106 protein-coding genes and 5 tRNA genes are annotated in these 113,256 nt (G+C 54.9%); 29 read left to right on the top strand and 82 right to left on the bottom strand.

All coding sequences use genetic code 11. The features are described from left to right. Positions 1-61 precede the first annotated feature (61 nt). Entirely contained in the window at positions 62-1,021 is a 960-nt protein-coding gene (gene pssA / locus RBH33_RS15435) for a CDP-diacylglycerol--serine O-phosphatidyltransferase (RefSeq protein ID WP_306733117.1), read from the bottom strand. A gap of 131 nt (positions 1,022-1,152) precedes the next feature. Continuing rightward, positions 1,153-2,169 carry a ketol-acid reductoisomerase gene (gene ilvC / locus RBH33_RS15440; RefSeq protein WP_306733118.1) on the bottom strand — a complete coding sequence of 339 codons (1,017 nt, stop codon included), beginning with the start codon at positions 2,167-2,169 and terminating at the stop codon, positions 1,153-1,155. A 132-nt stretch (positions 2,170-2,301) separates the two neighbouring features. On the opposite strand from ilvC, the gene ilvY reads away from it, so the two are divergent. Beyond that, the gene (ilvY, locus tag RBH33_RS15445) at positions 2,302-3,177 is read left to right on the top strand and encodes an HTH-type transcriptional activator IlvY (RefSeq protein WP_306733119.1); all 876 of its coding nucleotides are present in this window, start codon (positions 2,302-2,304) and stop codon (positions 3,175-3,177) included. 499 nt (positions 3,178-3,676) lie between these two features. Here ilvY and ilvN read toward each other — a convergent pair whose 3' ends face one another. Both ilvN and RBH33_RS15455 read right to left on the bottom strand, forming a co-directional pair. Beyond that, the gene (ilvN, locus tag RBH33_RS15450; protein WP_306733120.1) at positions 3,677-4,168 is read right to left on the bottom strand and encodes an acetolactate synthase small subunit; all 492 of its coding nucleotides are present in this window, start codon (positions 4,166-4,168) and stop codon (positions 3,677-3,679) included. A 1-nt stretch (position 4,169) separates the two neighbouring features. Continuing rightward, the gene (locus RBH33_RS15455) at positions 4,170-5,906 is read right to left on the bottom strand and encodes an acetolactate synthase 3 large subunit (RefSeq protein WP_306733121.1); all 1,737 of its coding nucleotides are present in this window, start codon (positions 5,904-5,906) and stop codon (positions 4,170-4,172) included. Positions 5,907-6,362: 456 nt separating this feature from the next. On the opposite strand from RBH33_RS15455, the gene RBH33_RS15460 reads away from it, so the two are divergent. Beyond that, entirely contained in the window at positions 6,363-6,770 is a 408-nt protein-coding gene (locus tag RBH33_RS15460; RefSeq protein WP_306733122.1) for a DUF4124 domain-containing protein, read from the top strand. Positions 6,771-6,828: 58 nt separating this feature from the next. Here the strand turns inward: RBH33_RS15460 and clpB are convergent, their stop codons facing one another. From clpB to rluD, 3 genes are all read right to left on the bottom strand, one after another. Then, the gene (gene clpB, locus RBH33_RS15465) at positions 6,829-9,468 is read right to left on the bottom strand and encodes an ATP-dependent chaperone ClpB (protein WP_306733123.1); all 2,640 of its coding nucleotides are present in this window, start codon (positions 9,466-9,468) and stop codon (positions 6,829-6,831) included. Between the two features lie 166 nt (positions 9,469-9,634). Then, positions 9,635-10,387 (bottom strand): peptidoglycan editing factor PgeF, encoded by a 753-nt coding sequence (gene pgeF / locus RBH33_RS15470; protein WP_306733124.1) that lies wholly within the window; start codon positions 10,385-10,387, stop codon positions 9,635-9,637. Beyond that, the gene (gene rluD / locus RBH33_RS15475) at positions 10,384-11,334 is read right to left on the bottom strand and encodes a 23S rRNA pseudouridine(1911/1915/1917) synthase RluD (protein WP_306733125.1); all 951 of its coding nucleotides are present in this window, start codon (positions 11,332-11,334) and stop codon (positions 10,384-10,386) included. The genes pgeF and rluD overlap by 4 nt, the downstream gene beginning before the upstream one ends. A 158-nt stretch (positions 11,335-11,492) precedes the next feature. Here rluD and RBH33_RS15480 point away from each other — a divergent pair, with 158 nt between their 5' ends. Continuing rightward, complete coding sequence (locus RBH33_RS15480; protein WP_306733126.1) at positions 11,493-12,371, top strand: outer membrane protein assembly factor BamD; 879 nt, start codon at positions 11,493-11,495, stop codon at positions 12,369-12,371. Positions 12,372-12,403: 32 nt separating this feature from the next. Here RBH33_RS15480 and RBH33_RS15485 read toward each other — a convergent pair whose 3' ends face one another. Then, the gene (locus tag RBH33_RS15485; protein WP_306733127.1) at positions 12,404-14,032 is read right to left on the bottom strand and encodes an NAD+ synthase; all 1,629 of its coding nucleotides are present in this window, start codon (positions 14,030-14,032) and stop codon (positions 12,404-12,406) included. 282 nt (positions 14,033-14,314) lie between these two features. Between RBH33_RS15485 and RBH33_RS15490 the strand changes: the two genes are divergently transcribed. Together RBH33_RS15490 and RBH33_RS15495 are read left to right on the top strand one after the other, a co-directional pair. Further along, a complete protein-coding gene (locus RBH33_RS15490; protein WP_306733128.1) occupies positions 14,315-15,922 on the top strand; it encodes a sensor histidine kinase in 1,608 nt (535 codons plus the stop codon). Positions 15,923-15,940: 18 nt separating this feature from the next. After that, positions 15,941-17,314, top strand: coding sequence for a sigma-54-dependent transcriptional regulator (locus tag RBH33_RS15495; protein ID WP_306733129.1), 1,374 nt, complete (start codon positions 15,941-15,943; stop codon positions 17,312-17,314). 14 nt (positions 17,315-17,328) lie between these two features. Here the strand turns inward: RBH33_RS15495 and RBH33_RS15500 are convergent, their stop codons facing one another. Genes RBH33_RS15500 through RBH33_RS15520 form a run of 6 tightly spaced genes read right to left on the bottom strand, consistent with a single transcriptional unit; the run spans position 17,329 to position 24,781 of the window. After that, entirely contained in the window at positions 17,329-17,754 is a 426-nt protein-coding gene (locus tag RBH33_RS15500; protein ID WP_306733130.1) for a type IV pilin protein, read from the bottom strand. 15 nt (positions 17,755-17,769) lie between these two features. Further along, positions 17,770-22,119 carry a pilus assembly protein gene (locus RBH33_RS15505; RefSeq protein WP_306733131.1) on the bottom strand — a complete coding sequence of 1,450 codons (4,350 nt, stop codon included), beginning with the start codon at positions 22,117-22,119 and terminating at the stop codon, positions 17,770-17,772. 25 nt (positions 22,120-22,144) lie between these two features. After that, the gene (locus tag RBH33_RS15510) at positions 22,145-22,696 is read right to left on the bottom strand and encodes a pilus assembly PilX family protein (RefSeq protein ID WP_306733132.1); all 552 of its coding nucleotides are present in this window, start codon (positions 22,694-22,696) and stop codon (positions 22,145-22,147) included. Between the two features lie 21 nt (positions 22,697-22,717). Next, positions 22,718-23,785, bottom strand: a complete 1,068-nt coding sequence (locus RBH33_RS15515; protein ID WP_306733133.1) for a PilW family protein — start codon at positions 23,783-23,785, stop codon at positions 22,718-22,720. Beyond that, positions 23,785-24,273, bottom strand: a complete 489-nt coding sequence (gene pilV / locus RBH33_RS17775; RefSeq protein ID WP_373568282.1) for a type IV pilus modification protein PilV — start codon at positions 24,271-24,273, stop codon at positions 23,785-23,787. The genes RBH33_RS15515 and pilV overlap by 1 nt, the downstream gene beginning before the upstream one ends. Then, on the bottom strand, positions 24,251-24,781 hold the full coding sequence (locus RBH33_RS15520) for a GspH/FimT family pseudopilin (protein WP_306733134.1): 531 nt from the start codon (positions 24,779-24,781) through the stop codon (positions 24,251-24,253). Before RBH33_RS15520 ends, pilV begins: the two co-directional genes overlap by 23 nt. 210 nt (positions 24,782-24,991) lie before the next feature. Between RBH33_RS15520 and RBH33_RS15525 the strand changes: the two genes are divergently transcribed. Next, complete coding sequence (locus RBH33_RS15525) at positions 24,992-25,507, top strand: GspH/FimT family pseudopilin (RefSeq protein ID WP_306733135.1); 516 nt, start codon at positions 24,992-24,994, stop codon at positions 25,505-25,507. Between the two features lie 33 nt (positions 25,508-25,540). Here RBH33_RS15525 and ispH read toward each other — a convergent pair whose 3' ends face one another. The 8 genes from ispH to RBH33_RS15565 all read right to left on the bottom strand — a co-directional run bounded on the left by ispH (position 25,541) and on the right by RBH33_RS15565 (position 38,520). Then, positions 25,541-26,491 (bottom strand): 4-hydroxy-3-methylbut-2-enyl diphosphate reductase, encoded by a 951-nt coding sequence (gene ispH, locus RBH33_RS15530; RefSeq protein ID WP_306733136.1) that lies wholly within the window; start codon positions 26,489-26,491, stop codon positions 25,541-25,543. A 64-nt stretch (positions 26,492-26,555) separates the two neighbouring features. After that, positions 26,556-27,011 carry an FKBP-type peptidyl-prolyl cis-trans isomerase gene (locus tag RBH33_RS15535; RefSeq protein ID WP_306733137.1) on the bottom strand — a complete coding sequence of 152 codons (456 nt, stop codon included), beginning with the start codon at positions 27,009-27,011 and terminating at the stop codon, positions 26,556-26,558. After that, positions 27,004-27,504, bottom strand: a complete 501-nt coding sequence (lspA, locus tag RBH33_RS15540; RefSeq protein ID WP_306733138.1) for a signal peptidase II — start codon at positions 27,502-27,504, stop codon at positions 27,004-27,006. The genes RBH33_RS15535 and lspA overlap by 8 nt, the downstream gene beginning before the upstream one ends. Before the next feature lie 71 nt (positions 27,505-27,575). Beyond that, on the bottom strand, positions 27,576-30,374 hold the full coding sequence (ileS, locus tag RBH33_RS15545; protein WP_306733139.1) for an isoleucine--tRNA ligase: 2,799 nt from the start codon (positions 30,372-30,374) through the stop codon (positions 27,576-27,578). 6 nt (positions 30,375-30,380) lie between these two features. Further along, positions 30,381-31,343, bottom strand: coding sequence for a bifunctional riboflavin kinase/FAD synthetase (gene ribF, locus RBH33_RS15550; protein WP_306733140.1), 963 nt, complete (start codon positions 31,341-31,343; stop codon positions 30,381-30,383). A gap of 130 nt (positions 31,344-31,473) precedes the next feature. Then, the gene (locus tag RBH33_RS15555; RefSeq protein WP_306733141.1) at positions 31,474-33,171 is read right to left on the bottom strand and encodes a DUF342 domain-containing protein; all 1,698 of its coding nucleotides are present in this window, start codon (positions 33,169-33,171) and stop codon (positions 31,474-31,476) included. 38 nt (positions 33,172-33,209) lie between these two features. Next, positions 33,210-34,799 (bottom strand): murein biosynthesis integral membrane protein MurJ, encoded by a 1,590-nt coding sequence (gene murJ / locus RBH33_RS15560; protein WP_306733142.1) that lies wholly within the window; start codon positions 34,797-34,799, stop codon positions 33,210-33,212. Between the two features lie 214 nt (positions 34,800-35,013). Beyond that, positions 35,014-38,520: a glycoside hydrolase family 9 protein gene (locus RBH33_RS15565; RefSeq protein ID WP_306733143.1), complete on the bottom strand. Its 3,507-nt coding sequence runs from the start codon at positions 38,518-38,520 to the stop codon at positions 35,014-35,016. A gap of 436 nt (positions 38,521-38,956) precedes the next feature. Between RBH33_RS15565 and RBH33_RS15570 the strand changes: the two genes are divergently transcribed. The 10 genes from RBH33_RS15570 (at position 38,957) to RBH33_RS15615 (ending at position 47,846) form a co-directional block, all read left to right on the top strand. After that, positions 38,957-40,138: a helix-turn-helix domain-containing protein gene (locus tag RBH33_RS15570; RefSeq protein ID WP_306733144.1), complete on the top strand. Its 1,182-nt coding sequence runs from the start codon at positions 38,957-38,959 to the stop codon at positions 40,136-40,138. A 163-nt stretch (positions 40,139-40,301) separates the two neighbouring features. Then, the gene (locus RBH33_RS15575; RefSeq protein WP_306733145.1) at positions 40,302-40,790 is read left to right on the top strand and encodes a Na+/H+ antiporter subunit E; all 489 of its coding nucleotides are present in this window, start codon (positions 40,302-40,304) and stop codon (positions 40,788-40,790) included. Further along, on the top strand, positions 40,787-41,050 hold the full coding sequence (locus tag RBH33_RS15580) for an MrpF/PhaF family protein (protein WP_306733146.1): 264 nt from the start codon (positions 40,787-40,789) through the stop codon (positions 41,048-41,050). Before RBH33_RS15575 ends, RBH33_RS15580 begins: the two co-directional genes overlap by 4 nt. After that, on the top strand, positions 41,047-41,364 hold the full coding sequence (mnhG, locus tag RBH33_RS15585) for a monovalent cation/H(+) antiporter subunit G (protein ID WP_306733147.1): 318 nt from the start codon (positions 41,047-41,049) through the stop codon (positions 41,362-41,364). The genes RBH33_RS15580 and mnhG overlap by 4 nt, the downstream gene beginning before the upstream one ends. Further along, the gene (locus RBH33_RS15590) at positions 41,351-42,262 is read left to right on the top strand and encodes a hydrogenase subunit MbhD domain-containing protein (RefSeq protein WP_306733148.1); all 912 of its coding nucleotides are present in this window, start codon (positions 41,351-41,353) and stop codon (positions 42,260-42,262) included. Before mnhG ends, RBH33_RS15590 begins: the two co-directional genes overlap by 14 nt. Further along, the gene (locus RBH33_RS15595; protein ID WP_306733149.1) at positions 42,259-42,558 is read left to right on the top strand and encodes an NADH-quinone oxidoreductase subunit K; all 300 of its coding nucleotides are present in this window, start codon (positions 42,259-42,261) and stop codon (positions 42,556-42,558) included. Before RBH33_RS15590 ends, RBH33_RS15595 begins: the two co-directional genes overlap by 4 nt. Beyond that, entirely contained in the window at positions 42,555-43,988 is a 1,434-nt protein-coding gene (locus RBH33_RS15600) for a complex I subunit 5 family protein (protein ID WP_306733150.1), read from the top strand. Before RBH33_RS15595 ends, RBH33_RS15600 begins: the two co-directional genes overlap by 4 nt. Continuing rightward, positions 43,985-45,502 carry a complex I subunit 5 family protein gene (locus tag RBH33_RS15605; RefSeq protein WP_306733151.1) on the top strand — a complete coding sequence of 506 codons (1,518 nt, stop codon included), beginning with the start codon at positions 43,985-43,987 and terminating at the stop codon, positions 45,500-45,502. Before RBH33_RS15600 ends, RBH33_RS15605 begins: the two co-directional genes overlap by 4 nt. Further along, the gene (locus RBH33_RS15610; protein ID WP_306733152.1) at positions 45,499-47,145 is read left to right on the top strand and encodes a complex I subunit 5 family protein; all 1,647 of its coding nucleotides are present in this window, start codon (positions 45,499-45,501) and stop codon (positions 47,143-47,145) included. Before RBH33_RS15605 ends, RBH33_RS15610 begins: the two co-directional genes overlap by 4 nt. Positions 47,146-47,258: 113 nt before the next feature. Beyond that, on the top strand, positions 47,259-47,846 hold the full coding sequence (locus RBH33_RS15615) for a porin family protein (protein WP_306733153.1): 588 nt from the start codon (positions 47,259-47,261) through the stop codon (positions 47,844-47,846). Positions 47,847-47,865: 19 nt separating this feature from the next. On the opposite strand, the gene RBH33_RS15620 is transcribed toward RBH33_RS15615, so the two are convergent. The 4 genes from RBH33_RS15620 to RBH33_RS15635 all read right to left on the bottom strand — a co-directional run bounded on the left by RBH33_RS15620 (position 47,866) and on the right by RBH33_RS15635 (position 51,838). Further along, positions 47,866-48,351: a thioredoxin domain-containing protein gene (locus RBH33_RS15620; protein ID WP_306733154.1), complete on the bottom strand. Its 486-nt coding sequence runs from the start codon at positions 48,349-48,351 to the stop codon at positions 47,866-47,868. Continuing rightward, the gene (locus RBH33_RS15625) at positions 48,348-49,547 is read right to left on the bottom strand and encodes a hypothetical protein (RefSeq protein ID WP_306733155.1); all 1,200 of its coding nucleotides are present in this window, start codon (positions 49,545-49,547) and stop codon (positions 48,348-48,350) included. The genes RBH33_RS15620 and RBH33_RS15625 overlap by 4 nt, the downstream gene beginning before the upstream one ends. A gap of 97 nt (positions 49,548-49,644) precedes the next feature. Beyond that, positions 49,645-50,736, bottom strand: a complete 1,092-nt coding sequence (locus RBH33_RS15630; protein ID WP_306733156.1) for a DegT/DnrJ/EryC1/StrS family aminotransferase — start codon at positions 50,734-50,736, stop codon at positions 49,645-49,647. Positions 50,737-50,743: 7 nt separating this feature from the next. Further along, positions 50,744-51,838, bottom strand: a complete 1,095-nt coding sequence (locus RBH33_RS15635) for a Gfo/Idh/MocA family protein (RefSeq protein WP_306733157.1) — start codon at positions 51,836-51,838, stop codon at positions 50,744-50,746. A gap of 229 nt (positions 51,839-52,067) precedes the next feature. Between RBH33_RS15635 and RBH33_RS15640 the strand changes: the two genes are divergently transcribed. The 11 genes from RBH33_RS15640 to fabB all read left to right on the top strand — a co-directional run bounded on the left by RBH33_RS15640 (position 52,068) and on the right by fabB (position 63,484). Next, positions 52,068-52,391, top strand: coding sequence for a YebG family protein (locus tag RBH33_RS15640; RefSeq protein ID WP_306733158.1), 324 nt, complete (start codon positions 52,068-52,070; stop codon positions 52,389-52,391). 226 nt (positions 52,392-52,617) lie between these two features. Further along, positions 52,618-53,337, top strand: a complete 720-nt coding sequence (locus tag RBH33_RS15645; RefSeq protein WP_306733159.1) for an OmpA family protein — start codon at positions 52,618-52,620, stop codon at positions 53,335-53,337. 199 nt (positions 53,338-53,536) lie between these two features. Further along, positions 53,537-54,529, top strand: coding sequence for a Gfo/Idh/MocA family protein (locus RBH33_RS15650; protein ID WP_306733160.1), 993 nt, complete (start codon positions 53,537-53,539; stop codon positions 54,527-54,529). 107 nt (positions 54,530-54,636) lie between these two features. Next, a complete protein-coding gene (locus RBH33_RS15655) occupies positions 54,637-55,929 on the top strand; it encodes an NAD(P)/FAD-dependent oxidoreductase (protein WP_306733161.1) in 1,293 nt (430 codons plus the stop codon). Positions 55,930-56,080: 151 nt separating this feature from the next. Beyond that, a complete protein-coding gene (locus RBH33_RS15660) occupies positions 56,081-56,782 on the top strand; it encodes an ABC transporter ATP-binding protein (RefSeq protein ID WP_306733162.1) in 702 nt (233 codons plus the stop codon). Continuing rightward, the gene (locus tag RBH33_RS15665) at positions 56,779-58,032 is read left to right on the top strand and encodes an ABC transporter permease (RefSeq protein ID WP_306733163.1); all 1,254 of its coding nucleotides are present in this window, start codon (positions 56,779-56,781) and stop codon (positions 58,030-58,032) included. The genes RBH33_RS15660 and RBH33_RS15665 overlap by 4 nt, the downstream gene beginning before the upstream one ends. After that, positions 58,022-59,287: an ABC transporter permease gene (locus tag RBH33_RS15670; RefSeq protein WP_306733164.1), complete on the top strand. Its 1,266-nt coding sequence runs from the start codon at positions 58,022-58,024 to the stop codon at positions 59,285-59,287. Before RBH33_RS15665 ends, RBH33_RS15670 begins: the two co-directional genes overlap by 11 nt. A 27-nt stretch (positions 59,288-59,314) precedes the next feature. Continuing rightward, positions 59,315-60,388, top strand: a complete 1,074-nt coding sequence (locus RBH33_RS15675; RefSeq protein WP_306733165.1) for an efflux RND transporter periplasmic adaptor subunit — start codon at positions 59,315-59,317, stop codon at positions 60,386-60,388. Between the two features lie 119 nt (positions 60,389-60,507). Continuing rightward, positions 60,508-61,470 (top strand): polyprenyl synthetase family protein, encoded by a 963-nt coding sequence (locus RBH33_RS15680; protein WP_306733166.1) that lies wholly within the window; start codon positions 60,508-60,510, stop codon positions 61,468-61,470. A 109-nt stretch (positions 61,471-61,579) separates the two neighbouring features. Then, positions 61,580-62,104 carry a 3-hydroxyacyl-[acyl-carrier-protein] dehydratase FabA gene (gene fabA / locus RBH33_RS15685; protein WP_306733167.1) on the top strand — a complete coding sequence of 175 codons (525 nt, stop codon included), beginning with the start codon at positions 61,580-61,582 and terminating at the stop codon, positions 62,102-62,104. Between the two features lie 165 nt (positions 62,105-62,269). Further along, entirely contained in the window at positions 62,270-63,484 is a 1,215-nt protein-coding gene (gene fabB / locus RBH33_RS15690; RefSeq protein ID WP_306733168.1) for a beta-ketoacyl-ACP synthase I, read from the top strand. Positions 63,485-63,558: 74 nt separating this feature from the next. Here fabB and RBH33_RS15695 read toward each other — a convergent pair whose 3' ends face one another. The 3 genes from RBH33_RS15695 to RBH33_RS15705 form a co-directional block, all read right to left on the bottom strand. Then, on the bottom strand, positions 63,559-64,419 hold the full coding sequence (locus RBH33_RS15695) for a sugar nucleotide-binding protein (protein WP_306733169.1): 861 nt from the start codon (positions 64,417-64,419) through the stop codon (positions 63,559-63,561). 54 nt (positions 64,420-64,473) lie between these two features. Continuing rightward, complete coding sequence (gene ssb, locus RBH33_RS15700) at positions 64,474-64,983, bottom strand: single-stranded DNA-binding protein (RefSeq protein ID WP_306733170.1); 510 nt, start codon at positions 64,981-64,983, stop codon at positions 64,474-64,476. Between the two features lie 157 nt (positions 64,984-65,140). Next, positions 65,141-66,592 carry an MFS transporter gene (locus RBH33_RS15705; protein WP_306733171.1) on the bottom strand — a complete coding sequence of 484 codons (1,452 nt, stop codon included), beginning with the start codon at positions 66,590-66,592 and terminating at the stop codon, positions 65,141-65,143. 95 nt (positions 66,593-66,687) lie between these two features. On the opposite strand from RBH33_RS15705, the gene uvrA reads away from it, so the two are divergent. Continuing rightward, positions 66,688-69,567 carry an excinuclease ABC subunit UvrA gene (uvrA, locus tag RBH33_RS15710; protein WP_306733172.1) on the top strand — a complete coding sequence of 960 codons (2,880 nt, stop codon included), beginning with the start codon at positions 66,688-66,690 and terminating at the stop codon, positions 69,565-69,567. A gap of 77 nt (positions 69,568-69,644) precedes the next feature. Here the strand turns inward: uvrA and rplQ are convergent, their stop codons facing one another. The 53 genes from rplQ to RBH33_RS15975 form a co-directional block, all read right to left on the bottom strand. Beyond that, entirely contained in the window at positions 69,645-70,055 is a 411-nt protein-coding gene (rplQ, locus tag RBH33_RS15715; protein ID WP_306733173.1) for a 50S ribosomal protein L17, read from the bottom strand. Between the two features lie 79 nt (positions 70,056-70,134). Beyond that, positions 70,135-71,124 carry a DNA-directed RNA polymerase subunit alpha gene (locus tag RBH33_RS15720; protein ID WP_306733174.1) on the bottom strand — a complete coding sequence of 330 codons (990 nt, stop codon included), beginning with the start codon at positions 71,122-71,124 and terminating at the stop codon, positions 70,135-70,137. 26 nt (positions 71,125-71,150) lie between these two features. Continuing rightward, positions 71,151-71,771, bottom strand: coding sequence for a 30S ribosomal protein S4 (gene rpsD, locus RBH33_RS15725; RefSeq protein WP_306733175.1), 621 nt, complete (start codon positions 71,769-71,771; stop codon positions 71,151-71,153). A gap of 13 nt (positions 71,772-71,784) precedes the next feature. Beyond that, positions 71,785-72,177 (bottom strand): 30S ribosomal protein S11, encoded by a 393-nt coding sequence (gene rpsK, locus RBH33_RS15730; protein WP_306733176.1) that lies wholly within the window; start codon positions 72,175-72,177, stop codon positions 71,785-71,787. A 54-nt stretch (positions 72,178-72,231) separates the two neighbouring features. After that, entirely contained in the window at positions 72,232-72,588 is a 357-nt protein-coding gene (rpsM, locus tag RBH33_RS15735; RefSeq protein ID WP_306733177.1) for a 30S ribosomal protein S13, read from the bottom strand. 237 nt (positions 72,589-72,825) lie between these two features. Beyond that, on the bottom strand, positions 72,826-72,942 hold the full coding sequence (rpmJ, locus tag RBH33_RS15740) for a 50S ribosomal protein L36 (protein ID WP_111643354.1): 117 nt from the start codon (positions 72,940-72,942) through the stop codon (positions 72,826-72,828). A gap of 21 nt (positions 72,943-72,963) precedes the next feature. Then, complete coding sequence (gene secY, locus RBH33_RS15745; protein WP_306733178.1) at positions 72,964-74,301, bottom strand: preprotein translocase subunit SecY; 1,338 nt, start codon at positions 74,299-74,301, stop codon at positions 72,964-72,966. Between the two features lie 9 nt (positions 74,302-74,310). Then, positions 74,311-74,745, bottom strand: coding sequence for a 50S ribosomal protein L15 (gene rplO, locus RBH33_RS15750; RefSeq protein WP_306733179.1), 435 nt, complete (start codon positions 74,743-74,745; stop codon positions 74,311-74,313). A gap of 1 nt (position 74,746) precedes the next feature. Then, positions 74,747-74,932, bottom strand: a complete 186-nt coding sequence (rpmD, locus tag RBH33_RS15755) for a 50S ribosomal protein L30 (RefSeq protein WP_306733180.1) — start codon at positions 74,930-74,932, stop codon at positions 74,747-74,749. Positions 74,933-74,970: 38 nt separating this feature from the next. Beyond that, complete coding sequence (rpsE, locus tag RBH33_RS15760; protein ID WP_306733181.1) at positions 74,971-75,480, bottom strand: 30S ribosomal protein S5; 510 nt, start codon at positions 75,478-75,480, stop codon at positions 74,971-74,973. A 10-nt stretch (positions 75,481-75,490) separates the two neighbouring features. Then, positions 75,491-75,841 (bottom strand): 50S ribosomal protein L18, encoded by a 351-nt coding sequence (rplR, locus tag RBH33_RS15765; protein WP_306733182.1) that lies wholly within the window; start codon positions 75,839-75,841, stop codon positions 75,491-75,493. A 9-nt stretch (positions 75,842-75,850) separates the two neighbouring features. After that, entirely contained in the window at positions 75,851-76,384 is a 534-nt protein-coding gene (gene rplF, locus RBH33_RS15770) for a 50S ribosomal protein L6 (protein ID WP_306733183.1), read from the bottom strand. Between the two features lie 12 nt (positions 76,385-76,396). After that, entirely contained in the window at positions 76,397-76,789 is a 393-nt protein-coding gene (rpsH, locus tag RBH33_RS15775) for a 30S ribosomal protein S8 (protein ID WP_306733184.1), read from the bottom strand. Between the two features lie 31 nt (positions 76,790-76,820). Next, entirely contained in the window at positions 76,821-77,126 is a 306-nt protein-coding gene (gene rpsN / locus RBH33_RS15780; protein WP_306733185.1) for a 30S ribosomal protein S14, read from the bottom strand. A 9-nt stretch (positions 77,127-77,135) separates the two neighbouring features. Beyond that, the gene (gene rplE, locus RBH33_RS15785; RefSeq protein WP_306733186.1) at positions 77,136-77,675 is read right to left on the bottom strand and encodes a 50S ribosomal protein L5; all 540 of its coding nucleotides are present in this window, start codon (positions 77,673-77,675) and stop codon (positions 77,136-77,138) included. Positions 77,676-77,681: 6 nt separating this feature from the next. Beyond that, positions 77,682-77,996, bottom strand: a complete 315-nt coding sequence (gene rplX, locus RBH33_RS15790) for a 50S ribosomal protein L24 (protein WP_306733187.1) — start codon at positions 77,994-77,996, stop codon at positions 77,682-77,684. 33 nt (positions 77,997-78,029) lie between these two features. Beyond that, positions 78,030-78,398 (bottom strand): 50S ribosomal protein L14, encoded by a 369-nt coding sequence (rplN, locus tag RBH33_RS15795; protein WP_306733188.1) that lies wholly within the window; start codon positions 78,396-78,398, stop codon positions 78,030-78,032. A 35-nt stretch (positions 78,399-78,433) separates the two neighbouring features. Beyond that, positions 78,434-78,700: a 30S ribosomal protein S17 gene (rpsQ, locus tag RBH33_RS15800; protein ID WP_306733189.1), complete on the bottom strand. Its 267-nt coding sequence runs from the start codon at positions 78,698-78,700 to the stop codon at positions 78,434-78,436. A 2-nt stretch (positions 78,701-78,702) separates the two neighbouring features. After that, positions 78,703-78,894: a 50S ribosomal protein L29 gene (gene rpmC / locus RBH33_RS15805; protein WP_306733190.1), complete on the bottom strand. Its 192-nt coding sequence runs from the start codon at positions 78,892-78,894 to the stop codon at positions 78,703-78,705. Further along, positions 78,894-79,307: a 50S ribosomal protein L16 gene (rplP, locus tag RBH33_RS15810; protein ID WP_306733191.1), complete on the bottom strand. Its 414-nt coding sequence runs from the start codon at positions 79,305-79,307 to the stop codon at positions 78,894-78,896. The genes rpmC and rplP overlap by 1 nt, the downstream gene beginning before the upstream one ends. A 12-nt stretch (positions 79,308-79,319) precedes the next feature. Beyond that, a complete protein-coding gene (gene rpsC / locus RBH33_RS15815; RefSeq protein ID WP_306733192.1) occupies positions 79,320-80,000 on the bottom strand; it encodes a 30S ribosomal protein S3 in 681 nt (226 codons plus the stop codon). A 13-nt stretch (positions 80,001-80,013) separates the two neighbouring features. Continuing rightward, a complete protein-coding gene (gene rplV / locus RBH33_RS15820) occupies positions 80,014-80,346 on the bottom strand; it encodes a 50S ribosomal protein L22 (protein ID WP_306733193.1) in 333 nt (110 codons plus the stop codon). 27 nt (positions 80,347-80,373) lie between these two features. Then, a complete protein-coding gene (gene rpsS, locus RBH33_RS15825) occupies positions 80,374-80,652 on the bottom strand; it encodes a 30S ribosomal protein S19 (RefSeq protein ID WP_306733194.1) in 279 nt (92 codons plus the stop codon). 33 nt (positions 80,653-80,685) lie between these two features. Beyond that, positions 80,686-81,513 carry a 50S ribosomal protein L2 gene (gene rplB / locus RBH33_RS15830; protein ID WP_306733195.1) on the bottom strand — a complete coding sequence of 276 codons (828 nt, stop codon included), beginning with the start codon at positions 81,511-81,513 and terminating at the stop codon, positions 80,686-80,688. Between the two features lie 13 nt (positions 81,514-81,526). Further along, positions 81,527-81,823: a 50S ribosomal protein L23 gene (gene rplW, locus RBH33_RS15835; RefSeq protein WP_306733196.1), complete on the bottom strand. Its 297-nt coding sequence runs from the start codon at positions 81,821-81,823 to the stop codon at positions 81,527-81,529. Next, positions 81,820-82,434 (bottom strand): 50S ribosomal protein L4, encoded by a 615-nt coding sequence (gene rplD / locus RBH33_RS15840; protein WP_306733197.1) that lies wholly within the window; start codon positions 82,432-82,434, stop codon positions 81,820-81,822. The genes rplW and rplD overlap by 4 nt, the downstream gene beginning before the upstream one ends. Positions 82,435-82,453: 19 nt before the next feature. Then, positions 82,454-83,098, bottom strand: a complete 645-nt coding sequence (rplC, locus tag RBH33_RS15845; protein ID WP_306733198.1) for a 50S ribosomal protein L3 — start codon at positions 83,096-83,098, stop codon at positions 82,454-82,456. 100 nt (positions 83,099-83,198) lie between these two features. Continuing rightward, positions 83,199-83,510 carry a 30S ribosomal protein S10 gene (gene rpsJ, locus RBH33_RS15850; RefSeq protein ID WP_007644456.1) on the bottom strand — a complete coding sequence of 104 codons (312 nt, stop codon included), beginning with the start codon at positions 83,508-83,510 and terminating at the stop codon, positions 83,199-83,201. 237 nt (positions 83,511-83,747) lie between these two features. Continuing rightward, positions 83,748-84,974, bottom strand: a complete 1,227-nt coding sequence (gene tuf, locus RBH33_RS15855) for an elongation factor Tu (protein ID WP_306733199.1) — start codon at positions 84,972-84,974, stop codon at positions 83,748-83,750. 32 nt (positions 84,975-85,006) lie between these two features. Continuing rightward, on the bottom strand, positions 85,007-87,127 hold the full coding sequence (gene fusA / locus RBH33_RS15860) for an elongation factor G (protein ID WP_306733200.1): 2,121 nt from the start codon (positions 87,125-87,127) through the stop codon (positions 85,007-85,009). 81 nt (positions 87,128-87,208) lie between these two features. Beyond that, entirely contained in the window at positions 87,209-87,679 is a 471-nt protein-coding gene (gene rpsG / locus RBH33_RS15865) for a 30S ribosomal protein S7 (protein ID WP_306733201.1), read from the bottom strand. Between the two features lie 125 nt (positions 87,680-87,804). Further along, on the bottom strand, positions 87,805-88,176 hold the full coding sequence (gene rpsL / locus RBH33_RS15870) for a 30S ribosomal protein S12 (protein ID WP_306733202.1): 372 nt from the start codon (positions 88,174-88,176) through the stop codon (positions 87,805-87,807). Positions 88,177-88,334: 158 nt separating this feature from the next. Then, a complete protein-coding gene (rpoC, locus tag RBH33_RS15875) occupies positions 88,335-92,561 on the bottom strand; it encodes a DNA-directed RNA polymerase subunit beta' (RefSeq protein WP_306733203.1) in 4,227 nt (1,408 codons plus the stop codon). A 93-nt stretch (positions 92,562-92,654) separates the two neighbouring features. Continuing rightward, positions 92,655-96,740, bottom strand: a complete 4,086-nt coding sequence (gene rpoB, locus RBH33_RS15880) for a DNA-directed RNA polymerase subunit beta (RefSeq protein WP_306733204.1) — start codon at positions 96,738-96,740, stop codon at positions 92,655-92,657. Positions 96,741-96,977: 237 nt separating this feature from the next. Beyond that, complete coding sequence (rplL, locus tag RBH33_RS15885; protein WP_306733205.1) at positions 96,978-97,352, bottom strand: 50S ribosomal protein L7/L12; 375 nt, start codon at positions 97,350-97,352, stop codon at positions 96,978-96,980. A gap of 63 nt (positions 97,353-97,415) precedes the next feature. Further along, positions 97,416-97,910: a 50S ribosomal protein L10 gene (rplJ, locus tag RBH33_RS15890; protein ID WP_306733206.1), complete on the bottom strand. Its 495-nt coding sequence runs from the start codon at positions 97,908-97,910 to the stop codon at positions 97,416-97,418. Positions 97,911-98,180: 270 nt separating this feature from the next. Next, positions 98,181-98,876, bottom strand: coding sequence for a 50S ribosomal protein L1 (gene rplA, locus RBH33_RS15895; protein ID WP_306733207.1), 696 nt, complete (start codon positions 98,874-98,876; stop codon positions 98,181-98,183). Between the two features lies 1 nt (position 98,877). Further along, on the bottom strand, positions 98,878-99,309 hold the full coding sequence (gene rplK, locus RBH33_RS15900) for a 50S ribosomal protein L11 (RefSeq protein ID WP_306733208.1): 432 nt from the start codon (positions 99,307-99,309) through the stop codon (positions 98,878-98,880). Between the two features lie 164 nt (positions 99,310-99,473). Then, positions 99,474-100,007: a transcription termination/antitermination protein NusG gene (nusG, locus tag RBH33_RS15905; protein ID WP_306733209.1), complete on the bottom strand. Its 534-nt coding sequence runs from the start codon at positions 100,005-100,007 to the stop codon at positions 99,474-99,476. Positions 100,008-100,014: 7 nt separating this feature from the next. Next, complete coding sequence (gene secE / locus RBH33_RS15910; RefSeq protein WP_306733210.1) at positions 100,015-100,383, bottom strand: preprotein translocase subunit SecE; 369 nt, start codon at positions 100,381-100,383, stop codon at positions 100,015-100,017. A gap of 32 nt (positions 100,384-100,415) precedes the next feature. Beyond that, positions 100,416-100,491, bottom strand: a tRNA-Trp gene (locus RBH33_RS15915). 48 nt (positions 100,492-100,539) lie between these two features. Continuing rightward, positions 100,540-101,766 carry an elongation factor Tu gene (gene tuf, locus RBH33_RS15920; RefSeq protein WP_306733199.1) on the bottom strand — a complete coding sequence of 409 codons (1,227 nt, stop codon included), beginning with the start codon at positions 101,764-101,766 and terminating at the stop codon, positions 100,540-100,542. Positions 101,767-101,923: 157 nt separating this feature from the next. Beyond that, a tRNA-Thr gene (locus tag RBH33_RS15925) sits at positions 101,924-101,999 on the bottom strand. Between the two features lie 19 nt (positions 102,000-102,018). Next, positions 102,019-102,092: transfer RNA gene (locus tag RBH33_RS15930), tRNA-Gly, on the bottom strand. A 41-nt stretch (positions 102,093-102,133) separates the two neighbouring features. Beyond that, a tRNA-Tyr gene (locus tag RBH33_RS15935) sits at positions 102,134-102,217 on the bottom strand. A gap of 92 nt (positions 102,218-102,309) precedes the next feature. Then, a tRNA-Thr gene (locus tag RBH33_RS15940) sits at positions 102,310-102,385 on the bottom strand. Positions 102,386-102,420: 35 nt separating this feature from the next. After that, positions 102,421-103,146: an SPOR domain-containing protein gene (locus RBH33_RS15945; protein WP_306733211.1), complete on the bottom strand. Its 726-nt coding sequence runs from the start codon at positions 103,144-103,146 to the stop codon at positions 102,421-102,423. A gap of 42 nt (positions 103,147-103,188) precedes the next feature. Then, the gene (locus RBH33_RS15950; protein WP_306733212.1) at positions 103,189-103,914 is read right to left on the bottom strand and encodes a type III pantothenate kinase; all 726 of its coding nucleotides are present in this window, start codon (positions 103,912-103,914) and stop codon (positions 103,189-103,191) included. Then, positions 103,911-104,918, bottom strand: a complete 1,008-nt coding sequence (birA, locus tag RBH33_RS15955) for a bifunctional biotin--[acetyl-CoA-carboxylase] ligase/biotin operon repressor BirA (RefSeq protein WP_306733213.1) — start codon at positions 104,916-104,918, stop codon at positions 103,911-103,913. The genes RBH33_RS15950 and birA overlap by 4 nt, the downstream gene beginning before the upstream one ends. Next, positions 104,915-106,066 carry an alanine racemase gene (alr, locus tag RBH33_RS15960; protein ID WP_306733214.1) on the bottom strand — a complete coding sequence of 384 codons (1,152 nt, stop codon included), beginning with the start codon at positions 106,064-106,066 and terminating at the stop codon, positions 104,915-104,917. The genes birA and alr overlap by 4 nt, the downstream gene beginning before the upstream one ends. 127 nt (positions 106,067-106,193) lie before the next feature. Beyond that, positions 106,194-109,601: a 3-keto-alpha-glucoside-1,2-lyase-like domain-containing protein gene (locus RBH33_RS15965; protein WP_306733215.1), complete on the bottom strand. Its 3,408-nt coding sequence runs from the start codon at positions 109,599-109,601 to the stop codon at positions 106,194-106,196. A gap of 90 nt (positions 109,602-109,691) precedes the next feature. Next, complete coding sequence (locus tag RBH33_RS15970; RefSeq protein ID WP_306733216.1) at positions 109,692-110,483, bottom strand: 3-keto-disaccharide hydrolase; 792 nt, start codon at positions 110,481-110,483, stop codon at positions 109,692-109,694. Between the two features lie 243 nt (positions 110,484-110,726). Then, positions 110,727-111,452, bottom strand: coding sequence for a DUF2306 domain-containing protein (locus RBH33_RS15975; protein WP_306733217.1), 726 nt, complete (start codon positions 111,450-111,452; stop codon positions 110,727-110,729). A gap of 128 nt (positions 111,453-111,580) precedes the next feature. On the opposite strand from RBH33_RS15975, the gene RBH33_RS15980 reads away from it, so the two are divergent. Continuing rightward, a complete protein-coding gene (locus tag RBH33_RS15980; protein WP_306733218.1) occupies positions 111,581-112,816 on the top strand; it encodes a helix-turn-helix domain-containing protein in 1,236 nt (411 codons plus the stop codon). Positions 112,817-113,256: the final 440 nt, after the last annotated feature.

The following is a 113,256-nucleotide window of genomic DNA, read 5'->3' on the forward strand; positions in this document are numbered from 1 at the left end:
CTGAACAATTTTGACAGTTTTTTTTGCTGGCGCATATTTCATTGATCGACGCAAGGGAAGATCACTCATCTTTCGGCTTTTTGGGCGCCCGTCGAGGACGTCTTTTTTTGGGACCGGTCACCTCCCCTTCAGGCTGCGGAGGTGTTTCGATCTGCCCTTCTCCCTCCGGGCCCCCTTCCTCCCGACCGTCACCCACCTGCTCACTATCGCCTTTGCGCTGCAAGACCTCCCTGCGACGCCAAAGCCACAGCAGTGGCCCAGACACACCGTAGGTGACCGACATGAGCAACAGCATCAGGGGTGGATTGATGGAAATCACCACAAATACTAGGATCACCAGCAACATGACGACAAAAGGTACCCGCCCCCTGAAGTCAATATCTTTAAAGCTGCTGTAGCGAACGTTAGAAACCATCAGCAACCCGGCCAATACCGTTACCAGCGCTGCACCGGTGGCCAAAATCAAATCGGGCTCATAATTGTGTCCGAGCCACACCATGGAGGCGAGCATCGCCGCCGCGGGTGGACTGGCCAGGCCGACAAAAAACTTTTTGTCGACCACGCCTATTTGGGTATTAAATCGAGCCAAGCGTAGAGCGGCGCAAGCGGCGTAGATAAACGCGGCTGCCCAGCCGAGCTTGCCCAATGTGGACAGCGCCCAACTGAACATGACCAGTGCGGGCGCCAAGCCGAACGAGACCATATCGGAAAGGCTGTCGTACTGCTCGCCGAAAGCACTGGACGTTTTGGTCAAGCGAGCCACCCTTCCGTCCAGGCCATCCAGGATCATAGCCACAAAAATAGCTATAGCAGCGCCATTCAGATTGCCGTTCATGGCAGAAATAATGGCGTAAAAGCCTGCAAACAACGCACCGGTGGTAAATAGATTGGGTAGGAAGTAAACCCCGCGGTGCCGGACTTTCTTGCCCCCCTCGGAGACAACCTCGAAGTGCTCGTCAAAGGGCAGGAGGCTCTCGTCCTCACGGGGAGTTTCTACCCCTTCGCCTTTGTCTGTACTCATAATCACCTCTGATACTTGAATTCACCGCCCATTATGGCACGTAAGGACAGTCGCCCCCAGGGCCAGCCCCATAAAAAAACGCGGCCGAAGCCGCGTTTTGTTTACCTGAGTTCTGACTCAGCAATCCCGACTCAGTTTTTGCTCTTGTCGATGATCTTATTAGAGCCAATCCAAGGCATCATGGCCCGCAAACGCGCGCCCACTTGCTCAATGGGGTGCTCGGCGTTCAGACGACGACGGGCGGTCATTTCTGGGTAGTTCAGCGCCCCTTCACTGATAAACCGCTTGGCGTACTCGCCAGTTTGAATGTTTTTCAGCGCCTGACGCATAGCAGCTCGGGATTCATCATTAATCACCTGGGGGCCGGTGACGTACTCACCGTACTCGGCGTTGTTGGAGATGGAGTAGTTCATGTCCGCGATGCCGCCTTCGTACATCAGGTCAACAATCAGCTTCAGCTCGTGCAAACATTCGAAGTAAGCCATTTCAGGCGCGTAGCCTGCTTCGGTCAAGGTTTCGAAAGCCGCTTTTACCAGCTCCACGGCGCCGCCACACAGGACCGCTTGCTCACCAAACAGATCAGTTTCGGTTTCGTCTTTAAAGGTAGTTTCAATGATGCCGGTACGTCCACCGCCGATGGCGCTGGCGTAGGACAGAGCTACATCTTTAGCTTTGCCTGAGGCGTCCTGGAATATCGCAACCAGATCGGGGATGCCACCGCCTTTGACGAACTCGGTACGCACGGTGTGGCCCGGCGCCTTGGGAGCGATCATGATCACGTCCAGGTCAGCGCGCGGCACAACCTGGTTGTAGTGGATGGCAAAGCCATGGGCAAACGCCAGAGTGCCGCCTTTTTTCAGGTTGGGCTCAATCTCTTCACGATACAGCTCGGATTGGAACTCGTCCGGAGTCAGCACCATTACCACATCGGCGCTGGCCACGGCTTCGGCCACTGGAGCCACTTTCAGGCCAGCGGCTTCGGCTTTAGCTACGGAACCGGAGCTGGTGCGCAAGCCGACCACTACGTCAACGCCAGACTCTTTAAGGTTGTTGGCGTGGGCGTGGCCCTGAGAGCCGTAACCCAAAATAGCGACTTTTTTACCTTGGATAATGGAAAGATCACAATCTTTATCGTAATAAACGTGCATGTTGCCTCCTGAAGAGCAGTGACCGGCGGAACGCCGCAAATAGAAAGGGCGGGAGTTTAAGCAATTACACACGTAACGTAAAATGATATATTCGCAATTTTATATTGCAGTATCTGCAACAACGGATTACCCATGGATCCCAACAAACTGCGCCTATTCGTCTCACTCGCCACCAGCCGCCATTTCGGACGCGCTGCTGCGCACTGCCACGTCAGCCCGTCGACCGTCAGCCGTAACCTCAAGCAGTTGGAGGACGAGCTGGGCTGCGCTCTGATGCTCAGGGACAACCGCTCCGTGTCTTTAACGCTAGAGGGCGAACGGTTTCTGCGCTTTGCCCGGGAGACGCTGCAGCACTGGGAAACCTTTCAAGATTCACTTCAAGGAAGCATGGGTGAATTGCGCGGCCAACTCAGCATCTACTGCTCGGTCACGGCCAGCTACAGCTTCCTATACGATATCTTGACTCGTTTCCGAGTCGAGCAGCCCGGCATCGGCATCAAACTCCATACCGGTGATCCAGCCCAAGCCATTGAGCGGATTCTGGGCGGGCAAGAAGATATTGCTATTGCCGCTCGCCCCGCCAAGTTGCCCAAGGGACTGGGCTTTAAACCCATCGCACAATCCCCTTTGGTTTTTATCGGTCCCGCCGACCCGACCTTACTTTGGGGCTCTCGCGGCGAGACGCCATGGCAGCACTTGCCGATGATTATTTCCGAAGAGGGGTTGGCGCGCGAACGATTTAATCAATGGTGTCGAGAACAAGGGTTAACTCCCGACATTCACGCGGAAGTGAAAGGCAATGAGGCAATCGTGAGCATGGTGAGTCTGGGTTTTGGTATTGGCTTAGTACCCAGAATTGTTTTAGACAACAGCCCGCTGGCCAGTCGGGTAAAGCTCCTCCCGGATCAGCCTGATCTTGGACCTTTCGAAACCGGTATTTGTGTTTTGGAAAAACGGCTGAAAAGTCCGATTGTAGCGGCGCTGTGGGAGCAGGTGGTTGGCAGCTAATGGCTGAGTTTCCAGCGGCTGTGTCGTTGGGTTGCGAACTCAATCAAATTCGCTTAGTTCCCGAATATTCCAGAGTGGCACAGCGGAGAGTGGGGCAGGCATTCCCGGACTGTATGCGGCATGGGTGAGGGCAAGCGTTTGCAAGGCACTGCCTTGCGCGCAGACCGAACGACCGAAACCTATGGTTGAGGGCCGGTCCGCTTGCGGCCGCATCCAAGCCTACACGGATGTATTTACGGCGTGTCCGGGTGTGCCTGCCCCGCTCGTAGCACTTAATCAAAGCGCCGGAAGTCACAACTAAAATTTCGCAGCTTCGACTTTTCCGTTTCGGTAGCATTAGCCAGAAAATGGATTCCCGCCTTCGCGGGAATGACGAGGAGGATGTGGGAATGACGAGCAGGAGATGAGAATGACGGAGAATATGCGGGAATGAAAGGGCAGCGGCAGAAAGTCGAAGCGTGAACCCCAGGAAAATTGCCTACGGTTCACGCTCCGGACTTTAGAGGCTCAACACCTTCTCGCCACGGGAGATACCGGATACACCGCTACGCACCGTTTCGAGAATGGACGCTTCACCCACCGCCTGCAAAAAGGCATCCAGCTTATCGCTAGTACCGGAAACCTGAATGATGTACAGGCTGCTGGTTACATCGACAATCTGACCCCGGAAAATATCAACACAGCGTTTCACTTCCGCCCTCTGAGCGCCGGACGCTTTGACCTTAATCAGCATCAGTTCGCGTTCAATATGCGCGCCTTCGGTCAGGTCCACCAGCTTCACCACGTCAATCAATTTATTGAGGTGCTTGGTGATCTGCTCGATCTTGTGATCGTCACCGATAGTGGTCAGAGTCAAACGCGATAGCGTCTCGTCTTCTGTGGGCGCTACGGTCAAACTTTCAATGTTGTAACCGCGCTGGGAAAACAACCCTACCACTCGCGACAAGGCACCCGGAGCATTTTCAATCAAAACTGAAATAATACGTCTCATATTAGGTGCGCTCCGTCTTGCTTAACCACATATCACGCATGGAACCGTTTGGCGCTACATGCATGGGGTACACGTGTACTGAAGGGTCAACCATAATGTCCATAAATACCACACGATCTTTCATCGCGAAGCATTCTTCCATCTTGGTTTTGAGATCTTTCTTGTCAGTAACTCGCATACCTACGTGGCCGTATGATTCCATCAGCTTAACAAAATCCGGCAAAGATTCTTCGTACAGGCTTTCCGAGTAGCGGCTTTCGTACTGCATATCCTGCCACTGCTTCACCATGCCTAACGCCTGATTGTTCAAGCAGATAATTTTGATGGGCAAATGATATTGAGTGCAGGTGGAAAGCTCCTGAATACACATTTGAATACTGCCTTCACCCGTAACACAAGCGACCACCCCTTCCCGGTCGGCAATCTGCACGCCCATGGCCGCCGGCAAGCCGAAGCCCATGGTCCCCAGACCGCCGGAGTTGATCCAACGGCGAGGTTTATCGAACAGATAATACTGGGCCGCAAACATCTGGTGCTGCCCAACATCCGAAGTGACGTAAGCATCGCCTTTGGTCACTTCGTGCAGAGTACGAATCACGTCCTGAGGCATGATGGCGTCGCCATCGGTTTTATAACGCGGTTTTGTATACAGACCGTGGCGGGCGCGCCACTCGTCAATCTGCTTCCACCAAGCGGCCAGGCCTTCCGCGTCGGGTTTCTTCTCGTCTTCTTTGAGCAACGCGAGCATTTCCGTAAGAACACTCTCCACTGAACCTACAATGGGTACGTCCGCCGCAACGGTTTTGGAGATGGAGGCCGGATCAATATCAATGTGAATGATCTTGGCCGAAGGACAAAACTTACTCACGGTGTTAGTCACACGGTCATCAAAGCGCGCGCCAACGGCGAGCAGAACATCGCAATGATGCATGGCGGTGTTCGCTTCAAAAGTACCGTGCATGCCCAGCATGCCCAAAAACTGCCGATCAGTACCGGGGTAGCAACCCAAGCCCATCAAAGTATTGGTAACCGGAAAGTTGAGCTGGCGCGCCAGCGTGGTGAGCAACTCTGAAGCATCCCCCAGGATCACACCCCCACCGGCATAAATCATGGGACGCTTGGCTCCCAGCAGCAACTGCACGGCTTTTTTAATTTGCCCAGTATGACCCCGAGTCGCCGGCGTGTAGGAGCGCATTTTGACTTTCTGTGGATACTCGTACGGAAACGTCTCCGCTGGACTGGTGATGTCTTTGGGTACATCGATAACCACAGGCCCAGGGCGGCCCGTGGACGCAATGTAATAAGCTTTCTTGACGATTTCGGGAATCTCGCTGGCGTGCTTAACCATGAAGCTGTGCTTCACAATCGGCCGGGACACACCCACCATGTCAGTTTCCTGAAAGGCGTCTTCCCCGATGCGCTCGGAAGCCACCTGACCGGAGATCACCACCATGGGAATAGAATCCATGTAGGCCGTCGCAATGCCTGTAATGGCATTGGTAGCACCGGGTCCGGAGGTTACCAGAACCGTGCCCACCTTGCCGGTAGCCCGGGCGTAACCGTCGGCGGCATGAGTGGCGGCCTGTTCGTGGCGCACCAAAATGTGTTTAACGTCTTTCTGCCGAAAAAGGGCGTCGTAAATATGCAGCGCTGCCCCACCGGGATAACCAAAGACGCACTCAACGCCCTCGTCCCGCAAGGATCGGATCAACATATCTCCGCCTGAAAGCATGTCCACTTGATAACCTCTCAATAACTGAATGTTTGTGCGTGCCGGGGCGCACAAGGGATTGTGCGAGCGGGCACACGACAATAGGCACTAGCCTCCGCATCGGGGCTGAGTCGCTCGAATCCGTGGTCAACTGGGTTTCCCGACCTCCGCGCTGGTAGCGACTGCGGCAGGCTCTGGGCAGGCGGCGTAGGTTAACGCGCCTCCGCGATAGCGGATGGTTCGATAAGCGGGTGGCTCACCGGAGTAGAGCATGGGTACCGAGGTTGTCGGCCGGCTCTACAGGCCATCTAGCGAGCCCGTAATTCTGGCAAACTGACGCACAAAGTCAAGGGGCAAGCGACTTTCAGGGCGATTTACCGCCGTTTCGTGGCGCCCTGGGTCACACTTTGCGGATTTCGAGTTCGCCTGACGTCTAAATCAGGCTATAGTGAACGTATCGATGATCGGTACGGGTTCACCATTATGAAATACGGCAGTTTCCTGATTGCGCTCCTAGTTCTGGCCGCTCTGCCCACCAGTGCGGACACCATATACCGCTGGGTGGACGATAACGGAGTCACTCAGTACACCGCTCACCCCCCTCGAGAGCGCGAATCCACCCGGGTGAACACCCGTTCCGGCCGCAGCGCACCCGTGGACAACACCACTCAGAGCAGCGCTTCTGAGCCTTCTCCAGCTGAAGAGCCAACAGCCCAGGCGGAGCCACCCGGGAACGAAGAGCCCTGTCAGGTGGCCAGACAAAATCTGAACACTCTGGAAAGGGGCGGACGTATTCGGGTTGAGGGCAGCGACGGCCCCCGTTTTATGGGGGAAGAAGAAATCCAGCAGCGCATTGAGGAAAACCGGGCATTTATCGACGAACACTGCTGAATCACACACCCTGACTGACGGCAGTACTCCGCCGTCAGCCAGTATTCCTTCGCAAACGCTACTGGTTCTCGAACCCCAGCCGATCCCCTTCCACCCGCGCATGGATGTTGTCACCGGGAGCGAAGCGGCCCTGCAGTATTTCCTGAGCCAATGGGTTCTCTATTTGTTGCTGAATAGCCCGTTTCAAAGGCCGAGCCCCATAAACCGGATCGAACCCCGCCTCAGCCAGCCGCTCCATCACCTCGTCGTCCAAACTCAGAGTCAGCTCCCGCTCGGCCAAGCGCTTACGCAACAGACCCAACTGAATATCGGCGATACCTCTAATTTGCTCCCGGCCGAGTGGATGGAACACCACCACCTCATCGACACGGTTGATAAACTCCGGCCGGAAGTGCTGCCCCACAACTTCCATCACCGCCGCCTTCATGGCGTTGTAGCGATTCTCGTTGTTAGTGGATTCACCGCGCCCGGCATCGGTGTCGAAACTGACCGTATCGAAGGACCGGTCCTCGGCCACATCCTGAATCCGGTCAGAACCGAGGTTGGAGGTCATAACAATCACCGTGTTGCGGAAATCCACGGTGCGGCCTTGCCCATCGGTAAGGCGACCGTCGTCAAGCACCTGCAACAGAATATTGAATACGTCCGGGTGGGCTTTTTCGACCTCATCCAAGAGCAGCACGGAGTAAGGCCGGCGACGCACCGCCTCGGTCAAGTAACCGCCCTCTTCATAGCCCACGTAGCCCGGAGGCGCACCGATCAAGCGCGCCACTGAGTGCTTCTCCATAAACTCGGACATATCGATGCGCACCATGGCGTCCTGACTGTCGAACAGAAACTCCGCCAAGGATTTGCACAGCTCGGTTTTACCCACGCCAGTCGGGCCCAAAAACAAGAAGGAACCATTGGGCCGATTGGGCTCTGACAAACCGGCCCGGGAACGACGCACGGCGTTGGCTACAGCTACCACCGCCTCGTCTTGACCCACAACGCGCTTGTGCAGAGCATCTTCCATGCGCAGCAGTTTATCCCGCTCACCTTCGAGCATTTTGGACACGGGGATGCCGGTCCATTTGGACACCACCTCGGCAATCTCTTCGTCCGTTACCCGATTGCGCAGCAGCTTCATCTCCATCATTTCCACCTGACTGGCCATGTCCAGTTGCTTCTCCAGCTCGGGAATCACCCCGTACTGCAGTTCGGACATGCGTCCCAAGTCCCCAGCTCGGCGGGCGGCTTCCATATCCAAGCGGGCCTGCTCCAGGTTGCTTTTGATTTCGTGAGAGCCTTGCAGTGCGGCTTTTTCCGCGCGCCAGACTTCATCCAAATCCGCGTACTCGCGCTCCAGATTGCTGATGTCCTCATCGATTTTCGCCAAGCGTTTTTTGCTTGCTTCGTCCTCGTCTTTTTTTACCGCTTCGCGCTCGATCTTCAACTGAATCAAGCGGCGCTCCAGCCGGTCCATTTCTTCCGGCTTGGAATCGATTTCCATGCGAATCCGGCTGGCCGCTTCATCGATCAAATCGATGGCCTTGTCCGGCAGTTGGCGATCAGTAATGTAACGCTGCGATAATTTGGCGGCGGCGATAATGGCCGAATCGGTAATGTCTACACCGTGGTGCACTTCGTACTTTTCTTTCAGGCCGCGCAGGATGGCGATGGTATCCGCTTCGCTGGGTTCATCCACCAACACTTTTTGGAAACGCCGCTCCAACGCCGCGTCTTTTTCAATGTACTTGCGGTATTCATCCAGCGTGGTGGCGCCCACACAGTGCAACTCGCCTCGCGCCAGCGCGGGCTTGAGCATATTGCCGGCATCCATGGAGCCCTCCGCCTTACCGGCGCCTACCATGGTGTGTAGTTCATCGACAAACAGAATGACTTGCCCTTCTTCCCGAGACAGCTCTTTCAGTACCGATTTGAGGCGTTCTTCGAAATCACCGCGGAACTTGGCACCAGCCAGCAAGCTGCCCAGGTCCAGCGATAGCAGACGTTTGCTTTTTAGGCCTTCCGGAACCTCTCCATTGACGATGCGTTGAGCCAAACCTTCGACAATCGCGGTTTTACCCACGCCGGGTTCGCCGATCAGTACCGGGTTGTTTTTGGTGCGCCGTTGCAGCACCTGGATGGTTCGGCGAATTTCATCGTCACGGCCGATCACCGGGTCCAGCTTGCCAGCTTCGGCCCGAGCGGTGAGATCCAGTGTGTATTTTTCCAGCGCCTGGCGATTGCCCTCGGCATCGGCATCATCCACGGTTTCGCCTCCGCGCAGCTTTGAAACCGCCTCTTCTAACCGTTTGGGATCGCCGAATTTTTTCAGCAACTTGCCCAACTCACTGTCGCCATCGAGCATGGCGGCCAGCAGCAGAGTTTCGCTGGATACAAATTTATCTCCGCCCTTTTGGGCGCGGCGGTCGGCCAGGTTCAGCAGTCGCCCCAGCTCTTGGGACATGCTGACTTCACCCGTGGGGTTCTGGACTCGAGCCAGCCCCTCCAACGCTTTGGCGAGCGCATTGCGCACTCCTGTCACGTCGAATCCGGCTTGGGCCAAGAGAGGGCGCACAGCGCCGCCTTGCTGATCCAGCAATGCCTGCAATAAGTGGAAGGATTCCAATTGACTGTGATCCCGTCCCACGGCCAGAGACTGCGCATCGGACAGGGCGGTTTGTAATTGGTTGGTCAAACGATCAATACGCATGGGATTTCCTCGTACTCTTTATGCCTTGATTGGCCTTAGGTGGAGGCCAGCCTTGGTCAGACTTTGGCAATAACCACAATATACTGAGGGAAATGGGGGCAAGCTCGGGCAAATGCAAGTCAGGGTGCAGACGGGAGGGCTCCGGGCGGAAAACGTCGGCGCAGCGTTAAGGCGCCAACCAGATCAAACTAGCCATACGTCCGGTAACCCTGTCCCGGCGATAGGAGTAGAAACGCTCCGAATCCGCATAGGTGCAATAGTCACCACCATAGATTTGGGTGACGCCCAGCGCGCTCAATTCAGCCCTGGCCAGGGCGTAGAGATCCGCAAAAAAATGCAACGGACGCACACCTGGGCTGAAGCTAGCCGCGATGCGGTCGGAGTGGGCTTGGTTCCGAGCGGAGCGGAAGAAGGCTTCCAGCACCTCTACACCCACCTCAAAGTACTCTCGTGAGATGGCTGGTCCCAGATACACCAGTAAATCCTGCGGCCGATCATCGAAGCGGCTCACCGCACGTTTCACCACACCCTTGGCCAACCCTCGCCAGCCGGCGTGGACCGCCGCCACCTGAGTACCAGTGCGGTTGCACAAAAGCAACGGCAAGCAGTCGGCAGTGAGCACGGCACACGCAAGGCCGGGCGTGCGGCTGTAGCAACCGTCGGCGGTGCGTACGCGTCCATCAGCTCGAGCTGCAGGTACTTTGGTGCCATGAACCTGGGTCAACCACTGGGGATCTTCGGGCAGCGCCAGCTGTGCTCGTAAGCGCTCGCGATTGGCCACCACGGCACGCTCGTCATCCTCTACATGGAAAGCGAGATTGTTCGATGCGTAAGGTCCGTGACTTTGGCCCCCCGACCGCGTGGTGATGGCGGCGCGGACATTCGCAGGCGCGGGCCAATCCGGTAGAATCAAGGTCACTGTGTCTCTGCCTTCAGTTGAGCCAACAAGGCAACCATGTCCTCAGGCAAGGGCACCTGCCATTCGCAAGGTTCCCCGGTAACCGGGTGCTCCAGCCCCAGGCTGGCCGCGTGCAACGCTTGGCGGGGAAAGCTTTTTAGCGCCAAAACCAATTCCGGACTGGCGCCCTTGGGAATTTTGAAGCGCCCAGCGTAGGTGGGGTCTCCCACCAATGGGAGGTTGATGTGCGCCATGTGCACCCGAATCTGGTGGGTGCGGCCGGTCTCAAGCTTGACTCTGATATGGGTGTGGCGGGTGAAACGGGTCAGGATTCGGTAATGAGTCACCGCTGGCTTGCCCGTGGCCACTACCGCCATTTGCTTGCGCTGCTTCGGGTGGCGGCCAATGGGCGCATCTACCCGACCGCCGCCGGTCATAGTGCCAATAACTACGGCTTCATACTCCCTTTTAACGTCCCGCGCCTGCAATTGCGCGACTAGATCGCTGTGGGCGGTTAGCGTTTTGGCTACCACCATCAGGCCGGTGGTGTCTTTATCCAGACGATGCACAATCCCCGCTCGGGGTACATTGACTAGCTCTGGGCAGTGGTGCAGCAAGGCGTTTAGCAAAGTACCCGTTTGGTTGCCTGCCGCGGGGTGAACCACCAACCCCGCCGGCTTATTGATCACCAATAAGTGTTCGTCCTCGTACACTATATCTAAGTCTATGGACTCGGGCTCCCACTCCCCTTGGGGCTCCAGTTGGGCCCGCAGCCATAGATTTTCACCCCCCAGCAGGCGCTCCTTAGGCTTGGCGGTACGTCCGGCTAAGGTTAGCTGGCCGTCTTTTATCCAGGACTGCAACCGCATCCGCGAAAACTCAGGGAACAAGGCGGACGCCGCCTGGTCGAAACGCATGCCGTTCATCTCGGCAGGTACCAGGACACTCTTTTCCAACAAATCTGTCATAACATCGATAACCTAAGCACCTGGTGAAGAGCATTTCCTCCCGATACCGGCCAGATTCAGGACTTTGGTATCCGAGACGCTCTGTGTTTAAATAGCTCGCCGTGCGCCCCATCGCTGGCGGCGGCACCTTGTTCACTTATTTAAGAGTCTAAAAATTTATGCAAGCCCTGCGATTTTTGCTTATTGGCGGTCTGATACTGCTAACCGCCTGCTCTACCACGGACCGGGACGAGTATATCAGCGAGGCCGATCTATATCAGGCGGCTCAGGAGCAATTGGAGCGGGGCCAATGGGAGCCGGCGATCCGAAACCTGCGCAATCTGGAAGAGCACTTCCCCTTCGGCACCCATGCCGAGCAGGCGCAGCTTGAACTCATTTATGCCTACCACCGCTCCAACCAGCCCGATTTGGTAGCCGCTACGGCGGATCGCTTTATTCGTCTGCACCCCCAACATCGCAACGTCGACTACGCCTATTACATGAAGGGCCTGAGCTCGTTTACGGAAGGCCGAGGGATGTTCGAGCGAGTATTGCCCACGGACTTGACCCAACGCGACCCCGGTGCAGCCCGGGAATCCCTGGCCCACTTCTCCCAGCTGCTCGCCCGCTTCCCGGACAGTGAATACGCCCCGGACGCCAAAAAGCGCATGCTCTATCTTCGTAATTTGCTGGCACGCTATGAGATTCACGTCGCCAACTATTATTTCAAACGCGGTGCCTACTTGGCGGCCACCAACCGCGGGCGTTTTGTTGTGGAGAACTTCAACCAGACGCCAGCCGTACCCGACGCGCTAGCGGTAATGGTACAGGGGTACCAACTGCTGGAAATGCCCGAACTGAGAGATCAAACCCTGGAATTACTCCGCCTCAACTACCCAGAGCACCCGGCTCTGCGTCGCAACGGCGAGTTTAACTTTCAGTACCATTCGGATTCCGGGGACCGCAGCTGGCTGAGTCTGGCCACCTTTGGACTTTTTGACAAGCGCGATCCACCGGGTTTCGACAGCCGTGAGCTGTACGACCCCGAATACCGGTAATCATTGCTCCGGCTCCAGTCTCGCTGGAGCCGTCACTCCCCTGGGCGCCACCCTGAAGTAATGGGGTAACGCCGATCACGCCCAAAGCCCCGCTCAGTCATACGCACCCCAATGGGGGACTGGCGACGCTTGTACTCATTCAAGTCCACCAAGCGCACTATTCTCTCCACCACTTCACGCTCAAACCCTTGCGCAATAATGCTTTCCGCACTCTTGTCCTGCTCTACGTAGAGCGCCAGAATCTGATCCAGGGTCTCGTAGGGAGGCAAGTTGTCTTCGTCTTTTTGGTCCGGCGCCAACTCGGCCGATGGCGGGCGAGAAATCACACCGGGCGGAATGACTTCTCCCATACTGTTGCGGTAGCGAGCCAACTCAAACACCAGCATTTTCGGCACGTCTTTTAAGGCATCGAAGCCCCCGGCCATGTCTCCATAAAGCGTGGAGTACCCCACGGCCAGCTCACTTTTATTTCCCGTGGTCAGCACCAGATAGCCTTTTTTGTTGGACACGGCCATCAGAATCACCCCACGACAGCGGGCCTGGAGATTTTCCTCGGTGGTATCCGCCTTCGTACCCTCGAAGGCGTCTTCCAATGCACCCGTAAAGGCTTCGTACATGGGCTCAATGCTGATGGTGCGGTAATTAACGCCCATCCGCTTGGCCTGATCAGCGGCATCGGCAATACTTTGTTCGGAGGTATATCGAAAGGGCATCATGATGGCTGATACCCGCTCCGCTCCCAAGGCGTCCACAGCGATCGCCAGGGTAAGCGCGGAGTCAATTCCGCCAGACAAGCCCAGCACCACCCCTTTAAAGCCGTTTTTGTTGACGTAGTCCCGGGTCCCCAAAACAAGAGCGCGATAAGCCGAATCCAAATCGGTCATCTGCGGGGCCAGTTCCTGGTGGGCAATATGGACGGCCCCGTCCTGCCAATTGAGGGAAACGGCCACGGTGGTTTCTTCAAAAGACGGCAGGCGACGGCAAAGATCGCCTTGCGCACTCACCACCACGGACCCGCCATCGAACACCAGCTCGTCCTGTCCACCCACCTGGTTTACGTAGACTACCGGCATATGGCCTTGCAGGGCTCGCTCGGTTGTCAATTGTTCGCGTTCGCGCTGTTTGCCCAGATGAAAGGGAGAGGCGTTGAGGTTGAGCATAAGGCGGGCCCCCGCCTCGCGCGCCTGAGTCATTGGGCCGGAGTGCCAAATATCTTCACAGACGGTCAGCGCCGTCGGGATACCTTTGAAATCAAACACGCAGGCACTGTCACCGGGAACAAAGTAGCGCACCTCGTCAAAAACCTGGAAGTTGGGCAGGCATTGCTTGGCATACTCACATACCAGCTCCCCGTCACTGATCACGCCGGCCATGTTGAACACTCGGCCCGCCACCACGCGCGGATAACCCAGAATTAGGGTGATATCCAGCTTGGCGGCCTTAATGTCTTCCAAGGCCCGATCAATTCGCAACCCCATACTGGGGCGCAACAACAAATCTTCCGGGGGGTAACCACTTAGCACCAGCTCGGGAAACATAACCGCATCCGCGCCAAGCTGCTCCTGGGCATAGCGGGCCTGCTCGAGGACCTTGCGGGTGTTGCCTGGGATATCGCCCACCAGCGGGTTAATTTGGGCCAGGGCGAGAGTCACATTTGCCATAAATAAGTACGCCTTTACGTCCGATCTTTGTGGCTGGGTCGCTTTACTGCGTATACTATTGCTATCGAAGCGGAAGGAAAGGCTACCCTTTCCATGTCATTCAATAATAAGGTCCATCGTCGGGAAATCGAGCCTAGCTGGCATAACAACAGGCCGAACGACAATCTTGCTCGACAGCGCGTCCCGAAGGGCGGGCATTGTCGGTCAAAAATGACTCTTTAGGCAAAAAATAATCGGCGACCTAGCCCCGCCCGCAGCCCTTTTTCGCGATCCTCAGTTCCTATGAAAACAAGCACTGTCCAAAATATTCCCAATTACAGTACTTACGAATTACTACGGGTCTACACCTATTATCGCACGCTTCTGGGCAGCCTACTGCTGTTGATGTTCCAGGGACAAGTCGCACCCAGCATTCTGGGTTACGAAAATCCCGATCTATTCTTTTATACCTCGGCCATTTACACCGCCCTAAATGTGGTCACTTTAGGCCTCTTGTGGCGCGCCAAATTTCTCCCATCTGTCCAACAGCTGTTTGTATTGTTATTGATTGACCTGCTGGCCGTTGGGCTGTTGATGCACGCCAGTGGCGGCGCGCAGAGTGGCCTAGGATACTTGCTGCTGGTGGTGGTAGCGGCCGGCGGCATGCTGTTGCCGGGCCAACTGGCGGTATTGCTGGCAGCGTTGGCGAGTATCGCTGTGCTGGGGGAAAGCATTAGCCGGATTTGGCTGTTATCCGCCGACTACCAAATCCTGTTTTCCTCAGGGGCGCTCGGCGCTTTACTGTTTTTCACCGCCATTGCCTTTCAATACCTGACCAAAAAAGTACGCACCACCCATGAGGAAGCCCAGAGTCAGGCCGAACAGGCGGCGCACCTGCAAAAACTGGCACAACTCATTGTAGAGCGTATGCGCACAGGGATTCTGGTCCTGAACCCGAACCAGCATATTGATTTATTTAACAAGTCGGCAGCAAACTTACTGGCGATTCCCACGACGAAACAGGCTGACCTAACGCTGGCAGATTTACCGGAGCTGCAAGAGCATCTCCAGCAATGGCGCCAACACGCGTCTCCCCTTCCTCCTGTGCGAGTAGGCGCCGATACCGCCAGTGAAGTGAAAATCAACTTTGCCCCCCTGGGCGAAGACGACCAGTCCGACATTCTAATTTTTGTTGAAGATAACCGCCTAATCACCCAGCAGGCGCAACAATTAAAGTTGGCCTCCCTGGGTCGCCTGACGGCCAGCATTGCCCATGAAATTCGCAATCCTCTGGGCGCCATCAGCCATGCCAGTCAGTTGCTGGCAGAATCGGAAAATCTTGAATCTGATGATTTGCACTTGTTGTCGATCATTGATAATCACAGCAAGCGGGTGAATCAAATCATCGAGAATGTCCTTCAGCTATCCCGTCGAAGAACTGCTACCCCGCAGCAAGTGGATCTCGACCTGTGGCTGCCGAAGTTCATTAGCGATTACAGCACCGAATCGGGCCAACAAGACGACATTGAGTTGCGCCTGCTGTCCAGCAACATCATCGCCAAATTCGATCCGGGTCAGCTTCACCAGGTGCTGAGCAACCTATGCGATAATGGCCGACGCTACAGCAAGCTGGCCATCGGCAAGAGTCGAGTAAAACTGGAGGCGGGCATCGAAAAGCAAGCACAGCAGCCGTACATTCGCGTCATTGACTGGGGCAAAGGAATCGATAAGCAAGAACGCAAACATGTGTTCGAGCCTTTTTACACCACCTCTAATACCGGATCTGGGCTAGGCTTATATATATGCAAGGAACTGTGTGAGGCGAATCAGGCGTTTATTCACTATACACGCACCAAAGAAGGCCTAAGCTGCTTCCATATCCAACTGGCGCACCCTGACCGAGCATTATAAGAAGAGGAGCATAAGACGATGAGCCGCAAGCGCGCCCTGGTTATTGACGACGAGCCGGACATTCGCGAACTCCTGGAAATCACCCTAGGTCGCATGCAGATTCTCACCGATAGTGTCGACAGCGTTAAGCGCGCGAAAGAGCATCTGGATAAGGCCAACTATCAGTTGTGCCTGACGGATATGCGTTTGCCGGATGGTAACGGGCTGGAAATCGTGGAATACATTCAGCAATACCAGCCAGGGCTGCCGGTTGCGGTGATAACCGCTCATGGCAGTATCGACAGTGCCATCGAATCCATGAAGGCGGGTGCGTTTGACTTTGTTAGCAAGCCGGTAGACCTTGGCGCCCTGCGAAAACTGGTGACCACTGCCATCCAATCCAGCGAGTTGCCCCAGGGGGATGCTCAAAATCAGGGGCTGATTATCGGTCAGTCCACCGCCATCCAAAGACTCGGCGCCAGCATTCTTAAGCTGTCCCGATCCCAGGCACCCGTGTACATCAGCGGTGAGTCCGGCACTGGGAAGGAGTTAGTGGCACGATCCATTCATCACTTGGGGCCTAGATCCAACCAGGCGTTTGTACCGGTAAACTGCGGAGCCATTCCCCGGGAACTGATGGAGAGCGAGTTTTTTGGCCACAAAAAAGGCAGCTTTACCGGCGCCCACCAGGACAAAGCCGGCCTCTTTCAAGCGGCCGAGGGCGGAACCCTTTTTCTGGATGAAGTGGCCGACCTTCCCCTGGATATGCAAGTGAAACTGTTACGTGCGATTCAGGAAAAGGCTCTTCGGCCCGTGGGTGGTCAGGAAGAAATCAAAACCGACGTGCGCATTCTGTGCGCCACCCACAAACAATTGGAAGAAGAGGTTAATGCCGGTCGTTTTCGTCAAGACTTGTTTTACCGTCTGAATGTCATACAGCTGAATGTGCCGCCTCTGCGCGAGCGCCGTGAAGACATTCCCTTACTGGCCCGACATCTGTTAGAAAAGCTTGCCAGTGCCGTCAATTTTCCAGTCCCGCAATTAACGCCGGCGGCGCTCAAGCTTTTATGCGAATACCCCTTCCCGGGTAACGTGCGGGAGCTGGAGAACGTACTAGAACGCACCTTTACCTTGTGTGAAAGCGACGTAATAGACGCGGAAGATCTACACCTGCCAGGCGCCCGCCCCCCACGCAGTGGGCCACAACAACAACCGCAAGGTGAACTGGATCACCCGGCTCGCTGCGCCGAGTACCCGTCTCTGGATGAATATCTGCAAGATATTGAAAAAGAAGTGCTGTGCAGCGCTTTGGAAGCGGCCAAGTGGAACAAAACCCAGGCCGCAAAAAACCTGGGTATTAGTTTTCGATCACTGCGGTATCGACTGCGAAAACTGGGGTTGGATGGGGAATAAACCATCCAATCAACCTACCAGCAGCTGCCCGCATCGGTCCCAGTAGCACCGCGGACCCCCGCTTGATTCAAGGTAAGCGTCGTGCACTTGGCATCGCTCGCTTGCATGGTTCCCGCAACAGGAGTAGCCGTTAATGTATAAGTGGTGTTGGTGACCGCGCCGGTAATGGTGTAAAGCCCTTCCCTGGACGTAATCGCGTTTGTTCCGGTAATCGCGGCATGCACCGCACAGTCGTCATCATCATAGGCACTGTACGCGGTAAAGCACCTCTGCAAACGCTGAGCCACACTACTAAGTTCAGCCTTGGCATCTGCCCGGTTGGTGCTGCGCACGTACTCGGTGTAAGCCGGGAAAGCAAAAGCCGCAATCACCCCGATAACAGCCACAACTACCATCGCCTCAATAAGTGTGAAGCCGCGTACTGATTTTTTTCGTACCATCTTGAACTTCCTCGATTATCGCAATTGCCGCCAGGACATGCGGCCCAAGGCACCGCCAGGCAACTCACCTTTTTCTATGTCTATATCCCCGCGAATATTGCTGGTAGGAATATAGGCGTTTTCCCCACCCCGAATAACATCGGATAAGGACAAAACAGCATAGTCAAGCGCCAAACCGTCTGCTCCTAAAATTGAGTGCGTCGGATACCGGTCCCCAACCGCAATCAGCTCCATCAACCAGCCACTGCCACCCAAAGCGCATGGATGATCAGAAGTAATCAAGGTCGGGAACAACAATCGGTCGAAAATCAAAAGCGGCTTGCTGATGACCCGCTCGCCGGTTAGCGTACTTTCTCCATCCCAAAAATCCAAATACCAACCCCGTTTTGAACCTTCCCCAGCCCACCAGCTGTCATCATCGTTTTTACCAATCTGCCTAACTCGTCGATCACCTTCATCTACCTGACTTCCCTCGTTGTCAACAAAACCTTCGTAATCTATGGTCTTTTCCATTAGGTCGCTACGGTCGGTAGTGGTAATGCGCGTACCAGTGTCCGCAAGTGCGTAGAAGCTTTGCACTGTGTCACCGGGCTGGTTATCCTCATTCGTCAAATAACTGCCTGTACCGAAATAGACCATGACTGCATTGTCTTTTTTGGCATTGCGGCCGAGGGTGGGCGCGGCAGTGATGGGTTGCACTCTATCCACCTCGCCACTTGTATCTCGAGCGGTGAAGAAAGGATCTGTACCAAACGACGATCCCCAATGAGCAACCTGATTGTGGGTGAAACTGAATTTCCACATACGCCCCAATAGGTCCCCCGCGTAAGCATGCGTAATTACGCCCCGACCATCAGGGAGCAATGCGGGCGCAGCCATGCCGTTACCAGATTCGTCATCGGTGCTCATCACTTTGGTGTTGCTTCCCTTGGGTTCATTCAGATTAACCATGACCAAACTGGCTTTTCCATCGTTAGAATTGTAGCCGTTACCAAAAAATATTTTCCAGCCTTTGTCCGTTGGTGCAACCAAAGGCTGCCCGGTAATATGGCCTATTTCTGGGTAGTCATCTTCAGTCAATTCGAATAAAACATTATTTTCGTTAAAGTTGTCCGGGTCAGTGACATCCAGAACGAATATACCTTTTCCTCCAGCCCCTAGCGTTCCCACGAGAATGTTACGCCATTTGGTCACGCTATTGTGAGTAAAGTAAGCATCGCCCACGAAGATAGGACCGTCGACATTATAGCGGTGAGGATTCGAAGAATTGCCGTAATTCGATTTGGTAAGATTCTCCAGCTGGTCATAAATCATGGAGGGGACATAAGCAAACAGTTCATCGCCTGATTCAGCATTAAAAGCGTGCATCATTCCACCATTCGCCCCGATATACAGAACTTCTGTGCGGCCATGTTTAACGTCCCGAAGGTACTCACCATAGGGGTCGGCGTCCGCGGTTCGACCACCGAGTGTGGCGGGCAAATTATGAAAGTGATAGTTTTGAGATCCCGCATAAATCGGATTAGAGTTCACAATGTCGCCCAGGAGAGTCTCTTCGCGTTCTCTCAGGCCGGGCACGTCCTCCCCCCGCAACCACCTCAGAGTATCAATTGATCCAAGAGCCTCCTGCTGCGCCGCTGATATGGAGTCCCATAGAAAACGAACCCCTGTCGTTCCATCGTATGTCACAATGTTCCGATCATCGGGATCGCGGAACTTATCCAGCCCTGTACTCCATGCCAGCTCTTCTCCGATACCACCTTCCGCCGTCAGAGGGATAGCTTTGATTTCCCCTGTCCAGTGTTTACTGTTGAACAGCGCCTGGTAAATTACCGTATCCGTGCCAAGCCGTGTGGAGTTGGTTGCTACTGCTGACGCAGACCCCGCGGCCTCGGCCACATTAAAAAATGCGTCTCGTAAAGATTGTTCTAGCTCCCGAGGATCGGTTGCATAGTAATAGGTTTCAGGCGGGTTCGCAGCTATCTCTGAGATTTCTGTATCATCATCGTGATACCCACCCCATTTCGCAGCGTAGTACAGTGGCTGTTCAAGTGGGCTACCGGTGGAGGTCCCTATTAAATGGGTGCTTTCGGTAGCGCCATCGCCTACATGACAACCATTCAAATCATCATTTTCGTCATCGCTAGCACAACCCAAAATATTAGCGCCCGCTACAGTTACAGGCGAACTCGAAAAGCCGTTGATACCTGAGTGCACATGAAACCCATCCGATGTCGTACCGCTAATCACATAGCCAAATCCCAGCTCATGGGGGGTAGAGTCAGCTATGACATTCGTCTTAACCTTGGCATTAAGCGACGTAATCTCGTAGTCGATGATGCCCCACATATCCTGGTCAAAGTCACCGCCTTGTTCGCTATCTTCCCAGTTTACGTAGAGCTTTCCAGAGTGCGTAAGTGCACCGTCAACCACGCTTTCACTTTGTTCAACAATTTTGAAATCGACGATCGCACAATTGGTGGGAACATCCGTTCTCTGGCTGCGACATGCAGGCTGAATAACAACCGTTTGGCTTTCCGATCCTGGCACAGGTACAGATACGCGCGGAACGGCTGGCGCCAGAGCAACGCCATAGGTCCGCACTGTTTGACGACTTGCCTCTGTCACGCCGGTTAAAGGAATCCCCTTCGATCTGGCGTAGTGCGCCAAACCTGCAATCTGATAACTTCCTCCCAGGCGAGGAGCATCTGGGCAAGTACCCTGAACATTGGAAAGCCCCGACACATTCTTCGCTGTGCAGAGTTCGTTATCGGAGCCAACTTCGTCACTGCCTAACACTTTCCCTACGAAGAACTCGTTTCCCTCAATTCCCTCCGCGACACCAATTGCATCTGTTTGATTCGCTAGTGAATCGGAACCCTGGAGAATATCTGAGGCACCACTTAGTTGATCCCCGTCATAAGAGCTGGTTGACGCATTGAATTGCACAACACTAAGCGGAGCGCAATAATTTGCGCTGGATACCGGAGCGGCCCACACAGCAGTATTTAGGCCGGCAATACGACTGGAATCGTCGACATCAAAATCCGAAGTCTTCGGTAGGCCTGCCAAGTAGCGCAATGACTCCAAATAAATCTCTGACTGGGGATTGCCCCAGTTGCTACACGTTCCATCGCTGAAGGTATGCTCACCCCACTCACAAGCGTCGCTTCCTGTCGCGCCAAAGTAAGTTCCGTTCTCATAGCGGTACCCATAAATACGCAATCGGTTGAGGGTGTTTATTATCCCTTCAAAATCATCCAACGCATCTCCCACAGGGACTATGAAGGTACCGTTATCAGCATCGATCTCATCAGTAACACTACCAATATTTTTACGCAACACACCGCCAGACTTGTTTTTTCCAAAGGATCCGGTCATCAAACCGAACAGTATGGAATTATCCTCACCAAACTCTTGTAGCAAACCTGTGGGTTTGAGAGAGGTCCCATAGGATTCGCAGTTTTCATTATTCGCTTCATTCGTCCAATTCGAATCACAAACCACAACACGCACGCTATACTCTTTTTCCCCTAGACCTTTTTCTTTCTTCGGGCTGTCGGCGTACGCCTGAATACCAGTCAAAGTCGGGTCATTGCCATTCTTTCCTCTATCGCTTTGGGAGATATCGTCGCGCCATCGACATTGCCAACGCTCGTTACTGGCCCACAGAGAATAGTTTCCTTTTACCGTACGCAGCAACGGAGGTGAAGTGACGTTTTGAGACAGTGAGTTGTCACCGGGATCGGTGACATTACATAGAGTAACGCCTCGATCCCTAGCATCCTCTGCGGCACTGTTGCTTCCGAACGGCGTTAGTCGGTTTACATCGTCCCCCCCATAATATTTCGCGAACGAATGGGCGTCTGCAGGTAGAAAGCTTCGTTCAAGCACTGTTTCTCCCGGAGTATCAACTGCGCGATAGCCGCCATAGAGAATTTTACGAACCGCATCCATACGGGTCATGGTAGCCCAATTGAGAAAGTTTCCGCTCCACTCATCAGCCGTTTCACCCAAATTACAATAGCCTGACTCATCTACGTCATTGCTAGGTTGATACCGATCGCCATCCGTGCTGTACACATAGCATTTGGTGCTATCAAAGTAGCCATAGTAATCATAATCGTGGATATAAGTGGTATCAGGGCTGCCATCCTTCGTAATATCCGAGTAATCATCATAAAGCTTAAAATACAATTGATGATCATTCGACATATTAAGCATCACTAGCGGGCGCACGGGGTGCGACAGGAAGAGAGGGTTTTGTGCTAGATCCAATGAAGCGACACTGTGAGTGCTCGCCAGACTGATCCCGGCAGCAAATAACATCAGGCAAAATTTTGTGGTAATCGCCTTTATATTCATGATGCATGCTCCTGCCAAATTAGGCCTAGCGTTTAAAGGTGGTTTGAAGAATAACGGTAGATTCTTGGGTGGCACCGTACCCTATACTGGTGATCCGGTAGAGTACGGCGTCCTCTGTATTTAGGCTGTTTTCAAAGTCAATTGCGCCGCCATCTACCCCGGCCATAACAGAATAAGTCACCTCTTCGATCACATACCTAGGAGGTTGGCTGACTCTTTCTATATCTAACGTTGACTGAACCGATTGCGTAGCCCAATTGTAATTATCCCAGTAGCCCGTGCGGACCGAACTTGGGATCGCTTCAATCAGGCCAGCCGTACTCCCATTAAACTGCGGAAGTGTCGCTTGGTTAAAGTACATCTCCGCTTCTCGCAGCGCCGCTTCAGCCGCCTGGAATGCAAGATTTCGGTCTCGTACGTTGCCTGCCATTAACTCCTGCAAGCTGCTACCACGGATGGCTGCCAGGGCCACCAGACTGATCAGCAGCACCATAATCAAACCCACGATCAACACAACGCCTCGCTGTGAATCTCGCTGTTTGAAGTGACCCTTAAAATTTAGCGCTAAACGACCCATAACAATCTCCTGCAGTGCCATTCAGGGAAGGCGGCTGCGAATCCCAATGGTGTTAACGAAGACCTGGCGCATCCGCCTGTCGCTATCGTCGGGTGTAACCGTAGTCCCATTAAATGTGTAAGGCTGCGGCTCTTCCAGTACATTGTTATTCAGACTTACCACAAGTAGTTGTACCCTTACACTGAGCACATCATCCCAATTGCTTCCTACTGCTGCCGCATCTAGGTATTCGTTGGGTACGCCATTGCCGTCGGTGTCCAAACCGTAAGTCAACTGCATGTTCTCCACACCCTCCAGCACCTCTTGAGCCGCTGAATTTCCTATTTTTTGCCATAAGCCTGGGCGGCCCGCATCATTCGTCGCGATATAATAAAAGTTTGTAGTTACCCTTATAATCTCAGAGTCTGGTCCAAACTGCTCCTCCGGCGGGCCGGAGTTTCCACCCCACGATGCTGTATCGTTACCGGGCGAGAATCCCCCATCACCGGCTTCTCCTTTTTTCGAGTGCACAACATTACCATTGCTGCCCTGTATATTAGTGATTTGAAAAGCCCTGGCTTTTTCACAATCGGTGATGATGACAACGTCTCCCTTACACAACCCACTGATCATATTGTCACTGCCATTGTTACATGCGTTGGCAACCACACTGTCAGTGGCAATCTTTAGACTGGTCGAGTTTTTGTCACTGACCACATGAGCACTATTGCCGCTGGCACTGCGTACAACTAGTATATCGGTGCCTGTCAAAGCGGCGGGGTACCCCGTTGGTTGACCCGTGCCAGCTGTAGCTCCTTCGATGCCCACACCAAAGCCGTAAAGTACCTCTGCCTCTGCATCGTCAATTTTAAGAGTGTTGGTGAACTCCATATTGCGGCTCATACATCCCATGAATCCGGCCATACGAATGTCCCTTGACATAAATTCCATGGCCAATCGGCCGTTTTCTTGAACCCGGGAGATGGCCTGATGAGTGGTATAAACAGTCCGACTGGAGAGAAACATTTGCATAACACCCGTCATTAGCACCAACCCCAGGGTAATGGAAATCATGAGCTCGACTAGGGACAGCCCTTGTTGCTTGCGCATCAAATTGGACTCCTCATTTGGCTGGTGTAGGTGAACGTTGAAGTATCTTCGCTCTCAAGCCCGGAAGTATTTTGTTCCTCCCATCGGACAGTAACCGTACAAACCCTCGTGTCATTATCACATTCAATGCCTCCAGAACCCCCGGGAAGCGTAGCTTCAATTAATGCTCGCCACTCCCCTAAGTCTCTTTGAGCCAAAGGAGCATTAGCGGTCGGTGCATCATCATCCAGTTCCAAGTTGTACGCAGCGAGTTCACGCCAGTTAATTCGCACCCGGTCCAATATGTCATAAGCAAAGATGTTAGCTTGCGAGCGCAGATACGCACTGTGATTGAACTGCAAGGAGCGGGTCTGTAAAGCCGTTAGTGTCAACAAGGCGGTAGAGAGGATTATCATTGTCACCAGCACTTCAATAAGGCCCACCCCCCGAATACGGTAGGCCCAAGGGCATGTTGGCTTTCCGCCTTTATTCGTCATCGCAGTCTGCATTGGTTGCACGAGCTACCCCTCCCCGGTTGACAGTAATGGTACGGGCGGAGTCGCCGGTACAACCCTCAATTTTCGAACTGATCACTACATTGCCGGCTCGGGCGAGCGCCCCCACGCCTGTAAAACGGAAGAAGTTGGTATCGGCACCATTTTGGGTAACCGTTATGGATGCGTTTACGTTTGGAGCCTCCCAGTTGCGGAGCACGGTAGTCACCGCCAGGGCAGCGGTATCAGAGGTCGCGCCATCGGTAAAAACGATCCAACCGTCAGTCCAATTTCCGATGCAGGCAGTACCGTTCGAGCTGGCGCAAAGAGAGACCCGGCCACCCCTTTTCACTGCTTCAGCACGGGCGTAATTGATCGCGGCGATCAGATCGTCCCCCAAAGTAGTGGAACGGCTGTCTCGCACCATGGTATTAAAGTTCGGAATCGCAAACGCCACCACGATGGCAAGCACTACCATGGTCACCACAAGCTCGATCAAGGTAAATCCGCGCATTCGTCGCATATTTCAACAACCTATTCGTTATATGGCCAGCTAATAAAAGCGGGCTATTTTTATAAGCAGATCATCTCACTGCACTGTGGACGCTGAATTCTACGGCTAGTATATTGATGAAACCTAACACACACGGTTTGTTTCCGTGCTGTTTAGGCGATATGCGGTCGACAGGGATGTATGAACGGCGCGCCACATTGACAATCCAAGGAGGGATTTATGGCTTCTCGTGGTTTTACTTTAATTGAACTTCTCGTAGTCCTGATCGTGCTGATGCTGTTGGTGGCCATCGGCATTCCCAACTTATCCCAACACATTCGAGAGAGTCGCACCCAATCTCAGGCCCAGGAACTGTTCCAGGCAGTCCAGGTGGCCCGCACCCATGCCATCACCACCAACAGTCGCGTCACTCTCCGAGCAACGGGGAGCTGGAATGAGGGCTGGCAGGTGTTTATGGATCCAAATCACAACGGCGAACTGGATCCTGGGGAGAAATTACTGGCCAGTAGTGGCCCCATAAAAGGCACTCACATCGTAGGCAATCATTGGGTCGCCAGGCACATTTCATTTATCGGTACGGGCGAGAGCCGCTTTGCGAATGGCAGTTCCGGTGGAGCCTTTCAGGCGGGACGAATAACCGTGTGCGGAGAGGAAGGAGAACGCGGGTATCAGTTGGTACTGGCGCGCAGCGGCCGCATGCGCATGAACACCATCGAGTCGGAGCAGTGCTTGTAGGTGTAGCTACACCGCCTGCGCCAAACTGAGTGTCTAGCGCAGTTCTCTGGGTAAACTGAAACTGATGTTTTCAGGAATGCCGTCGAGCTCTAAAGGCGGTTGGGCGCCCAAACTCTGCAAGTGCTGAATGACCCGCTCCACGAGCACCTCCGGTGCCGAAGCACCGGCGGTAATGCCAATGGCGCTCTTGCCTTCCAACCACTCGGAACGAATGCACTCGGGACCGTTAATCAGATAGGCCTCGGCACCGCAACGCTCGGCCAACTCACGCAAACGGTTGGAATTGGAGCTGTTTTGGGACCCCACCACGAGCACCAGTCCGCACTCCAGTGCGAGTTGACGCACGGCGTCCTGGCGATTGGTGGTGGCGTAGCAGATGTCGTCTTTGCGTGGCCCCTGAATGAGCGGGAATTTTTGCCGTAGGGCGTCGATAACCTTGGCGGTATCGTCCATGGACAAAGTGGTTTGGGTAACGTAGGCCAAACGCTCCGGGGTGTTTACTTCCAGAGCCGCCACGTCAGCTTCGTTTTCTACCAGGTAAATCGCGCCGCCTTTGCGGTTGTCGTACTGGCCCATGGTGCCCTCGACTTCCGGGTGACCGGCATGACCGATCAACACGCACTCGCGACCCTCGCTGCTGTAACGCATGACTTCAATATGTACTTTTGTCACCAGCGGGCAGGTGGCATCGAATACTTGCAGACCTCGCACTTCCGCTTGGTTACGCACCGCGCGGGATACGCCGTGGGCGCTAAAAATTACAATGACATCGTCTGGCACTTCGTCCAGCTCATCCACAAAGATAGCGCCCCGCTCGCGCAGGGTATCCACCACAAACTTGTTGTGCACCACTTCGTGACGTACATAAATAGGCGCGCCAAACACATCCAGGGCGCGATTCACGATATCAATGGCCCGGTCCACACCCGCACAGAAACCGCGGGGATTGGCCAATTTAATTTGTAGCGGGGCGGTGGCTTGCATTGGAGCTCCAAAATTGGTCATTCGTAATACAGCAGCGGCTTCGAAGGTGGCTCTTCAATACCTGTCAGTGTAACTGGGCGGGCTCGACCCGTAAAATCGCCACTTCAAAGACGATTTCACGGCCCGCGAGCGGATGATTAAAATCCACCACGACTCGTTCGTCATCGAACTCCACAACAACACCCGGTAGTTCCGTTTTCTGGGCGTCGGCAAAAGACAACACCAGCCCCTCCTCCAATTCCAGACCTTCCTCGAACTGCTCGCGCGGCATTTCCTGAACGTTGCTGGGATTGTGCTGGCCGAAGCCCTCTTCGGGCTCTATGTGAAAAGCGCCCGTGTCACCCGCCTTTAGGCCAAACAGCGCTTTTTCAAAACCCGGTAGCAATTGTTCATCACCCACCGTGAAAGTGGCCGGATCGGCTTCGAAATTGGAATCGATCTCCTCACCGCTGGGAAAGCGTAAAGCAAAATGTAGGGTCACGCTGGTTCCCGGGCCCACCACCAGTTCAGGGTCAGTCATGGGATGGATTCTCCTTACTGAACAGCATGTCGAAAATTAGCAAAAAGGCTCCCACCGTAATGGCGGAGTCGGCAATATTGAAAGCGGGAAAGTAATAGTCCCGGTAGTGCACGACAATAAAGTCCACCACATACCCCAGCATCAAGCGGTCGTACACATTGCCCAGCGCGCCACCTAAGATAAGTGCCAGTGCCAACGCTTCCAGCGGCTTGGCGACACAAACTTTCGCCAGCCAAATCACCAGCACTACACTCACACCCAACGCCAGTACCGTAAAGAACCAGCGCTGCCACCCACCGGCATCCGCGAGAAAGCTGAACGCCGCGCCGGGATTGTGCAAGAGCGTAAAATTAAAAAACGGTGTAAACACCACCGGCTCGCCATAAGTCAGTGCGGCGGACACCCACTGTTTGCTGATCTGATCCAACAGCAGGACGACCAACGCAAAGGCGTACCAGCGCCAAACCTGGCGAGGAAACGTGAGGGATTTCATAAATAACTTACTGTTGTGCAATCTCAGTTCTCGAATGGGCCGCCGGCCGCAGCTTGCGTCCGGCGGGTGTTTTAGGCGTAACGTCTTTGCTCACCGGGGCCGTCCACATTCTCCACGCAGCGGCCACAGATTTCGGGGTGAGAAGAATGGATGCCTACATCTGGGCGATGATGCCAACAACGCGCGCATTTGGCGTATTCGGATTTGCGGGCTTCCACTTTCAAGCCTTCCACCGCCGTCAGCTCTGCCTCTGTTGCATCGATCAGGGGCCTAACTTCAGCGCTGGAGGTAATCAGAACGAAGCGCAACTCATTGCCCAAGCGGTCCAAAAGCAGGTGCAGCTCTTCATCGCAATACAGAACCACCTCGGCGCCGAGTGAGCCGCCCAGCTCTCCATTGCCGCGCTTGGCTTCCAGCACCTTGTTCACTGCATCCTTAACCTCCGCAATACGCTGCCAATCCTCTTGGCTGAAACTGGTTTCCGAAGGCGCTGGTAGTGGGTACCATTCGGCGTAAAACACGGAGCCGGATTGATCGCCGGGGATCAGTGGCCAGATTTCGTCGGCCGTGAAGCTCAATATGGGCGCAATCCAGCGCACGAAGGCCTGCATCACTTGGTGCAAAGCCGTTTGCGCGGAACGCCGGGGCAAGCTGTCGGCACGAGTGGTGTACTGACGGTCTTTAATGATATCCAGATAAAACCCACCCAGATCCACCACACAAAAATTGTGCAACTTTTGATAAATCTGGTGGAACTGGTAGTCATCATAGGCGCGAATGATATCTGTCTGAAGCTCCGCTGCCCGGTTAAGAACCCAGCGATCAAGCGCCAGCATCTCATTCGGCTCTACGGCGTCTTGTGCCGGGTCAAAACCGTTCAGGTTGGCGAGCATAAAACGCGCCGTGTTACGAATGCGGCGGTAAGAATCGGCGGTGCGTTTGAGAATTTCGTCAGAGACGCTCATCTCGCCGGAAAAGTCCGTTGCCGCCACCCACAGGCGCAACACATCCGCACCCAATTCTTTCATCACTTTTTGCGGTGGCACCACGTTGCCTACGGACTTGGACATCTTGCGGCCCTGCGCGTCCACGGTAAAACCGTGGGTCAGCACCGCTTTGTAAGGCGGTGTACCGTGCATGGCCATAGCGGTTTTCAGGGAGGACTGAAACCAACCCCGGTGTTGATCCGAGCCTTCCAGATACAAGTCTGCGGGGTAACGCAGCCCTTCGCGCTGCGCAAGCACCGCAAAATGGGTAACCCCGGAATCAAACCAAACATCCAGGGTATCGGTGACTTTCTCATACTCAGCCGAGTCATCGCCGAGAAGTTCGCCCGGGTGCAAATCAAACCAGGCATCCATCCCGTCTGTTTCCACTCTTTGAGCCACCGCTTCGATCAGCTTAGGGGTATCCGGATGCAATTCGCCGGTTTGTTTATGCACAAACAACGCAATGGGTACGCCCCAGGTACGCTGACGGGAAATGCACCAGTCCGGAGAGGAAGCCAGCATGGAATCAATACGCGCACGGCCCCAATCGGGCACCCATTGCACTTGCTCGACGGCGTCTTTCACCTGCTCGCGCAATTGATTTTTGGTCATACTCACAAACCACTGGGGCGTGGCGCGGAAGATCAACGGCGTCTTGGTGCGCCAGCAATGAGGATAACTGTGAGTAATTTTGCTGTGCGCCAACAGGGCTTGCTTTTCTTCCAACAAAGCAATGACTTTGTCATCCACCTTGTACACATGATCGCCGGCGAAAATTTCTACATTGTCCCGGTACAGACCATTGTCGTCGATGTAGTTAAGCGTCCCTATACCGTACTTCTGCCCCACGGAAAAGTCATCGATGCCGTGATCGGGCGCGGTATGAACGCAGCCGGTACCCGCTTCGGTGGTCACGTGGTCACCACAAATTACGGGTACTTGGCGATTGTAAAACGGATGTCTAAGCTGCAACTGCTCGAGCGCTTTGCCGGTACAGTGGCCGACGACTTGATGGCCCTCTAGGCCAGCGCGTCGCAGTACTGACGGCAGCAGTGCTTCGGCCACCAGCCAACGCTCCTCTCCAGCCTGCACCATCACGTAATCCAGTTCAGGATGTACGCTCACCGCCTGGTTGGCGGGAATGGTCCAGGGTGTGGTGGTCCAAATAACCAGGGACAGTGGGCCCGTCCCGGTCAAATCCGGTATGGCGTGGGCCACTGCGTCCGGGTCGGTAAAGGCGAACTTCACGTCGATGGAGTGAGAGGTTTTATCCTGATACTCCACTTCCGCTTCCGCCAGCGCGGAGCCACCCACTACGCTCCAGTAAACTGGCTTAAAGCCTTTGTGCAAATGACCGCGCTCGGCGATTTTACCCAAGGCGCGAATGATGTCGGCCTCAAAGGCGTAATCCATGGTGAGGTAAGGATTGTTCCAGTCACCCAGCACCCCCAAGCGCACAAAATCTTCTCTTTGACCGTTCACTTGTTTGGCGGCGTACTCGCGGCATTTTTGCCGAAAGGTTTTTACGTCCAGCTTGACCCCGGCCTTGCCGTGCTTTTTCTCCACATTGTGTTCAATCGGCAGACCATGACAATCCCAGCCGGGCACATAGGGAGCATCAAAACCGCTCAGAGTTTTGCTCTTGACGATGATGTCTTTAAGAATTTTGTTAACCGAGTGGCCGATATGAATATCGCCGTTGGCGTAAGGGGGGCCATCGTGCAGGATAAATTGCTCCCTGCCCTGGCGAGCAGCGCGAATTTGCTGGTAAAGCTGGTCTTTGTTCCAGCGTTCCAACATCGCCGGCTCGCGTTGGGCCAGGTTCGCCTTCATGGCGAATTCGGTATGGGGCAGATTCAATGTGGCTTTATAGTCGGTCATGGCTTGTCAGGATTCGCCCGAATTGTGGTTTTGAAAATAGTCTCGTGCCTGCTGTATGTCGTCCTGCAGCTGTGCACGCAAATGTTCCAGAGAAGGAAATTTTTGTTCGTCTCGCAGCCGGTGATGAAACACCACATTAATTTTGGCACCGTACAAGAGCGCCGAAAAATCCAGCAAGTGTACTTCCAACAGCGGTTTGACGGTTCCGCTCACCGTCGGCCGCACACCCACATTGGCTACGCCGGGACACAAGCGCCCATCCGGCAGGTGAGCGGTAATGGCAAATACACCCTGCAAGGGTGAGCGATAGCGCTGCAACTGCACATTGGCGGTAGGCACCCCCAGCTGGCGTCCCAACTGCCGACCGTAAACAACCCGCCCACTGATGGCGTAGGGGCGTCCCAGGAGCCGAGCCGTTAGCTCAAAGTCCCCATCCTGAAGCGCCTGTCGAATTCGGGTGCTGCTCACCCGTTTGCCGTCGATTTCCAAGGTGCAGGTATCGCTGACGGTAAAACCGCGCTCACGCCCCATCTGTTGGAGCAGTGCAAAATCACCGCTGCGATCGCAGCCGAAGCGGAAGTCATCTCCCACCACCAAATGCTTGATGTCGAGAGCCTCTACCAAAATCTGCTCAACGAATTCACGCGCGGATAAGCTGCGCAACTCCAGGTTAAAACGCAGGCACAGCACCCGTTGTACGCCCGCCGCGAACAGCGCCTCGACCTTTTCGCGCAAGCGTGTCAAACGCGCTGGAGCGGCGTCGCCGGCAAAAAATTCGTGCGGCTGAGGCTCAAAAATGATCACCACGGCAGGCAGACAATGAACATCAGCGGCCCGGGTCAACTGACCCAGGATCGCTTGATGCCCAAGATGCACACCATCGAAAGAACCGATAGTGGCGACACAGCCGCGATGTCGGGGGCGCAAATTGTGCAGCCCGCGGATAAATTCTCTGGGGGCCTGGTTCACGGTGTTACCGGCATGCCTCAGTTGAATGGGTCCTTGTAAGGGGCGTGAGTATACAGGAGCGCTCCCGCAGGAGTAAGGGGTCAGCGCAGCGGGTACCGGCGCTAAACTCTTGGGCCCTAGCGGCTTTGACTCAGGACTTGCTGACCAGTTCAGCGCCGCGACGCACCAGACAGCGTGGCCCCATATCGTTTGCGTAGGTGTGGCTAACGCCATCGATAGTGATGTTAACGTTGGCGTGCAACTGCCGCTTTACGTCCACCAAGGCATCCTGGGAAGCTTCCTGGCGAGCGGTCAGGCGCTGAATGAGACTCAGCAGGCGTTGCCTGCGCTGTCGTTGTGCGTCCAGCGTGTTGCGGATTTTCTCCAGTTTTTCCGGCGCCGGCCCCTGAACGCCCGCCTGCTCAATCGCGTCCAGCACCGGCTGCAGTTTCTGACAATTGTGCTCACACAAGAGTACGGCCTGCTTCAAAGCTTCCATCAACCGCCGCTTGGGATTGGCTTTGCCGATGCGAATTTCCGTATAGACGCTGGCATCGCTGCCGAGGATATTGGCTATCAGGCGCTGCGCGGCAAACGCCCGCCCCCCGATCAAGCAGCCCTTGCCCCCAGCTTGTCCAACCAATATCGAGCCCTGGCTGTGTAAATGGCTCTGCATGACATATTCCCGAACCTGGATATTGCCACCGGCGACCAAGTCGGCCAGGTTAACGAACTTGGCGCTCAGGTCGCCACCAGCACGCAATTGTGTGCGCAGTTGCAAGTGGTTTTGATTATCCCTGCCGAGGTCTTCGCCAATGACCCCGCCAGCGACGACCAGATTTTTGCGGGCGTGGACTTCGGCCTTCTCCACCATGCCGCGAATGACAATATCGCCGCTGGCGCGTACCACAAAGCCGCTGGTCACATCGCCGGTGACCTCCAAAGATCCATCAAAGTCGATATTGCCGGTACTTAGGTCAACGTCCTTCACTATTAATGTGGGGTCCACCCGCATTCCGTGAGCAACCTCCACCGGGTGGCCCTTGATCGCGGCTATGAGAAGATCGCCATCTTCCGGGGAGACTTGAGCGCCCTCGATGTCCTTGCCATACCCAAAGTCCTTTCCAGGTTTCGGCTTCAGCGGTTCTCCAATAACGTTAAGGCCGGGCTTTCCGGCCGTGGCGGCGTGACGGCGCATTAGAGGCGTCCCCGGCTCCACAACCACAAACTCATGCAGCTGATGCATGTCCACGCGTCCGCGTTCGTCTTCGCTCAGATTCAGTTCTCGGCAAGTTTCCACCAGTGGTTCAAATCGGGTATCCCGCCCAGGCTCTGCAGGCAGAGCTTTAGCGACACACACATTTTCCCCCTGGCCCATGGCCACCACCTCATCTAAAGCCGCCGACAAAATACAGGGATCCGGAACTTTAAGCTCGATAAGCGCTTGTCGCAGGCTCTGCCGGGTAGGCGAATCTCCACCGTAAGCGCGCGTAACTGTCACAAACACAGCGTCTTTTTCCTTGCTGATGCGCCAGTCGTAGCGGGCGTCACGCCGCTCAGCGACGGTGTATTCACCGGTTTCGGCCTTATTGGCTTTAAGTACTATGGGCTGAAGGGTTTCATCGGGCGCAAAGTAGCGGTCGTAACTTTCTTCCGCTAATTGGTGGCGCAGCCCTTCTAAGGTGACTACCGAGGCATCGGGGGCAGGAACCAGATGGGCGAGGACGCAGTGACTGGCAGAATCGTAACTGAGTTGGATAAGTGAGGCGCGTGGGGGCCTGGCGTCGGAGTCTTCGAACCCCGACGCTGGGGGGGACCTGCCCGTAATGTTGTTTTCTGTGTCGCCCATATTCACAGATTAGCACACCCGCGGCGATCTGCCGCATATCAGTGCATACCTCGAAAATGGCTGATTTTCACGCCGACTACGCGCAATATAACGGCATATACCAACAAACCACCCAAGCACAGAATTGCCAGGCGACTGCCCCGCTGCCACCAAAGGGGCTCTGCCCAATCCGGCCAAACGCTCAAGGCCAAAAACAACACCGCCACCATAGCCGCATTGGCCACGCCGTATTGCAAAAACAAGCGTCGCCAGCCTGATTGCGGCCTGTAAACGCCCGCCCGCCGAAGCCCTCGGTACAGTAGCCATACGTTAAGGTAGGCAGACAAAGCCGTGGCCAACGCCAAGCCCACGTGGCCGATGTTGAACCAGTAATACAGAGGCGCCACCAGGATGAGGTTCATGCCCATATTGGCCGCCATGGCGATAATGCCTATGCGGACCGGTGTTTTCATATCCTGACGGGCAAAATAACCGGGGGCAAGAATCTTGATTAGCATAAAGCCCAACAGCCCGAGCGCATAGGCTTGCAGACTATAGCTGGCCATTTGCATATCCCGAACGGTGGTTTCACCGTACTGAAACAAGGTAAAGAGGATCGGCTTGGCCAACACCACCAACGCCAAGGCGGCAGGCACAGCGAGGAGTAAAATGGCCCGCAGTGCCCAGTCGATTGTGCGACTGAATTGTTCAGTGCTCTCGGCGGCATGAAGCCTCGACAAACTGGGCATAATGACTGTCGCCAGAGCAATGGCAAAAACACCGTTGGGCAGCTCCACCAGACGGTCCGAATAATATAACCAGGAGACACTTCCCGTGGGCAGAAAGGAGGCCAAGATTGTATCCAGCATCAGGTTAATCTGACTCACTGAAACGCCAAACATGGCGGGCGCCATAAGCCAGAGTACCTTCTTAACCCCGGGGTGACGCCAATCCACTTTCGGAGACGGCAACAGGTGTACCTGTCGTAAAAACGGCAACTGGAAAAGCAGCTGACAGACCCCTGCCACAATTACCCCCCACGCCAATACATAGGCAGGCGTAAGCGCCAACGGTGCGGCCATAAACGCGGCGCTGATTAAACTGATGTTCAACAGAACGGGCGTAAAGGCGGGGATGGCAAAGCGGTCGTAGCTGTTCAAAATGGCGCCCGCGAAACCCGTTAAAGACACCAGCAGCAGATACGGAAACGTAATACGAATCAGATCGACCGTCAGAGCAAACTGCTCCGGCGAATTAAACCAGAAACCGGGGGCGAACATGGCGGCCACCACCGGTGCTCCCACCACCGCCAGCAAAGTAATCAGGATCAAAACGGAACCCAGGCACCCGGCTACGCGGTCCACCAAATCCTGCACAGCAGCGTGTACACCGTTGTGGCGATATTCGGATAACACCGGCACAAATGCCTGGGCAAACGCCCCTTCTGCAAACAGACGGCGCATAAAGTTGGGGATTTTAAAGGCAACAAAAAACGCGTCGGCGCCGGAACCGGCACCCAAGACTCGGGCAAAGATGATGTCTCGAACCAAACCCAATACGCGCGAGAGCATGGTCATGGAACCGACGACCGAGCTCGAGCGAAGCAGTCCATGGGCGCGTCGGGGTTGTGGTACGGCTGACTCAGACACAGATCAATCTCTTCCAGGAGTGAACAACCGGCGCTTGACTCCGGCCACTGCGATTCAATGCCCGCATTATCCACAGTCCCGACACTAAGATACAGCGCGGCGCGTCAAAGGCACCCTACTGGCACAAAAAAGCCAGCGCTAAGGCTGGCCAAGAGAGGTTAAGCGAAGATCGGGAGCCCAGGCGGGCTCCCTTTACAGAGTGGCCTTACGGCACTCAGTTACCGCAGACCGGCCCCCTGATCTCGGGAATGCCGGCAGGGACAACGGGGGTGCCCGGTGGTGGTGGGCCGGAGCTACCATCCAAGTGGATGGTCAGCGTGTCGCCGGGATAGAGGGTGCCGTTCCAGTGTTTGTTGGTCAGGCGATATTGATTGCCCGCACCGGACAGAGTCGCCACATCCGCGTCCCAAGTGCCCGGACCGCCCCAGGCGCCTAAGGTGGTGTGATCCGGGTAGGCCAGCAGCACTTCCCAGGAGTTCATCACGGCGCCACTGGTGTTTTCGATAGTCAGTAGAGCATTCCACTTGTTGTGGTACTCGTGTGTTTGGTAAGTCACCTCGTAACCACACGCGCCGCCGACTTGCTCACCTACTTGATACACCGTAACGGTTTGAGTGAGAGTCCCGTCGGTTACCGTGATAGTGCCGGTACGCTCTGACCCTCCATTGTAGCTCACGGTCACGGTGAAGCTACCCGCGCCACTGCCCTGAGCGTTATTCACCGTAATCCAACCGGCGTTGCTTTCCGCTACCCAACTGACATTGCCAGTGACATTGACGGATTGGGTACCACCATTAACGTCGAAGGAAAGACTGGAAGGTGATACGCCCAACTGGTCCGGATCCTGAACACCTCCACAGGGGCCGATCAGTATCCAAGGACCCCACGAGAAGCTTTCGTCGGGGGCTGGCTCGTTGGCATCGGGGTTGATCCACCACTCGTTGTAGTACTCAGCGCCGTTGTGGGATACCACTGTACCGGGCGTCGGGTACTCTTCAGTGGGAGACCAGGCTGGAGCCTGACATACACCCACAGTTGAGCCGGTAACACTCACCCGAGCCGGGTCTGAAACAACGCCTGCAGCACTTACTATGACGTAAGTGAAGCTGTCGTTACCGTCAAAGTCATCGCTCGGAGTGTAGGTGGCTACGCCGTTGGTGATGACCACTTGCCCGTAAGTGGGGCCTTGGTCCAAGGCATAGGTGTCTCCCGCCGCACCATTGTTCAAGGCGCGTAAATCCAGCGAATCGGTAACGTCCAGATTGATGCTGCCATCCAGCGCCACCAACGGATCACCGTCACAGGACGCAGGCTGCTGATCACTCGCCAACTCCGCCATATAAGCCACGGCCCAGGCAAAGGGCGCATTCCAGTTGATGGTCACTTCGTTCTGGGCGTAGGCCTTAATGTGATCTACGTAGCAGGTCAACGGTGGGCAGTCTGGGTCGAGGACTTGTGCGGCCACATCGTCTTCCCAGTCGCCCACTGTCATGTTGGGTCCACCGACCATAACGCCACGAGGTGGCTCGGGAAAATGGTGCACTTCGGCGTTAGCCCATACCCGATGGTGCGGCTCCTGCACGGGTCGCTCACCCACTCCGGTAACATAAGAAATATCCATGGGGTTACGGCCCAACAGGTAACTCATGCTGGTTTGCATGGCATCCGCATACAGTGGGTTACATTGACTAAAGTCATGGGCTAAGCCCAGCACAATCATGTTATTGACAATGTTGGCGTTGGAGCCCCAATACATCTCTTCTGCGTTGAAATTCAAACCGTAGCTGTTCTGAGTTTCTTCCGCGTAACGGCGGGCGGTGTTCTGTATGGCTACGCGCGCCTGGGCTACCCAGTCAGGATCGGCCGACATAGCCTCACCAGCGGTGGCCAACGAAACAACTCCCAGCCCATCGGTCTGGAACCAACTAAACGCAGACAAACCATCATCCAGTTGCAGGTGAGCCGCATAGTTGTCCATGTCAGCCGCGTACTGGGCATCTCCAGTCGCCAAGTACAGCTCGGTTGCTGCCCAGTAACGTTCATCCTCGACGTGATCCCAAGAGGATTCGTCGGGGTTCAACACGTTGTCCTCATAGGCCCCGCCGCCGTCGAATTGTTGTTGAGTTGGCGGTGAACGTAGGAAGGGTCCGGTCACGGCCGCATCAAAGGCACGTACCGCACGATCAAGGCAGGCTTGCGCAAAGTCTGCATAACCTGGGTATTCCCGAAAGATCCGGTAACACTGGGCACCGACGGCGGCAAAATTCAAAGTCGCTGCCGTAGAAGGTGGCCAAACGTACCGAGTAGACGGATCTTCATGGGGGTAACTGGGAAGTCCTGGCCAGCTATCACCGTGCATCTTGTGGTATACCATGCCTTCGTAAATTGCACCTTCCGGAACCTGCATTTTCATAATCCAATCAAGCTGCCACTTGGCTTCGTTAAGCAAATCCGGCAAACCGTCGCCTTGCTCGTCGGCTGGCAGATGCATACGGCCATCCCCAAACGGCGTCACATCACTCAGGTGCTTGAATCGCTCATACTGGTTCAAGAGCGTCCACACCGAGATGCCACCATTGACCACATACTTGCCGTAATCGCCAGCATCGTACCAGCCACCGGACACATCCAGCGTCAAACATTCTTCAAGAAACGCCGGATCCAAATGATCCTGTGGCAAGCTCGCGATGCTCGGGTTACAACCTAAGGTCTGTATGGCATCATCGCCCAGATGGCCAGCGGGACGAGCCAAGTCTTCGCCCACCACATCGGCACTGATTTCGATGCCCGCCCGGTTCATATAGAAATACGCCAGAGCGTCATACCGGAGTTCATCATATAAATCGTTGGCGATGGCAAAGGAACGGCCGATGATTTCAGTGCCGCCTTCATCGACCACTAAGCGATAACCTTCTCCCAGGACATCGAGTTCAACTCTGGAAAAATCGATGCTCTGGATTTGGTTACCAGAGCCCGCGTCGAATCCGGCGGGAATGGTCTGCCCACCATCTACACGCGAACCGTTGTACTGCAATTGCCAATCTCTCGGCGTATTGTCCGCCCCTTCGGGCAAAACGTAAGTCGCGCGCATGGCCAGGCCGGGAATGTAGCCCAATTGGTTGGCCTGAATCGGTGAAACGGGCTCTTCTTCCCGAACGTAAGGAGATGGCGGGCCCTTGAGTTCTACGTCACCAATACAAATGGTGGTGTTCGCCGGAACCAGGGAACCGCCTCCCATATGGAAACCGACGTACGCGCCCCGGTATTCCCGAGTGGAAGAATGGGTCCACTCAATGGTTTCGGGGCTGCCAGCACTCAATGCATGCGTGCGCGAAAGTACCGGCGCTCCCCAGTTAGCGGCATGTGGCGGTTCATGGGCTATAAACGAATTCACAGCGGCGTCGCCGTCGCTTTCTAAAGTTGCGGAGAACGTATAGGTTTCACCCGCCTGAATGTGTAGTCGCTCGACGCGGAAAGTGATGTTCCAAGCCTCAATTCCGGTCTCATTTACTGTCACACACATCCGTCCGTCGGAGGTATTGACATCAAAGTCCGCTGCGGTTCCCCAGCCCGAACTATTAACCCACGGATAAGTCTTTCCGTCTTCAAATGTGCTGTCTATCCAATCGATGTCTTGCCCCATCACGTGAGAATTGCCGACGCCCAACAGCGCGACGGCAAGAAACGCCCAGGGCTTGGCCGTTCTTTTTAGTCTGAACATTTTGGCTCCTTTTAAATTGTTGTTAGCTGGCCGTCAACTTCACACCAGTAAAAACCCAATAAATTGGGAGCCGGCATATTCCATAAATTCTTCTCAAGCGTCGTCAAACCTTCTGCAATTCATAAATCCGAACGTTCAAACTTCTGCACTCTGCGCTGTGTTTATCCGAACATTAAAAACTGATGTCGGCCGGTTAAAGGCGTAACAAATTGTCGTCAGGAAACATGCGCCACAATTAACATCGTCGTCCTCGCCAACTTGATAGCGCAAACATCATTGAGCGGATTCCATTCATGTGAAGCAGTGTGCAGAATCGACGGAAAAAACGGCTGCTTAATACTGACAGTCGGTGTATTATTTCGCGCTCCGTCTGACAGGCACGAATGGATGAGCGACGGAAGGCGCCATACTTATACGATAATAAATCGGTGTTGTGATGGATCAGGTGATATTCAATACCCATGATGTCGTGCTGTTAATGACAGCCTATCAATGCATACTTTTCGCGATATTATTGTTCACTCTAAGAAATGAATTTTGGCTGCGAAACACATTGCTAGCCTTATTTCTCTTGCAGCATGCGGCGATACCACTGGACATCCTGATTAATTTTGGCGCCGAATTTCGCAACATCGCACTCTCCATTTCTCCCAACCTCTTTTACGTATTTGACTACGGCTACTGGTTGGAAGGACCGCTGTTGCTTTGGTACACCCGATCGCTGATCTATAAGAGTTATCAACTGACATGGAAAGACACCCTGTACTTGCTACCGGCTGCGGCTTATCTGATTTATCAGTTTTTCTTTTACTACAGCCTGGATATGGATCTAAAGCGCGCCCTGCAAGAGGGCTATAGTTTGCACATAGCCCCCCAGTACATGAACTATGTTTCGCTGTTTAGAGAAGTGTTTCGTACCGCCCTGGGGGTATTGTGCTTGGTAGAACTTACTCGGTATCGCAAGCACTTAAAGCGCAATTATTCCGACATTGAAAAACTGGATCTTTCCTGGCTGACCCTACTGGTAACAGGATTTCTACTCATCCGCGCCTGGTCGGTGCTGGTCGTTTTCTTTGTGATGCTGGCGATTATGTACGGCGTGCAGGTGAATTTTGAAATTATGGGACTACTGGGCAACTACACCACCTTTGTCCTTATTAGCGTGCTGATATTTTTTAGTTTGCGCCACTCGAGCATTTGCGAGGGGATGGATCAACGTTACAACGATAGCGAGTGCGCCGAAGAACCGCCAAAAATTCAACCCCAACAAGCCGCTCGGCTAACGCGCGCCATGGAAGAAGAAAAGCTGTATCTTACACCGCTCACCTTGGACAGGTTGGCCGAGCACCTTTCACTTAACCCCCGCACCGTATCCACCATTATCAATAGGCATTTCCACTGCAATTTTTTTGAGTTTGTGAACAGCTATCGTGTAGAAGAAGCCAAGCGGCTTTTAGCCTGCGAAGGAAATGACAAGAGTGTACTCAACATCATGTACGACGTCGGATTTAACAGCAAAGCCACGTTTAACACGCTGTTTAAACGCAAGGTGGGTATGACACCCACCGACTATCGAAAGAAAGTCGCGCAAGCTCAGCTGGGCCCTCAACCCTCTTAACTGCCTGTGCGGTTTCAACGGTCACGTTTAACACTCGCCACCCGCTAGCGGTCCAGACCTGCACACGCGAGCTTGGGGTGGCGCCCCGTCCAACTTGAGGGGCCGCCCTATTTACCCTACTATCTATAGACTGTTTACGGCTAACGAGGCCAATGGAGTACCCGTGCATACAGTCCTGGCAAGCAAAACGCTTACGGATGGGTTTTACTGGCTGCTTACCTATACCATTATCTGGTGGCTGCTCACCGGAGGTACCGGTTGGGCTTTTGGCGCGTTATGGATACTTGGCGCCTGTGCAGTTTCCTTACTCCTTCGAGTGCGCCCAAAACGCTTCAAACTTTTACGTCTACCGGGTTTTCTGACCTTCTTTAGCTACCAGCTGTGGGCTGGCGGCTGGGATGTGGCACGCCGCGCTCTACACCCTCGACGCCCCCTTAATCCAGGTTGGGTGAAATATTCCTTCCACTGCACGGACCCGCAGGAGCGTATTTTGTTATCCGCCATGGTAGGGCTGCTTCCCGGCACTCTGGCCTCTCAAGTCGATGGCGACCAGCTGTGCGTGCATACGCTGGATTTAAGCCAACCCTGGCATCACACAGTGGCGGACTTGGAGGTGCACCTAACTCGTCTACTGGGAACCGAAGACTCATGATCGTACTGGCCGTCATCCTGCTGTGCACCGTGCTCGCGGGACTGTGGCGGGTGGTGTTGGGACCCACCCGAGTGGATCGGCTGCTCGCGATCCAGCTGTTTGGCACCACTGGCGCCGCGGTGCTTTTAATTGTGGCTCAGACTCTGGCGATACCCGCGTTGCGGGATGTCGCATTGGTCCTGGCTCTGCTGGCCGCAGTGGTGTCCGCTGCTCTAGTGCAATTTCTACGCAGGTCCACCCAAAAAGAGGACCCACGATGAACGAAGTACTCTACTGGCTAAGCTGGCCACCGTTGCTGGTTGGCACCTTCTTTTTTGTGGCTGGCACCGTGGGGATGCTGCGCTTCCCCGACGTCTACAGTCGGCTACACGCCCTGACCAAGGCGGACACCCTGGGCCTAGGGCTGATTGTTTTAGGGCTTTGTCTACGCGCCCAAACGTGGCAAGAAGTGCCCGTGATGATATTCATTTGGTTACTGATTGTGGCTTCCGGTGCCACCGCGTGCCAACTGTTGGCCCGTTATCAAAGAGAACAAGAGGCTGGCATAAAGGAGGAGCGTCGTGCCCAACCCTGAATGGCTGATGGACGGCACTCTGGGATTATTGCTGATCGTGCTGGCCGTCGCGGTGCTTCACGCTCGCACGCCCTACGCCAGTATCGTACTGTTTATCACCTTCGGCTTATTGCTCGCCATCACCTGGGCACGCCTGGGAGCGCCCGATCTGGCGCTAGCGGAGGCGGCGATTGGCGCCGGGCTCACAGGCGCTTTGCTGCTCGGTGCTCTAGCCCACGCTCGCCCCGAAAGGCCTTCCACTAAACTCACGGCGCAAAAAATTCCCGCCACGGTTTTTGCTGCTTTGGTGCTCGCACTGCTACTAAAAGCCGTGTGGCCACTGGACGAAGGCCCCCTGCCATTGCCCGCTTTGGTCCAGGAGAATCTGCAGGATAGCGGCGTATCCCATCCCGTTACCGCCGTGCTTCTGAATTTCCGCGCCTGGGATACCTTACTGGAACTTCTTGTGGTGCTATTCGCACTGCTGGGGCTGCGCCAGCTGCGCCCCGCCTCCCTGGCCACTCCCGAGCCTTGGCCGCTGCTGCTGGCGTGGAGCCAAATTTTGGCGCCACTGGCCGTACTCATTGGCGGCTACCTATTGTGGCGCGGCACAGCGGCTCCTGGCGGGGCGTTCCAGGCGGGCGCCCTGCTCGCGGCTGGGGCTGTAGTTTTGCGTTTGAACGGACTATTGCCCTCACTGAGTTGGCACCAGTGGCCAATTAGGGTGCTGGTTCTGATGGGCGTGGCCCTGTTTTTAGGTGTGGCAGCCGCGACCGCTTGGCTGGGAGAGGGTTGGTTGGTTTATCCACGGGTGTGGAACACAACACTGATTGTCACTATCGAGGTGGCGGCTACGCTTTCCATCGCCGCCACTCTGGCACTTCTCGTGGCCGGCGGCCGGGAGGAGCTGCGCGAATGAGTCTAAGCCTGTTTTACCTTTGTGTTGGAACCACGCTCTGGCTGCTGGGGCTGCACGGCATGCTGCGTCAAAGTCATGTATTGCGCCGAATTATCGCCGTCAACATTATGGGTGGTGGTGTCTTTACCGTCATGGTAGCTCTGGCGATTCGCAGCGACCCGGTGGATCCGGTTCTGCAGGCACTGGTCGTCACTGGCTTGGTAGTAGCGGTGAGCGCCACCGCTTTTGCTCTGCGCCTGGCAAGCTCGGAAGCTGTGGCACAGCGTGAAAAGCAGCAAGAGGAGGCCCCTCGGTGAATCTCGCGCTGCTAAGCATGTTGCTGCCTCTGGCCACTGCATTGCTGTTGCTGGCGTTGCGCTCAAGAAGTGCGTTGCTGGTGATACTGAGCAGCGCTCTTGCCCTAGGTGCAGGTTCTGGCGCTCTGTTTCAGGTGGTGGACGGGGGCAGCGAAACATTGCTTTTGGGTGGCTGGGACAGCCCATTGGCGATACGTTTTCATCTTACGCCGGTCACTGGGATGTTACTGGCGTTTACCGCACTGATTCATTTCCTCGTGGCCATCTATGCCGCGCGCAGTCGTCATAGCCAAACTCGTCACAGCGACTACTGGCCACTGTCTTGCCTACTGCACGGTAGCCTGGCTGCGCTCTGGCTGTCCCGTGATTTATTCAATTGGTACGTCACGCTAGAACTGTTAGGGCTGATTTCGGTGGCACTGGTCGCCCTGGCAGGGCCGAAAGCTTACCGCGCCGCATTGCGCTACCTGCTCTTATCCTTAATGGCCTCGCTTTGCTATCTACTTGGAGTCGCCTTGCTGTATGGGCAGTATGGCGTGCTTGATGTAGGCCTGCTGGCGGAAGTTACGCAAGCGGATCACACCACCAGCGCCGCCCTGATGCTGATGACGCTGGGACTGATGCTTAAGGCCGCCCTCTGGCCCCTGCATCTTTGGTTGCCTCCCGCCCACGCGGGTGCACCCACAGCGGTGAGTGCTCTGCTCTCGGCGCTGGTAGTAAAAGGCCCCTTATTCATTTTGTGGTTGCTTTGGAGTCAAGCCGCACCTGCGGAAATTGGCCAACAGGCGGGATTCCTGATGGCAGTGGCCGGGGTTCTGGCCCTGCTCTCCGGTGGTTGGTCCGCGATGCGCACACCCTACATTAAGACCTTAGTGGCTTATTCCACTGTCGCTCAGTTAGGGTACGCCCTCATGGCGCTTGGCTTGTTGCTGTTCTGGCAAATTCCGGAGCTGCATGTGGCTCTGTGGTTGTTCGTGCTCGCCCATGGCTTGGCCAAGTTATCCATGTTTCTGGCCGCCGGTGAAATGCAAGCCACTTTGGGAAGTCGACGCCTGACGTCATTGAAAGGCGCCACGCAAACCGTCCCGGTGGCCATGTTTGCCTTTGCGGTGGCCGGGGGCAGCTTGATCGGGCTTCCCCCGAGCGGTGGCTTTCTCGCCAAGTGGGTGCTGCTTCAGCCTCTGTTTCTGGAACCGAGCCATTGGCCCTGGGCCGTAGGCGTTTTATTGGGAACTTTGGCCAGCGCCGTTTACGTGTTTAGGGTGGTAAGCCTGGCGTTTGACCGAGCTGAGCCCATGGGCCCCAATTACCGCCCGGATCGATTCGCCCAGTGGTTAACGATGTTGCCGGCACTTTTGGTGTGGGGAATGGCACTGGTCAGCGAGCCGCTGATTGAATGGTTGACCGGCGTGACGAGGGTGAGTGCATGAACCCGACTATTGCCGCCATGCTGCCGCCAGCGATTGTACTGACCTCGCTCATTCCCGGGCTGCTGATTTTTGCCCTGAGAGAAGATCAATATCGCCTGCGCACGCAGTTGAACATGGCGGGTGTGTTTTTGAAACTCGCCCTGGTCGGGCTGATGCTTTACGGCGTCAACCAGGGCCTGAGCTTCCGCTTCGCGCTGCCCTTTTTGCCCGGCGGCGAGTTGATCCTGCACGCTGATGCCATGTCCCTACAATTTGTGGCGCTGTCGTCGGTGCTGTGGTTAGCCACCACAATTTACGCCATCGGTTACTTGGAAGGCGCTCCCTTGCGTTCCCGCTTCTTTGGCTATTTCAGCTTGTGTGTGAGCGCAACGGTAGGCCTGGCGTTGGCCGGCAACCTGGTCACCTTTCTGCTCTTCTATGAACTCCTGACACTGGCCACTTTTCCGCTGGTGGTGCACCGGGGCACGGCGGGCGCTATGCGCGCCGGGCGGATTTATTTGGCCTACACACTAGGTGGGGGCACCCTGCTACTGATGGGCGTGGCCTTGCTACACGCATTGACGGGCAGTCCGGAGTTTGTGCCCGGCGGTTATCTGGCGCCCCTGGTGGATAGTCATCGCGCCGGCCTGATACTGGCGTTTGTGCTGTTGGTTGCCGGGCTGGGCGTGAAAGCAGCGTTAATCCCGATGCACGGTTGGCTACCGACGGCCATGGTGGCACCAGCGCCAGTCAGCGCCCTGCTGCACGCTGTGGCGGTGGTTAAGGCAGGCGCCTTTGGCATTATGCGTGTGGTGTATGACGTTTACGGTGTGGAGCCCATGCAGCTGCTGCAGCTAACTCAGCCATTACTCTGGTTGGCGGCCGCGACCATTATGTACGGCTCCATCAAAGCCTTGCAGCAGCAAGAACTTAAAAAGCGGCTGGCTTATTCAACCGTCAGCCAGGTGTCCTATATCACGCTCGGCGTCGCTTTGTTGGGGCCGGTGGCGGCTGTTGGAGGCATGGTGCATCTGGTCCACCAAGGGCTGATGAAAATCACCCTGTTCTTCTGCGCCGGGAATTTTGCCGAAACACTGCATGTGCACCGGATACGACAAATGAATGGCCTGGGCAAACGTATGCCTTTTACCATGGCTGCGTTCACCGTAGGCGCTTTGGGCATGATCGGCGTACCACCCATCGCCGGCTTTATCAGCAAGTGGTATCTGGGCTCAGGCGCACTGGAGGTCGACCAAGGGTGGGTCATTGTGATTCTGGTGATCGCGGGGCTACTTAACGCCGCCTATTTTTTACCCCTGGTGTATCGGGGCTGGTTTATGCGCGCACCCGAAACCTGGCCGGGAGACGCCAAACTTGGCGGCGGCATACCCGGGCGGCGAGAAACCCATTGGATGCTGCTGTGGCCCACTGTGTTCACGGCCGTCCTGTCTCTGCTGGCCGGCATCCTCGCCGGTACGGACCTTAGCCCCCTCGCCTGGGCGCAATTAATTGTGCAGCGGGAGTTTGGGTTGTGACGGGTCTTTGGTGGTTAGGCATCCCGCTGGCTCCCTTGCTGGCCATGCCCCTGATGTGGCGCTGGCGAGACCGTGTCGCGCCCTGGTTATGGCTGGCCTGCGTGCCCGCCTTCCTAGCGGCTTTGTATCCGCCCGCCAGTCACAGCATGGCCTGGCTGTGGCCAGGGGCCACTTGGGGTGGAGACGATCTGGTGACCCGCGCCTTTTTGGGGTTTAGTGCCTTACTGTGGGCCTGTGCCAGCCTTTACGCCTCACAAAGTGAACGCACACACCCACGGCGGCGGCGCTTCTGGACTTTTTGGTTAATCACTCTTAGCGGCAACCTGCTGCTGATTATCGCTCAGGATGGTGTCAGCTTTTACGTGGGGTTCACGTTAATGAGCTTGTGCGCCTATGGCCTGGTTGTACACACCGGCGGAGCCGAGCCCCGTCAGGCGGGACGCCTGTATGTACAGCTGGCGGTGCTGGGTGAAATGTTTCTTTACGCCGCCCTGCTAGTGCGCATTCATGAAGCCGGTGGCGCCCTGGATTTTGAGGCATGGCAAACAGCGCCGCTAGGTATCCCCACAGCCATCCTTCTACTGTTGGGGTTTGGGATAAAAGCGGGCTTTTGGCCACTGCATATCTGGCTGCCCCAAGCGCACCCCGCCGCTCCGGCAGCGGCCAGTGCGATTCTGTCTGGAGCTATGATCAAGGCCGGCATCTTAGGTCTGTGGCGTTTTATGCCGCAGGATGATCCGCTGCTGGCGGATTGGTCCCAATGGTTGTTTGCCATCGGCCTCTTCAGTGCTTTTTACGGCGTAGTGCTGGGCATATTGCAGACTCGGGCCAAGGCGGCCTTGGCGTATTCCTCGATCAGCCAAATCGGTTATCTGTTAATCATTCTGTCCCTGTCCTGGAATAATCCAGGGACTCATGAACTCTGGGTCGCCTTGTTGGCACTCTATGCGGTACACCACGGCCTGGCCAAAGGCGCACTGTTTATGGGTGCGGGGCTGGCGAGTCGCCATCGTTTATCTGTCGGCCAGTGGTTTTTGATGCTAATCCCTGCGCTGGCCATTGCCGGTTTGCCTTTAACCAGTGGCGGAGCGGTAAAAACACTACTGAAAGGCAGTCTGACTGAAACGGCTCTGGGAAATTGGCTGCCCTTGATCACTTGGGGTTCTTTTGCTTCCGCATTGGTACTCGCGCGCGCGCTATGGCTGATGAAGCAAAAACAGGGGGATCAAACAACAGTTTCCCGGCGACTGACTTACCCTTGGGCTTTTTTGTGTTGCGCCCCACTGCTTTTACCTTGGGTTTGGGATGAGATGCGCACAGCGATGCTGGCAAGCCTTACGTTGTATGACGCCTGGTCGATCATCTTGCCCTTGGTCGTGGCGGGCGCCTTAATTGCCATAGCCTTGGGACAGGGTTGGACAATACCGCGCGCACTGGTACCGCTGCCCAACCCAGCGATTTACGCATCCTTATGGGTGAAGCGTCTACTGCAGTGGCGCGCCCGAGGCCTCATGGTGATTACCCTCGATAAGACGCAGTGGCGCCAGAGAGAACGCAAGTGGAATCGGTTTTGGCAGCAAGGCACGGTGGCCGTCAGTGCTTGGCTACTGTGCTTTCTGCTGTTATTGGGTTGGGTCTGGTAACCGCCCGCCAGTGTTTACCAACCTTAGTGGCTGGCAGCACTCGGTATTTGCTACTATGCCCTGCAATGGGTCACCTTACAGCGTGGCGCCGCAACGAACTTTTGGAGGTAATCATGAAAAAGCAACTCGTTTTGGGCGTTCTGATCTCTTCACTGACGGTATCGGCGCACGCGTATCAGGACTTATCCGCCGAAGTGCTGCTGGGCATCTCAAATCAACGCACCGACTTTGGCGATGGTGACCGAGCCTCCGGCGATAGCACTTCGTTCGGCTTACGGGGAGCTTACTCTTTTAACCCCAATGTGGCCGTTGAACTGTCCTATCAAAACTACGGCAGCTACGACGATCGCTGGGTCGACGAGTTTGGCCGCATAGACGAAACGTTTAAATCTTCGGCACTGATGGCTGGAGTGAAGATGAGCTTGCCACTGCAAGCGGGATATTCGTTGGTGGGCCGTGTCGGCGCCTCGCATTGGAATTTTGAGCTTGAGGAAATCGACTCAGAATTCCCCGGAGAAGTGTTCGTATTTGACGATAGCGGCACCGGGCTTTACTACGGCGTGGGCGTACAGCTTGATATTACTCAAGATTTGTTCATCGGGGTGGAGTACACGGCAACCCAAATGGATGTCACTTTAGGTGGTTTTTCCGTGGATCACCGGGCGCGTAATATTGCGGCGTCTCTGGGCTTTCGGTTTTAATCGTCTGCCCACACAGACGTTACTCAATTCCCGAAGCGTCGCCATCAAGCTCAAGCAACGTCTTTACGGTCGCCATCGACAGGCGGCCGGAGCGGGTAAGTTTGTTGCCTCGACCATCAAAGAAAAGCGCGCGGGGCAGTTCGCCGCGCCAATCAGGATCAAGGGCATAACCCAGAACCGCGGGCACCTCATCCCCGTAGGCATATCTCGGCCCGTCACTTCTCAGCTCATCCAAAACCTCACCGTGCTCCTTATGCAACGGCTCGACCGCCACTGAGATGACTTGCACCTGTTCGCGCGTTCGATTCAGTTCGCCCAACTCCTGTAAATAGTGTTTGCAATGTGGGCAGTCCAGAGACCAAAACGCCACAACCGTGGGAACAGTGTAGCTGTTCGGGTTACCAAGATGGCTGGCGGTGGCACGATCCAGGGTTTGAATCTCGGCGCTAGCGGCAGACGCCAAGACCATCAGGCTCAGCGCTACCCAGCCAAATAATTTTTTCATAGGGAGTAAACCTCAACGCCCGCCAGCTCTGTATGCCATACAACCAAAAGCTTGTCGCCCTGCTGGGCCAGGCGCGGTTGATCCACTCGGCCAGAGGTACTGCTTAAGCTCTGTACTGATTCAAAAGTCTTACCACCATCGGAAGACGTTTGGGTATACAGGTGAGTACGCTCACCGTCGAATTCGTTCCACACCAAGGTGACGAGGTCTCCGCGTACGGCCACATCGGCATGAGCCGCTCGCGAACCACCTACCGACCGCTGGCCTTCGGGCTCCCCGCTTTGCAAGTGGCCATAAAAAACCTGAGGTTCGCCTTCGCGAACATTGAACCATACGGAGTGGCGCGTACCGTCATCCGCAACAGCCAATCCGGGGCCGTGATGCGGGCAGGCGTCGATCGCCCAGCGGTCAAAGGTAGCGCGCTGAACCGGGCCGGGGACCTGCGCTGGATCCAAGCGAAGCAGTGCGTGGTCGCGCTCATTGGGCTCAAACACATGCCGCCAAAGCACCAGGGCTGAGCCATCCACATCTTCTTCGAACGCAATACGACAGCACTCGCAGGCGTGATCAGCCAGTTTGAATTCGGGCGCAAAGCTGCGGCCATGATCTGTGGACACGGCGGCGTATATACCCGCGCCCCTGTACTCTTCACCGGCCGCGTGAGCGATTTCCATATCGCGTTTGTCTATCCACACCAGCAAGACGTCCCCCGACTTGGTGACCAACAGAGAGTCGAATCGGTGCGTGATTTCGCTCCGGTCCCGGTGGACGGTGAAGGGTTCATTAAACGTACGCCCGTCCCCAGAGCGGGCCAGGCGAATCTCACCAGTAAAGCGTTTGGCCAGAGGGTGGGTCCAACTCACCAGCAGTCCGCCGTCTTTGGCCAGAGCCACTTTAGGTCGGTTTTCACCATTGGCGGAGATGGCTTCCGGCTCAGCGTTGATACGCGTCGGCGCGTTCCAATTGGCGCCCAGATCTGGGCTCGAGTAGAGAGCCAGGTGTTCGCCCTCTCGGACCACAATGTGCAAGTTGCCGTCGGCGGCCAGTGCGGCACCGGTACCCAGTTGCGCGGGTTCCGCCTGAGTGACCAAGCCTGCGAGCGAGGAAGGGGGGGAGTGGGAGGTGCAAGCGAAAAGGCTGGTTAGCCCAAGCAGGATCAACCATAACTTTATTCCGCCACGGAAAAACTGACTCACGGCAACCACCTTTTTCACGCGCCCGCGGATAATGACTTTGACAAGCTACTGTAAGTGAAATGCCCAGACCTGGCAATCAGGTCTGGGGGGATCGTTCTTAAAGCACTTCGGCCACGGCGGCGACGACTTCGCGGGCCTGAGCCTCCGTCATGCCGGGAAACATCGGTAGCGACAAGCACTCCTCCGCCACCTGCTCACAGACTGGAAATGACAGTTCTTGAAAGGTATCCCGGCAAACGCTCTGGCGATGCAAGGGCACCGGGTAATAAATGGCTGAACCTATGTCGCGCTGTTGCAGGGCGTCACGTAACCGATCCCGCTCGCTGAGCAAGATGGTGTATTGCCCATACACGTGGTGGCAGCCATCCAAAATCTTGGGAGTCCGAATACCGAGCTTGGACAACTCCTGATCGTAAATGGCCGCGACAGCGCGACGCGACTCATTGAACTCTTCCAAGTGACGGAGCTTGATGCGCAGCGCGGCCGCCTGAACTTCATCCAAGCGGCTGTTGTAACCCACTACGTCGTGATAGTAACGAGTGCGGCTGCCGTGGTTGCGCAGTACGCGCACAGCGTCCGCCAGCTCGTCGGAATCGGTGGTAATTAAACCACCGTCTCCGTATCCGCCCAGGTTTTTCGTAGGGAAAAAGCTAAAGCAGCCCGCGTCCCCCAAAGCGCCAACGGAAGTTCCGTGGTACCGAGCCCCAAACGCTTGGGCGCAATCGCCGATGACTCGCAGATTGTGTTTTTGCCCCAGTTCCAAAAACGGTTTCATGTCCGCCGCCTGACCGAACAGGTGCACGGGCAGTACCGCACGAGTACGCTCTGTGACTACAGAAGCGGTAGCATCCGGATCCAAATTCATGGTCGCCGGATCGATATCCGCAAATACGGCTGTAGCGCCACACTGATAGATGGCTTCCAGCGTGGCAATAAAGGTAAACGGCGAGGTAATCACCTCATCACCCTCACCAACGCCCGCCGCCAACAGTGCCAGGAGCAACGCGTCAGTGCCAGAGGCGACACCAATGGCATGTTTCACTCCGTGGTAAACCGCAGCCTCGTCCTCAAAATTTTGTACGTTGGGTCCCATAATAAACTGCCCACTGTCGAGAACTTCGTTCACGGCTTGGACAACTTCCGTGCGCACACGCGCATGCTGCGGATGCGGATCAAAAAGAGGCACCATTAAGTGTTCACCTTGTTGTTTTGGATTGATCAATAAGAGATGTGCGGGAAAAGAATGGCTCCCGGGTTTCCGGGTGGTGGTCGTGAGCCACATAGCCGCTGCCCTTAAGCTTGCCGTCACCCAAGGGCAAGGGCTCATTGGAGCTCTTTCCTTTTTCGATGGCTTCGGCAATACGAATGGCGGTATCTAAAGCCAACATGCCGTCAGTACCGGTTACGACGGGTTCCCCTCCCGTCTTAACGGCTTCGAGAAAAGCGGCCACTTCGGCTCGCAACGTATCTTCGTTCTCCAGCTGAAGTTCGTCCACATCCAAACCACCGCCTTCGGTTTGCCGTTGCGTCACAATGGTTTTTTTCTGCATGTCCAGGCACGTGTAGGCCTGATGCTGAAACAGATGAAGGGTTCTTTGCGGCTCCATACTGACGCGACTGGCCGTGAGGTTTGCCACTGTGCCATTTTCAAATTGCACAACCGCATTCACCAAATCCAGTGCATCAGAGTAGACCGAAATGCCTTTGGCCTGAACACTTTGTACCGGAGAGCGCACCAGCGATTGCACCAAATCGATGTCGTGAATCATTAAGTCCAAAACGACACTGACGTTTGCGGCACGCTGCCGAAACTGGGTCAGCCTATGAGTTTCAATATAAGTGGGATTGCGTAGATCATCGGGGAGGTGACTAAAGGCGGGATTGAAACGCTCCACATGCCCCACCTGCAGGGTTACGCCGTTTTTCTTGGCAAGCTGAATCAGCTCCTCCGCCTGCTCCGTGGTTTCCGTAATGGATTTCTCCACCAGAACGTGCACCCCTGCCTCCAAAAAATCTTTGGCCACAGCGTAATGTTGTCCCACGGGTGTCACCACACTGACCACGTCCACCAAGCCAATGAGATCCTCATGGTCGGTATAGGCATGAGCACCGTATTCCGTGGCTATTTTTTCAGCGCCCTCTAAATTGTGGTCCACTACGCCAACCAGATCGCAGCCCGGCAAAGTGGCGTACTTTTCGGCGTGAAAGGTACCGAAATACCCCAGGCCAACGACACCGGCTCGAATGGGTGCTGCGGTTTCTGAACCTGAAGCAGCCGTCGTGCTCCCCATAACTAATCCCCTATTCCCTAAAATCTGGGTAAATTTAGCCGCTCAGGATAACGGATCAGGGGCGCCGATTCCAGTCTGTAGGCGGCCTCCAGCGCACACGAGCCCTCACTCAACGCGTTTTAAAAAGCCCTTTATGGAAGCGCCCTATTATCGCTTGACAGGCAGCCACCCAGGAATTACTGTATATACAAACAGCAACCATCAACTTTGGGTCAAAGAGGGCAAAATTATGGCCGTTATCGCCGTGTGGCAATGTGATAGGGACGGAAGTATGTTTGAAGACAAAAAGCAGGCGGAGGAACACGACAAGTATCTGGAACTGGCTGCCAACATTACTCAGCTTATAGAGTCCGAAGTTGAAGGCCTTAGCGAAGGCCACAGCGAAGCCATTGGCCTGCTGCTGGCCAAGAGACGCGAGATTTTGAGCAAAGCCTGCAAGGGCAAACCGGAGCTGCTGCTGGAACCGTTTGAGGACCCTCAGCCCAAGAACACCGGTCACCAGGAGCAGGCCGAGGAGGACAGCAAAGTGGCCAACTTCGCGGCCCGTTCGTAGCACTCTCTTTTTTTGCACTCAGCCGTGCGTTTTTTCCACTGCACCTCTCCTCAATGGGTGCGGTGGCTTTTTGGCCAACCACTAAGCGCTGCCATTTTTCGCCACAATTAAACTTCCCCCTGCCCCTTTTCCGCCATGGGCACGCCCACTTCCTTTTGTTTAATAACTCTGTAGCCAGCGATACGTAGCTTACTCAGACGTTCTCTCAACAAAAGGAAACACTCCGATGAAAAAAACTCTCGTTATTAGCAGTCTAGTGGCGGCCAGCGCCAGCATTACCCTACCCGCCGCCCATGCAGAAGAAAAACACTCCGGCTTGAAGCAATTCGGCGCCAGCAGTTTGGCTTTGGCCGGTGGCGCCGCCCTTGGCGGACCAGTAGGCCTGATCGTTGGAAGCATCAGCGCCGTTGCCGTCAGTCAGCAGATGAACAAGTCCAGCCGGACGCGCACCCGCGAACGGAATCAGCTCCAAACCGAGCAGGCAAGACGCCTCATTGAGGAGCCGTTAACCCAACCCCACCAAAACGTAACCGTGTACCAGCCACACAATCCAATCGTAGAGGAGTTGGCCCAGAATGACTCTCGCCTACACATACACTTTCACTCTGGAAAAGACGACCTGACCCCACGCAACTTGGAGCAGATCAACCAATTAGCCAAAGCGTTACGCGATCAGCCTGAGTTACACGTCAAACTGCTCGGTTACGCGGACGCGCGCGGAACCGAGGGGTACAACCAAGTGTTGTCGGAATATCGCACTCGCAATGTGGAAGACTACCTAGTGCGCGCCGGCGTTGCGGCCGATCGAATCCAGCGCGAAGCGTACGGTGCCAGCCGATCCAGAATGCGCAAGGGCGACGAAGAGGGCTACGCACAAGACCGTTATGTGGCCGTTGAAATCTTCACCCCCAGCGAAGTCACTGAAAACCTCGCAAAAGCGTATTAACCAACCCCCGGCGTCGGTAGGAGGCGGCGCCGGGTTCCCCCCCCCAGGCTAGGTTTCACAGACACCACTGCCGCGTGCTGAATCGCACCTGAGTGCTGCGGTTAATGGACGCGTCGTGTAAACTCGGGATTCCCCCGGGGCGTGCGCGCCCGGTTTGTTGAGGCCTGTATTCAGGCAAAGCTTTCAAGATGGAATCCCTATGCAGAAAATCCGTTGGGGTGTACTCAGCACCGCCAAGATCGCCCGCACCAAAGTTATTCCCGCTATCCAGTCCTCCGAACGCGGCGAGGTAGTCGCAATTGCCTCCCGCAGATTCGACAGCGCCCAAGCGGCCGCCCGCGATCTGGGAATCGCCAGAGCTCATGACAGCTATGAAGCTCTACTTGCCGACCCCGCCGTAGATGCCATTTACAATCCCCTGCCCAACCACCTGCACGTGCCCTGGTCCATCAAGGCGCTGGAAGCGGGCAAACATGTACTGTGCGAAAAACCCATAGGATTGAACAGCGCCGATTTGGAACAGTTGTTGGCGGCCGCGGCTAAACGGCCAGAGCTCAAACTCATGGAAGCGTTTATGTATCGCTTCCACCCCCAGTGGGATTCTATTAAGCCCTGGTTGGCCAAAGATCTGGGACAGGTTCGCCTTATCAACGCGTTTTTTGGCTACAACAACCGCAACGCGGACGATATCCGTAACCTGCCGGATATCGGCGGCGGTGGCTTAATGGATATTGGTTGCTACGGCATCTCACTGGCGCGCTTGGTGTACGGCTGCGAGCCGCAGCGTGTAATTGCCAGCCTGAGGCCGCTGCCTGGTTATCAGGTGGACTGTCTTGCCACCGCCATGCTGGAGTTCCCTGAGGGCATCGCCACCTTTACCGCCAGCACCAAAACCGAACCCACCCAGTGGGCGGAAATTCATGGCGAAGCCGGACTCATGCGGCTGGAGAAACCCTTCAACCCAGAGCCGGGACAGGACGCCAAAGTACACCTGCAGCTGAGCGGCGCCCATCAAAGTCACAATTTCTGCGAGGGCAATCAGTATCAATTGATGGCCGATGCCTTTGCCAAAAGCATTCAGGACAACACACCCGTTCCCACCCCTCTTTCGGATGCGCAGGGGAATATGCGCGTACTGGATGCTTTGTTTGCCAGCTCCAGGGAAAACCGTTGGATCGAGATAAACGCTTAATCGATTTACCCGAAGCAATAAAATTTTGTCGGGCAGTTTGCATAATTATCAGTTGATCGCAATGAAACTTCCGGCGCACAAAATCGTCGGCTTGAAGGATTTGAATCGTGAAGAAAATTGTCGTGGTAGGCGGGGGCGCAGGGGGATTAGAGCTCGTTACCAAGCTGGGCCGAAAGCTAGGGCGCAAGAAAAAAGCGGAAGTCATTCTTATCGATCGAGATACCACGCATTTGTGGAAACCTCTATTGCACGAAATCGCTGTGGGCACTATGGATGAAGGGGTGGACGCGGTCAGTTACCGAGCCCACGCCATTGCCAACGGTTTTCATTTTCGCGTCGGCAGCCTTACCGAAATCGATCGGGACAAACAGCAAGTGGTGCTCGCCCCGGTTTTGGATGGCGACGGTGTGGAATACATCCCAGCCACGCGCATCGATTACGACTATCTGGTTCTTGCCATTGGATCCGTGTCCAACGACTTTGGCACGCCCGGTGTAGCACAGCACTGTATATTTTTGGATAGTCCTGCCCAGGCACACCGCTTTCGCAATAAATTGCTCCATCGATTTTTGCGCATCCAGCGTATCCCCGACGAACCGGACTGTGTACGCATTGCGATTGTTGGAGGTGGCGCGACGGGGGTGGAGTTGTCCGCCGAGTTGCATCATGCGGTGGCAGAATTCCATAACTACGGTTTTGATGCCGTAACCAACGAACACTTAAAGGTCACATTACTGGAGGCGGGACCGCGCATCCTACCCGCCTTACCCGAGCGGATCTCAGCCGCAGCCACCCAAGAGCTCACCCAAATCGGCGTGGAAGTGAAGCTGAGTACCGCCGTTACTTCCGCAGACGCGCTCGGATTGCATACCAGCACCGGCGAAACGATTCCCGCCGACTTGATGGTATGGGCCGCCGGAATCAAAGTGCCGGATTTCATGGCGAATATCGCCGGCCTGGAAACCAATCGCATCAATCAGCTAACGGTGAATGAGTTTCTGCAGACCACCAAAGATCCAGCGATATTTGCCATCGGAGACTGCGCCTCCTTTACACAGCCAAACGGGACAAAAGTACCACCCCGAGCGCAATCAGCTCACCAAATGGCAAGTACCTGCTATCGCAATCTGAACGCGTTACTAGACAATAAGCCTATGCACAGCTATGTCTATCGAGATCACGGTTCGCTTGTGTCGCTGGCCAACTATTCCACGGTAGGTAGCCTAATGGGAAATCTCACCGGAGGAAGCCTGTTCATCGAGGGCCGAATTGCGCGTGTGGTCTATATTTCCCTCTACCGCATGCACCAGATCGCGGTACACGGTTTGGCTAAAACCGGCCTGATGATGCTTGCCGGACGAATCAATCGTTGGCTTAGGCCCAGGCTTAAACTGCACTGATCAGCCGTTTACGAAGATTCGCCGACATTGGCACGGTGGGGTAAATGGTGAGGTGCATTAAGTTAACCTATCTTTACAGCGGCTAGTCATAGTAAGGGCCGCTAAAGCAAGGCACAATCGCTCTGGTCTGAATGACAACAAGCGATAAGCCATGATTCGACTGCACAATATTCACAAATACTACGGTTCCGGCGAACAATCCCTGCACGTACTCAAAGGCATTGACCTGCACATTGCCGAAGGTGAGCTAGTGTCCATTATGGGTTCTTCCGGCTCGGGCAAGTCCACCCTGTTGAATATTCTGGGGCTGCTGGATAGCCACGATGTAGGCGACTACACGCTGGCGGGAACGCCCATCGTACGCTTGCGGGAGAAACACGCTGCACGCCTGCGCAACCAATTTATTGGGTTTGTGTTCCAATCATTCAACCTGCTGCCTTTCAAAAACGCCATGGAGAATGTCGCGCTTCCGCTGTATTACCAAGGCGTGGGACGCCGTGCCCGCAACGAGGCCGCCAAAGCGTACCTGGATATGGTGGGCTTGGCCGATCGCGCCACTCACATGCCCAACGAGCTGTCTGGCGGACAGAAGCAACGTGTCGCCATTGCCCGGGCGCTGGTGACTCAGCCCAAAGTCATTTTGGCGGACGAGCCCACGGGCGCTTTGGACAGCACCACCACTGAAGAGGTGATGGAGATCATCAAAGAGGTGCACGGCAAAGGCAATACCATCGTAATCGTCACGCACGAGCACGACATCGCCGCCCAGACCCAGCGCTGCATCACTCTGAAAGATGGCCTGATTGTCCCTGACACAGTACTTTCCTCCGAAACTGCACAGGTGGTTGGGTGATCGACGGATTTCAGGAAATTCTCTACACCCTGAAGCAGAACAAGTTACGCACAGGGCTGACCGCCTTTGGCGTGTTCTGGGGGATCTTCATGCTGGTGCTATTGCTGGGCGCGGGACAGGGCCTGCAAAACGGCATGACCGGCAGCTTCAGCAACGACATGAGCGACAGCATCTGGATCAGTGCTGGGCGCACCGCTCTGCCCTACCAAGGCTTACCTACCAATAGACGCATCCAGCTTACCGAGTCGGATATGCGAGCTATCAGGGAGCAAATCCCTGGCGTGCGCTTTATTTCCAGCGAGAACGCCGTCGGCTCCTTCCGCCAGTCAGATACCTTAGTTACTTATCAACGGCGCTCGGGAAGTTTCGGGGTGTTCGGGGTGGCGGACGAGTACTTTGACATTAAGGCTAACGTCGGCTTTCCCGGTGGGCGCAAGCTCAACCCTCTTGATGCCCACCAGAGCCGCAAGGTCGTAGCCATTGGGACCTTGGTGGAACAGGCTCTGTTCGCCCCTGGGGTCAGCGCCATTGGCGAGGCCATTACCATCAATGGGGTGCAGTTCACTGTGGTGGGCATATTTTATGACAGCGGCCGGGAAGGCCGCATGTCCGAGCGCATTTACCTCCCCCAAAGCGCCTACGCCGCCATTTTTGGCGGCGGTGAGCGGGTTTCCGTGGTCGGCGTTCGCCCCGAACTTGGCGTCGATGGCTTTGAGGTAGAGCGTCGCATCCGTGAATTGCTGCAGCGCCGCCATCAGGTTTCCCCGAACGACCGGCGCGCGATCCGCACCCACAATATGGCCCTGCAAGCCGAACGCTTTAACGCCATATTCACGGGTATCAACGCTTTCCTCTGGTTCGTGGGTCTGGGCACTCTCGCGGCGGGTATTGTCGGGGTGAGCAACATCATGATCATTACCGTCAAAGAACGCACGCGGGAAATTGGCGTACGTAAAGCCTTAGGGGCGACACCCTCATCCATTGTCGGCACCTTGATGCTGGAATCCATCCTGGTCACCAGTATCGCCGGTTACACGGGCCTGGTGTTGGGCGTGGCGCTGCTGGAGGGAGTCTCCTTCAGCCTTGAAGCACTCAACATACAACTGAGCTATTTCCAGCAACCAGAAGTGGATTTTCAGCTAGCGCTCACCGCATTAGGGCTTCTAGTAGGCGTCGGCGCACTGGCAGGACTGGTGCCTGCCGTGCAGGCGGCGAGGATTATGCCGGTGGAGGCTATGCGTGCTGATTGATTTGGAGAAGTGGCAGGAAATCCTCACCACCCTGAAGCAGCACAAATTGCGCACGGGGCTGACCGCCTTTGGCGTTTTCTGGGGCATTTTCATGTTGGTGATTTTGCTGGGCGCCGGTAAGGGGTTGGAGAACGGCGCCACCGCCAACTTTGGCGAAGTCTCCAATGTGGTGTTCATTTGGTCCGCGGGCCGGACTCAGACAGCGTACGGCGGTTTAGCCCAGGGCCGGCGCATTACTTTAAAAACCGAGGACGTGGACCGCATCAAGGAGCGTGTCCCGGAAGTGGAGTTCGCCGGCGGTTTTAATCGCCTCGGTGGCTGGGGCACCGAGCAATACATTATCCGCGGCGATAACAGTGGGCCTTTTTCGGTGCGCGGATCACACCCCAACATGGCTCATTTGCACTCCCTTGAGGTTACCCAGGGTCGGTTTATCAACCCGCTCGATTGGGAGGAGCGACGCAAAATTGCCATCATTGGCCGCGGCGTCCAGCACGTACTGTTCGAATCCTGGGAGGATCCCATCGGGCAGGACATCAACATTCACGGCGTGAACTTTACCGTGGTGGGCACCTTTAACTCCCGCTCGACCGGCGACAACGCGGCCGACGAAGAGGAGGCCATTTACATTCCCAACCGTACCTTGCGCCACACTTTTAACCAAATGGGCTGGATCGGCAATATCACACTGATTCCCAAGCCGGGCGTGCACGCCGCCGATGTGGAAACCAAAGTCCGAAATCTTTTGCATGAACACCACCGGGTACACCCCAGCGATCGCGGCGTGTTCGGCAGCTGGAACATGCAGGACGCTTATGATCGGGTGCAGGGCTTGTTCACGGGTATTGCGGTGTTCAGTTGGGTGGTGGCCATAGGCACTATCTTGGCCGGCGCCATCGGCGTCGGCAATATCATGCTCATCGTGGTAAAAGAGCGGACCCGAGAAATCGGCCTACGCAAAGCGCTGGGGGCGACGCCCGCCTCTATTGTGAGCATGATCGTGCAGGAATCCATACTAATTACCGCTGTCGCTGGCTATTGCGGGCTGGTGGCGGGGGTATTGTTACTTGAAGGACTCAATGCCTTACTGGTCAGTGCGGGCGTGAGCGGTAGTATCTTCGCGCAGCCTGAGATCGACTTTACCACCTCCATGGTGGCCGTAGGCCTGTTGGTCCTTGCCGGTTTTCTGGCCGCTCTGTTACCCGCCGTTAAAGCGGCCAGAGTCAACCCCATTGTCGCCTTGCAGGACGAGTAGTCCCCAGATTTATCAACAGGAGTCACCATGAAACGCTTTTTGTCACTAACCGGTGTGGTTTTACTGCTGGGAACATTTGTCGGTACCACGTGGTTTCTATATCAAAAATCACAGCAGGACCCAGTGGTGTACCAGACCGACACACCTTACGTAACAGACATTGTCACCAAGACTGTGGCCATTGGTTCGATCAAACCTCGCAGAGAGATCGGCATCAAATCGCAAGTATCCGGCGTGGTGGACGAATTGTTTGTGGAGCCGGGTCATTCGGTCGAGCGCGGAGATCTGATTGCCCGCATTCGTTTGATCCCGAATATGGAGCACTTGAACCAGGCGCAATCTCAACTGGAAAGCGCCCGCATCAATTTCCGCAATGCCGAGCGGGAACTGCAACGCCAACAGCGCCTGTTCGCGGACAAGCTGATTTCCGAGTCCGAATACAACCGCTTTATGCTCACCTACGAGCTTCAGAAGGAAGCCGTAAAGGCGGCCGAGAACAATGTCTCTTTGATCCGCGAAGGCTCCACCACCACAGCCGATCAAACCTCCAACCTGGTGCGCGCCACCGCGAACGGGATGATTCTCGACGTACCGGTAGAGGAAGGGGTGTTTGTTATCGAATCCAACACCTTCAACGAAGGCACCACCATCGCGAGTATTGCCGACATGACGGATTTGATATTTGAAGGCCGTGTGGACGAGTCCGAAGTGGGCAAACTGCGAGAAGGCATGGAGTTGTTGCTCAACATCGGTGCTCTGGACGGGGAGAGATTTACCGCCGACCTGGAGTACATCTCACCAAAAGGTATCGAGGATCAGGGCACCATCAACTTCGAAATCCGGGCGGCAATAAAGCTCAATCCCGATTTCTTCCTACGCGCGGGCTACAGCGCCAATGCCGATATCATCCTGGATCAACGGGAGCAAGTACTCGCGATCAACGAGGGCAACCTTCTGTTTATCGAAGGGGGGACTTACGTCGAAGTGGCGGTTGGGGACCAGCGCTTTGAGCGGCAGCGCGTTCGTACCGGCATCTCTGACGGTATCAATATTGAGATCCTCGACGGTCTGAGTGAAAACACGGTGATCAAGCGTTTGTAACTGTGCGGCCCCATTCGGAGCTTTTACTCCAATAGGCGCGGGGAGCGGCTTGTCTTGACAGGCGGTTCCCCCCTGCCTAGGATGCCAACCCTCAATAAATCGAAGAGCACCGCCATCCCATGCTGCCTTTTCATCAAGTCGTCGCCGACGACTTTACGGCCGTAAACCAGCGCATCATTACCCAGTTGCACTCAGATGTGCCGCTGGTGGAGGATATCGGCCATTACCTGATAGCGGCCGGCGGGAAGCGGCTGCGGCCCCTCATGGTGCTTCTGAGCGCCAATGCACTGGGCTATCGCGGGCGCGAGCATGTGGATCTGGCCGTAATCATCGAGTTTATTCACACCGCGACTCTGCTTCATGACGATGTGGTGGACACCTCCAATATGCGGCGCGGCCGGCCTACGGCCAACGCTGAATGGGGCAACGCCCCCAGCGTCCTGGTGGGCGATTTTCTGTACTCACGGGCCTTTCAAATGATGGTCGCGCTCGGCAACATGGACATTATGGCCGTGCTGTCCAACACCACCAATTTGATCGCGGAAGGCGAGGTCCAACAGCTGGTTAACGCCAAAGACCCCGCAGTTACCGAGGAAAACTACTTCTCGGTGATCAGGAAGAAAACCGCCATTCTCTTTGATTCCGCCTGCGAAGTCGCCGCCTTACTGTGCGGCGCCAACGCCCAGCAGCGTGCCGCCATGAGCGCTTACGGCCAAAAAGTGGGCACGGCTTTCCAGTTAGTGGACGATGCGCTGGATTACCGCGGAGACGCCGCCGCCCTGGGTAAGAATCTGGGTGATGATCTGGCAGAAGGCAAACCAACCTTGCCCCTGATCCACGCGATGCGCCAAGGCAGCCCGGCCGAATCCGAACTGATCGCTAATGCCATTCGCAATGGCGACGCCAGCCAATTAAAGACCATTGTGTCCATCGTGGAAGCAAGCGGAGCCATGGACTACACATTGGAATGTGCTCGGCAAGAAGTCAGCGCCGCTTTGGAGCAATTGCAACAGCTCCCGGACAATGAATACACCCAGGCGATGGCTACCTTAGCCAAATTCTCCCTGGAGCGCAGCTATTGACCCTTGATTCCCTCTCAACCCTAGCTAGACAAGCGCCCCACAGCAGGTAGAATGGCCCCCTTTGCCATCTCTCACTGGCCAACGAGCGCAACACAACAGAGTTAACACTATGAGTTCCTTTGTCCCCAAGAACGCCTACAGCCGCGAAGAATTGCTGGAATGCGGCCATGGCCGCCTCTTTGGCCCCGGCAACGCTCAGTTGCCCGTGCCCAACATGCTTATGCTGGACCGAATTGTTCACATCAGTGAGGACGGCGGAGAATACAGCAAGGGCGAGATTATCGCCGAGTTGGATATTACTCCGGACCTGTGGTTTTTTGATTGCCACTTCCCCGGCGATCCAGTAATGCCAGGCTGCTTGGGGCTGGATGCCATGTGGCAGTTGGTCGGTTTTTACCTAGGTTGGCGCGGAAATCCTGGCCGAGGACGTGCTCTTGGCTGCGGAGATGTGAAATTTACCGGGCAAATCCTGCCCAGCGCGAGCAAGGTTAGCTACCATATCAACCTGAAGCGGGTTATCGAGCGCAAGCTGATCATGGGCATCGCCGATGGCCGGGTGTCCGTTGACGGGAAAGATATCTATTTCGCCAACGATTTGCGGGTAGGACTGTTCCAAAATACGGATAGTTTTTAACCAATGAGCCGGTGCTCTGCATCTTGGAGCACAGCCGCCATCGGCGGGCGAAAGCGGTTCAGCTAGCGCCATGATTGCTGCTTGATCGGTGCCGTTGTGTGGCATAATAGTCACCTGAAGAATAAAACAGAGTCAGGCTCTGTCATGAGATATAAGAGGTAGCCTATGAAACGTGTTGTAGTTACCGGCATGGGCATTGTGTCCTGTTTGGGAAATGATACATCGTCGGTATTGGAAGCACTGCGCAGCGGCCGCTCAGGCATTAAGTTTCAGGAAGCGTACCAAGAAATGGGATTTCGCAGCCACGTCGCAGGGTCTGTGGATATCGACCTGAAAGAGTGTATTGATCGCAAGATATTGCGCTTTATGGGCGACGCAGCCGCGTTTTCGTACATTTCCATGGAACAGGCGATCGCGGACGCTGGCCTGGACGAATCATTGGTATCCAATGAGCGCACCGGCATCATCATGGGCTCCGGTGGCGCCTCCTCCAAGAACCTGGTGGAAGCCTCAGACATCCTTCGGGAAAAAGGCTTGAAGCGCGTGGGGCCTTACCGGGTCACTCAAACCATGGGAAGCACCACCTCAGCCTGCTTGGCTACACCTTTCAAGATTCGCGGACTCAACTATTCCATCTCTTCGGCGTGTGCGACCAGCGCGCACTGTATTGGCAGTGCGATGGAGCAGATTCAGCTGGGCAAGCAGGACATCGTTTTCGCCGGCGGCGGTGAAGAGGAGCACTGGACCCTAACGTGCTTGTTCGACGCCATGGGTGCCCTCTCTACCAAATACAATGACACCCCGGAAAAGGCTTCTCGCGCCTACGACGCCCAGCGTGACGGCTTCGTCATCGCCGGTGGTGGCGGTTGCTTGGTACTGGAAGAGTTGGAACACGCCAAAGCACGCGGCGCAAAAATTTACGCAGAAGTTGTCGGTTACGGCGCCAACTCCGATGGCTACGATATGGTCGCACCCTCCGGCGAAGGTGCTGTGCGCTGCATGCAACAAGCATTGGCCACCACGCAAGGCGATGTCGACTACATCAACGCCCACGGCACCAGCACCCCCGTTGGGGACTTGGCTGAACTCAAGGCCGTTCGCGCCACATTTGGCGACAAAATTCCGCCCATCAGCTCCACCAAATCTCTTACCGGCCACTCCCTAGGGGCCACTGGCGTTCAGGAAGCGATTTATTCATTGCTGATGATGCAGAACAACTTCATCTGTGCTTCAGCGAATGTCGATGAGCTCGATAGTGAGGCTGCGGATGTCCCCATCGTTACTGAACGACGGGACAATGTGCGTCTGGAGCGAGTGATGTCCAATAGCTTCGGATTTGGCGGCACCAACGCTTGCCTGGTGTTCCAACGCCTGGATTAAACCTGTCGCCGGTGTCCCGCGCCTCCCGCAAGCCGGGGGGCGGCGGATCAACCCCTCTGAGAATGAGCCGCTAATCAGCGGCTCTGCTCATGGTGCCATTGCTTAATCAGCGGCACCAGGCTGGGGCGCCAGGAACGCGCCTGAATGCCGAAGTTATCCCGGGCTTTATGGCAGCTCAGTACTGCACTGACCGGCTCAGTCTCAGGTAACTGATCAATACGCTCTACACTTGGCGGCTCCGCCAAAAAGTCCAACTGCTGTAGACTGTGTATCACTTGCTCGGCAAATTCTGCGTGGGTACAGGCATCACTGCTGCAATAGTGCATCACGCCCCAATTCTCAGCGCCGCAACAAATTTGTTTCGCCATCGCGACGGCTACCCGTGCCGCATCCGAGAAAGCTGTGGGAGCACCGCGCAGGCGAGTGTTCACCTGGACCGGTTCGCCACTCATAAGCTGCTTGAGTAAGCGCGTCAGCGGATTGTCCCCATAACTCCCCAGCACCCAGCTCAAGCGCAGGACGATATGCCGCGGCAACAGCTGCAAAGCCTGCTCCGCCGCCAGGAAACTTTGCCCCGCGTCACTATTCGGTACCGGTGCATCCTTCTCACTGTGACGACTTTTGTTGTCACAGCCAAATACCCGATAACTGGAAAAATGAATGAGGGGCACGGCACCGGGCTGGCAGGCCGCCGCCAGATTTGCGGCCGCCTTAGGCAGGAGCTCGAGTTGATCGGGTCGCGGGTCCACCGCCCAGCCCAGGGTATTGATGACTATATCGGGCTTCAATGTATGGATGTAGTCGGCCACCGCCCCGGCCTGAGTCCAGTCCAGAGCGTTTGCAGAGGATACCACGAGATTGAACGACTCTCGCTCGAGCTCGTGTTCAAGCGCGGGACCCAGGGCGTTGGTAGCGTCAGTCAACAGTAGTTTCAAGGAAAAAACCGATTCCAAATGCAGTGGTCTATAGAGGCTGCCTGCCGCTCCGGGTTAAAACGGGATGTCGTCATCAAAGCTATCAAAACCGCCAGCTGGCGGCTGAGGCTGTTGAGACTGCTGTTGCTGTTGCGGCTGTTGCTGACGCGGCTGGCCTTGCCCTTGGTTTGCACTTTGAGGCTGAGGCGCTGATTGGTCGTAATTGCCATAGCCAGCGCTTTCGCCACCGCGGCTGTCGAGCATCTGCATCTCGCTCGCGACGATCTCAGTGGTGTAACGGTCTTGGCCATCCTGCCCCTGCCATTTGCGGGTGCGCAGTGAGCCCTCAACATACACCTTGCTGCCTTTCTTGAGATACTCGCCGGCAATTTCCGCAAGGCGGTTGAAAAACACCACGCGATGCCATTCGGTACGCTCTTGTGGCTGGCCAGTTTGTTTATCTTTCCACGTTTCCGACGTCGCCAGATTGACGTTGGTTACCGCACCCCCCGAGGGCATGTAGCGGGTCTCCGGGTCCTGCCCCAGATTACCGATAAGAATTACCTTGTTAATACCCCGAGCCATAGCAATTTCCTCCATCTCCAGCCATTCATTAGGCGGCTGGCAAGTTATAATAATGGGCCTTTCTAAACGAACGCGGCGAGTCTAATTTGGAGCAGGTGAACCTATATACCCTAAACGCCGATCAATGCACCAGCTTACACCAGCTGAGCCTCAGAGCCTAGCGGACAGCTTCACTGGGGATCAAACTGGCAACCACTTGGTCGAGCTGGGAGCGGTCCAGCTCGCGGGGATCGACCTTCAGATAAGCCGTACCCTCAGCGGGGATGACCACCACTTCTACCACCCCTGGTTGATCTCTGAGTCGTTCGGATAACACCTCCACGGGTTGCCCCTGCAAAGGGATTAACAAACTGGCGAGAAAGCGCGGTGGGCGCATAAACAACGCCACCAGCCACCACAGCAATGCCAACCCGGCGCACACCGTCAAGACCGCAGCAATGTCCCAGTTCTGCCACAACCAGCCACCCATAACACCGCCCGCAAACGCTCCCGCGAATTGGCAGGTGGAATAGATCCCAGTGGCCGTCCCCTTACCCCCAGCGGGAGCGATTTTACTCACCAGAGACGGCAAAGTGGCTTCCAGCAGATTGAAGGCCATGAAAAAGCCAAACAGTGCCAGTAGCGTCAACGGTAGGCTGGTTCCCGCGCCCAGAAGGGAGAGTACCGCCAGCCCTAACAGGGCAATCGCACCCAAAAATACTGGCTTCATCTTACGGCGCCGCTCGGCGACGATAATAAACGGGAGCATGGCAATAAAGGCACCTACCAACAGGGGCAAGTACACCAACCAGTGCCGCTCCCGCGTCAGCCCCAAGTCCTGCTCAAGCATCTGAGGGACGACTATGAAGCTTGCCATGAGTACCAGGTGCAATACGAAAATGCCCAGATTTAAACGCATCAGTTCCGGGTTTTTTAAGGTGCTCACAAGCAGTGCGGGTACAGCTCCAGATTCGTAACGGGGTCGAGCTCTAGCGGGGCTCGGCACCACCTGCCAGACCAGGTAGATCCCCACCAGCCCGAGAGCGGCGGTAACCCAGAAAATAGCGGCCATCCCCCCCCAAGCTGCCAACAGTGGGCCGAGCACCAACGCCAAGGAAAAGGATGCACCAATTGACGCGCCGATTACCGCCATGGCTTTGGTTCGGTTTTCATCCGCCGTCAGGTCGGCCAGCAAAGCCATGACCGCTGCTGCAATGGCGCCAGCTCCCTGCAGGATACGACCCGCGATCAACTCCGCCATGGTGTCAGCCTGTGCCGCCAACATACTCCCCAAAGTGAAGATCAATAAGCCAGCAATAATTACCGGCTTGCGCCCGATACGGTCAGAAAGCACGCCAAAAGGAATCTGCAACAGTGCCTGACTGAACCCATAGGCACCCAAGGCGACGCCGAGCAAGAACGGGCTGCTGCCGCTGTAGTCATCACCGTAAAGCGCCAGCACGGGCAACACCATGAATAGGCCCAGCATGCGGAACGCATAGAGCGACGCCAGGGAGGCCACAACACGGCGTTCAAAGGGGGCGTTGGCGACAAATTGCACGACTCGGGCGACTCCTGAGTGTTCTTTATAAACGGAGGCGGATTCTACCACAGCAGTCGCACCGATCATCCCACCGCGCGCTTTAAACCGACAACGACATTCCACCTCTCAGAGCTTGCCGGTTGTGCGTATAATGGTGAGTTTTGCTGTCTGGGTGTTAGTGAATGGATAAAATCCTTGTCAGGGGTGCGCGCACCCACAATCTTAAGAATGTCGACCTGGATATCCCCCGCGACAAGCTGGTGGTGATCACAGGCTTGTCTGGCTCGGGGAAATCCTCCCTGGCCTTCGACACCCTGTATGCGGAAGGACAGCGGCGTTATGTTGAGTCGCTATCCACTTACGCCCGACAGTTTTTGTCCATGATGGAAAAGCCCGACGTGGACCATGTGGAGGGCCTAAGCCCCGCCATCTCCATTGAACAAAAGTCCACTTCGCACAACCCTCGCTCCACAGTCGGCACCATTACTGAGATTTACGATTACCTGCGCCTGCTGTTCGCCCGAGTGGGGGAGCCCCGCTGCCCATTGCACGGGGAGCCTCTGAAGGCGCAAACCGTGAGTGAGATGGTGGATACCGTCTTGGCTATGCCGGAAGGCACCAAACTGATGCTGCTTGCGCCCGTAGTGCGCGACCGAAAAGGTGAGCACTTGCACACCTTCGAGCAACTGAAACGCGACGGTTTCATACGCGCCCGGGTCGACGGCATTCTGGTGGATTTGGACGATGTCCCCGAGCTGGATAAGAAAAAGAAACACAGCATTGATGTGGTTGTGGATCGCTTCAAGGTTAGGCCCGATTTGCAACTACGCCTGTCGGAATCGTTTGAAACGGCGCTGGGAATTACCGAAGGATTGGCCGGCATCAGCTTTATGGATGGCGAGCAGGCTGACCGGGTATTCTCAGCCAAGCACGCTTGCCCTGTGTGTGACTACAGTTTAAGCGAACTAGAGCCGCGCCTGTTTTCCTTTAACAACCCCGCCGGCGCCTGCCCCACGTGCGACGGCTTAGGTATGAAGCAGTTCTTCGACGAGACGCGCGTAGTGTTGTTTCCCGATGCGTCGCTATCCGAAGGGGCGATTCGCGGCTGGGACAAACGGAATATTTACTATTTTCACATGCTGGCGTCTCTGGCCGCGCACTACGGATTTGACGTCGATACACCCTGGAACAAATTGAAAGCTGAGCATCGTAAAGCCGTGCTGTATGGTTCCGGCGACCAAGAGCTCGACTTCAGCTACGTCAATGAGCGGGGCGACTTGTACCAGCGCCGCCACACCTTCGAAGGGGTGCTGCCCAATATGGAGCGCCGCTATCGGGACACCGAATCATCCATGGTGCGCGAAGAGCTGGGCAAGTATATGTCTTCCCAGCCCTGCCCCGATTGTGGTGGCGCGCGCCTGCGCTCAGAGGCTCGAAATGTGTTTGTGGATGAGCGCACCCTGCCGGAGATCACCGACCTATCCGTAGGGGAGGCGGAAGATTATTTTACTCAGCTTACTTTCACCGGCAGCAAAGCAGAAATAGCCGAAAAAATTCTCAAAGAGTTACGCGAGCGCTTCCAGTTCCTCGTGGATGTGGGCTTGAACTACCTCACCTTAAGCCGCAGTGCGGACAGCTTGTCTGGCGGTGAAGCGCAACGCATTCGCTTGGCCAGCCAAATCGGCGCCGGATTAGTCGGTGTTATGTATATTCTCGACGAACCCTCGATTGGCCTGCACCAGCGTGATAATGAGCGCTTACTTCGAACACTCACCCACTTACGCGACATCGGCAACACGGTGATTGTTGTTGAGCACGACGAAGATGCCATCCGCCAGGCTGACCACGTCATCGACATAGGGCCAGGAGCCGGCGTGCACGGCGGGGAGATTATCGCCCAGGGTGATGTGCAAGCCATTATGAATGCGCCGGAGTCGATCACCGGTCAGTATTTAACAGGAACACGCCAGATTGCCATTCCGTCCCAACGCCTGCCAATGGACCCCGATAAGGTTCTACGTTTGAAGGGGGCTCGTGGCAACAACCTACAAAACGTCACGCTGGAGCTCCCGGTGGGGTTAATGACCTGCGTCACCGGCGTTTCCGGCTCCGGCAAATCGACCCTCATCAATGCCACGCTCTACCCTTTGGCGGCGACCGAACTCAACGGTGCCACCACACTAAAGGCGGCAGAACATGATAGCGTCGAGGGCATGTCACTGTTCGACAAATGTGTGGATATCGACCAGAGCCCCATCGGCCGAACGCCTCGGTCAAATCCCGCCACTTACACAGGCATCTTTACGCCGGTACGTGAACTCTTTGCCGGCACACAAGAGGCGCGCTCCAGAGGCTATAAGCCAGGTCGCTTTAGCTTCAATGTCAAAGGTGGCCGCTGCGAAGCCTGTCAGGGTGATGGTGTAACCAAAGTGGAAATGCATTTTCTACCCGATGTGTTCGTACCCTGCGACGTGTGCAAAGGTAAGCGCTACAACCGGGAAACCTTAGAAGTGAAATATAAGGGGAAAAGCATCCATGATGTCCTAGACCTGACAGTGGAGGACGCGCGTGAATTCTTTGACCCCATACCGGCCGTAGCCAACAAACTACAAACCTTAATGGATGTGGGACTGTCCTACATACGCTTGGGGCAGGCAGCGACGACGCTGTCAGGCGGGGAAGCACAAAGGGTCAAGCTGGCTCGAGAATTGTCCAAGCGCGATACCGGTCAAACGCTCTACATCCTGGACGAGCCCACCACCGGCCTTCACTTTTACGACATCGAACAGCTACTGGCGGTACTGCATCGACTGCGGGACCACGGCAACACCGTGGTGGTGATTGAGCACAACCTGGACGTCATCAAAACCGCCGACTGGGTGATAGATTTGGGACCTGAAGGGGGTAGCGGTGGCGGTCAAATCATTGCCAGCGGGACACCGGAACAGGTCGCCAGCCAACCCCAGTCCTACACCGGACAGTTTCTTAAGCCGATTCTGAACGCCAAGCCTTCTGCGAAAAGAAAGTCGCCCGTGCGCAAAGCCGTCAAACCGAAGGCATAAAGAAGGCATAAAAAAGCCAGGCTCGATGGCCTGGCTTTTTTATGAACACCACCCACTAGGGGATGGCTAACAGCTATTTACTCTGCTGCTTCAGTCTTCGGCTCACTGGTTTCCTCAGTCGCCTCAACCACCGGACGATCCACCAGCTCGACGTACGCCATAGGCGCTTTGTCGCCGGCACGGAAACCGCACTTCAAAATACGAATGTACCCACCTGGGCGGTTCTCGTAACGCTTACCCAGATCGCTGAACAACTTACCCACAGCCTCTTTGCTCTGCAGACGGCTAAACGCCAGGCGGCGATTAGCCACGCTGTCGTTCTTGGCCAAAGTAATCAGAGGCTCGGCAACCCGGCGCAACTCTTTGGCTTTTGGTAAAGTGGTCTTAATCAGCTCGTGCTCAACCAAAGACGCAGTCATGTTGCGAAACATGGCTTTGCGATGAGAACTGTTACGATTCAGTTGACGGCCACTATGACGATGACGCATGACGCTAAATCCTTCACAAATGATCGCTTCACAGCGATCGCGTTAATCGCCGGCCGTAGCCGGCAAACAAATCATTAAGTCAGTCTTCGTTTCTCAAGCTGGCCGGGGGCCAGTTTTCCAAACGCATACCGAGAGACAAACCGCGCGAAGCGAGTACGTCTTTGATCTCGGTAAGAGACTTCTTACCCAAGTTTGGTGTCTTCAACAGCTCCACCTCAGTGCGCTGAATCAGGTCACCAATATAATAGATGTTCTCGGCCTTGAGGCAGTTGGCTGAGCGAACGGTCAGTTCCAGATCATCCACCGGACGCAATAGAACTGGATCAATCGCCTCTTCCTTCTGCACTGGAGTCGACTGTTTGTCGGCTTCCAGGTCTACGAACACAGCAAGCTGCTGCTGCAGGATCGTAGCGGCACGTCGAATCGCCTCTTCGGGATCAACTGTACCGTTGGTTTCCAGCTCAAGAATCAACTTATCCAAGTCGGTACGCTGCTCAACCCGCGCGCTTTCCACAGAGTAAGCCAAACGGCGTACTGGGCTGAAGGAAGCATCTAACTGCAGGCGGCCGATGGCTCGAGTCTCGTCTTCTTCCTGACGGCGGCTATCAGCTGGCTGATAACCTCGACCACGAGATACGGTCAAGCGCATATTGAGCTCTGTGCTGCTGGTAATGTTCGCGATGACCAGCTCTGGATTCTTCACCTCAATATCGTGATCGAGCTGAATATCCGCCGCGGTCACGGCACCTGGACCCTTCTTGCTCAGAGTCAGGACCGCTTGATCCTTACCGTGCATAACAACAGCCAAATTCTTCAGGTTGAGCAGGATCTCAATAACATCTTCCCGCACACCTTCGATATCGCTGTACTCATGCAAAACGCCGTCGATCTCTACTTCAGTTACGGCACAGCCGGCCATTGAGGACAGCAAGATACGCCGCAGTGCGTTGCCCAAAGTATGTCCAAAGCCACGCTCTAGCGGTTCCAGGACCACACGCGCGTGATTGGGACTGTTTTCGGTCACGTCGATATGACGCGGAGTCAAAAATTCGTTTACTGCAGTCTGCATAGCCACACCTGTTAGCGGTTAGTCCCTTATTTAGAGTAAAGCTCTACAATGAGGTTCTCGTTAATTTCAGCTGGCAAATCGCTGCGATCAGGAACTCGGGTAAAAACGCCTTCTTTCTTATCTGCGTTCACGTCAACCCACTCAACCTCACCGCGTTGCCCCGCGAGGGTCAGTGCGTTTTGGATACGCAGTTGATTTTTGGCCTTCTCACGCACGGTAATTACGTCGCCTTCCTTCACTTGGTAGGATGCAACATTTACCGTAGCTCCGTTAACGCTAATGGCCTTGTGAGACACCATCTGGCGTGACTCAGCGCGCGTGGAACCAAAGCCCATGCGGTATACCACGTTGTCGAGTCGAGTTTCCAGGAGCTTGAGCAGGTTTTCACCGGTTGCACCTTTACGTCTCGCTGCCTCTTTGTAGTAGCTGCGGAACTGCTTTTCCATAATGCCGTAGGTGCGGCGTACTTTCTGTTTTTCCCGCAACTGAACGCCGTAATCCGACAATCGACCGCGACGCTGGCCGTGTTGACCCGGAGCCGTTTCCAGTTTGCATTTTGAGTCCAGCGCACGAGCGCCACTCTTCAGGAAGAGGTCAGTACCCTCCCGGCGGGATAATTTACAAGTTGGTCCAATATAACGTGCCATTCTCTAATTCCCCTTACACTCGACGTTTCTTGGGTGGACGACAGCCGTTGTGTGGAATCGGCGTCACGTCGACAATGTTGGTTATCTTGTAACCAGCATTATTCAGAGCCCTAACCGCAGATTCGCGACCGGGACCGGGGCCTTTCACTTCAACGTCGAGGTTTTTCAAACCATACTCTTTGGCAGCTTCACCCGCACGTTCGGCGGCTACCTGAGCAGCAAACGGGGTGCTTTTGCGTGAACCGCGGAACCCGGAGCCGCCGGAAGTGGCCCAGCTCAAGGTATTACCCTGACGGTCAGTGATCGTGACAATCGTGTTGTTAAAAGAAGCGTGGATGTGGGCTACCCCGTCCACCACCGTCTTTTTGACCTTCTTCTTCGTGGTCTTATTACTTGGCTTCGCCATAGCAATCTCTTCCTAACCTGTTGTTACTGTATTGAATGACAGACCGCTAGCCGCTTACTTACGAATCGGCTTACGGGGCCCTTTACGGGTTCTGGCGTTAGTCTTAGTGCGCTGACCATTAACCGGCAGGCTACGACGGTGGCGCAAGCCACGGTAGCAACCCAAGTCCATCAGACGCTTGATATTCATAGACACAACACGACGCAAGTCACCCTCTACAGTGAACTTACTGACTTCCGAACGGATGGATTCCAGCTGCTCTTCCGACAATGAGCCAAGCTTGGCATCTTCCGGAATACCCGTGGCGGCACAGATTTTCTGTGCCGTAGTACGGCCTACTCCGAAAACGTAAGTCAGAGATACAACCGCGTGTTTGTGGTCTGGTATGTTTACACCAGCAATACGGGCCATTCAAAATACTCCAGTAACACAAAAATTGTAGCGTTGACGGTAAATAGACGCCACCCAACACCCCGAAAAGGCGCGCAAGGATAGCGATAAAATTACCAAAAATCAATAGCCTGAGAATTTCTCCTCAAACGACAGTCAACGCCCCCTTTCTTCTACAGCAGTTTCACTGCTGGATTCTTACCAGAAAGCCAGCACGAAGCTGGCCCCCGGCTCGCCGTAGAAACGGCTTGATTTGTCTTAGCCTTGACGCTGCTTGTGGCGCGGCTCAGCGGAGCAGATTACCCGCAGAACGCCATTGCGCCGAACCATTTTGCAGTTCCGGCAGATCTTTTTTACAGAAGCACGAACTTTCATGATCCTACCCCAACACCGGGTTTAGCGAGCGTTTCCGCTGCCGAACCCTTTTAAGTTTGACTTCTTCATCAACGATTCGTACTGATGAGACATCAGGTGTGACTGAACCTGGGACATAAAGTCCATTACCACGACCACCACGATCAGCAGCGAGGTACCACCTAAATAGAAGGGCACGTTGGCCGCAACTACCAGGAACTGGGGCATCAAGCACACCGCGGACATATAGACAGCACCGACCACCGTGAGGCGTGTTAGAACACTGTCAATATACTTTGCCGACTGCTCTCCGGGACGAATCCCCGGTATATAAGCACCGGACTTTTTCAAATTCTCGGCCACTTCTTTCGGGTTAAACATCAACGCCGTGTAGAAGAAGCAGAAAAATGAAATCAACCCCGCAAACAACAGGATGTGCAAAGGTTGTCCAGGGCCAATAGCCAAGGATATCTCTTGCAGCAGGTTGCTGGCGAAGCCTTCACCCTCGCCGCCAGCCCATTGGGCTATAGACGCGGGAAACAGCAAAATACTGCTGGCAAAAATGGCCGGGATTACGCCCGCCATATTGATCTTCAGCGGCAGATGGCTGGTTTGCTGGGCGTACGCGGTACGACCTTGCTGTCGCTTGGCGTAGTTTACCGTGATACGACGCTGACCGCGTTCGATTTTCACAATACCCCAAACCACGGCCAGAGCAACAATGCCAATGACCAGCAAGAACAGCAGGTGTAGATCACCCTGGCGTGCGCTCTCAAAAGCCTGGCCAATGGCCCCTGGCAAGCCGGCAACAATCCCGGCAAAGATCAGCATGGAAATACCGTTACCAACGCCTTTCTCAGTGATCTGCTCACCAAGCCACATCATGAACACTGCCCCTGTAACCAGGGTAGTCACTGCCACGAAGTAAAAAGCAAACCCTGGCTCACCGCCGTAGGCAAAGCCAGAAAAACTTACCGCCATGGCCATTGCCTGGATGGTGGCAAGGAACACCGTACCGTAACGCGTATACTGGTTAATCTTACGACGCCCAGCATCGCCTTCTTTCTTCAGTTGCTCTAGAGACGGCGTCACTGCAGTCATTAACTGCATAATAATAGACGCCGAAATATAGGGCATGATCCCAAGAGCGAGAATACTCATCCGCTCTAACGCGCCACCGGAAAACATATTAAACAGACCAAGAATGGTTCCCTGGTTCTGTGTAAACAAGTTTGCGATGCGCTCTGGGTCCAACCCGGGTACCGGAATGTGGGTACCGATCCGATACACGACAATTGCCAGGAACAGAAAGCGAAGGCGAGCCCAAAGCTCGCCTAACCCTTTATTACTTCCTAACGGCATAGTTCCGGGAGTTGCCATTGGCACCTCTTACTCTTCAATTTTCCCGCCAGCGGCTTCGATAGCAGCCCTGGCGCCCTTGGTTACTGCAAGACCCTTGACAGTTACCGCTTGTTTTAGCTCCCCGGAAGCGAAGATCTTAGCTCGCTTGATACCAGAACCGATCACGTCAGCCTGCTTCAAGGTCTCCAGATCGATAACGCCACCCTCCACTTTATTCAGCTCGGACAACCGCACTTCTGCAGTAACCCGGCCGATGCGGGAGGAGAAACCAAATTTCGGCAGACGCTTCTGCAAAGGCATTTGACCGCCTTCGAAACCGGGCTTCACGGTACCGCCTGAGCGAGACTTCAAACCTTTGTGGCCGCGACCAGCAGTTTTACCCAGGCCACTACCGATACCACGACCCACGCGCTTTTTGCTGTGCGTGCTGCCGGGGGCGGGACTCAGCGTATTAAGACGCATGTTACTCTCCCTCTACCTTAACCAGATAGTTAACTGTGTTAATCATGCCACGAACTGAGGGAGTGTCTTCCACCTCAACAGTGTGGTTAATTCGGCGCAAGCCCAAACCGGTAACGCAAGCCTTGTGGTTCTTCAACCGGCCAGCTGTGCTCCGAACCTGGGTCACTTTAATCATCTTCTTAGCCATGGTCGTGTTCCGCTATCAATATAACTGTCGCGTGCCAATTAATTCAGAATGTCTTCTACGCTTTTGCCGCGCTTCGCCGCTACGGCATAAGGAGAGGCCATGGTTTTCAGCGCGTTAAACGTGGCACGAACAACGTTCACCGGATTGGTAGAACCGTAGCACTTAGCCAAAACGTTCTGCACTCCGGCAATTTCCAGCACTGAGCGCATCGCGCCGCCGGCAATAACGCCGGTACCCTGAGAGGCGGGCTGCATAAACACTTTAGAGGCGCCATGACGACCCTTGGTGGCGTACTGCAGGGTATCGCCTTTCAACTCAACGTTGATCATGTTACGGCGAGCCGCTTCCATCGCTTTTTGAATGGCCACAGGTACTTCACGCGCCTTGCCACGACCAAAACCGACTTTACCGTTACCGTCACCGACAACTGTCAGGGCAGTAAAGGCGAAGATACGACCACCCTTTACCGTCTTAGCAACACGATTGACTTGAACCAGCTTTTCCTGGAAGCCTTCAGTGTTGCTCTCTTCTTTCTTAGCGTATGCCATATCTTAACCCTTAGAATTCCAGTCCAGCTTCACGCGCAGCGTCTGCCAGGGCCTTCACTCGGCCGTGATACCTAAAGCCACTGCGATCAAAGGCAACCCGCGAAACGCCGGCTGCTTTAGCGCGCTCGGCCACTAAGGCGCCGACCCCTTTAGCCGCATCAGCATTGCCAGTTTTACCGGCGCGCAGCTCTTTATCTAGAGTGGAGGCACTCGCAATTACGCGAGCGCCGTCTTCAGCAATTACTTGCGCGTATATATGCCGCGGAGTGCGGTGCACAGCCAGGCGATTCACGCCCAACTCACGAATCTTAGCTCGGGCACGACGCGCTCGGCGAAGACGAGATTGCTTCTTATCGCTCATATCCTGGCCCTACTTCTTCTTGGCTTCTTTACGACGTACTTGCTCATCAGCGTATCGGACGCCCTTGCCTTTATAAGGCTCTGGCTCACGCAATGCGCGAATTTCCGACGCTACCTGACCGAGCAGCTGCTTATCAGCGCTCTTAAGTACAATTTCTGTCTGGCTCGGAGTTTCGGCCTGTACACCCTCCGGGAGGGTATAACTAACAGGCTGCGAATAACCCAAAGACAGGTTTACAGTTTTACCCTCGACCTTTGCACGATAACCGACGCCGACCAGCTGGAGCTTTTGCTCAAAGCCTTTATCAACACCGACCACCATACCATTGACCAGCGCACGCATAGTGCCCGCCAATGCTCGAGACTGCTTGGCCCCATTCCGAGCGGAAAAGGTAAGAAGGTTATCTTCCTGCTTAACCTCTACCAGCTCATGAATGACCAGAGCCAACATACCATTGCTGCCTTTAACTGTAAGGTCTTGCCCTTGAAGGGTGACATTTACAGCAGCAGGTACTTCAACCGGACTGTTTGCAACTCGTGACATGACAACTTCCCATTAAAAAACTGTGCAGAGGACTTCGCCACCAACGCCTGCGGCGCGAGCGGCCCGATCAGTCATTACACCTTTACTGGTAGAGACGATCGCAACACCCAAACCACTGCGAACAGTCGGCAGCGTGTCTTTACCAGCATAACTGCGCAAACCGGGGCGACTGACACGATCCAACTCAGCGATAACCGGCTTACCCTCGAAATATTTCAACTCAATCGTCAACTCCGCCTTGGCTTCATCGTTCACCGAGAAGCCTTTGACATAGCCCTCGTCTTGGAGAACTTTGGCGACGCTGGCCTTCAACTTAGAGGAAGGCATTGAGACAGTGGCTTTGCCCACCTGCTGCGCATTGCGAATGCGGGTCAGCATATCTGCCAATGGATCTTGCATGCTCATCGAATTCTGCTCCTAAAATTATGCCGTGGGCTTACCAGCTGGACTTAACCAGGCCGGGGACGTCCCCACGCATGGCGGCTTCACGCAATTTATGCCGACACAAGCCGAATTTCCGATACACACCGTGCGGGCGACCAGTAACCCGGCAGCGATTACGCTGGCGGCTGGCACTGGCGTCGCGGGGCATCTTCTGCAATTTAATTTGCGCTTCCCAAACTTGCTCTTCCGTAGAAGCAGGATTAACAATAATTGCTTTCAGTTCAGCACGCTTGGCGGCGAACCTTTCGACCGTACGAGCACGTTTTACTTCCCGTGCCACCATAGATTTCTTAGCCATACGCTACCCTTAACCTTTGAACGGGAAGTTGAACGCTTTCAGCAAGGCGCGCCCTTCATCGTCGTTCCGTGCACTAGTGGTAATACAAATATCCAGACCGCGCAGTTTATCTACCTTGTCGTAATCGATCTCAGGAAAGATAATTTGCTCAGTCACGCCCATGGAGAAGTTGCCACGGCCATCAAACTGTTTCGGGCTGATGCCACGGAAGTCACGAATCCGCGGAATTGCAATGGACACCAGGCGGTCAAGGAATTCGTACATCCGATCCTGACGCAGGGTCACTTTGCAGCCAATCGGCCAGCCATCGCGGATCTTAAAGCCGGCAATAGAATTGCGAGCCTTGGTCACGATGGGCTTTTGACCACAGATCTTTTCCAGGTCACCAACGGCGTGATCCAGGATTTTCTTGTCGCCAACCGCTTCACCCACACCCATATTAATGGTGATCTTGGTGATCTTGGGGACTTCCATTACGTTCGCCAGACCTAACTCTTCTTTAAGTTTGGGTGCCAGCTCGTTACGATACTTTGCTTTTAGCCTAGCCATGTCTACTTACGCCTCTACGGCTTCGCCATTGGATTTGAAGACGCGAATCTTCTTATCGCCTTCAACTTTAAAGCCGACGCGATCCGCTTTTTTCGTTGCCGGGTTGTAGATGGCAACGTTTGAAGCTTGAATCGCCGCTTCTTTTTCGATGATTCCGCCGGGCACGCCCATTTGCGGATTCGGTTTTTGGTGCTTTTTGATCATGTTGACGCCGGAAACCATAAGGCGACCATCGGTCATTACACGGGTCACTTTCCCACGCTTGCCCTTGTCGCGACCGGCGATAACAATCACTTCGTCATCACGTTTAATCTTTCGCATCTGTCTGCCCTCGATTCTCCACACCAGCGTGCTTTAAAGCACTTCCGGCGCCAAAGAAATGATTTTCATGAACTTTTCGCCACGCAACTCGCGCGTCACAGGCCCAAAAATACGGGTTCCAACCGGAGCATCTTGGTTGTTCAGAAGCACAGCAGCATTGTCATCAAACTTGATCAATGAACCGTCCTGACGACGCACGCCTTTCTTAGTGCGTACAACCACCGCATTCATTACCTGTCCTTTCTTAACCTTACCGCGAGGTATGGCCTCTTTCACCGTCACTTTGATGATGTCGCCAACGGCGGCATAACGACGATGGGAGCCGCCAAGAACCTTGATGCACATGACCCGGCGGGCGCCGCTGTTGTCAGCGACATCCAGGTAACTTTCTGTTTGAATCATCGTCCGTCTCCGAAACTAATAGTCGCCTGAATCAGTTAGATTACAGTGGCGCGCTCTTCAATTTTCACCAACGCCCATGACTTGGTCTTGGACAGAGGACGAGATTCAGCGATTGTCACTAGGTCGCCAATCTTACACTCATTGCCTTCGTCATGCGCTTTAAGCTTTGATGACTTGCTCACGTACTTTCCGTACAGTTCGTGCTTAACACGGCGTTCGATCAGCACAGTGACAGTTTTGTCCATCTTGTTGCTGACCACTCGACCGGTCAGTGTACGAGCCAGTTTATCTGCCTGAGTCATCGTTAATTACCTGCCTTCTGTTTAAGCACCGTCTTGATTCGAGCAATATCTCTGCGATTCTGCCGCAGCAAGTGGGTCTGGCCCAACTGGCCAGTCGCCGCCTGCATGCGAAGCTTAAACTGCTCTTTCATTTGATCGAGCAGCTCGCTGTTCAATTCTTCAACGGTTTTTCGCTCGAGTTCTGAAGCTTTCATTACATCACCGACCGTTTTACGAATGTTGTAGTAATAGGCAGCTTAGCCGCGGCCAGTGAGAAAGCTTCCCGGGCGAGCTCTTCGCTCACACCGTCCATCTCATAGAGAACCTTCCCAGGGCGAATCTGTGCTACCCAATATTCAACGTTACCTTTACCTTTACCCTGACGAACTTCCAGAGGCTTCTCGGTAATGGGCTTATCCGGGAACACGCGGATCCAGATTTTACCGCCACGCTTAATGTGACGTGTCATCGCACGACGAGCCGCCTCAATTTGACGCGCCGTCAGACGACCCCGACCAGTTGCCTTCAAGCCAAAATCACCAAAGCTTACTTTGGAGCCACGATGGGCTAAGCCGCGGTTGCGGCCCTTCATTTGCTTGCGAAACTTCGTACGCTTTGGTTGCAGCATCTTGCGTACCCCTTACTTAGCTTTAGAGCCTTTTTTCTTAGGCGTAGCGTCAGCTTCAACTTCGTTGCCGATGACTTCGCCCTTGAAAATCCAAACTTTCACACCGATGATCCCGTAGGTAGTGGACGCTTCGGCCGCGGAGTAATCTATGTCCGCCCGCAGAGTGTGCAGGGGCACACGACCTTCACGATACCACTCGCTACGTGCAATCTCGGCACCACCCAGGCGACCACCCACCTGAATTTTGATACCTTCCGCACCCTGACGCATGGCGTTTTGAACGGCACGCTTCATGGCTCGGCGGAACATCACACGACGCTCCAGCTGTTGCGCAACATTTTGAGCCACAAGAGCAGCATCCAGATCAGGCTTACGAATCTCTTCGATATTGATGTGCACGGGCACACCCATTTGCCTGCTCACTTCAGCGCGCAACTTGTCGACATCCTCGCCCTTCTTGCCGATCACAATCCCCGGACGAGCCGTATGAATAGTGATGCGAGCAGTATTGGCTGGCCGCTCAATATCGACGCGACTAACGGATGCACTGGCCAACTTTTTCAAGATGTAGGCGCGCACGCTCAAATCGTTGTTTAGTTTGTCTGCATAGTTATCATCGCCGGCATACCATATAGAGGTGTGCTTCTTGACGATACCCAGACGAATACCTGTCGGATGTACTTTCTGACCCATAACGCCTGCTCTCTTACTGGTCGGCTACTTTTACGGTGATATGACAAGTGCGCTTAAGGATGCGATCAGCCCGACCTTTGGCGCGCGGCTTGATACGCTTCATATGCAAGCCCTCATCGACAAAGATCGTAGAAACCTTCAACTCGTCAACATCAGCGCCTTCGTTATGCTCTGCATTGGCAATCGCAGACTCAAGCACTTTCTTAATCAACGCAGCGCCCTTCTTCGGGCTAAAGGCCAAAAGGTCAAGAGCCTCTTCTACGCCTTTCCCGCGAATCTGATCGGCCACCAGGCGCGCTTTCTGCGCTGACAGGCGAGCACCGCTCAATTTTGCTGCTACTTCCATCGTGTTACCTCGTAGGCACTTAAGCGCTTAGCGCTTCTTAGCTTTCTTATCTGCAACATGGCCCCGATACGTGCGGGTGGCTGCAAATTCGCCCAGTTTATGTCCAACCATCTCTTCGTTAACCAGAACTGGCACGTGCTGACGACCGTTATGCACCGCGAGGGTCAGACCCACCATTTCCGGCATAACCATCGAGCGCCGCGACCAAGTTTTGATTGGACGACGATCATTACTTTCGATCGCTGTTTCGACCTTCTTTATCAGGTGAAGATCGATAAAAGGACCTTTCTTCAGTGAACGTGGCACTGTTGCTTCCTCACTCAGCTGGTAGATTGTCGCTTATTTCTTAGTGCGACGACGTACTATCATCTTAGTAGTGCGCTTATTCTTGCGCGTTTTGTAGCCCTTGGTGGGCGTACCCCATGGAGATACTGGGTGACGGCCACCAGAAGTGCGACCCTCACCACCACCGTGCGGGTGATCCACCGGGTTCATGGCTACACCACGAACCGTAGGGCGAACACCGCGCCAGCGCTTAGCACCGGCCTTACCCAGAGAACGCAAGCTGTGCTCGCTATTGGACACTTCGCCCAATGTCGCCCTGCACTCAACCAGAACCTTACGAGTCTCACCACTACGCAAGCGCAAGGTGGCGTGACTGCCATCTCTAGCCACCAGGCTAGCAGAGGCACCAGCAGAGCGAGCAATCTGCGCACCCTTGCCCGGCTTCAACTCTACGCAATGCACAATACTGCCCAGGGGCACGTTGCGCAAAGGCAAGGTATTGCCAGCTTTAATCGGAGCAGCCTCACCGGACTGAATCTGATCGCCGGCAGCGACACCTTTAGGGGCGATAATGTATCTACGCTCACCATCGGCATAACAAACCAGAGCAATATAAGCGGTACGATTCGGATCGTACTCAATGCGCTCTACGGTTGCCGGAATTCCGTCTTTGTTACGACGAAAATCAATCATCCGGTAGTGCTGCTTGTGACCACCACCAACATGACGGGTAGTGATTCGACCACCGCTATTGCGGCCGCCAGTTTTCGATTTTTTTTCCAACAGCGGCGCGTATGGCGCCCCTTTGTGCAAGTCCGGATTAACGACACTTACGACAAAGCGGCGACCGGGCGAGGTTGGTTTACGTTTTACAATAGCCATTGCAACAATCCTCTTACTCAGCTACCGCAAAGTCGATATCCTGACCCTGCTCGAGACGAACGTATGCTTTTTTCCAGTCACTGCGTCTGCCAACACCAAAACGGGTACGCTTGGTCTTACCCTTGACGTTTAGGACACGCACTTGCTCAACTTTTACATCGAACAACGCCTGAACAGCATGCTTAATTTCTAGCTTGGTGGCATCCGGCAAAACTTTGAACACCACTTGGTTGCCAGCCTCGGAAGCCATGGAAGCTTTTTCGGACACTACCGGGCCCAGCAACACTTTATAGATACGCTCACGGTTCATGCCAGAATCTCCTCGAATTTTTTCAGGGCCGGAACAGTCATCACGACCTTGTCGAACCCGACCAGGGATACTGGATCGACGCCTTGAACATCACTCACTGCAACTTTATGAAGGTTGCGGGAAGCCAAGTAAAGGTTCTCACTAACTTCTTCTGTCACAATCAACGCCTCAGACAGGTCGAACTGAGCAAGCTTCTGCACCAGATCTTTGGTCTTGGGGGCTTCGAGCTCGAAGGCCTCAACCACAACCAAACGCTCTTGGCGATTCAGTTCGGACAGAATGCAGCGCAGCGCCGCCCGATACATTTTCTTGTTCAGCTTTTGCTCAAAATCCCGAGGCTTAGCAGCAAACGTCACACCACCTGAACGCCAGATGGGGCTGCGAATGGTGCCAGCACGAGCGCGACCGGTACCCTTTTGGCGCCAGGGCTTCTTACCGCCACCGGACACTTCTGCGCGAGTTTTCTGCGCCTTGGTACCCTGACGTGCGCCGGCCATGTAAGCCACCACTGCCTGATGCACCAAGTCTTGATTAAATTCTTTACCGAAAGCTACCTCAGACACGCTTACCGTACCTTTGGCGCCACCGGGAGTCACAATATTTAATTCCATGGTCGTTTCTCCTCGGACATTAACCGTTACTGCGCGCTTTGACTGCCAGACGCACGATGACGTCACTACCGGGAGCACCAGGTATCGCCCCCTTTACCAGCAGTAAATTACGCTCAGCATCGACCCTGACCACCTCTAGATTCTGAACGGTGACCCGCTCGGAACCCATGTGACCAGCCATCTTTTTGCCCTTAAAGACACGACCCGGAGTCTGACATTGTCCGATAGAACCGGGCGCACGATGAGAAAGTGAGTTACCGTGGGTCGCGTCTTGCATGGAAAAATTCCAACGCTTTACGACACCGGCAAAACCTTTACCCTTGGAAGAGCCGGTAACGTCGATTTTCTGTCCCGCCTCAAAAGCGTCCACAGTAATCTCGCCACCAACTTCAAAAGCTTCTTGATTGTCGTTACGCAATTCCCACAAACCGCGACCTGCTTCAGCATTAGCTTTAGCGAAGTGGCCGGCAAGGGGCTTGCCAACGCGTGAGGCACGACGAGACCCTACGGTGACCTGCACAGCAGAGTAACCGTCGGTTTCTACATTCTTGACCTGGGTGATGCGATTGGGAGAAACCTCAATCACAGAAACAGGAATGGAAACACCATCATCGGTAAATATACGAGTCATGCCGCTCTTGCGGCCGACAATACCAATCGTCATGTTGCTAACCTCTCAGTGTACGGGGCTTTTACCCGCTATGGCCGCCCATTTCAGAGCGTTACACAGCTTGGCCACACCTGCGACCAAGCCTTAACATTTACTAGCCGAGACTAATTTGCACCTCTACACCCGCAGCCAAATCCAGCTTCATCAGGGCATCGACAGTTTTTTCAGTAGGCTCTACAATATCCAGCAAACGCTTGTGTGTACGAATCTCATACTGATCACGGGCATCTTTGTTAACGTGCGGCGAAATCAGTACAGTGAAGCGCTCTTTGCGAGTCGGCAGCGGAATCGGTCCCCGCACCTGGGCACCTGTGCGCTTTGCGGTCTCAACAATTTCCTGTGTGGAGGCATCGATGAGCTTATGATCAAAGGCCTTCAGGCGAATCCGAATGCGTTGATTCTGCATGTGAACCAAACTCCAATAATATACTTTAAAGAACAATCCAAATCGGCTGTGATCCGAGCTTGGCCCGATGATCCCCTGCAAAATGGAGGCGCAATTCTAATGGCGGACCCGATGCCTGTCAAGGGAAATACCAAAGACTGGCCTAAATATTTACTTGTCCGCCAAAAAACATTAAAAATCAGAAAGTTACATAAAAAAAGGGCCTCCACAGAGGCCCTTTTTCCGGCATAGCCAGATTTACTCGATAATCTTAGCTACCACGCCCGCACCTACGGTACGGCCACCTTCGCGAACTGCGAAGCGCAAACCGTCTTCCATGGCGATGGGGTGAATCAGAGTGACGTCCATTTTGACGTTGTCACCCGGCATAACCATTTCTACGCCCTCAGGCAGCTCACAAGCGCCTGTTACGTCGGTGGTGCGGAAGTAGAACTGCGGACGATAGCCTTTGAAGAACGGGGTGTGACGACCACCTTCTTCTTTAGACAGTACGTACACTTCGGCTTCAAACTTAACGTGCGGCTTCACTGAGCCGGGCTTGACCAATACTTGGCCACGCTCAACTTCGTCGCGCTTGGTGCCGCGCAGCAACACACCCACGTTTTCACCGGCACGACCTTCGTCGAGCATTTTGCGGAACATTTCCACACCGGTACAAACGGTTTTGGTGGTGTCTTTCAGGCCCACGATCTCGAGCTCTTCACCGACTTTAACGATGCCACGCTCAACACGACCGGTCACAACGGTACCGCGACCAGAGATGGAGAATACGTCTTCTACGGGCATCAGGAATGGCTGATCAATAGCGCGCTCGGGCTCGGGGATGTAAGCATCCAGAGTCTCAACCAGCTTTTTAACAGCGGTGGTGCCCAGCTCGTTGTCGTCTTCGCCGTTCAGGGCCATCAAGGCAGAACCGGCAATGATCGGAGTGTCGTCGCCTGGGAACTCGTAGGTCTCGAGCAGCTCACGCAGCTCCATTTCCACCAGCTCCAGCATTTCGTTGTACTCGTCGGTACCAACACCGCCACAGTCTTCAGCCAGCAAGTCGGCTTTGTTCAGGAATACGACGATAAAAGGAACGCCTACCTGACGAGACAGCAGGATGTGCTCGCGAGTTTGCGGCATGGGGCCATCGGTGGCACCACAAACCAGAATAGCGCCGTCCATTTGAGCGGCACCGGTGATCATGTTTTTCACGTAGTCGGCGTGACCCGGGCAGTCCACGTGTGCGTAGTGACGCGTGGGCGAGTCATATTCCACGTGGGAGGTGGCGATAGTGATACCGCGCTCACGCTCTTCCGGGGCATTGTCGATACCGTCGAAGGCCACGGCTGCACCGCTACCCCAAACTTCGTGACACACGCGGGTCAGCGCCGCGGTCAGGGTGGTTTTACCGTGGTCTACGTGACCGATGGTGCCCACGTTGACGTGGGGCTTCTTCCGCTCAAACTTCTCTTTAGCCACTGTATTAATCCTCTAAATTAGCAAATCAACAATTAGTCTTTAGCCACTTGGCTCTTGGCAATCACTTCGTCGGCAACGTTACGAGGCGCTTCGGCGTAGTGCAGGAACTCCATGGTGTACGTAGCACGACCCTGGGTAGCGGAACGCAGGTCGGTCGCGTAACCGAACATCTCGGCCAGCGGCACCTCAGCGTTCACAATCTTACCCATGCCCACGCTTTCTTCCATACCCAAAATAATGCCGCGACGACGGTTGAGATCACCCACCACGTCACCCATGTTCTCTTCGGGTGTTACAACTTCCACCTTCATCATTGGCTCTAGCAAAACGGCGCCGCCTTGCTGGGCCAACTTCTTGGTCGCCATGGACGCAGCAATTTTAAAGGCCATCTCGTTGGAGTCAACATCATGGAACGAACCGTCGTACAGGGTCGCCTTAAGGCCCAGGAGCGGGTAACCAGCCAGAACACCGTTCTGCATCTGCTCTGCAATACCTTTTTGGACGGCCGGAATGTACTCTTTGGGTACGGTACCGCCAACGATTTCGTTCACGAACTGCAAACCTTCCGCATCGGCATCTTCGCCCGGCGCAAAACGGATCCAGACGTGACCGTACTGACCGCGACCACCGGATTGACGCACAAACTTGCCTTCGATTTCACAGGTATTCTGAATCCGCTCACGGTAAGCCACTTGCGGCTTACCGATATTGGCTTCTACCTTGAACTCGCGACGCATGCGGTCAACGATAATGTCCAGGTGCAACTCACCCATACCGGAAATAATGGTTTGGCCAGTTTCTTCGTCAGTCTTAACCTGGAAGGAGGGATCTTCCTGAGCCAACTTACCCAACGCCACACCCATTTTTTCTTGGTCAGCTTTAGTTTTGGGCTCAACAGCCACAGAAATGACCGGATCCGGGAATTCCATGCGCTCCAGAGTGATGACATTGTTGACGTCACACAGGGTGTCCCCAGTGGTTACGTCTTTCAGGCCTACAGCAGCAGCGATATCACCGGAAAGTACTTCTTTAATCTCTTCCCGGTTGTTGGCGTGCATTTGCACCATACGACCAACACGCTCTTTCTTGCTCTTAACCGGGTTGTAAACGGAGTCACCAGAATTCAGCTTGCCCGAATACACACGGAAGAAGGTCAGCGTGCCCACAAAGGGGTCAGTAGCGATCTTAAATGCCAAGGCCGAAAAGGGAGCATCGTCGTCCGCTTCCCGCACCGCCACAGTATCTTTACCGTCGTCCAGAATACCTTCGATAGCACGCACCTGGTTTGGAGCGGGCAGATACTCGATAACCGCATCCAATACGGCTTGCACGCCCTTGTTCTTAAAGGCGGATCCACCCAGCACCAAAACAATTTCGTTGGCCAGGGTGCGCGCGCGAAGACCGAATTTGATCTCCTCAACCGTCAGCTCACCACCTTCCAGGTACTTTTCCATCAGCTCTTCGCTGCCTTCAGCAGCCGCCTCAATCAGGTTTTCGCGCAACTCGTCGCACGTGTCCTTAATATCAGCCGGGATGTCGCCATACTCAAAGGTCATACCCTGGTCCGCTTCGCTCCAGAGGATGGCTTTCATCAGCACCAGATCGACGACACCTTTAAAATCTTCTTCGCTACCAATGGTCATTTGAATGGGGACAGCCGTGGCACCCAAACGGGTTCTCAGCTGCTCGACCACACGCAAATAGTTGGCACCGGTACGGTCCATTTTATTGACGAACACCATGCGTGGCACTTCGTACTTGTTGGCCTGACGCCACACAGTCTCGGTCTGAGGCTGAACACCAGAGGAGCCACACAGCACGACTACCGCTCCATCGAGAACCCGCAGAGAACGCTCAACTTCAATGGTAAAGTCAACGTGTCCCGGCGTATCGATGATGTTCACGCGATGCTCATCGAACTGCTGCTGCATACCACTCCAGAAACAGGTGGTAGCGGCTGAAGTGATGGTGATCCCACGCTCCTGCTCTTGCTCCATCCAGTCCATAGTGGCGGCACCCTCGTGCACCTCACCCAACTTGTGCGACAGACCGGTATAAAACAAGACGCGCTCGGTAGTTGTCGTTTTACCAGCGTCAACGTGGGCACATATACCGATGTTGCGGTAGCGTGCGATAGGAGTTTTACGTGCCACGGCTGTATCTCCAATATTGCAAATTCGTAATAAAGTAAAAAGGCAGCGTGATGCTGCCTCCTTACTCACATCACACAACCCTTAGAAGCGGAAGTGTGAGAAAGCCTTGTTGGCTTCGGCCATGCGATGAACGTCTTCACGCTTGCGCACCGCGTTGCCCTTGCCCTGTGACGCATCCATCAGCTCACCGGCCAAACGCTGGGGCATGGATTTTTCACCGCGGTTACGCGAGAAATCCACCAACCAGCGCATCGCCAGAGCGGTACGACGAGAGGGGCGTACTTCTACCGGAACCTGGTAGGTCGCGCCACCCACACGGCGGGATTTCACTTCCACCAGCGGCGCGATGTTTTCCAGCGCCTCATCGAACACCTCGATGGGGTCACGATTGCTCTTGGCCTTAACTTCGGCCAGCGCACCGTAGACAATTTTTTCGGCAACAGATTTCTTACCACTGATCATTACGTGGTTCATAAATTTCGCCAGGGTTACATTGCCGTATTTCGGATCCGGCAAAATCTCGCGCTTGGCGACAACTCTTCTTCTTGGCATGTTAATAGCCTCTCTTCAGGAATGACCCAAGACGAAAGCCTGATTACCGGCTTTGCTTGGCCTTACTCGGTTCTCACTGGCTGACGGCCAGCTTAGCTCCGAAAACGTAGTCCAGTAAGCTGCGCTTACTTAGGACGCTTGGTACCGTATTTGGAACGACCCTGCTTACGGTTGCTGACACCAGAGGTATCCAGCGAACCACGCACGGTGTGATAACGAACACCCGGCAAGTCTTTTACACGACCGCCGCGAATCAGCACCACGCTGTGCTCCTGCAAGTTGTGCCCTTCACCACCAATATAGGAAGAAACTTCAAAACCGTTGGTCAAACGCACACGGCATACTTTCCGTAGCGCTGAGTTCGGCTTTTTCGGGGTGGTGGTATAAACGCGGGTACAGACACCGCGCTTTTGCGGGTTGCCTTGCAGAGCAGGTACATCGCTCTTTTGAACCTTACGTTTTCTCGGCTTACGAACCAACTGGTTGATCGTTGCCATGAAAATAAACTCCACAAAAATAAAAACGCCTTCCCGGGAAGGCCAGATTAAAGGGATCGGAAACTCCCGACCCCCCACTTAGGCAAAAGTGGGTGGCGCATTGTAATGACGCCACCCCGCCACGTCAAGCGAGCACCGCAGGTGCCCGCGCAACCAACCTAGCTACTGCTGGACTTTAGCGCCTCGGTCAGAGCCGCTTCGACGTCTTCAGCGCTGACGCCGCCATCCTGAGGCTCAACCACCTGATCACGACGACGCTTGCGCTCGGCGTGATAGGCCAGGCCCGTACCAGCAGGAATCAAACGACCCACTACCACGTTCTCCTTCAAACCAGCCAGGGTGTCTTTCTTACCCGTTACGGCCGCTTCGGTCAGAACCCGCGTAGTTTCCTGGAAGGAAGCGGCGGAAATGAAGGACTCTGTCGCCAGAGAAGCCTTTGTAATACCCAACAACTGGCGTTCAAATTGAGCAGGCTGCTTGTCTTCAGCGCGCAGACGCTCATTTTCTTCCAGCACCTGGCTGTACTCCACCTGCTCGCCTTTTACGAAGGTGGAGTCACCCATGGTGGTAATCTCCACCTTGCGCAGCATTTGCCGCACGATGGTTTCGATGTGCTTATCGTTGATCTTCACACCCTGCAGGCGATAAACATCCTGGATTTCATTGGTAATGTAGGCCGCCAGCGCCTCGATACCCTGCAGACGCAAAATGTCATGCGGGTTGCTGGGACCATCTGAAATCATCTCGCCCTTTTCCACCTGCTCGCCTTCAAACACGTTCAGCTGGCGGTGCTTTGGAATCAACACTTCGTAGTGAGTAGAACCATCCGGCAGAGGTTGGCCGTCGGAGGGGGTAATCACCAAACGTCGCTTACCCTTAGTCTCCTTACCGAAGCTCACGGTGCCGGATATCTCCGCCAAAATGGCAGGCTCTTTCGGCTTACGCGCCTCGAACAAGTCGGCTACGCGAGGCAGACCACCGGTAATATCGCGGGTTTTGGAGCCCTCTTGAGGAATCCGCGCGACTACGTCACCCACCTGAATATCCTGATTGTCAGCGATACTTAGAATCGCTTTAGCAGGCAGGAAGTAGTGAGCCGGCACATTGGTATTCGCCTGATAAAGCTCATTGCCCTCTTTGTCCACCAAGGTGACTGCAGGACGCAAGTCTTTACCCGCCGAAGGACGCTCCGCAGGATCCAAGACTTCGATGGAGCTCAAGCCGGTCAGCTCGTCGGTCTGCCGACGAATGGACAAGCCATCCTCCATGCCAGCAAAACGAACCTTACCCGCTACCTCACTAACGATGGGATGCGTGTGCGGATCCCATTTGGCAATGATCTGTCCACCTTCAACAGCTTCACCTTCTTTCACCGTGATCAGGGCGCCGTAAGGAATCTTGTACCGCTCACGTTCACTACCACTGAAATCCGCAATCGCCAACTCGCCTGAACGCGATACGGCAACCAAGTTGCCATCGGCATTACTCACTACTTTAACGTTGATCAGGCGAACTTTACCTTCCTGCTTAACCTGAACGCTGTCGGCGGCAGAGGCCCGAGAGGCCGCACCACCGATGTGGAAGGTCCGCATGGTCAGCTGAGTACCCGGCTCACCAATAGACTGGGCGGCAATAACACCCACCGCTTCGCCCTGGTTGACCCGATGTCCGCGAGCCAGATCACGGCCGTAGCACATGGAGCAGACGCCATTGCGGGCCTCACAGCTCACAGGCGAACGGACACACACTTCGTCGATACCCATGGACTCTATACGCTCGACCCATGCCTCGTCGATCATGGTGCCAGCCGGCACCAAAATTTCGTCGCTACCGGGACGCACAACGTCCCGAGCGATGATGCGACCCAGAATACGGTCACCCAGGGACTCAATCACGTCACCGCCTTCGATGACCGGCGACATAAGCAGCCCTTCGTCAGTGCCGCAGTCAACCATCGTAATCACCAAATCTTGCGATACGTCGACCAAACGGCGGGTCAAGTAACCGGAGTTGGCGGTCTTCAGAGCGGTATCGGCCAAACCTTTACGCGCACCGTGAGTCGAGATGAAGTACTGGAGTACGTTCAGACCTTCACGGAAGTTAGCGACAATGGGCGTCTCGATGATGGAGCCATCGGGACGGGCCATCAGGCCCCGCATACCCGCCAGCTGACGGATCTGAGCCGGGGAGCCCCGAGCACCGGAGTCGGCATACATAAAGACGGAGTTAAAGGAGTCCTGAACTTCCTCTTCCCCATCCTTATTAATAACGGTTTCCTGGCTAATGCCGTCCATCATGGACTTGGCGACCAAGTCATTGGCGCGGGACCAGATATCAATAACTTTGTTGTACTTCTCGCCCTGAGTTACCAGACCAGAGGCAAACTGGGTTTCGATTTCCTTAACCTCTTTCTCGGCGCGACCGACGATGCCAGCCTTTTCATCCGGGATGGTAAAGTCGTTCACACCAATGGATGCACCCGATTTGGTGGAGAAGTCGTACCCCATGTACATCAACTGGTCAGCAAAAATCACTGTAGCTTTGAGGCCCACGACGCGGTAGCAATGGTTAATTACCGCTGAAATAGCCTTTTTCACCATGGGGCGGTTGATCAGCTCCAGAGGAATTCCCTCCGGCGCGATTTCCCAGAGCAGCACGCGGCCAACAGTGGTATCCACCACGGAGGTCGACTTCTGCTTCTCACCTTCTGGCCCTATCAACGTTTCGGTCAGGCGCACCTTAATTTTGGCTTGCAGATCGACCTGCTTGCCGTAGTAAGCGCGAGAAACCTCTGCTTCGTCGGCAAAGATCATGCCCTCACCCTGAGCGTTAATGCGCTCGCGGGTCATCCAGTACAGCCCCAATACCACGTCCTGAGAGGGTACGATGATGGGCTCGCCAGATGCCGGGGAGAGGATGTTGTTGGTGGACATCATCAGGGCGCGGGATTCAAGCTGCGCCTCCAGCGTCAGAGGCACGTGCACGGCCATCTGGTCGCCGTCGAAGTCGGCGTTATAGGCGGCACACACCAGCGGGTGCAACTGAATGGCTTTACCTTCAATCAGCACCGGCTCGAAGGCCTGGATACCCAAACGGTGCAGAGTCGGGGCGCGGTTCAACAATACGGGATGCTCGCGGATGACCTCATCCAGAATATCCCAAACCACGGATTCTTCACGCTCTACCATTTTCTTGGCGGCTTTGATGGTGGTCGCCAAGCCACGCAGCTCCAACTTGCTGAAGATAAACGGCTTGAACAGCTCCAGCGCCATTTTCTTAGGCAAACCGCACTGATGCAGCTTCAGGGTGGGACCCACCACGATCACAGAGCGACCGGAGTAGTCCACGCGCTTACCCAAGAGGTTTTGACGGAAGCGGCCCTGCTTACCTTTGATCATGTCGGCGAGGGATTTCAGAGGACGCTTGTTGGAGCCAGTGATGGCCCGGCCACGACGACCGTTATCCAACAGAGCATCGACGGATTCCTGCAGCATGCGCTTTTCATTGCGCACGATGATGTCCGGCGCATTCAGGTCCAACAGGCGCTTAAGGCGGTTGTTACGGTTGATCACCCGGCGGTACAGATCGTTCAGATCCGAAGTGGCAAAACGGCCACCGTCCAGGGGTACCAACGGACGCAGATCCGGCGGCAAAACCGGCAACACTTCCATGACCATCCACTCAGGCTTATTGCCGGAGAACAGGAAAGCTTCCAAGAGCTTCAAGCGCTTGGAATATTTTTTAACTTTGGTTTCGCTGCTGGTATTGGGAATCTCTTCCCGCAGGAATTGCACTTCTTCTTCCAGATTGATGTCACCCATCAGCGTCTGAATAGCTTCGGCGCCCATTTTGGCTTCGAATTCGTCACCGAATTCTTCCATTGCTTCGAAGTATTGCTCGTCGGACAACAGTTGCCCGCGCTCCAAAGTGGTCATACCGGGATCGGTAACCACATAGGATTCGAAATACAGAACGCGTTCAATGTCGCGCAAGGTCATGTCCAGTAACAGACCGATACGGCTGGGCAGAGATTTCAAGAACCAGATGTGCGCGACCGGGCTGGCCAGCTCAATGTGGCCCATGCGTTCCCGGCGGACTTTCGCCAGGGTCACTTCAACGCCGCATTTTTCACAGATAATGCCGCGATGCTTCATGCGCTTATATTTACCGCACAGACATTCGTAGTCTTTTACCGGGCCAAAGATCTTGGCACAGAAAAGACCTTCGCGCTCGGGCTTGAAGGTACGATAGTTAATGGTTTCGGGCTTCTTTACTTCCCCGAACGACCAGGAGCGAATCATTTCCGGCGACGCCAAACTAATACGAATGGCATCAAATTCTTCGACTTGTCCCTGGGACTTGAGCAAGTTGAGTAAGTCTTTCAAGGCGTTTTCTCCAGTAAGCTCCAGTGGGCATCAGTGCGGTAGGTCGCACAGCGGGACCCGCAGGTCCCGCACCGTTTTTACAACGCAGCAGGGCTAGTCGTCGTGCTCCAACTCCATGTTGATACCGAGCGAACGAATCTCTTTCACTAGTACATTGAAAGATTCCGGCATGCCCGGTTCCATGCGATGGTCGCCATCGACGATGTTCTTGTACATTTTGGTACGGCCTGCAACGTCGTCCGACTTGACGGTAAGCATTTCCTGCAGGGTATAGGCGGCGCCATACGCCTCCAAGGCCCAGACCTCCATCTCCCCGAAACGCTGGCCACCAAACTGCGCCTTACCACCCAGCGGCTGCTGAGTAACCAGGCTATAGGAGCCGGTGGAACGAGCATGCATTTTGTCATCCACCAAGTGGTTGAGCTTAAGCATGTACATGTAGCCGACGGTGACCGGACGAGTAAACTTGTCCCCGGTGCGGCCGTCGTAGAGTATCGATTGGCCGGTGTCGGACAAATCCGCCAAACGCAGCAGTGCTTTAATTTCGTGCTCCTGGGCGCCGTCGAAGACCGGGGTTGCCATAGGCACGCCGCCAGTCAGGTTGCCGGCCAATTCAAGGATCTCCTGATCACTGAAAGAGTCCAGATCTTCTCGTGCCGCCACATCCCCGGTTTTGTTGTAAATCTCTTCTAGGAACTTGCGGACTTCGCCCACGGCACGCTGCTCGCGCAACATGGCGTCAATCTTAACGCCCAGACCCTTGGCCGCCATGCCTAGGTGAGTTTCCAAAACCTGACCCACGTTCATACGCGAGGGCACACCCAGAGGATTAAGCACGATATCTACGGGCTCACCCTTGTCGTCGTAGGGCATATCTTCCACGGGCATGATTACTGAAATCACACCTTTGTTACCGTGGCGACCTGCCATTTTGTCGCCCGGTTGGATACGGCGCTTAATGGCCAAATACACCTTGACGATTTTCAGTACGCCCGGCGCCAAATCGTCGCCGGTAGACAGCTTGCGCTTCTTGTCTTCGAAACGTTCGTCGAGAATCTTGCGACGCTCAGCCAACTGTTCTTCAGCACGGTCCAATTGATCGTTGAGCGCATCGTCAGCCATACGGAGCTTAAAGAATTGCTCCTTGTCCATGGCTTCCAACTGCTCTTCGGTCAGCGCTTCGCCTTTCTTAACGCCTTTGCCGGAAGCAACTTTCTGCCCCAGCAAGCTGGCGCGCAAACGTCCAAACGTGGCCCGCTCAACAATACGGTACTCTTCGTTAAGGTCTTTGCGCACTTCGTCCAGCTGCAGTTTTTCAATTTCCTTACTGCGCTGATCTTTCTCCAGACCGTCACGGGTGAATACCTGTACGTCGATCACAGTACCTTTAGTGCTGGAGGGCACACGTAGCGAGGTATCTTTAACGTCTGAGGCCTTTTCGCCAAAGATGGCACGCAGCAGCTTCTCTTCCGGTGTCAGCTGAGTTTCCCCTTTTGGAGTAACTTTACCGACCAGAATGTCGCCGCCACCGACCTCGGCACCAATGTATACGATGCCGGACTCATCCAACTTACTCAGGGCGCTTTCACCGACATTAGGAATGTCAGCACTGATTTCCTCGCTGCCCAGCTTGGTATCGCGAGCGATACAAGTGAGCTCTTGGATATGGATACTGGTAAAGCGATCTTCCTGCACCACGCGCTCGGACACCAGGATGGAGTCCTCGAAGTTGTAGCCATTCCAGGGCATAAAGGCGATGCGCATGTTTTGACCCAGCGCCAGTTCGCCCATATCCACTGAAGGACCATCGGCCAGAATATCGCCGCGAGCAATCACATCACCTACGCGCACAATCGGGCGCTGGTTGATGCAAGTGTTTTGGTTGGAGCGGGTGTACTTAATCAGGTTGTAGATGTCGACACCGGCTTCACCGGCTTCAACTTCATCATCGTGAACTTTGACCACAATCTTGCCAGCGTCCACGCTGTCCACGACACCACCATGTTGCGCCACCACACAAACGCCGGAGTCAGCCGCCACGTTGCGCTCCATACCCGTACCTACCACGGGCTTCTCAGCACGGAGGGTCGGCACGGCCTGACGTTGCATGTTTGAGCCCATGAGAGCGCGGTTGGCGTCATCGTGCTCCAGGAACGGAATCAGCGCCGCAGCCACGGATACTACCTGGCGAGCAGACACGTCCATTAACTGGACCTCTTCCGGGCCTTTCAGGTTGAACTCGTTCTGGTGACGAACCGACACCAGCTCTTCGCACAACTTGCCTTTTTTGTCGACTTTGGCCGACGCCTGGGCAATCACGTACTCGGCTTCGTTAATGGCAGACAGGAATTCGATATCGTCTGTCACTTTGCCGTCTACGACTTTGCGATAAGGCGTTTCCAAAAAGCCGTAGCTATTGGTGCGCGCGTAAGTCGCCAGAGAGTTGATCAAGCCAATGTTTGGCCCCTCAGGGGTCTCAATGGGACAGACACGACCGTAGTGAGTCGGGTGAACGTCACGCACTTCAAAACCCGCGCGTTCGCGAGTCAAGCCACCTGGCCCTAATGCGGACACCCGACGCTTGTGAGTAACCTCGGACAAGGGGTTGTTTTGATCCATAAACTGAGACAGCTGAGAGGAGCCAAAGAACTCCTTTACGGCCGCGGCCACAGGCTTGGCGTTTATCAGGTCCTGAGGCATCAGGCCCTCGCTCTCCGCCATGGACAGACGCTCTTTTACAGCGCGCTCTACGCGTACCAGGCCAACCCGGAATTGGTTTTCAGCCATTTCGCCTACGGAGCGAATCCGGCGGTTGCCCAAATGGTCAATATCGTCGGTAACGCCAATACCGTTGCGGATAGACACCAGAGTTTTCAGCACATCGACGATGTCGTCATTGGACAGAGTGCTTTCGCCAGTTTCTTCTTCGCGACCCAAGCGACGGTTGAACTTCATCCGCCCAACAGCGGACAAGTCGTAGCGCTCAGGACTGAAGAACAGATTCTGGAACAGGGCTTCAGCGGATTCCTTAGTAGGAGGCTCGCCCGGGCGCATCATGCGGTAAATCTCAACCAGTGCTTCTAACTGAGTACGGGTCGGATCGGCGCGCAGAGTATCGGAAATGAACGGGCCACAGTCCAGTTCGTTGGTGTAGAGCGTCTCGATCTTGGTGATACCGGCTTTAGCCAGTGTCTCGAGCACGTCGAGAGTAATCTCAGTATTACACTCGAGCAGCAACTCGCCAGTCTTCTCGTCGATGACGTCTTTAGCCAAGGCGCGGCCCAACAGATACTCTGCAGGCACTTCCATTTGGTCGACACCCGCCTTCTCAAGCAGGCGAATGTGGCGGGCGGTAATACGCCGCCCTTCTTCGATGAGCACCTTGCCTTTCTTGTCTTTGATATCAAAGGTGGCCACGTCACCACGCAGTCGAGCGGGGACCACTTCGAAAACAAACTGGCCATTCTCGCCCATTTCGAAGGAGCTGTTCTCGAAGAACATTTCCAACATTTCCTGGGACGTGTAGCCGAGCGCACGCATTAAGATAGTCGCGGGCAATTTGCGGCGACGGTCAATACGTACGAATACCAAATCTTTGGGATCGAATTCGAAATCCAACCAAGAGCCACGGTAGGGAATGATCCGTGCCGAGTACAGCAGCTTGCCTGAAGAGTGTGTCTTGCCCTTATCGTGGTCGAAGAACACGCCAGGCGACCGGTGCAACTGGGAAACAATCACACGCTCGGTACCATTGATCACAAAGGTACCGTTTTCTGTCATGAGCGGAATTTCGCCCATGTAGACTTCTTGTTCTTTAATGTCTTTGATCGCTTTATTAGAAGACTCGCGATCGTAAATAATCAGCCGGACTTTGACTCGCAGGGGCACAGCGTAGGTAACGCCGCGCAGCATACACTCTTTAACGTCAAACACGCCTTTGCCAAGGCTGTAGCTGACGTACTCAAGTGCAGCGTTACCGGAATAACTCACAATTGGGAAAATCGAACGGAAGGCGGCGTGCAAACCTGAATCGCCCCGCTCCGAAGGAGGCGTGTCCGCCTGGGTGAACTTTCTGTATGAATCCAGCTGAATCGCCAATAGGTATGGAACATCCATGACGTGCGGCAGCTTGCCAAAATCCTTGCGGATACGTTTTTTCTCAGTGTATGAGTAGGCCATCTATATTCCCCAGCTTGTTCACGGATCGGGCGTTAACCTCGGAAGCCTGCGGTTCCGGGTAAGCCATGAGACCCTCTGCTATCCGGCACCATCCCGTGATAGTCTAACCATGACGCCTACGGCGCCATCTGTTCGATCGTTACCGTCGACCGAAAACGGAAAAAGGCTGGCGAACAATTGTCCACCAGCCCCGCGTCCAACTCATCAACATTGGACTCGCTCATGCAGCAACCGAAATTACTTCAGCTCTGCAGTTGCGCCTGCTTCTTCCAACTTGGCTTTAGCCGCCTCGGCGTCTTCTTTCGAAGCACCTTCTTTAATGGCTTTGGGTGCGCCTTCAACCAGTTCTTTGGCTTCTTTCAGGCCCAGTCCAGTGATTTCGCGAACAGCTTTAATCACGTTCACTTTCTTCTCACCGAAAGAGGTCAGAACGACGTCAAAGTCAGTCTTCTCTTCAGCAGCACCACCAGCATCACCACCAGCAGGGCCGGCAACAACTGCGGCTGCAGCGCTAACACCAAATTTTTCTTCCATTGCAGAAACCAGCTCAACAACATCTTTCACTGACATTTCGGCAATAGCATCGATGATATCTTCTTTGCTCAGGGACATGTCTTAATTCCTACTGTTAAATGGAGCCCGAGGGCTCAGTTATCCAATTCAAGCTGGACCCTATTAGGCCGCCTGTTGTTCTTTCGCTTCGCCAACGGCCGCAAGAGTGCGAACCAGTTTGCCAGCAGCTGCTTCTTTCATGACGCTCAAGAGCTTGGCCACAGCTTCGTCGTAAGTCGGCAGAGTTGCCAGCAGACTAATGTCTACCAACTCACCTTCAAACGCCGCCACTTTCAGCTCAAGCTTATCGTTTCCTTTTGCGAACTCGGACAGAATGCGAGCACCTGCACCGGGATGTTCGTTTGAGAAAGCGATCATGGTCGGGCCAACAAGACTCTCGGCCAGACATGCGTAAGGCGTACCTTCGAGTGCGCGACGGGCCAGAGTGTTGCGAACGACTTTCATCCAAACGCCGTTCTCACGAGCCTCTTTGCGCAGAGCGGTCATTTTTTCCACGGTAACGCCACGGGAATCGGCGACAACCGCAGAAAGAGCGCTCTCAGCAGCTTCCTGGACTTCAGCGACAATCGCTTTTTTGCCTTCAAGTCCTAATGCCACGGGATTTCTCCTGGGTTTGACAGGCTAACCTGTCGTTAACTTCCAGCTTCGGTTTAACCCTAAGCCATGTAAATCGGTGATACTCTTCAACTCGAAAGCTGAAGCGGGTCACACCGTCTGCGTAGGTTCGACCCTTATACCCACAAAGGGATGAGCCGGATTAAGAACTCGCCCAAATCGGCTTGCAGCCGACGAGGAGCTCACCTACGGTCTTTGACAGCCTGCGCCTGATCGGCGCAGACCCCAAAGTCAGTTGCCACTCTAGCCGGATTAAACGGCTAAGGTGGATTGATCGATGACCAGACCCGGCCCCATAGTGGTGCTCAAGGAAATTTTCTTGAGGTACACACCTTTGGCGCTGGCGGGCTTGGCTTTTTTCAAATCGGCAATCAGGGCCTCGATGTTTTCTTTGACTGCCTGGGCGTCAAAGGTAATCTGGCCAATGCCACCATGGATAATGCCGCCTTTTTCAGCGCGGTAACGAACCTGACCGGCCTTGGCGTTTTTCACAGCGGTAGCAACGTCTGGCGTCACAGTGCCGGTTTTCGGGTTGGGCATCAGGCCACGGGGGCCCAAAATTTGACCTAACTGACCGACAACGCGCATAGCGTCAGGGCTGGCGATAACCACATCGAAATCCATTTTTCCGGCTTTAACATCAGCTGCCAGGTCATCCATACCCACCAAGTCAGCGCCTGCCGCAGTGGCGGCTTCAGCGTTGGCACCCTGAGCAAAAACGGCTACACGCACATCTTTACCCGTGCCGTGAGGCAGAGTGGTAGCACCCCGTACAGATTGATCCGACTTACGCGGGTCAATGCCGAGGTTAATAGATACGTCAAAAGTCTCGGGAAACTTCACGGTGGACAGTTCTTTTAACAGAGCCACGGCCTCTTCGATGCCGTACTGTTTTGCACTGTCGACTTTCTCTTGAATAGCGCGTTGCCGCTTGGACAATTTAGCCATGTTACACACCCTCCACATTAAGGCCCATGGCGCGGGCTGAGCCAGCGATGGTGCGTACAGCCGCGTCCATATCAGCGGCGGTCAGATCCGGCTGCTTAGCAGTAGCGATTTCTTCCAGCTGCGCGCGGGTTACAGTACCGACTTTGTCGGTATTGGGGCGCGCACTACCAGAGGTGATTCCAGCCGCTTTTTTCAACAAGAAAGCCGCGGGCGGCGTTTTCATGGTAAAGGTAAAGCTGCGGTCGCTATAGACGCTAATCACTACCGGGACCGGCGCACCAGCCTCCATGTTTTGAGTCTGAGCGTTAAACGCCTTACAGAACTCCATGATGTTTACGCCGTGCTGACCCAGAGCGGGACCAACCGGAGGACTGGGATTGGCCTTACCAGCTGCAACCTGCAGCTTGATGTAGGCGGTTACTTTCTTAGCCATAAGATCTACTCCCCATTGGGTGTTAGCGCCTCGGGGTGGTTGTGGCTCAACCTCCCGTCTCCGGCTCCCCTCTCTGGTTTGCTAAAAGCAATATCCAGAGACGCGAAAACCTTTCTTTGCGACACGCAAAGAAAGGCACAACAAAATCAGGTCATTCAGCGCAATCAGCTCTTTTCGACCTGACCAAATTCCAGCTCAACCGGTGTGGAGCGTCCGAAAATAAGCACAGCAACTCGCAGCCGGCTCTTTTCGTAGTTCACTTCTTCCACTACACCGTTGAAATCGTTAAACGGCCCGTCAGTAACGCGAACCATTTCACCGGGTTCAAATATGGTTTTGGGCTTCGGCTTCTCAATCGAGTCGTCGACCCGACGCAGAATCGCCTCAGCTTCTTTCTCAGTAATGGGTGCTGGCTGATCTGCTTTACCGCCAATAAAACCCATAACTCTGGGAGTGTCTTTTACCAAGTGCCAGGAAGCATCGTTAAGCTCCATCTGCACCAAAACATACCCAGGGAAAAACTTGCGCTCACTCTTGCGCTTTTGTCCTGCACGCATCTCCACCACTTCTTCGGTGGGCACCAGGATTTCGCCGAAACTGTCCTGCATCTGATGCAGCTCGATCCGCTCGCGCAATGCCGCGGCCACTTTTTTCTCGTAACCGGAATAGGCGTGAACTACATACCACCGCTTAGCCATTTCTCACCTACCCTATAATCAAGGATGCGATCCAACCAAAAAGCGCATCCAGCATCCAGAGAATGATGGCCATTACGATCACCACCGCAAGGACAATCAATGTGGTCTGGTTGGTTTCGGCTCGCGTGGGCCATACAACTTTGCGCACTTCCACGAGCGACTCGCGCAGCAGCCGCCAAATACTGGCGCCCTTGGCGGTATTGACTGCTATCAACCCCACCACACCCGCAAGCACCACCATGGCAAGAACACGGTAAAGCAGTGGCTCAGCCGCAAAATGTGAGTTCGCTACAACGCCTGCGGCAACAAGCGCAATCGCCAACAACCACTTTAGTGGATCCAGGCGGTACTCTTGTGCTTCGCTCTTAGTACTCATACGCTGCAGAAACCTTCACTCTACTTTAATGATGGCAGGCCAGGAGGGACTCGAACCCCCAACTTTCGGTTTTGGAGACCGACGCTCTACCAATTGAACTACTGGCCTGTAACTTAAACAGGGGCGGTTACCCAGAGGGCCGCCCCAAAAATCGATTTACTCGATAATCTTGGCTACCACGCCCGCACCCACGGTACGGCCACCTTCGCGAACTGCGAAGCGCAAACCGTCTTCCATGGCGATGGGGTGAATCAGAGTGACGTCCATTTTAACGTTGTCACCCGGCATTACCATTTCTACGCCTTCAGGCAGCTCACAAGCGCCTGTTACGTCTGTGGTGCGGAAGTAGAACTGTGGACGATAGCCTTTGAAGAACGGGGTGTGACGACCACCTTCTTCTTTAGACAGTACGTACACTTCGGCTTCAAACTTAACGTGTGGCTTCACAGAGCCGGGCTTAACCAACACTTGGCCACGCTCAACTTCGTCGCGCTTGGTGCCGCGCAGCAACACGCCCACGTTTTCACCGGCACGACCTTCGTCGAGCATTTTGCGGAACATTTCCACACCGGTACAAACGGTTTTGGTGGTGTCTTTCAGGCCCACGATCTCGAGCTCTTCACCGACTTTAACGATGCCACGCTCAACACGACCGGTCACAACGGTACCGCGACCAGAGATGGAGAATACGTCTTCTACGGGCATCAGGAATGGCTGATCAATAGCGCGCTCGGGCTCGGGGATGTAAGCATCCAGAGTCTCAACCAGCTTTTTAACAGCGGTGGTGCCCAGCTCGTTGTCGTCTTCGCCGTTCAGGGCCATCAAGGCAGAACCGGCAATGATCGGAGTGTCGTCGCCTGGGAACTCGTAGGTCTCGAGCAGCTCACGCAGCTCCATTTCCACCAGCTCCAGCATTTCGTTGTACTCGTCGGTACCAACACCGCCACAGTCTTCAGCCAGCAAGTCGGCTTTGTTCAGGAATACGACGATAAAAGGAACGCCTACCTGACGAGACAGCAGGATGTGCTCGCGAGTTTGCGGCATGGGGCCATCGGTGGCACCACAAACCAGAATAGCGCCGTCCATTTGAGCGGCACCGGTGATCATGTTTTTCACGTAGTCGGCGTGACCCGGGCAGTCCACGTGTGCGTAGTGACGCGTGGGCGAGTCATATTCCACGTGGGAGGTGGCGATAGTGATACCGCGCTCACGCTCTTCCGGGGCATTGTCGATACCGTCGAAGGCCACGGCTGCACCGCTACCCCAAACTTCGTGACACACGCGGGTCAGCGCCGCGGTCAGGGTGGTTTTACCGTGGTCTACGTGACCGATGGTGCCCACGTTGACGTGGGGCTTCTTGCGTTCAAATTTTTCCTTCGCCATTGCGAGCGCCTCCTCGGATTCAAGCCAGCTATAATTGCCAGAGCGTCACCACTAAAGCCAAGCTGCTGGGATTTAATACGATCTGCCGCCAACCGCCAAACAGACCAAACATTCAGACAAAACACAGCCGCGAGAGCAGAAGCCCTCGCAGCCAATGTGGAGCTCATGAGCAGATTTGAACTGCCGACCTCACCCTTACCAAGGGTGTGCTCTACCAACTGAGCTACATGAGCGCAAAACTGTGCAGATATATGGAGCGGGTAGCGGGAATCGAACCCGCACCATCAGCTTGGAAGGCTGAGGTTCTACCATTGAACTATACCCGCACGTTCAAGTACCCACTTACTACTACAACGCGTTCTATAAATGGTGCAGGGGGGAGGATTCGAACCTCCGAAGCTTGCGCGTCAGATTTACAGTCTGATCCCTTTGGCCACTCGGGAACCCCTGCGGAAAACAGCCGGCATTGTCCGGCCCGCACTCTCGACTGTCAACTGAAAACTCAATAAATTCACAGAGTTACAGCAAGAGTGCCTACAAAACTGGAGCTGGCGAGAGGAGTCGAACCCCCGACCGGCTGATTACAAGTCAGCTGCTCTACCAACTGAGCTACGCCAGCGCTCCGCAACCACGGCTAAACGTGGAGGCGGGATTCTAGTGAAAACTTGGTTCGGAAGCAACACCTGGACACAAATTTTGTCGTTTCTCTAGGTGAGGATGACTTTCCAGCAAGTCACTCCAGAAGCGCTGCGCCACCTGGCTGGCCTGGGCTGAGGGCAGAGAAACCCACGTTTCTCGATGCGTTCGGGAAATTTCTAGGATTCTGGCGTCATAATCCAACGCCTGAAGCTCGCTCTTGCGTCGCTCCGCCAGCTCGGGGCGACTGTACATGCCCAGGGAGATGCCCAGCGCCAATTCGCCGCGCGGAATAATATAGCTATCGATGTTTTTAGCCTGCAATTCATGCAATCGCCGAAGGGCGGCATTTTGAGACAGCTCCGGCTCCAGATGCACCCAATAACGGGATCCGGCGGGAACATCGATCTCCTCAATACGCGCCTGCACCTCAAGCGAAATCAGTCGTTGCACCAGGTGCTCGGCCTGCTCCGAGTCGTCAAATGGCCCGACAAGCGCACACACAGCCTGCTGCAGAGATAGATCTCTCGCGGGAGCGGGGGCAGGCTCAGGAATTACCCTTGCCTGCTGGGGTGGAACAGGTGAATCTCGCCCGGATCGCTCGCTAAGCATAACCAGACGCCGATCACCGGTTGTATTGGCGGGAGATGGCGTTTCAGCATTAAGGTCTGGGGACCCTAAAAACAACTGAGCTCCCAGCACCAGAATGTTGATGACCACTACTGCCAAGCAGATTGCGCGCATTCATTACTCTCGGAAACGAAAACAACAGCCAGGATGAACTCATTACCGGCAAGCAAAAGCCAGCCCATCCAACACCAATTCTGGCACTAAGCGGGCACCCTCTAGACACTCGGCCAAAGCGGGACCGTCACCGCCGGTCAGAATCAGGGCCGGCTCGGAGCCCGAGGCGAGGTTCAATTCAGATTGCGCTCTCGCCACAAGACCCAACGCCATGGCCGTCAGAGCTCCTTTGACAGCGCCATCGGTATCCGTTCCCGGATCCGTTGACAAATGTGCCCAGGCACTAGGCTGCGGCCTTACCCGCCGGGTGTTTTCTTCAAGCGCTCGGCGCATCATGGTTAAGCCTGGCCCAATATAGCCCCCGAGATGCTTGCCGGTTGGGCTCAGCAGATCGGCCGTAATGGCACTGCCTGCCTGCACCACGACGCAAGGGCCGCCAGCGTGATTGAACGCCGCCAGCATCGCCAGCCAACGGTCTACCCCCATTAAGCGGGGCTCGGCGTAGCTATTGGTGACCCCGGCACACTGCACCTGGGTTTGAGCAAATTCCGGAGTGACGTGGAAATGCGTTTGGCACCACCGTGCGAATGTTTGGTTATGTCCCTCATCCAGAACACTGGCCACCCATACGTTGGTGAGCGAACGCCCCGCCAATTCGGCCAACAATCCCTGATAACCTTCAGTGAGAATACCGTGCGCCAGACTACCGGATTCCCCACGGCACCGCCATTTTATCCGGCTGTTGCCCATGTCAATTTCCAAAATCATGACACAGCTCTCAAACTGACTTCGCCGCCATAGAAAAACTGCTGCTCTCCATTCACATCTAAACAAAGAGCGCCCGTTTCACCGACACCCACTACTCGCCCCCGAATAACGCGGTCCGTCGCACGCAACTCCACTTCGCGACCAGCGAATGCATCGAGAGCCAACCACTCCTTCCGATAGGCTTCAAACCCTTTTGTTTCGTAATCTTTCAGCAGAACCAGCAGCTCAGAAATCAACGCTGCCGCCAAAAAGTTTCGCGACACTGGAGGTAGGCCTTCTTTGCGAAGCGTGCTTTGCACATCAGTCCAGGGCTGGTCGATGCCGGTACTCGCCGGTTCCGGCATATCCACATTCAAGCCCACGCCGACGACAACCTGGCAGGCCCCAGAAGGATCTCCAGTCATTTCCAAAAGAACCCCGGCGAGCTTACTTCGGTGGCACAACACATCGTTCGGCCATTTCAACGCTAACTCGGGAAGACCCAACTCCTTCAAAACTCTCACCAGCGCTACGCCGACCGCCAGACTCAAGCCTTCCAGCGCGGCAGCACCGGATTCAAAACACCAGCTGAGCGAAAGATAAATATTTTTACCGAAAGGGCTTACCCAATGCCGCCCGCGGCGGCCACGGCCGGCACTCTGTTGCTCGGCGAGACAAACATAGCCTCCCCGGCCGAGTGCCGCTTTAGCCATAGCGCGAGCATTGGTGGAATCCGTAAGGGGAAAGAGTTCAAGTTCAGTCAGTGCTTCTCTGGCCGCCGGCGTGAGGTGGGCGCGCAACACGTCAGAGTCGAACAACTCCAACCCTCCTTCCAGGCAGTAGCCGTGCCCTCGGGAGGACGTCAAAGGTAGACCCAATACTTCCAGCTTTTGCAGATGTTTCCATACAGCAGTGCGACTCACACCCAGGTGATCGCCCAACTCCTGGCCGGAGTGGAATTCCCCATCAGCCAGTAATATCAGGAGCGGCTCCAGCGCCGCATAATCGAGCAGTAACTTCGTCACGATTGCGGTTCCTCCAGGTAGATTCGCCGGTATCGTCCACCCAAGCTAGTAAGTACTTCATAACCCAGAGCTCCGGTGCGTTCCGTTACAAGATTGACGGTTAGCTCTCGATTGAGCACCTGAATCCATTTCGGGCTCTCACCAGAGGGCAACTCTGAGACATCAAATATGGTTAGATCCATGGAGATACGGCCAATGACTTGGATCCGCTGCTCACCCACCACGCCCAGTGCGTGCTGGCCCAAGGTACGATTGAGCCCATCGGCATAACCGCCGGCCACTACCGCCAGCCGCGCAGGCGCGTCAACCGGAGTACTGGCGCCGTAACCCACGGTTCCGGAGTGGGCGACATCGCGCACTTGCAGTACAGGCAGGTCCAGTTGCACCACAGGTTGCATTGGGTTGGGATTACCGGGCTGGGGATTGAATCCATACAAAGACGCGCCAGGTCGAACGAGATCGTAATGCCAATCTGGCCCTAAATATATGCCTGAAGAGTTGGCGAGACTCAGCCGCACGCCGGGGAGGTGCTGGCGCAGTTGGTCTACGGCGTTATGGAAACGATGTTGTTGTTGTCGATTGAGCGGGTGGTCAGGCTCATCAGCGCACGCCAAGTGGCTCATCACCAGCGCAATTCCACATTCCTTCAACCGAGCAGGCTCGGCCAGCATTTGGTCGAGCTCATCAGAGGACAAACCGAGCCGGTGCATGCCGGTATCCAACTTGAGCGCCGATGGCTGAGGCGCGCCCACGGTCAGACATGCCTGTTGCCACCGCTCCACCGCCGGCAAGCTGAACAGAACCGGTGTTAACCCTTCGGTGATAAATGCGCCCTCATCGCCTGGGCGGGCGCCACCGAGAACAATAATGTTTGCGTCTTTCGGTAAATACTCTTTCACCGCTCGGGCTTCTGTCAAAGTGGCGACAAAAAATTCCCGACAGCCCACGCGGTAAAGCGCCGGCCCCACCTGGGCAGCGCCCAATCCGTAGGCATCGGCTTTAATCACAGCCGCAGCTTGGGCTCCTGCAGCAAGACTGGCATTGATGGTGCGCCAATTCGCCTGAATGGCAGAAAGGTCGATGGTTAGGACTCCCGTACTGGCGACCCCAGACGCTCCCTGGTTGAGCAGACCTTGATGAGATTCCATAGTACGCGCTACCACTGATTCGATGCTGGCATCTAAGCAGAGACGCGCCGTAAAATCCAGAGCGAACTACAGAAGGGGAAGGTAAAGTCGGTGCGGTAGCTAAATGCTACCGCACCGACTGATTCACTCACTCAGAAGCGAATTGGTACAGCGAGTAGTAAGCGCTGAGCGTATCCGGAGCCTCTTGCGCAAAGAGACCCGCGCCCGCCGCCAACGATATCCGATACAGGCGACCCACTTGCTGGGGATGCACGTCTGGGACCTCAGTAGTCGCTAGTGCTACTGAGATCACTTTACGGTCGTCGGACAAGTGGGCACTTACCACATCTTCGGAGCGCCGACCCAGTTCCTCTGATCCGTAATCGGGCGCGTCGCGATAGGTCCAGGACTCCAGCGCAAACAAACCGGCTAAGGCATCGGCTTCTATCGTTTCCGCGATCGGGTGAGTCAAATGCACTTCAAATCCGTCCGCGGTAGCTTTCACTGTATCAATCGTCGGCTCTACGGTTTCACCATCCCAGTAGAGTCGCTGGAGACTGGCGACATGCCCACCTCGCGCCTGCCAGCCGCGCCCGGTTTGGCCGAGCAACAAGCTACCATCAGGCAGAAAAACGGGGCGCATGGCACCGGAGGCCATACCTTCCGCAAATGGGATGATCACGCCCTGCTCCAGTCCATTCACCACTTCCGTATCCATGCGCAGAAGATTCGAGCGGGTCTGATCACCGATAAACATTTGTCCAGTGAATGGACCGAATTTACCTTCGGTGGTATCCCAAATCGGATGACCGGGGGAGTTAGCCAGACGGTTTTGCGGTAGAAGGATGACTTCCTTCTCGCGGGTGTCCGCCACTCGCTCCCAGGCAATCTCAGGAGAATCCGGATTCATTCCCGGCAAATCCACTAGCCCAGAGGGATGGCCATAGAACTTACTCTCCTCCAACACAAACAACTTGGACGTACTGACGAATTCTCCCTGGTTGTCAGAGAACCAAATGCGCCCGTCCGGAGCCGTGGCAATACCGGCGGCACTGCGCAGTCCATTGGCCCATAGAGTGAACTCTCCTTCCGGAGTCACTTTGATGGCCCAGCCAAGCAAGCCGCCATGGCTTCCCATATATTCGCCGTCGGCCTTGTAGATCGCCTGGTCGGCATGGGCTAGGTTGATGCCGACGTAATAGTTGCCTTCCTCGTCGCGTGCAGGGCCGTGCATATAGGTGTGGTAATTGCTGTGGAAGCTGTGAGCATCAAACAGCGTCTCGAAGGTGTCTCCACGTCCATCGCCGTTAGTGTCGGTGATACGAGTCAGTTCTGCTTTCTGGCTGACCACCACGGACAACCCTTGCTCATCCTCTACCTCAACACCAAGGACGTCGAAGAGCCCGTCTGCAAACAGGTGCCACTCGCCATCCACAACTCGCCAGATTCCGGCGGTACGGGTGGCCACCACGAGGGTGCCATCGGGCGCCACGGCCAAGCCCAGGGCTTCGAACAATTGCTCTCGCCCGTAGTTGTCCTTCGGTGGAAGATAGTTTTCGATCTGGTAACCCGCAGGTAACTGAGCCTCCCCTGCCACAATTTTTAATGGCTGCCGCTTGTGGTCAAAATCTTTGGACTCAGGCCGCCAGGGGTCCGGTACGACTCTCATCCGCGCATCCAGCGTCGCCGCGGACACACCGGAAGGAATTGTCCAGACGCCATTGTCGATGACACCATGAGACGGCTTTGCATTCCCCAACACGTCCTGGTTGATACGAAAGGCCTGCTCAGTTTCCAGATCACCCTGAACCCGAATCTGTACCTGGCCATCGGCTTGCATCCGGGTTTGCACTCCCAGCCGGTTATCACCAACCCGATAATTAAATGAAGGAGCCGCTTCCGGATCACGGCTATTACGCTCATAACCGAGAAATTGTGCATTCACAGCGGCGAGTTTCTCCAGGTGGTCGGTATCGCTGTAGAGCGCCTGTTCGATTCTATCGAAATCCTGGAACTTGGCTTCCTTAAAAGAGAAGTCGATCAATTCGCCCTGAGCGTTAAGAGGGGCAAACAGAGCCTCCTCACCGGCCAGATCGATTTCCCGGGTTTCAAAACCAGTACGCAAAGCCGATCCGCCGCGACCACTGAGTTCGCCCGACATGTTCAGGAAGCCGCCTTGCCAAACTCGAGCGATACCAAGCACACGGGGATCAAAGCTGTAGTTAATACCGTTAGGTTGACCGACATGAATGCTTCGACCGGACAAACCTCTCATGGGCCCGCGTTGCATACGAACACGGTCGGTCACCAAGAACTGCATACCATCCAACAGTGGATCGTATTGCTCTGGGCCACCCTCTTGCACCAGCACTTTCACTGGGCCCTGGTTGGGTAAATCGTTGAGGGTCTGCAGGTAGGCGCCAATGGCGTCGATCTCATTATCTGACACCATGTCTTCGCCATAAGAAGGCATATCGTCGGGGTAGACTTCACCCTTGCGTTCACCGGATTCACGTACAGGGAGCTCGGCGCTGGCATCGCGAATACTTCTGTGTAGGTAGCTGCGATCAGCCTGAATCACGAAGCGATCTCCGCCATCGCCGACGGCAACTTCTCTATCTCTGGGGGGAAGCGTAAACAGACCGAACAAGTTCGGACCAAGACGTACAGCCGTATCGTCCTTCTGGACGGCGTGACAGGTAACACAACCCAGCGCCCGATAGAGCTGTTGGCCCTGCGCGACAAAATCCACTAACTCGTCGCGATTGGTGCTTTCACCGCTGGTCGCGGGCACTTCCACTTCGCCGAAGTCGGCCCGGCGCACCTCAAAATTGCGGATGGCGATCGGACCTCGATCACCCCGGATCATCATAGGGCCGGAGGGCTGCTCCCAGTTTCGTATGGGATCGCGGGTAAACCCGGTAGCAATGGTTTTGTATTGCACTTGCTCGCCGTTGACTGTGACCGACAACAACAGGGCATTGTCTGTTTTTGCTCCCGCATCGTCATAGCGAGGCGCACGGAACTCCACTTCCACCGTTTGCCACTCGCCTGCTGGGTTTGCGGCGTTGCTAGCCGGTGCCACACCATCAAACTCGGGGATTTCCTGGTTGGGATTCCACCGGTGCGCCAGCCCACCCATGTCGGAAGGCTCCAGTTCGGTTTCACCGTAGCTGTCCGCCAGACTCACTTCGTACCGTCCCAGAAGATATAACCCAGCGCTGGATCCTTCAGGCAATAGGAACTCCATCCGCACCAGGCTATCACCCACATTGACATGAGTTTCCAGGTAACCACTGTCGGCCCAGTCCTCACCATTAACGGCTATAGTGTTGTTTTCTCCGCGGGTGGTTCTGAGTGCATCCCCGTCCGCGGTCACATCCTCAACCAGATGCCAGTTTGCATTGGGTTTAAAGAGCGCCAGGAGGGTGCCGTCTACATCCTCGTGTGCGGTCTGCTCCTGTTGTTCGGATTCGGGGTTCGTTTGCTCTGTATCAGAGCAGGCAGCGACCATCAAAGCGCCCATTATCAGGAGCGCCGGTTTCATCATACCCATAGCGATTATTACCTTTTTTCCCCAGGCGGGGGCGAGACGTGATTGGAATCAAGCGGGGCATCGCAGTAAGGATGCCCCGCGTCTTGGTCTTTATAGTTCCTCGATTTCCCGTATCCAGATATTTCGGAAGCTGACCTTGTCGCCGTGATCTTGCAAATACAGCGGCGCGCAGCCGTGGGGCTCGACTTGCGGCGGACCGATCCACTCGGTAGTCCCCTGGATCTTAAAGTGATTCTGCACCAGCACGCCATTATGCAGTACCGTGACTGTGCCTTGCTTGATCAAGCCCCCAGTCTCGCTATAGCGCGGAGCCATATAAATAATATCGTAGGTTTGCCATTCACCTGGGGGACGCGAGGCGTTCACCAACGGGATGGATTGTTTGTATACCGACGCGGCCTGACCGTTGGGGTGGGTTTCATTTTCGTAGGAGTCCAACACCTGCACCTCGTAGCGCTCCTGGAAGAAGACACCACTGTTGCCCCGGCCCTGGCCTTCGCCGCGAATCTCTGCAGGCGACCGCCACTCCAGATGAAGTTGCACATCACAGAACGAGCGCTTGGTGCGAATGCCTCCAGTACCGGGGGCCACAGTCATAGCCCCATCCGCATCCACGGTCCAAGGGGCCTTACCACCATCATTCGCCGATTCCCACTCACTCAGATCATTACCGTCAAACAGCACAATCGCGTCTGAAGGGGGTTGGCCGGGTTTTGCCGTGATGACTGGTGGGACCGGCTCCCAGACTTCAGTCTTTTGGGCTTGCTGCCAAGGCTCCAGCTCTTCCTCTGGAGTCTCGGCATTACAGGCCAAAGTAAAAGACATACAGGAGGAGGCAACAAGCAGAGCTGAAAAGCGCAAATATGGGGTTGGCTTTTTCATAAGGTGTCTCACTTCTTATAGTGTGTGTTCAGATGTCAGAGTTCGCGACGCTAAAAGGGTGGCCAGCAATGACAGCATTTATAACATATGAAAACATTTTCATCCAGTAAAAACGCTGTATCTGGGTACTAGGAAGTGTAAAGGGGAAATGCGGCCAGGAAAAGGGATGGAGCCGCCGTGACCAGGTCCTGATTCGAAGCGATGGTGGCTCAAAGTTCTCCCACCACCGCTATCTGACAGTATTTACGTCCCTATTAAGGCATCAGTATACGATGCCCGCGCTCGCCTTTCTTTATATAGAACATATTCAACCAGGAACAAGTTAATCGCCATCCCCAGCAAACGGCCGTAGTCATGCTGGAGTTGCTGTAAAACTGCGTATGTATTTTCTAGTCCATTGAAAAACAGGTAAAGAAGCGGCTCTATGAACAGTGGGGTAACCACTGCCAGGGTGATCGCAACCGCTCTACACATCCATTTTCGATGGGCACTCACATTGCCATTAATGACGTGGGTTAGGGCTATTGAAAAAGATAAGCACATACCTACGCTGATCACGATAAGTGAGAGGTACCGGGCACCGAATGAGCCTGGAAACAGGGCATGGTGCATCCAAATGCCCGATAGAGCCAGGATATAGCCTGACACAACGGCTACCCTTCCCCCCAATTTATGAAGTTTTAGATGTTTGGAGCGCAAAGCGGGTGAAAACTGGAACGGCATTGTTAAGAACAACACTATGCCAGAAAGCCCATGGACTATAACCGCCATGGGGGTTTCGAAATGAAGTGCGTTTATGAGCGTTGAGGGTTCGGCGCCCGCAGAAGACCCCATGACAACCAGAGCCAGGATGAAAAATGAAGGAATGGCAGGTATTCCTGTCAGGAAAAGCAAAAGGCCAACAATGCGCCAGTTGAAGGATGTGCTTTTTGCTGTGGTACTGAGCTCTTTCATTGCTAGATTGGGCATGTTTGTGTACTCCCTTGCGTACTATCGATGGACAGTCGAATTATGTAGAATCCTGTCAAACCGGTCGTCCGAGCACGCGGGCCCGGACAGTTTGAGCGTCTTGTCCAACAGGTTCGGACTCCAAGCATGTGTGGGAGCCCCGTGTTTCCGAGCATATCCACAGGGTTGGGATTTTAGTGATAGAAAATTCGGCAGTACTTGCCCTCAATGTCTCTGCCTTAGTCGTCGTTTTTTTCAGTTCACATTTGCTCGTGTTGCGCTCCTTTGAACGCCGATCCTATTTGCCCCTGGCCATCTGTTTAAGCGCAATCGGTGTGGTCATCAGTCAGCCTACGGTGGCACTGCTTCTGCCAAGCTTCCAAACCACATTTCTTATGATGTCGCTACCGGCGATACTCTTGATTGCTCCGAGCTTGTGGTTATATGTTGAGGGACTGACATCTCCAACTCCGTGGCGACTTAGCCGTAAATCTTTACGTCATTTCATACCTGCAGGCCTTGGGGCGCTCATTGCGTTGAGCTTCTCCTTGCTGCCCACCGATGTTGTTGATGCCTTATTGTTGGCGGGAAATGATGGAATCCTCACGGAAAAGCCCCGATGGTTAGCCAACATTGTCTATGTACTCCTCATCGCGATTTTCGCCCTGGTAGTTACGTGGCCGGTACAGTCAGGCGTATATTTTTATAAAATTTTCCAAAGGCTCCGCCGGTACCGTCGATATTTAAAGGATCTGTTTTCCAGTACCGATTCGAGGGAGATGAGATGGTTAAGCTGGTTACTGTTCGTCGGAGGTGGGGCCTGGTTGGCAGCAGCTGCTTATATTGTGGTGGATAATCTATTTTTTTCGGTACAGCTTGACCCTATTTTGGTGAATATGGCGCTGTTAGTAACGCTCTGGAGTATCGCCATATGGGGGCTCAGGCAGAAACCCGGCTTTGATGAACTTAATGAGGGTGAAACCAAAAATGCTCTCGGACTTGTAGACGACCTACCGCAGAAATATCAACGCTCCGCCCTCGACGAACAACAATCCAAGCACATTGCTCAAAAAATTGAGAAGGCAATGAGCGAAGACAAGCTCTATCTAGACGCTTCACTATCCATGCAACGACTCGCCAAACACATTACTACCTCCCCCAATTACATCTCCCAAACGCTGAATGTAACGCTGGGCATGAATTTCTTCGACTATGTAAACAAGTATCGTGTAGAGGCAGCGAAAGGTTTGTTGGCGCTGGGTAGTGACACGGTTTTGGATGTCGCCATGCACGTAGGCTTTAATTCCAAGTCGTCCTTTTACACCGCGTTTAAAAAAGAGGTAGGGCAGACCCCAAGCCAATACCGCAAATCACTTGGCACCTAACAGGTCAGTAAGGTCACATTAAATCAGACTCGCTAACAGTGGACGCGTAGGTACAGCTCGCCGGACTATGGACCTCCGCGTACGCGGAGGTGACGATTAGGAAGGATCGATGGCCGAGAAAAGCCGGTTCACCAAATGGCGCCCCACGATAAAGTAAAACACCCCGCCGGACTAAACGGCCGGAAGACGATGAGCACAGCTTTAGCTGGCCGTAGACCGAGCCCAAGGATGGGCGGGTGAAAACCGACAGGGTGATTTGGGTTTAGATGCTTAACCAACTTGTCTGGAACAAGTTGGGACGACCTTTAGGTCGCCCGAAGGGGCGATGCCATGGAGGGCATCGATCACTATGACCGTCGGTCATTGGCAAGCCCCACCGCTCGAGTGTGGGCCCCATAGAAAAATACCCCGGACCATTGCTGGTGCGGGGTATTTTAATT

It is taken from the genome of Marinimicrobium hydrolyticum, from assembly GCF_030848505.1.
Lineage (GTDB): Bacteria > Pseudomonadota > Gammaproteobacteria > Pseudomonadales > Cellvibrionaceae > JAVDDU01.

Bases quoted from the DNA above. Each gene is read 5' to 3' on its own strand.
- pssA (WP_306733117.1), bottom strand. From the start codon at position 1,021: ATGAGTACAGACAAAGGCGAAGGGGTAGAAACTCCCCGTGAGGACGAG.
- ilvC (WP_306733118.1), bottom strand. From the start codon at position 2,169: ATGCACGTTTATTACGATAAAGATTGTGATCTTTCCATTATCCAAGGT.
- ilvY (WP_306733119.1), top strand. From the start codon at position 2,302: ATGGATCCCAACAAACTGCGCCTATTCGTCTCACTCGCCACCAGCCGC.
- ilvN (WP_306733120.1), bottom strand. From the start codon at position 4,168: ATGAGACGTATTATTTCAGTTTTGATTGAAAATGCTCCGGGTGCCTTG.
- RBH33_RS15460 (WP_306733122.1), top strand. From the start codon at position 6,363: ATGAAATACGGCAGTTTCCTGATTGCGCTCCTAGTTCTGGCCGCTCTG.
- clpB (WP_306733123.1), bottom strand. From the start codon at position 9,468: ATGCGTATTGATCGTTTGACCAACCAATTACAAACCGCCCTGTCCGAT.
- rluD (WP_306733125.1), bottom strand. From the start codon at position 11,334: ATGACAGATTTGTTGGAAAAGAGTGTCCTGGTACCTGCCGAGATGAAC.
- RBH33_RS15480 (WP_306733126.1), top strand. From the start codon at position 11,493: ATGCAAGCCCTGCGATTTTTGCTTATTGGCGGTCTGATACTGCTAACC.
- RBH33_RS15485 (WP_306733127.1), bottom strand. From the start codon at position 14,032: ATGGCAAATGTGACTCTCGCCCTGGCCCAAATTAACCCGCTGGTGGGC.
- RBH33_RS15490 (WP_306733128.1), top strand. From the start codon at position 14,315: ATGAAAACAAGCACTGTCCAAAATATTCCCAATTACAGTACTTACGAA.
- RBH33_RS15495 (WP_306733129.1), top strand. From the start codon at position 15,941: ATGAGCCGCAAGCGCGCCCTGGTTATTGACGACGAGCCGGACATTCGC.
- RBH33_RS15500 (WP_306733130.1), bottom strand. From the start codon at position 17,754: ATGGTACGAAAAAAATCAGTACGCGGCTTCACACTTATTGAGGCGATG.
- RBH33_RS15505 (WP_306733131.1), bottom strand. From the start codon at position 22,119: ATGAATATAAAGGCGATTACCACAAAATTTTGCCTGATGTTATTTGCT.
- RBH33_RS15510 (WP_306733132.1), bottom strand. From the start codon at position 22,696: ATGGGTCGTTTAGCGCTAAATTTTAAGGGTCACTTCAAACAGCGAGAT.
- RBH33_RS15515 (WP_306733133.1), bottom strand. From the start codon at position 23,785: ATGCGCAAGCAACAAGGGCTGTCCCTAGTCGAGCTCATGATTTCCATT.
- pilV (WP_373568282.1), bottom strand. From the start codon at position 24,273: ATGCAGACTGCGATGACGAATAAAGGCGGAAAGCCAACATGCCCTTGG.
- RBH33_RS15520 (WP_306733134.1), bottom strand. From the start codon at position 24,781: ATGCGACGAATGCGCGGATTTACCTTGATCGAGCTTGTGGTGACCATG.
- RBH33_RS15525 (WP_306733135.1), top strand. From the start codon at position 24,992: ATGGCTTCTCGTGGTTTTACTTTAATTGAACTTCTCGTAGTCCTGATC.
- ispH (WP_306733136.1), bottom strand. From the start codon at position 26,491: ATGCAAGCCACCGCCCCGCTACAAATTAAATTGGCCAATCCCCGCGGT.
- RBH33_RS15535 (WP_306733137.1), bottom strand. From the start codon at position 27,011: ATGACTGACCCTGAACTGGTGGTGGGCCCGGGAACCAGCGTGACCCTA.
- lspA (WP_306733138.1), bottom strand. From the start codon at position 27,504: ATGAAATCCCTCACGTTTCCTCGCCAGGTTTGGCGCTGGTACGCCTTT.
- ileS (WP_306733139.1), bottom strand. From the start codon at position 30,374: ATGACCGACTATAAAGCCACATTGAATCTGCCCCATACCGAATTCGCC.
- RBH33_RS15555 (WP_306733141.1), bottom strand. From the start codon at position 33,171: ATGGGCGACACAGAAAACAACATTACGGGCAGGTCCCCCCCAGCGTCG.
- RBH33_RS15565 (WP_306733143.1), bottom strand. From the start codon at position 38,520: ATGTTCAGACTAAAAAGAACGGCCAAGCCCTGGGCGTTTCTTGCCGTC.
- RBH33_RS15570 (WP_306733144.1), top strand. From the start codon at position 38,957: ATGGATCAGGTGATATTCAATACCCATGATGTCGTGCTGTTAATGACA.
- RBH33_RS15580 (WP_306733146.1), top strand. From the start codon at position 40,787: ATGATCGTACTGGCCGTCATCCTGCTGTGCACCGTGCTCGCGGGACTG.
- mnhG (WP_306733147.1), top strand. From the start codon at position 41,047: ATGAACGAAGTACTCTACTGGCTAAGCTGGCCACCGTTGCTGGTTGGC.
- RBH33_RS15595 (WP_306733149.1), top strand. From the start codon at position 42,259: ATGAGTCTAAGCCTGTTTTACCTTTGTGTTGGAACCACGCTCTGGCTG.
- RBH33_RS15605 (WP_306733151.1), top strand. From the start codon at position 43,985: ATGAACCCGACTATTGCCGCCATGCTGCCGCCAGCGATTGTACTGACC.
- RBH33_RS15615 (WP_306733153.1), top strand. From the start codon at position 47,259: ATGAAAAAGCAACTCGTTTTGGGCGTTCTGATCTCTTCACTGACGGTA.
- RBH33_RS15620 (WP_306733154.1), bottom strand. From the start codon at position 48,351: ATGAAAAAATTATTTGGCTGGGTAGCGCTGAGCCTGATGGTCTTGGCG.
- RBH33_RS15630 (WP_306733156.1), bottom strand. From the start codon at position 50,736: ATGGTGCCTCTTTTTGATCCGCATCCGCAGCATGCGCGTGTGCGCACG.
- RBH33_RS15635 (WP_306733157.1), bottom strand. From the start codon at position 51,838: ATGGGGAGCACGACGGCTGCTTCAGGTTCAGAAACCGCAGCACCCATT.
- RBH33_RS15640 (WP_306733158.1), top strand. From the start codon at position 52,068: ATGGCCGTTATCGCCGTGTGGCAATGTGATAGGGACGGAAGTATGTTT.
- RBH33_RS15645 (WP_306733159.1), top strand. From the start codon at position 52,618: ATGAAAAAAACTCTCGTTATTAGCAGTCTAGTGGCGGCCAGCGCCAGC.
- RBH33_RS15650 (WP_306733160.1), top strand. From the start codon at position 53,537: ATGCAGAAAATCCGTTGGGGTGTACTCAGCACCGCCAAGATCGCCCGC.
- RBH33_RS15660 (WP_306733162.1), top strand. From the start codon at position 56,081: ATGATTCGACTGCACAATATTCACAAATACTACGGTTCCGGCGAACAA.
- RBH33_RS15675 (WP_306733165.1), top strand. From the start codon at position 59,315: ATGAAACGCTTTTTGTCACTAACCGGTGTGGTTTTACTGCTGGGAACA.
- RBH33_RS15680 (WP_306733166.1), top strand. From the start codon at position 60,508: ATGCTGCCTTTTCATCAAGTCGTCGCCGACGACTTTACGGCCGTAAAC.
- fabA (WP_306733167.1), top strand. From the start codon at position 61,580: ATGAGTTCCTTTGTCCCCAAGAACGCCTACAGCCGCGAAGAATTGCTG.
- fabB (WP_306733168.1), top strand. From the start codon at position 62,270: ATGAAACGTGTTGTAGTTACCGGCATGGGCATTGTGTCCTGTTTGGGA.
- ssb (WP_306733170.1), bottom strand. From the start codon at position 64,983: ATGGCTCGGGGTATTAACAAGGTAATTCTTATCGGTAATCTGGGGCAG.
- RBH33_RS15705 (WP_306733171.1), bottom strand. From the start codon at position 66,592: ATGATCGGTGCGACTGCTGTGGTAGAATCCGCCTCCGTTTATAAAGAA.
- uvrA (WP_306733172.1), top strand. From the start codon at position 66,688: ATGGATAAAATCCTTGTCAGGGGTGCGCGCACCCACAATCTTAAGAAT.
- rplQ (WP_306733173.1), bottom strand. From the start codon at position 70,055: ATGCGTCATCGTCATAGTGGCCGTCAACTGAATCGTAACAGTTCTCAT.
- RBH33_RS15720 (WP_306733174.1), bottom strand. From the start codon at position 71,124: ATGCAGACTGCAGTAAACGAATTTTTGACTCCGCGTCATATCGACGTG.
- rpsD (WP_306733175.1), bottom strand. From the start codon at position 71,771: ATGGCACGTTATATTGGACCAACTTGTAAATTATCCCGCCGGGAGGGT.
- rpsK (WP_306733176.1), bottom strand. From the start codon at position 72,177: ATGGCGAAGCCAAGTAATAAGACCACGAAGAAGAAGGTCAAAAAGACG.
- rpsM (WP_306733177.1), bottom strand. From the start codon at position 72,588: ATGGCCCGTATTGCTGGTGTAAACATACCAGACCACAAACACGCGGTT.
- rpmJ (WP_111643354.1), bottom strand. From the start codon at position 72,942: ATGAAAGTTCGTGCTTCTGTAAAAAAGATCTGCCGGAACTGCAAAATG.
- secY (WP_306733178.1), bottom strand. From the start codon at position 74,301: ATGGCAACTCCCGGAACTATGCCGTTAGGAAGTAATAAAGGGTTAGGC.
- rplO (WP_306733179.1), bottom strand. From the start codon at position 74,745: ATGCGTCTTAATACGCTGAGTCCCGCCCCCGGCAGCACGCACAGCAAA.
- rpmD (WP_306733180.1), bottom strand. From the start codon at position 74,932: ATGGCTAAGAAGATGATTAAAGTGACCCAGGTTCGGAGCACAGCTGGC.
- rpsE (WP_306733181.1), bottom strand. From the start codon at position 75,480: ATGGCATACGCTAAGAAAGAAGAGAGCAACACTGAAGGCTTCCAGGAA.
- rplR (WP_306733182.1), bottom strand. From the start codon at position 75,841: ATGAGCGATAAGAAGCAATCTCGTCTTCGCCGAGCGCGTCGTGCCCGA.
- rplF (WP_306733183.1), bottom strand. From the start codon at position 76,384: ATGTCACGAGTTGCAAACAGTCCGGTTGAAGTACCTGCTGCTGTAAAT.
- rpsH (WP_306733184.1), bottom strand. From the start codon at position 76,789: ATGAGCATGCAAGATCCATTGGCAGATATGCTGACCCGCATTCGCAAT.
- rpsN (WP_306733185.1), bottom strand. From the start codon at position 77,126: ATGGCTAAGAAATCTATGGTGGCACGGGAAGTAAAACGTGCTCGTACG.
- rplE (WP_306733186.1), bottom strand. From the start codon at position 77,675: ATGGCTAGGCTAAAAGCAAAGTATCGTAACGAGCTGGCACCCAAACTT.
- rplX (WP_306733187.1), bottom strand. From the start codon at position 77,996: ATGCGAAAGATTAAACGTGATGACGAAGTGATTGTTATCGCCGGTCGC.
- rplN (WP_306733188.1), bottom strand. From the start codon at position 78,398: ATGATTCAAACAGAAAGTTACCTGGATGTCGCTGACAACAGCGGCGCC.
- rpsQ (WP_306733189.1), bottom strand. From the start codon at position 78,700: ATGACTCAGGCAGATAAACTGGCTCGTACACTGACCGGTCGAGTGGTC.
- rpmC (WP_306733190.1), bottom strand. From the start codon at position 78,894: ATGAAAGCTTCAGAACTCGAGCGAAAAACCGTTGAAGAATTGAACAGC.
- rplP (WP_306733191.1), bottom strand. From the start codon at position 79,307: ATGCTGCAACCAAAGCGTACGAAGTTTCGCAAGCAAATGAAGGGCCGC.
- rpsC (WP_306733192.1), bottom strand. From the start codon at position 80,000: ATGGGTCAGAAAGTACATCCGACAGGTATTCGTCTGGGTATCGTCAAG.
- rplV (WP_306733193.1), bottom strand. From the start codon at position 80,346: ATGGAAGTAGCAGCAAAATTGAGCGGTGCTCGCCTGTCAGCGCAGAAA.
- rplB (WP_306733195.1), bottom strand. From the start codon at position 81,513: ATGGCTATTGTAAAACGTAAACCAACCTCGCCCGGTCGCCGCTTTGTC.
- rplW (WP_306733196.1), bottom strand. From the start codon at position 81,823: ATGAACCGTGAGCGTATCTATAAAGTGTTGCTGGGCCCGGTAGTGTCC.
- rplD (WP_306733197.1), bottom strand. From the start codon at position 82,434: ATGGAATTAAATATTGTGACTCCCGGTGGCGCCAAAGGTACGGTAAGC.
- rplC (WP_306733198.1), bottom strand. From the start codon at position 83,098: ATGACGATTGGTATTGTCGGCCGCAAGAGCGGCATGACTCGTATATTT.
- rpsJ (WP_007644456.1), bottom strand. From the start codon at position 83,510: ATGCAGAATCAACGCATTCGGATTCGCCTGAAGGCCTTTGATCATAAG.
- rpsG (WP_306733201.1), bottom strand. From the start codon at position 87,679: ATGCCAAGAAGAAGAGTTGTCGCCAAGCGCGAGATTTTGCCGGATCCG.
- rpsL (WP_306733202.1), bottom strand. From the start codon at position 88,176: ATGGCAACGATCAACCAGTTGGTTCGTAAGCCGAGAAAACGTAAGGTT.
- rpoB (WP_306733204.1), bottom strand. From the start codon at position 96,740: ATGGCCTACTCATACACTGAGAAAAAACGTATCCGCAAGGATTTTGGC.
- rplL (WP_306733205.1), bottom strand. From the start codon at position 97,352: ATGTCCCTGAGCAAAGAAGATATCATCGATGCTATTGCCGAAATGTCA.
- rplA (WP_306733207.1), bottom strand. From the start codon at position 98,876: ATGGCTAAATTGTCCAAGCGGCAACGCGCTATTCAAGAGAAAGTCGAC.
- rplK (WP_306733208.1), bottom strand. From the start codon at position 99,309: ATGGCTAAGAAAGTAACCGCCTACATCAAGCTGCAGGTTGCAGCTGGT.
- nusG (WP_306733209.1), bottom strand. From the start codon at position 100,007: ATGGCTAAGCGGTGGTATGTAGTTCACGCCTATTCCGGTTACGAGAAA.
- secE (WP_306733210.1), bottom strand. From the start codon at position 100,383: ATGAGTACTAAGAGCGAAGCACAAGAGTACCGCCTGGATCCACTAAAG.
- tuf (WP_306733199.1), bottom strand. From the start codon at position 101,766: ATGGCGAAGGAAAAATTTGAACGCAAGAAGCCCCACGTCAACGTGGGC.
- RBH33_RS15945 (WP_306733211.1), bottom strand. From the start codon at position 103,146: ATGCGCGCAATCTGCTTGGCAGTAGTGGTCATCAACATTCTGGTGCTG.
- RBH33_RS15950 (WP_306733212.1), bottom strand. From the start codon at position 103,914: ATGATTTTGGAAATTGACATGGGCAACAGCCGGATAAAATGGCGGTGC.
- alr (WP_306733214.1), bottom strand. From the start codon at position 106,066: ATGGAATCTCATCAAGGTCTGCTCAACCAGGGAGCGTCTGGGGTCGCC.
- RBH33_RS15965 (WP_306733215.1), bottom strand. From the start codon at position 109,601: ATGGGTATGATGAAACCGGCGCTCCTGATAATGGGCGCTTTGATGGTC.
- RBH33_RS15970 (WP_306733216.1), bottom strand. From the start codon at position 110,483: ATGAAAAAGCCAACCCCATATTTGCGCTTTTCAGCTCTGCTTGTTGCC.
- RBH33_RS15975 (WP_306733217.1), bottom strand. From the start codon at position 111,452: ATGCCCAATCTAGCAATGAAAGAGCTCAGTACCACAGCAAAAAGCACA.